Raw genomic sequence first — 111,810 nt, 5'->3', positions numbered from 1 at the left:
CACCTCACCCTTGATCAGTATCGGTACTTCCGTGATGTCGGTCTGGGTGGACAGCTTCCTGACTCCCGGGTCGACCGGACGTTCCGGGGGTGGGCGCCGCACCGCAATCGTGCGGGCGCGGATCTGGCTCTGGGCTCGGGGATGCGCTGGCAGGAGTGGGCGACGGTGCTGCTCCCCGAGCTCGGGATCGGTCAGCGTCCTCCCGGACTGGCCGCGGAGTTCACGTTGCAGGCGTGCGCGAAGTACGGGAAGCCCCGCAGTGTGTACGTGCCCGAGGACGCGGTGGGGGCGGTGGAGACCTACGTGTTGCTGGAGCGGCCGGAGCTGACGGCCGGTGCGGCCGCCAGCCTGGGGCGACGGTGTGGGGATCTGTTCGTCGTCTCCGGTGTCGATCACGGGAGCGGGCGTGTGCGCGGGGTGCTGGACGGGGTGCGCCGCGAGTTCGACATGGCGGCCATGCCGGCTGGGCTGCGGCGGATCACGGTTCATGAGGGTGAGTTCGGGCTGGAAGCTCTGGCGGTGTTCGTCTGCCGGAGCGGGCTGATGCCGGGGGCCGATTCCTGGAAACGGTACCGGCATGCGGCCTGGCGCCGGATGACCGCGCTCGCGGGCGCGTCAACGCCGCTGCTGCCGGAGAAGCGATGGCGCTGGCACGACCTTCGCCACACCTACGCGCTGCAATTGCTTTCGTACCTGGAGCGGTTGATGGACGGCGAGGAGCCAGACCAGGTCGCCCGTAGGCGACGTCATGACCGGTACCTGTCGGGGCACCTGCGGCACAACCCGCTGCTGATCGTCAGCCGCAGACTCGGCCACGCCAGCCCAGAGACCACATATGCCTACCTCCAGTACACCGACGATCTGGTGAACGAGTTCGAGGAGGCGTTCTCCGGTTGGATCGGCGCTGCGGAGGGCACGACGTACGCGCAGATCGCCGAGCACGCCTTCGGCCTGGAACCGGTGGCCCGGCGGAGCGTGAGGTGATGCCGCGCCGCAGGGACTACGAGGATGGCCTCGACGGCGCGTACGGCGAAAGTGCCCGGCCGGTGAAGCGTATCGGGGTCCGCACGGTGGTGTGCGTGAAGTCGCCGGGGCGAACTGTAGTCCAGAGGTTCGATCCCGGCCTCTACCGGTGCTCGCGGCTGGCAGCTCAACTTGCCGACGAGTGGGTGGAGTACGTGGAGGCAACCGAGGTCACCGCAGGGCCTTCTAGTGCCTACCGTCGGGCCGTCGACCGGTTCTGCACGGCGGTCGATGCCGCCTTGGAGGGCAGCGGCACGGAGACGGAGGTGGGCCTGGAGAGTGCCCGGACGAGTCGGCTGCTGGCGAAGTGGGAGCGCGGGCTGTCCGCCACGTATCGGACAGGCTCGATGTGGCCGGCCTACCTGGCCTCGTCCCTGAGGGCCTTGGTCATCCGCCGCGACGACCACCCGAACCGTGCCTGTGACCCGGCCCTGGTCCGGATGGTGAGGGGGCCGCTGCTGGTGGCCTGGGGCGAAAACAGCGAGCGGGACGAGTTCTCGCGCAAGGACAAGCAGGCGCTGGTGCGGGCCGCCTGGGTCGCGGTCGGTGAGCTGGAGAGGCGGCTGGCCATCGGGTGGCGGCTGGCGGACCAGGGCCGGCACCCTGAGTCGGGGAGCTGGCTGAGCCTGCGGGATCTGCTGTGGGGCCTGTCCCGGCGGGAGATCGAGCCCAAGACCATCGCCGCCGCTCTCCCCTCTCCGGCCTGCTGGCCGGGCGAGTTGCGCGAGCTGGTGGCCCGGCCGGACGGGTCGGCTCTGACGCGCGCCGTCAAGCAGGAGCTGGTCCGGCATCTGGTTGCCCAGTTGTATCCGACCAGTCTTGACCTGCATGCCTTTCGTGTCCTGCTGATGGACGCCACCGGCCACACCTCGGAGGAGGTGACCGGGTTCGGGGAGCGGGATGTTGAGTTTTTGCCGCGCGGGGTGCGGCTGACCCTGGTCAAGAAGCGGGCGGGCCGCGTGCGCCACCGGGCTTTTCGCGACTGTGTCCCTCAGGAGGCGGTGGTGGAAGGGCCGGTCGATCACGAGCTGACGGATGGGCCGCGGCGCGAGGTGAGCGTGATCGTCCGCAGGTTGCTGGAGGTGACCTCGAAGGTCCGCGAGCAGATCCCGCAGGTTCAGGACACGCTGTTCGTCCGGGCGGTGGTCCGTCCCGGTGAGCGGCTCGTGTTCGACCGCTGGAACGTCGCTGTTCCCACGGCGACGTTCGCCAGCTGGCTCAAGACCAGGGGCGTTAGTGTCTCCGGCGATGTTCACATCGGGAGGCTGCGCAAGAGCGTCAAGGTGGAGAAGGCGATCGTGGCCCGGGGTCGGGTCGGCGTGGCGGCCGACGACCATCTGGAGGAGACGTTCGCCGGCCACTACGCGCAGGGGACGACGCTGCGGATCATCTCCGGTGAGGTTATTACTGCTGCCCAGGACCACTGGTTCCGCAAGGCCGTCGAGGGGCCGACGGTGATCGCCCCGGACGTCGCGGGCATCGCGGACAGCACTGCCTTGCAGGCTCTGGGCCTGGAGTCGATTCAGGTCGAGGGCATCATCAGCGGGCAGTTGGACATGGGTCTGTCCCATTGCCGGGATCCGCGCCAGTCGCCGTTCAGCCCGCCGGGTGAACTCTGCGTGGTCGCGCCGCTGCGCTGCCTGGAATGCTCCAATGCCTGGATCCTGCCGGGCAACCTGCCCCAGCTCCTGCTGTTCCAGGAGCACCTCGAGCGGGTGAAACGGCGTCTGCCGCCTGCGGCGTTCACCGCGCAGTGGGGTCAGAGCTGGACCAATCTGCTGGCCGTCCTCGCCGACCGCTCGCCCGAAGAGCTGGCCCTGGCCCGTCGGCACATTGCCGACGGCCAGGCCCGGCTCGACCTTCCCCTGACCGCGTACACGGAGTTCGACCGGTGATCCTCAGCCAGCCCGCACCCGGCAGCCGCCCGTTGTTCCGTCAAGACGAGCCGGTCCTGCAGAGCCATCCGCTGCTGCCGGCCGCCAGGACCGGCACGGTTGCCGTACCGCGCTTCGGTGACATCGCCGTATGGGATTTCAACGACGTCGTGCGGCGCCCTGCCAACCGCAGCCGCTGCCAGTGGAAGCTCCCCTTCACCGGGGAGCTGGCCGAAGGCGCCTGGAACCTGATGGCCCGCGAGGTCATCATGGCCCTGGCCAACCCGAACCACGGGGCCCTCCACGACGCCGGAGTACACCTCGGCGACAGCTACGCCAACCTCCAGAGCCTGATCCAGGAAGCCTGCCGTCTTCGGCAGATCGCCTCCTGGGCGCGTGGGGCGGGACTGCCCGCCCGGCCGGCCGAGTGGAGTCATGAGGACGTAAGGCGGCGGATCCGCGACCTGCGCAAGACCTGTGCCGCGGGAACGGTCAGGTCGGTCGTCGTCTTCCTCAAGAAGATGGCGTTCCTCAGCCCGGCGCTCACCTGGGGCTGGCCGGCCGGGGATCCCTGGGAAGGATGCAGCGCGCGGCACGTCGCCGGCTGCGCCGGTAGGAGCGAACTCTCCACAGAGGCCGTCAAGCCCGACGTCTGGTTCCCCCTGGTCCGTGCCGCCTGGGCCTACGTCCACGCCTTCGCCCCCGACATCCTGCGGGCTACCCAGCGCTGTCAGGCCCTGCGCAACGCGGCGGCGCGGACACCGCTTGGGCGGGAGGCCGAGATCGGCGCCTGGTTCGACGACCTGGCGAACAGGATCCCCGTCTACCCGGGCCGGACGCACAAGGACGGCAGCCCCCGCATCCACTGGCGCCTGCTGGACCTGTCAGTCGGCCTGAAGGGCCGGCCCGACTACACCCTCGCCGACTCCCGGTTCCGGCGCACCGCACTGCAGGCCGTCGCCGAGGGGCGCTTCACCCGTCAGGGTCTCGTCCCGGACCTCGCTAAGGTCACCCGCCCGGACGGAAGCACAGGACCCTGGCATCCGGGTATCGGCCCCGAGGACCTGTTCACCCTCCACCTCACCATCCGCAACGCCGCATACATCCTGGTCGCGGCACTGTCGATGATGCGGGACTCCGAGATCCAGGCGATCGTCCGCGGCAGCGTAGTCGAGCACTACAACGCGCCGGCCATCGCCTCGACCCTGCAAAAGGACCACGCGGGCCTGCCACGCAAGCACTGGTGGATCACCGAGCCCGCAGCGGAGGCCATCGCAGTCGCCGAAGCGGTCTCCGTCCACGCCGAGCGGGTCTTCGCACCGCTCGGCCGCCCAGAGTCCAGCGTCGCCATCCACGGAACGGCCGCGGTCAAACAGTTCACCGAATTTGCCAACGCAGGCCGGGGATCGTCTGGCCTGGAGGAAATCCCCAGCGGTGATGCCCGGCCGCACATGTTCCGCCGCACCATGGCCATGCTGACCGACCAGTTCCCCGGCTCCGAAATCGCCCTGGGCATCCAGCTCAAGCACATCGCCACCCGCGCATTAGCCAACCGCTCAACCCGCGGCTACGCAGCCTCCGACACCGCCTGGGCCAGCGAGCTCCAGTCCGCCGTCGACGCCGCCCGCTTCCGGCGGATCAAGGACCTGTACACCGACCACGTGGGCGGCAAGCCCGTTGGCTACGGTCCTGGAGCCGACCGGCTCAAGGACGTCTTCGACCAGATCCAGTCCACCGTCGCAGCCCGTTCGGGCGATGCACGCATCGCCGAGAGCCTCCTGCGCAAGACGCGGATCACGATCCGCTTCGGCACCTTGAACCACTGCCTGTTCGACGAGGCGAACCCGGCCGGAGCTCTCTGCCTGGAGAATGCGACCGTCCCCGAGGGCCACACCGGCCCGTTGGATAGCCGGTGCCGACCTGACCGGTGCCACAACAGCCTCATCGGCCCCGAGCACATCCCGGTCTACGACTCGCACCGGCGGATCCAGCTCAAGCTGATGGCGGACCCCAACCTGCCGGCCGGGCGAAGGGACCTGATCGCCCGCGAGCTACTGCGGGCCGAGGACGTTCTCGCCATGGCCCACGAGGAGACACCGTGACCCCCACCAGCCGCGCCATCACCGAGGACGGCGTCTCCGCAAGGACCGCCGACGCACTGCGAATGGCGATGCGGCGGCTCTTCGAGGGCCGTGCCCAGCACACCGACGGACGGCTCACCAAGGAAAACCTCTGGAGGGAGGCCCAGGTCAGCCGGGCCACGATGAACCGGGCCACAACCATCCTCAACGAATGGGACACCCACCTCACACAGAACGGGACAGCGACGCCCGGCGAGGCCCGCCGCGATGAGGAGATCGCAAAGCTGCGCCGGCAACTCACCGAAAGGGCCCGCGAATGCACCGTTCTGCAGCGACGCCTCAATGCGGCGGCCACCGCCATCGCCGCACTCCACCACGACAACGCCCAGCTCCGCGACGAACTCGCGTGCTCAAATGGCCGCGTCACCGTTCTTCACTGAAGGGGCTGCAAAGACCGCGCCCCCGCACCTGACGGACAGGAGCCGGGCGCGCCGGTGGGTGTACTGCCTCCTCAGTGCGCTGTGTGCCTCGAATGAGCCATTTCACCAGCCGAAAATCTCATTGTGGCGACTACGGGCTGTGGAAATGATCAGCGCGTGGCGCATCGCTGTTGGCGCCGACCAGCGTGGCCGATGCGGAGGCACAGTGGTGACTGGTGATGGTGTCGTGGCACAGGCGATCGACTTGGCCACCATCCGAAGACAGGTCGAAGACGTTCTAGACGACTTCCTGCAGCACAAGATTTCTGCCGCCATGGCCGACCGCCTGCCTGAAGAAGCTCCCCAGATCCTGCACAGCTTCCTCTTCACGGGGGGCAAGCGCCTGCGCCCCCTATTCTGCGCGATCGGATGGCACGCCGCGGGCGGCGGCTGTTACGACTCCGCTGTTGTGCGGGTGGCAGCCTCGCTGGAGATGCTGCATGCCTTCGCCCTCATTCACGACGACGTCATGGACAACTCCGCCACCCGGCGCGGGCAACCGTCCCTCCACCGTGATCTGACGTTGCGCCACACTGTCAGAGGAGGCGCGAGTAATGCGTCCCTCCTCGGCGTCGGCCTCGCGGTCCTGGTCGGGGATCTGGCGCTGGCCTGGTCCGACGAACTCATGCACACCGCGGGATTATCGGACGCGCAACTGGTAGGCGTCCTGCGGCACGTTGATGCCATGCGTACGGAGCTGATGTACGGCCAGTACCTTGACCTGGTCTCTGCCGGATGCTCCCTTGCGGACACCGAGTCGGCACTGGCGATCGCCCGCTACAAGACGGCCAAGTACACGATCGAACGCCCCCTGCACATCGGTGCGTTCCTGGCCGGCGCGGACGCTGATCTGTGCCGTGCACTGAGCGCGTACGCCCTCCCGCTCGGTGAGGCGTTTCAGCTCCGGGACGACCTGCTCGGCGTCTTCGGCGACCCGGCCCAGACGGGCAAATCCACTGTCGATGACCTGCGCGAGGGCAAACACACCGTCCTGATGGCCCTCACCCGTCAGCGCGCCGACGCCGAGCAGCTGGGCGTGCTGCAGAGCCTACTGGCCCGTCCGGATCTCGATGAAACGGGCGCCGACCGGATACGCGGCGTCGTGGAGACCACCGGCGCCCGCCATGCGGTGGAGCAGCTGATCCGGGCGCACGTGGAGCAGGCGCGACAAGCCCTTGAGCAGGCCAGTCTCCCGCCCGCCGTCGTCGCGGTCCTGCATGACATCGCCCAGGCCGCCACCGTGCGGGACTCATGACCGCCGCCCACCGCACAGCCCGGCAGGAGGGCACATGACCGGTCGGACGGGTGGCGCCGATGTGGCCGACTAGGCCCTCACCACCTGCAGCCTGTTCCCCCGCAGCCCCACCCTGGCCCTCATCCACGCCGCAAACCCGGAGGACTGCATGACGCAGCAGCGGGCCGCGCGGCGGAAGGGAAAACATCCGTGACGGCACTTCCGCTGACGACCGCGCCCCTCGTCCACGCCGCCGTACAGCGAGCGGCCCGCCACCTGGCCGCCCAGGTCGGTACTGACGGCATGCTGAATGCTCCCTGCGAAAGCCGTGCCCTGGAATCGGCGCTGGCCTTCCGGCTGCTGGAACGCCAACGTGTGCTCCCAGACATGCACACCAAACTCCAGGCCTTCCTGGAAACGGTGCACCGGGACACTTACGCTGGCACAGTCGACAAGCTTCTCGCTTCTGCTGCCCTGCACCACCACGCCGTGCCCACCTCTGATCCCGCCGATCAGATCATCAGCCACTTCCGGCACTTCACCGCAGGGCGCAAGCGTCTCCTCGTCCAGGCAGTCCTGCACGCTCTGGGAGCCCTTGAGGCAGTGACGTGGCCGTCACGCGACCTGTTTGACACCACAGGGCTGCAGCTCTGGAAGCAGGCCGAAATGACCGCCTGCAAAGTGATCCTGGCCCATGCCCTGGGTCGCCAAGAGGAGATCACCGACAAGGACCTGGAGTGCCTGGCCGCCACCCAGCGCGACGGGACCATCTGGCAAGCCAATACCCTGTCCCATCTCCTGGTGCTGACAGCTCTGGACCACCTTCCCGGGCAACACGACACAGTCCGCCGGGGACTGGCCGCATTACCTGCCATCCAGCGGTCCGACGGGGGACTGAGCCTGACCCCAGACATGGACACCACCCTCACCGGGATGGCCGCAGCCGCCCTGGCCGCGGCCGCATCGGATCCTCTGCTCCAGCGGCACCTTGCGGACCGGCTGGTCGACCTGCAGCAGCCCGCTGGTTCCTGGACCTTCACCCCACAGGCCGCACAGACCGACGTCGAGACCACCTTCTTCGTCCTGGAAGCCCTGCACCTGACCGAGCCCGCCCGCTACGCCGACAGCCTGCGCCGGGGCTGCGACTACCTGTGCGATATGCAAAACCCCGACGGAGGACTGAACAACTACGCCCAAGGCGGCGCCTCAGAGGCATCCCACACTGGTCAGGCTCTTACCATCTGGGCCGCTCACGACCCGCACCGTTACGCCTCCCACATTGACCGAGCCGCTCGGTTCGTCGCCTCACAGCAAGAGCCTGACGGCAGCTACGCCCTGAACTGGAGCGCCAGCGACGCCAATGTCATTCTCCGTACCTGCCACGGTCTCCACACCGCCCTAGCCCAAGGCTGCCTCAGCCTGTCGGCACAGGAAGCGGCACGCCGCGCGATCGACAAGAGCACCCGGTACCTGCTCACCCGGCAGCACGAAGACGGAGGCTGGGGCCAGCAACCCCACCACTCCAGCGACCCCACCAGCACCGCATACGCCCTCACCACCCTCACCATCGTCCGACCCGCCACCCAGGCCACAGCCCGCGCCGCCCACTACCTGTGCCGCACCCAGCGACGCGATGGCGGATTCCACGCGCCTCCCGACACCTACTCGCCCCGACCCCTCGTCATCGACATCAAGGCCCTTCCCACCATCTACGCACTTCGCGCCCTGGCACTCACCCTCCACGCCCCGTGACACCCCGGGCCATGCGCTCTATGACGCATGCCCCCGTCGCGGACAGCACGCTCCTGCCGTCACCAGCCCGTACCGGCAGCCTGAGCCGACCCCGACCCCGCTGAGCGCACCGGACAACGTCCAATAGGAGTTAGCCAGCTGTGACTGTCATAAAGCACCCCTCAGTACCCCGCCTGGACATGTATTTCCCCCTTCCCCCGCGGGCCTATAACGACGACTATCTGCAAGTCGCCGCAGACACACAGGAATGGTTGAAACCGTACTGGCGCCCGACAACCGACAGGCAGTACCACATCCTCCTGGACGGGGCGCGGTCCGCGACGGCCTGCCTTCCAGCGACGACTCGCGGGTGGTACATGTTCTTCAACCTGGGGGTCGTGTGCTCACTCAGCATCGACGATCAGTTCGATATCGGCGGACCCGAGGAACGGCAGAAATACCACACCGAAGTCGCCCCGCAGCTGCTCGCAGCGTTGGACGACCCCGTGATGCCAGACCTGACCGAGCTGCACCCACACGCTGCGCTCGCCGGAAAGATGCGCCAATATACCGAACGCCACGCGGCTCCCATGCCGGGACGGCTCTTCATCGATGGGTTCGCAAACACCATCCGCGACGCCGGCGGGGAAATCGCCAGTGCCGTCCGTGGCAAGCCGTTTACCGTGGACGGTTACCTGGACCGCATCATCAACGGTGCGAAAGGGGCCAACTCCTACGGGCCGGTTGTCGAAATCTGCGGCAACACCGGGACTCTCCCCGACGACGAACGTGAACACCCTGCCATCGCCGCACTAACCACCATGATGGGGCTGCTCATCACGGTTCACCTCGACTTCTACACGCCCTGGAACGAGAAGGGGCCAGACGACCACTACAACCTCATCAAGATCATCGCCCATGAGAAAGGGGGCACACCGGACGAGGCGGCGGTCCTGGCAATGGAGTTGACCAACAAGCTGGTCGACTTGTTCTTCCGGCTATCCGCCCAGATCACCCCCCAGGTCAGCCCGCCGACCCGACGCTACGTCGAGAACCTCGGTGGCTTTCTGCGAGGCAACCTCGACTGGGCACGCTGGACGCAACGGTACGTCAACCGCAGCATCATTCTCATCGACCGGACGGAACCACCCGCATCACACACGATGTGCCCCCCGCCCTACCCATTGGTAGCCAAATGGTGGGACCTACTCGACCCCGTCGGGGACGGCCAGCCCTAGCGACCGCGTAGTTCCATCTCGATCGCCGCACCGAAAGTGTCTAATCAATGGCGGCTCCAGTGATCAAGGAGACGTGGCTCTGTTCGCGATCTCGCGTACAAAGCCAGTCCGCCGAGGGTGCCACTGAGACGAACTGGAGCAGGTGCAGGGTCGTGAAGATCCGGCTGTAGTGCGCGACCGCGTCCCTACCTCCGTCGGGCCCTTCCCTTGGCGGCATGCGGATGAGTCGTATCCGCGGACCTCACCCGTGGTCAGGGAGCCAGCCACGCGCAGCGTGTCGCCCAGTGCGCGTACTGGGCGGCCTCGACTCACCTGTACTCGCCGCCTACCGGACCTCCCCACCTTCTTGAGCTCCAGATCAAGTGAGGCGAGGAGTACGGACGGCCTCATTCAAGAATCGCAATTGGCGCTCATTGAAGCGGCAGACGAACCTTCCCCGAGATGGGTGAACCGCTTCTCACTCAGGCGACTCGAACCAACGTCTCGTGAGACATCTGGATCGCGGTGAACACCTGCACGCCCACGACGGCCACACCACTGTCGCCGTGGGAACGTACGCCACCGGCGCCACGTCCACCTGCACGGCGAAGGCCACCTGCGCCAGGTGACCACGACCTTCGAAACCGAGGCCGAAGCCGTCGCGGACTTCCACAGCCACCACACCGTCGCCGTCCGCCCCGGCCCGGCCCCCCTAACCGAACTCGAACAGCACGTCCGCCAAGCCCTTCGCAGCACGACAGTCCCGACAACCCCCGAAGCTCCGGCCCCTCCCACGCCGGTGGCCGCCGGCCCCGGGGAGCACGAGCAGTTCCTCGACCACTTCCTCGACTCCAAGCCCCAGTGGTCCAAACACCGAACCTGGAGCGACGAGACAACCGTCGCCATGCACGAATCCCTCACGGTCCGGGCCGAGTTCGACCACGAGGCCAGGCACCGCACCGACATCGCCTGGACAATCGCCGAGTACGACGCGCCCGTCGGCGAACTGCTCTGGCGAGCCACCCTCACCGCCGACACCCCCATCCCGCTCCTCCAGGCGATCACCGACCATCTCGACCACCCGGTTCCCGCCCCCAGGACAGAACCGCACATGCCACTACACGAAGCCGGATGGAGCGCGCTCAGCCACCCTGCCCGCACCACGTGGCAAGCCCCACGACCTCCTGGCCGAGCTGACCACTACCGCAGCCGACATCACCGCGGAGCCGCGCCCTGCCCCACAACGCCTGCCTCCCGCCTCCCGGCTGCCGGTCTCCCCTGTCCTACCCCGGCCCCGCGTCCGCTGAATGCGGGTAGACAAGGGCGGCCTGGAAGCCGGACTCCAGCAGTGATCCGGAGCACGGGCCGGGTCAGCCCCGACCGCGGGCCGACATGTACGCCGAGGCACCCTTCAGCGCCCGCCGAGCAACCTAAATCTCGTCGAAGCTGAACCTCGAGCGGTGGTTCGCGGAGCTGCCCGAGAAGTCCTCGAACGCGGATCTACGCGGGTCGGCCGTTTCATGCTCCAGGACATATTCGGCTACATCCGGGGTCCGTCCGGTTCACTACTGGGGATAGCCGTTGCGGGCACGGCTCTGTAGGTCACGGAACGTCGAGGAGAAGCTGTCGAGGCGAGCCACTGCGGTAGCGGCAAAGTCCCTCACCAAGATGCTGGGGTGGGTCTGCAGTTTCTCCGCGGCTTCGAGGCGGGGATTGATCACGCTGGTCGGGTCGGTGAAGGCACCGTCCACCGAGGTCAACCCGCGCAGGAGTAGCTCCCGGCTCTCCGCGTCCAATCCGGCCGTGAGCAGGTCCGGAACGATCTTCTCCCAGGTGGTGGTGGACCAGGCAGTGTGGATCGCCTCCGCGGCTCGGCGGCGCGTGCTCGGCGCACCTCTCGCCCATTCGGACAGTGTGCCCGACCACGCGTTGGTACCCGTTCCGATCTGGGTGAACGCCCGGAGCATCAACGACTCGGCGGCTTCATCGGGCGCGGTGATCGGCGCGATCGACCAGTGGTGGACGAACGCGGTGGTGATCTCCTCACGCACATCGGCGCCAAGGCGTTCGATGTACTCCGCCCAAATGGTTGGCAAGGGGTGGCCCCGGCGGATGTGTCCCACCAGGACTTCGGCGAACCGCTCAGGTACCCGCCGTGCGATCTGCATCGCCGCGTCTGCGGCAAGGTAGTCACTGTGCATTCGACCGACGTGTTCGGGCGTAAGCATGCGCTCCAGCACAGCGGCACATTCGGCCACTGTTGTGGCATTCACCTGCGGCCCGGGGAGAAGGACCATCCCAATCGCCCGCAGAACCGCCGGAACAGCCTTCTTCGGCCCCAGGGTGCCCAGCAGGGCCAGGCGCGCCAAGCGGTCGTCGGCTGAGTTGGTGCAGTGCCACGAGTGGTGGGCGATCTGTTCGCAGATTGCGGCCGACTCTGTGGTTCCTGTATCGGTGGCCGCTTCCACGAGGACGCCTAGGAGCTGCTCTTCGTGGTCAGGGTGGTCGTCCACCATCGAGAGTGCGAGTCCCGCGATCCTGGTGTCGCTCGTGCGCTCAGACACCCACGGCCATACCTGCTCTGGGTGCCGGCGAGCGAGTCCAGCCAGGAGCGCAGCCTCCGCGGCCAGGGGACCGCGGGCCAGGCGCGCAAGGACGAAGTCGGAATCGGTCGCGTTCTCGCCTACCGCTGCTGCGAATGCCGGGAGGACTGCATGCGCTGTGCCTGAGACGTCGGGGTCGGTGGCTTCCAGTAGATCGACGGCCTGCTCGGTGGTCAGCGCGCCGGCCAGCGCAACGGCGGCGGGCTTCTGGGCTGCGATGTCCTCCTGCCAGGCGCCGCTGAAGGTATGGGGCGGCTGAGCGACCAGGAGGTTGGCGAGCTCCTGGTCGGCGAGGGCTGCGGCTGCAACAGGTTCCCCGGCCGCTGCCGCAGCGGTCAGATCGGTACGCCAACGTCCCATGCCGAGCGCGGCTTCGGCTGCCCGGCGTCGTACGGACAGCGGAAGCCCCGTCCATTGCTCGGCGATCTTGCTGGCGAACCGCGATGCAGCTGCCGTCAGGGTCTGCTCGGCGTACTCGGGCAACGGCTGCTGGGTACTACCGGGCAGACCGAGAGCCGCCGCTTGGCGCAGCTGCAGGGGCAGGGCAACCAAGGCATTGAGGAGGTAACGGTGCTCGGGTTCACGCAGTACCTGCTCCATGAGTAGCGGCGCGAGCAGGTCGACGGCCTGGTCGAGTTGACTCCGGATCTCCGCTACGTCGGGCAGCACCATGATGCGGATGTTGAGGGTATTTGCCTGCTCTGGCGTGCCCCGCACCCGTTCCGCGGTGACGTTCAGGAACGGCTGCAGGGCCGCGAGAAGCACGCGAGCAAAGGACTGTGGCCCCCGTTTCGCGGCGTCCTCCGGGTCGAGCCCGAGCGGCGGCTCGACCGCACGGTCCCGGGCCCACCGGGAGATCGCGTCAAGCAGAGCACCGCGGCTCGTTGTCAGTGCCTCGCAGCCTCCAGCGTGCGAGCAGCTTGGGGCGCCCCACGTCTCGAACGTCCGCAGGAGAGCACCAGGTTGCCCGTCACCGAACACAGGTCGGGCAGCGTCCACCAGCCAGGCGATGTCCAGGATGGCCGCCACCGCCGTCGGGTCTGCCATCGGATCCGTGCGTCGTGCCAGTCGGGCGAACTCCTCGCAGAGTTTGTCCAGTTCGTACCGGTAGTGCGCGAAGGCGTCCTCGTCGCTCCAGAGCTGGCCGGAGGGAGGTACCGGCCACTGCCGAGCCAGCTGTGCGGCAAGTTCCACAAGGAGCGGCTGACCGGCAGGGGCAGCCCGGGACGCGAGGTGCACGACGCTGGTCCAGTGCCCGAGAGAGGCGTCCTCGGGCAGCAAGCCGAGGACGAACTGCGCAATTGCCACGCCTGCTGCCTGGACGCCGCTGCTCCGGGCGGCATCGGCCAGCACGGTAATCTGCGGGCCGAGGCGCTGTGCCGCGCTGCCGAGTGCTTCGGCGTTCCCCTGTGGCGTGTTCCCCGGGGAAATTCCTGCCTGGGCTGCCAGTTGCTGCAGGGCGGTGTGGGTGTCCAGTCGGACGGGGGCGCCCGGGGTAAGTGCGTCGGCCACGAGAACGACACCGGCGAGGTCAGGGCGGAAGGTGTGGGGCGGCGTGTCCACCAAGCCCGCATCGACAAGATTGTCCAGGAGTCGGTCGAGACGGTCTGGCTCGGACGGCAGGCCGGAAATCGCACCGTAGAGGACGGCGACGTCTCTGCCAGCATGGTGTCCAGCCAAGTCACCGGCCCTGGTAAGCAGGGCGAGGGCGATCGCGACCGCGCGGTGCAGGCCGGGATCGTCCATCGCCACAAGCCGATTGGCCACCAGGTTCCGCAACAATTCCGATGCATCACCCCAGCCGAACGTCTTACTGTTCACGGCCACGTGACACGCGGCGTGGGCGAGTAGCGGGTTGCCGTCTGCCAGGTTGATGACGCTGTTGCGGAACTCCTCGTGTTGGATGCCGTGGCCGGTGATGATCCTGTCGATTTCCTGCCTTGCCAGACGTCCGAGAACGACTGAGGCGGCGGCCTTCTGCTCGGCGCCGGCAGCGTACAGCGCCCGCTCGCGCTCGCCGGGGCGGAGGGTGAACAGGAGGCGTACCTGGTCGAACCGGGGATCAGCGAGCATGGCGGCCACCGCGCTCAGGCTCTCGCTGCGGTGGGCATCGTCGACCACAAGGATCAGGGGACCGTCCAAGCCCACCTCGCTGAACGCCTCCGTCGTGAGCGGTGCACCGGAAGGGACGACGAGAGTCGTGGCGACGGATCGGGCCGTCTCGATCGCAAGCCGGGTCTTCCCGCTGCCTCCAGGGCCCTCCACAACAACGATCCTTGTTGTGGGACCTTCCGCACCGAGTTCGGTACGGAGCCGATCCTGGATCTCAGTTGTGCCGTGGAGTTCGGCGGTCATCCCCGGGACGGTGCCGGAGAGCCGCTCCAGGTACATCTCCGCAGTGGACAGGGCCCGGGGCTGGCGCGGACGGACACCCAGTTCGGCCTCGGCCACCCATCGCAGACTGTCCGATTCCAGCTCCGTGACGAGCTCGGCAAGGTCGACGATCTCCAGGTCCACCCCGAACTCCGTCTTTGCCCGCTTCCGCTCTTTCCCCTTCTTGATCTCGGTCGTCGAGCGGTTCATCACGAACACGGCTGGCGCCGTACGCCGGTGCTTCTTGTGCTTCTCCAACTCGATGGTGAGCTTCGCGCTCCATGTGCGCTGCAGGCTGACCCACAACGCCACGTCGATCTCGTCTTTGAACAAGAGCCGGCTGTAGCCATCGAGACCGGTATCACCCGTGGCGCTGGTAGGCCGGAGGCTGGGATACCGCTCTCGCAGCACCCATAGCGCCACCCGCTCCAGAACGAGATCATCCGTGAGCTGTTCCAGCGCACCTTGTGCGGTTTCGTACAGCACCCCTCGCCCCTCCGGCTCACCGAGACCTGTGCAGGACCATTCTCCTCCACCCGCCGCGTCACATGCAGCACCGTCCGCCGGGCTGGCCGGCCGTGGTGCCTGCCGCTGACAGCTCGCCCCGCTGTTCGGGATCTCTTCGGTGACGGTCTGCCGGGGCATCCGGCGCATCCGGCCGATGTCTGTGTTGGAGCAGGTGCCCCGGCCCGTCGCCTACGTGAACCGCTTGTGGATCGTGGACGGAACCCTGATCCCGGTCCGCGACCGCACGGTCGGCGCATCCTCCCGCAACTACCGGTTCTCAGCAAACATGCAGGGTTACGCAAGGTTGGCGAGGTCTTCGTCTGGGCGACAGAGCGGAACATGCCGCCAAGGCGTGCCATCGCCACCCGGTGAGCGAGCTCCGAGGCGAGCGCTGGGCGGCGGATCGCAGAGACCCGCAAGACGGGTGTATCCCCCGGCCAGGGCTTGATACGACGCCAGCCGTACGCAGGGGTGTTGCGTGTACCGACCCCTCGTTGTCGGACCCCCCTGACACCATTGGCTCCAGGGGTTCAAGTTTGACCTGGAGGGGGCTCACATGCAGAAGGCAGTGCCGGCCGAGGTCCTACGCAAGGCCATCGTGGCGGAGCTGGTCGAATTCGCGGAGCACGTACCGGCGAGGCTCTCGGCGTTGTGCCGTCGCGTGGGCCTGGAGTCCCCGGCGGGCGTCTACCCCGAGGACGGGCTTGACGAGTACACGTGGGCCTGTACGGACGCGGTGGAGACCACGCAGGACTTGATCAACCTGGCTCAGCGCGTCGTGACGCAGGTCGGCAGCGAGGCGCTTGACAAGATGCTGCGGACGCTGGGGGGCCGCGGCCGCAGTGGAGAGTTCCAGAACCTAATCTTCGCGGGGGTCGGGGAGAAGCCGAAGATCGTGCTGACCGATGCGACCGAGAACCGCATCAAGCTCACGACCAACGCTCACTTGTGGCTGGTGTACGACCGGCCGCTGCTGTCGTCGGGGCTGAGCTGGCAGGCGCTGATCGACTGGTGGCGCGAGGAGCGGCCGGACATCACGGCCGGGTTAAACGATCTCAAGGTTGGGTTCCAGTTGCGGATGCGGCTGGCGCGGTCCCTGCCGCAGGAGTCGCCCCCGCAGAAGCTGTTCTTCGACGCTTACTACGAGCGCGTGGGACGCCTTCACCCGGAGGCCGGATTCGAGCAGCCGGCTCTGCTCCCCGAGGTCCACCTGCACTACGACCCTTACTCCCAGAAGGACCCCGCCAACCCGAAGGACCTGGAGCGGCAGCGCATGGACTTCCTCATGCTGCTGCCGAACGGCGAGCGGGTCGTGATCGAGGTCGATGGGGTGCAGCACTACAGCGAGAAGCAAGAGCTGGCTGGACGGGAGAGGAACATCGCGTCGCCCAAGGTGTACGGGGCCATGATGGCTGCGGACCGGGACCTGAACCTGGACGGATACCGCCTGTTCCGGTTCGGGGGTGCGGAGCTGCGGAAGGAGCGGCCGGAAGAAGCAAAGGTCATGGTGAACGCCTTCTTCGACCGCCTGCTCCCCGCGCCCAAGTAGATCAACAACACTCGCCGATGCCCCGCACGTGGACCCGGTGCGGGGCTTCGTGCTGCTCAGGCCGGGCGGCCGCCACGATGGTCGGGTGAACTATCTCGTCGAGCGGACCCCCGACGGTGGCGATCCGGAGATCCTGTACCTGAGCGCCTCCGACATCACCACGACCGCGGAAGTGGTGGCGCCGCGGCACTGCTGGGCGATACATAGCGCACGATCCCCGGTTTCCGAAACCGGGGATCGTGCGGAAGATGGACTACTCCAGCGCCACGTCCTCGCCTCCCACCGAAAGGCCCGATATCGAAACCCCGAACCGACCGCCGGGTCCGCCGGCCTATGCCGCCGCGTCATAGGACAGCCGGAACAGCTCCATCGCCCGCTCGAGGTCCTTGTCCGAGCGCAGCTGGACCTCCAGGTCGCCGGTGCCGTGATGCCCAAGCCCCGTCACGTCCCTGGTGAACCCCGGCACAAGATCGACAGTTGTAGGCGCCGCCTTGAGGTATGCGAGGAGCTTGTCCTGCCGGGAGGTGACACAGGCGAAGTTGCGCAGCCGCTGGTACGCGTCGTACTGCTTGCGCTCGACCTTCGCCACGTCCCCGCCCAGCCCCAGCAGCGCCTCGTCCACGGCTGCCGCCAGTTCCGCCATCGCCTCGCACGCGCGCCGGAGAGACGCGGATGTGTCGGCGCTTCGGCGCCGAAGGCGCGACGGCACTTTGCCCTGCGTGGCCACTGAGGCGACGGTCTCCAACCCGATGTGATGCTGCCCGTACAGCCGATAGCGGACCAGGTCGATCGAGCGACGATGCTCCCGCACGGCATGCAAGTCGTAGCGGGTGAAGTCTCCGGCGATGCAGATCAGCCGGGGCGCGCTCCACAGAACCTGAGACGCTGTTGTCTCCCCGAGGCGCTCGCGGACCAGCGCTTGGAACTCGGTGCGGTGGTCCATCAGCCAAGCCACGTAGAACAGCCCTTGCGACAGCACGCCGGGGTCGGTGGATCGCTTGTACTCGACGATCACCGGAGCACCGTTCTCGTCGAGCCCCAGAGAATCGATGCGTCCACCGTGTACAGGGCCGGTGCTGTATTCGGAGGCGAGGAATCGGACCCCGAGCATCGCCTCCATCGCCCCCTCGACCAGGCCCTGCACATCGGCCTCAGCCTCAGCCAATCGCGGCAGGACTTCAGTCACGCCGTCTTTCGTGGAGAACAGTTTCAGGCTCGACACCCCCTTGTCGCACATGCCGAGGGGTAACACCCGCAGGTTCAGGGATATTTCCGCCAGCGGGGCCATCCGGGGATCGGATCTTCCGGGCCAGACTCCATCGGGGCAGCACTCACGCTCGACCACTCTGAAGTCCAGCGAACCCCAGGCCGCCCTTTCCACAACCCGGCCAGTCCCCCCGTCCTACGGCGACCGCCATCGCCGGAACGATGGATCTGGACGATGGAGGAGGCCGCCCGCTTCCTTGCCCATTCCCACCGGGCCGACCCCGAGATGGCCGACTTGTTCGAGGTACTCATCGGCACCGGCATGCGTAAGAGCGAAGCCTCGGACTCCACTGGGACGACGTCCACCTGACGGAAGGTGAGCTCTACGTCCGCTGCACCCTCTCCGCGATCGACAACAACCTGGTGGCGACCGTGCCGGCCGACCGCCACCTCGGCGTCCTCGCGATGCTCGAGAGTGGCCTCGACCTCGGCCTCGACCGCCGCCTCCACAACGGGCAACTCGTCACCACCCGCCGCAGCCAGTAGCCACCGGCCCGATAGGCCAGGGGGCCGGTCCGGCCCCGCCGCCGGACATCAAGAGCCGCACCCACATGTCCTTGCCCAGCCGGTCAGCTCTATGCATCGAGCAAGTCCGAGGCTGCTGCCCAGTGGGGTCGACCTGAACCGCTCAAGGGTCGTGGTCGGCACAGGAAGCAAACGGCAGCGGACGAGCAGGGCCGAACTGACGGAGACCGAGGTGCCCAGACTGCCACGACGAGCAGACGGCACGGCAAAACTCCCCCGCGCGTCAGCGACCGCGAGCAGAACTTCCTGTCTCGTGCTCTCGCAGCATGCCGAACCTCCACCTAGACCACACCCTCAACATCCAGAGAGAATGCTCCATGGCCGTCTCCAAGCGCCTCCGATACGAAGTCCTCCGCCGGGACAACCACACCTGCCGATACTGCGGCGCCTCCGCGCCCGACGTCCCATTGCGCGTCGACCATGTCACCCCCGTTGCGCTTGGCGGCACGGACACCCCCAACAACCTCGTCACGAGCTGCGAGCCGTGCAACAGCGGGAAGAGTTCCGCCACCGTCGACAGCGCCCTGGTCGAGAACATCGCCGACGACGCCCTCCGTTGGGCCGCCGCCATGCAGCAGGCCGCCGACAACCTTCTCGAACAGGAGAGGCCCAAGCTCGAATACCGCGCCGCATTCCTGAAGGAGTGGAACCGCTGGGGCTACGGCGAAGGCGAAGACCGCAAAGCCATCGAGCTGCCTGGCGACTGGAAGCCCAGCGTCGAACGCTTTCGAGTCGCGGGACTGCCCGCCTGGGTCTGGGGCGAGATCATCGACACCGCCATGGGCTACGACAAGGTCCTCGACCCCAACAAGTTCAAGTACTGCTGCGGCATTGCGTGGAACAAAGTCGGCGTCCTACAGGAAGGGGCTCGGCGGATCGTCGGTGCCACCCGGCCGCCCGCTCATCTCGACATGCGGCAAGCGGTGCTCGAGGCAGCGTTTGCGGTGTGGCACTGCGGTTTGAGTGACGGCGAGGACACCCCGACCCCCAACCAGGTCGACGAGTTCCGCGAAAGCCTCGCAGGCCTTACCGAGGCCGACCTGGCGGATCCCGAGCTAATCGTCCAGGCCGCTCAGTACGCCACCTACTTCGGGATGAGCAATTTTGCCGAAGCACGGCGGGACATGGACTACGACGCGGTCGCCCGCGCATGGAACTCAGCATGGCCAACTACGTGGGTCCCGGGTGATGAAGAATGGGGCGGCAAGCTCGTCGGTGGCCCCACGGACATACAGCGCAAGTGGGTCAGGGAGCAGATCGACAAGCTCCTCGACGCTGAGATCAACGTGCACCGCCTCGTGCGCGCGGCCAGTCACGCGGGGTCGCACAAGTCGGCTCGGATATACCACGGACTGTCCGACTCCGAGCTTGAGGTGACAGGGGTCAGTGGTTGGCAGTCGAAGGCGGCCGAACTCTGGCGCGTCGCCTACACAGCGTCAACCATGGTCGAGCCGACGGTGGAGGAAACCACCAGGTTCTTCAAAGGCCTCCGGAGCGTCGTATCGCTCGGCGAGTTCTACCTGGCCGACATCTACCAGGCGGCATCCGCTGCTGGCTGCTATCAAGATCCGGACCTGGTCTCCTGCCTCACGCAGCACCTGTCCGTGTTCGAGGCGGCGGCTCTCCCCGTCCGGGATGAGGGCTGATGGCGCCCACGGCAGCCCTGCCGATGGCTGCGTGTCGCCCGCAACGCTCCCCCCGATCATCGCCGCGTCCCGTCTTAGAGCGGAGTCACTTGACGCCCCTTCACCTATCCACCGAGTCTCGTGAAGGCCTGAACCCCAGGCCCTTGGCACCGCTCTCCTCGCGAGCCGATCCCCAAGCCGCAGCGGGGCTCACTACCGGGGCCTCACGGACCAGTGTCACCTCACTGCAGGCAAGAGGGATCACTGCAGCCGGTCGCGGCGCTCGCTTCGGCGAGGGCGTGCTGTCAGCGCATGCCGATATCCTGACGCCCACTACTTTCAAGGGGGGAACGGTGTCAACCGTACGTTCTAGCCGCAGAATTGAGCGGGCCGGCGTTAACGCCCTGCGTGCACTCCTCGAAGAACACGATCACATCGTTCAGGAAATCGACGGTGGAAACGATCACGGCGAGGACATGATCGTGAACTTTACGCGGGGCGGGAAGCGAACGGGCTGCTGGATCGCCATCCAAGTAAAGAGCGGAAAAAAGTACAAGCGAGCCAATGGATATGCGATCCCCGTAGAAGACCACTTCGACGACTGGCGGCAGAGCCGGATCCCTATCGTTGGCGTCGTGTACGACATGAAGAAGAAAGAGCTGTTCTGGGTCAATCTCACCGAACGGTTACGATCCACCAAAGAAAGCCCCGGCTGGGTGCAAGTAGCAAACGCGGCCCAACTCAACGGGGACACCGTTGATGGATTCCATTCAGAAATCTCATCCTACGCGGGCGATGCGCGGATGCGCATTCGCGCAGCGAACGAGGAAGACGCTTTTACCGAGGCTGTTCGCGCGCGACAAGGGCTGGATCCCGAAACTGCACCCAACCCTCTCTTCGAAGGGATGGCCGACTTCGCCCTTCGCCATGAGGAACGACTTCAGGTGATCGCGCGAGACTTGCGGCGGTCCATCCCGATCCAAGCCCTAGTCTTGATCATGGCATGGGAGTGGCCCCGGCAGATCCGCTTCATTGAGGGATCCACAGACCTCAACCCCGTCCCGTGGGTTCTGGGTCTCTATTCTTTCATGTTCCTCATGGCCCTCACGATCTTCTTTGAGTTGAGGGCGGGACGGAAACCAAAAGAGACCGGCAACTGGCTGATCCTCATTGCCAGTAATTTTCTATGGCTTCCGATCATGGACCCCGATGGCGATCGAGGCTGGTGGGGAACTACATGGATCATTGCTGGAATCGTGATCCCCTCTTTCGGCATCAAACTCCTGTACATCAGCTTCATCCGGTACGCCCGCGACCGAAAAAGGAACCAGCAGCGAGCCGGTTTTTGACCACGCGAACTCGACAGCGCATAGGGAACTCACGCGGCTCGGACCGCGTTCGACCCTCGCCCATGCGCGATGTCCGCTGGCGACAGACCAGCAGCCAGAGAGCGCGCGCGGTTGTCAGTGGGCCCTGTCACGATCGGTGCGGCGGCCCATCGTGGCCGTGTGGCGAGCGGAGGCCAGCATGCCCAACCGGTACGTGCGACTGGCAGGATTCGACCAACGACTGGATCTGACGAAACCGGACCTCGGAGTGGCCGGCGGCGCTGCACTGCTCGAACAGCTGCTCAATGACCGCCGGTTGCCCGTACAACGCCGCGGCCTCACGTGCGCGGAGGTATGCGAGAAGCGGGGCTTCATCGAGCCGATGTCGGTGTACCGGCGACTGGGCAAGGTCATCGCTGCCCACATGCAAAGTGACGCCGAGGACCGGCACCACGGCGGTGGAGAGTCTGACGAACACAAGGCGTATAAAGACCGGGCGGTCCGCGCCGCAGAGGAAGGCGGGCACGCTGCCGTCCAGGAACAATCGAGCAAGGACCACGCAGTCCGCAGCGACGTCCTGATCCATGGTGTGGACGGGGTACTCCTCGGTTTCGAGTCACAACTGTCCCCGCGCAACCCGCGTGAGATTCAAGCACGGGACGTGGCGGCCCGACGGGCCGGCGTGCTGGACGCATGGCAGACGGACAGCCAGGACATGGCGCGGGACACGACGGTGCCGTGGTTGCGTACCGACCGCGTCCCCTTGGAACTGATCATGAAGCGGGGCGCCCCCATCCCGCTCCGCGGTGGTATCCGACGCATCGAACTCGCCAAGTGCGACGAGCGGTTCCCGGGGCCGTGTCCGAAGAAGCGGACAGGGAAATGCGGAGGCTGGCATCCGACCACGCGACCTGCGGAACGCCCCTTCGACGAATTCATCCGAGATGCCGCCTCCGGGCTTTACGTACGAGCGATCGTCAAGGTGAAGCGGACGGCGTTCGAGTTCTGGACCCCCACTGCCGATCACACTGCGTACCTCGACGCGACATCGGGCGAACCGCCTGCCGTCATGCCGAGGCAACGTCAGGTACGGCGTCCTATGGAGGACGGCGACCCGACGTGCCGCGTCCGGCCGCCGGCCGCGTCGGACCACGAGACTGCGCCGCTCCCCTACATCCCGGCGCCCCGGTCGCCGGAGTCCGTCCCGAGCACAAGGCCTGCGGTGAAGGGGGCACCGCCGATCGCCTACCGGGGCAAGTGCGGGGCTGGGGTACAACCATGCGGGGCGCCCGCTCGTCTCTATCCCGCCGGATGGCTCTGCGACGACCACCGTCCGTAGCCGATAGGACGGGACACCCGCGGGAGGGCCCTCCCTGCTCCCGATTGCTCCCACGACTTCTCGCTCATGACCGACCCCTACCGCCCGGGCCAGCGGGTACCAAGATCCGGACCATTCCCGGACCAACCCCCGCCCGAGAGCCTTACGAAGCACCGTTTTCCCAGGTCAGCACGGGTACATCTGCTGTACCACCAGGAGACCAAAAACGTTTTGGTCAGCTACTCCCCGAAGAAGCTCGGCTTCTTCTAAGCAGTGAAGTCCGTTGTCTGGGATGGGTGTTGCTCTCTCCGGGCAGCACCCACTCCAGACACTCCCCGTAAGCGCTACGAAGCCTTGAGTGATCTCTATTGCGTCTCAGGCGCCACTTCCGGACCAGTGGCGGACCAAGCCTCGTCTCTCCATGCAGCCCGGGACGAGCGGATCACGTCGCCTGCGCGCACCAGGCAGTCGCCGTCCACCCGACCGTCCCGCCGCGTTCCGGCCTGCTCTGGATACGCCTCCTGCCGCCGATGCCGCGCGTTGATGCTCAGCAACAGGAGCACCCCGCCCGGCAACCGCACGCATCCGCCTCCGACGCGGATCCGGCTGTGGCAGTGGTTGCGGGTACGGCGCAGCAGCCCTTGCCCTGCCATGCGTCACGGCCCTCCTTGAGGGCGATGGCGGCGATGACGAGGGCGGCGATCGGGTCGGCCCAAGACCAGCCGAGGGTGGCGTTGAGGATGAGGCCGGCGAGGAGCACGGCCGAGAGGTACGTGCACAGCAGGGTCTGCTTGGAGTCCGCGACTGCGGAGGCCGAGCCGAGTTCTCGGCCGGCGCGGCGCTGCGCGGCCGACAGGAACGGCATCACAGCCAGGGAGAGTGCGGCCAGTGCGATGCCTGTGATCGAGCGGTCGGCTTCGCCGGTGCCGGTCAACGCCCGTGCGGCGTCGACGGTCACGTAGACGGCGAGGACGAAGAACGAGACCGCGATGATCCGCAGCGTGGTCTTCTCGCGGGCTTCGCGGACTGCGTGGTCGGTGGCGGAGAACTGCCAGGCGACCGCGGCGGCGGAGGAGACCTCGATGACGGAGTCAAGACCGAAGCCGATCAGAGCCGTGGAGGAAGCGGCGGCGCCCGCGGTGATGGCGACGATCGCCTCGATCACGTTGTAGGTGATCGTCGCGGCCACCAGGAGGCGGATCCGGCGGGCCAGCACTTCGCGGCGGGCCGGTGACGGCCCCAGGGGTATGGACATCATCAGCAGCAGCCCTTCGTGGCGGCGTCGGGGCAGGTCTTGTCCGCCTCGACCGCAACCACGGTGGCGAGCAGGTGGTCCAGGGCGTGGCCGAGCCGGTCGTCGGCCAGCTCGTACCAGGTGCGCCTCCCGTCGGGAACGGTCACCACCAGCCCGCAGTCGCGCAGGCAGGCCAGGTGGTTCGAGAGCCGGGTGCGTGAAACGCCGAGCGCTTCGGCGAGGTCGGCCGGATAGGCGGGCTCCTGTCGCAGAGCGAGCAGGATCCGGCAGCGGATCGGGTCGGCGAGCGCGCGGCCGAACCGGGCCAGCACGTCGATGTCGGAAGCAACGGTCAGCACAGCACAACAGTACAGCTCATCCTGAATTCAGGAAATCGTGGATTAGGGGAGCTGGGCCGCCGCCCGTACCCTCCCGGTGAGAACAGGAGAGGACGAGGGGCATGAGGTCCATCAGGCAGGATCTGGCCGAGGTGCAGAAGGCGCACTGGCAGAGCACGTACACCGCGCACCCGGAGATGTACGGCGAGGAGCCATCGGCACCTGCGGTCCACGCCGCCGAGGTGTTCGCCGCCGCTGGGGCTCGCGATGTGCTGGAACTGGGTGCGGGCCACGGCCGCGATGCCCTGCACTTCGCGGCCGAGGGTTTTGCCGTGCAGGCCGCGGACTTCTCCGCCACCGGCGTGGAGCAGCTGCGCCGTGCCGCACAGGCCCGGGGCGTCGACGGGCGGGTCACTGCGGCGGTGCACGACGTCCGGGAGCCACTGCCCCTGACGGACGCCTCGGTCGATGCGGTGTTCGCGCACATGTTGCTGTGCATGGCCCTGTCCACACGAGAGATCCACGCGCTGGTGGGCGAGGTCCGCCGGGTCCTGCGTCCTGGCGGTGTCTTCGTCTACACGGTCCGGCACACCGGCGACGCCCACTACGGCGCCGGCGCCCCCCATGGGGACGGGATCTTCGAGCACGGCGGGTTCGCCGTGCACTTCTTCGACCAGGCCCTGGTCGAAGCCCTCGCCGACGGCTGGAGCCTGGAGGAGGTCCACGCCTTCGAGGAGGGCGAGCTGCCGCGGCGGTTGTGGCGGGTGACCCAGAGCCTGTCCCGGTAGCGGCTGGGGCAGGCCAGGCTGGTCGTTCAGCGGGTGTCGGGCCGCTGTTCCGTGATCCAGCGGGCGGCGAGGAGCCCGGAGGCGGCGGTCAGGGCGGCGGCCGCGATGACCGTCGCATCGAGGCCAAAGGCGTCGGCGAGGATACCGGCGACCAAGGCACCTACGGCGTAACCGATGTCGCGCCAGAACCGGTACGTGCCGAGCGCGTTGGCCCTCCAGGCCGGGTGGGCGTGGTCGGAGACCGATGCGATCAGGGCCGGGTAGACCATGGCGGTCCCCAGGCCGAGTGCGACGGCGGACAGGACGCCGGCGAGCAGGGGCCGGTCGAGCAGGGTGAGGGCGAGGACGAAGCCGGCGGCCTGGACGAGCATGCCGTAGACGATGAGCGGTTTGCGGCCGATGCGGTCGGCGAGGTGTCCGGTGGGGATCTGCCCAAGGCCCCACAGGATCGGGTAGAGGCCTTTGATCAGGCCGACGGCGGCCAGCCCGAGGCCGTGGTCGGTGAAGAGCAGGGGGAAGACGCCCCAGGTGAGACCGTCGTTGAGGTTGTTGACCAGGCCGGCCTGGCTGGATCCGCGCAGGGAGCGGTTGCGCCAGGAGGTGCGGGCGAAGGTGGCCTTCAGGCCGGTGTCTTCTCCGGCGGGCAGGGGCTTGGCGTGGTGGGCGAGTTCGAGGGCTACGTGGGCGGCGGTGTCGCGGACGACGAGGGAGAGGGCGAGGCCGCCGACGACGAAGACGACGCCAATGAGCTGGGGGATCGGGCGCAGGCCGTAGCTGGTGGCGAGGTAGCCGGTGAGCAGGGCGGTGACGCCGACCGCGGTGTAGCCGGCGGCTTCGTTGAGGCCGGTGGCCAGGCCACGGCGTGTGGGGCCCACAAGGTCGATCTTCATGTTGACGGTCATCGACCAGGTCAGACCCTGGTTCAGGCCGAGCAGGACGTTGGCGGCGACGATCCAGCCCCACGACGGCGCGTACGCGAGCGCGAGGGGGACGGGGACGCCGATCAGCCAGCCCGCCACGAGGAGTTGTTTGCGTCGGAAGCGGGCGGTGAGGGCGCCGGCGGCGAGGTTGGTGAGGGCCTTCGTCAGGCCGAAGGCGATGATGAAGGAGAAGACGGCCAGGTCGCTGGTCAGGCCGAACGTCTCGGAGCCGATGAGCGGGACGGTGGTGCGTTCGAGGCCGACCAGGCCGCCGACGCAGATGTTGACGATAACGAGCAGGGTGAACTGGAGCCAGTTCTCCCGCAGACCGAGCTGGGCGGGGCGGCTTTGGGTGCCGGCCGTCGGGGCAGTGGCGTTGTTCACGAGTCGCCCTCGGCGAGCTGCCCTCCGTGGGCGGCGGCGTACTCGGCGGGTCCGCCGTCCAGGACGGCGATGTCGGTGCGGCCGGCGCGTTCCAGGAGGCTGGCGGCGGTCATGGCACGCTCGCCGTGCCCGCAGGCCACGACCGCACCCTGCGGGGCGTCGGCGGCGACGGCCGTCAGGCTGCCGAGCTCGATGTGTACCGCGCCGGGGACGTGCCCGCTGGCGAACTCGGATTCCTGGCGGACGTCGACGTAAGGGCGGCCTGCGGCGTGGTCGGCGGTGACGAACGCGGTCGTGGTCTGCGGGTTGCCATCGGCGAGCCATGCGCTCATCCCGCCCGCGAGGCGGCCACCGAGGCGTTCGTGGCCGATCTTGTATGCCTGCCAGACGATCTCGCTCAGGTCCTGGTCGTCGTTCACGACGAAGGCGAGGGGGGCGGTGTCAGGCAGGAGCCAGCCGAGCCAGGTGGCGAACTGGCCGCGCAGCGGGATGGACAGGGAGCCGGGGATGTGGCCGGCGGCGTAGTCGGCGGCGGGCCGTGCGTCGACGACGTGACCGCCGTCGGCGATCAGGGCCCGCACCTGATCGGCGGACAGTGCAGCCAGCAGCGGGCTGGCCGTCAGGACTTCCGGGCCGCGCCGGTTGATCTCGCCTAGCCGGTCGAAGTACGCGGGATAGGTGCCAAGGCTGGCGATCAGCCGGGACACGAAGCTGTCCTCGTCGGGTGCGGCAAGCAGCGGGTTGGCCTGCTTTTGCGCGCCGATGGTGGTGGTGCGCTCGGTGCCGGGCGGGGCGGAGCAGAAGGAGCCCGCTCCATGGGTGGGCCACACCGCAGTCGCATCGGGCAGCGTGGCGAGCCGCTTCAGCGAGCGGTACTGGGCGCGGGCGAGTTCCTCGGTACGGCCGGCTCCGAGGAGGTCGGTGCGGGCGGCGGAGTTCACTATCAGCGAGCCGCCGGTGAACACGCCCAGCGGTCGGGAGCCGTCCAGGAGGAGGAAGGACAGGTGCTCGTCGGTGTGGCCGGGGGTGGCCAGCGCGCGCAGGGTGAGCCCACCGAGGTCGACCTCGTCGGCGTCGGCGAGCCCCTGGTGGTCAAAGGTGCGGCGTCCGGCTGCGGAGGCCAGCACAGTGGCGCCTTGGTCGTGGCCGAGCTGGAGGGCGCCGGAAAGGAAGTCAGCATGCAGGTGCGTGTCGGCCGCGTAGGCGACCCTGAGACCCCGACGCTGCGCCGCCGCGTTCAGGGCACGCAGGTCGCGGCTCGCGTCCACGGCCAGGGCGCGGCCGTCGCCGAGGTCGACGAGGTAGGCGCTGTTGCCCATGCCCTGGTCGACCAGCGGTATCAGATGATCGTCGACGAACCCCATGAGGTCCTCCACATGTCACGGTAGGCGCCGAGTGGTCTGAGCACCCATCCATGGATACAATATTCCATGGATTTATGGAGGATGCCATGGGAGATGCCGCACGGAAGTCGGCGCTGTACGACGCCTTCGCCCACACGGGCAAGGCGCTGAGCAGTGGAAAGCGTCTGGAACTGCTCGACCTGCTGGCGCAGGGCGAGCGGACGGTCGACGCTCTGGCGAAGGCCTCAGGGCTGAATCTGACCACTGCGTCCGCACATCTGCAGACCCTCAAGCAGGCCGGACTGGTCACCACCCGCCGCGAGGGGGTACGCATCCACTACCGCTTGGCCGGAGACGACGTCGCCGCCCTCTACGCCCTGCTCCGCAAGGTCGCGCAGACCCACCAGGCAGGCGTCGAGGCCGCCCGTACCGCCTACCTCGGGGTCGATCAGCCGGAGGCCGTCGGACGCGAGGAACTACTCACCCGTGCGAAGGCCGGCGAAGTGGTGGTTCTGGACGTACGTCCTGCTGCGGAGTACTCGGCGGGCCACATCCCCGGCGCCGTTTCCATCCCCCTCGAGGAACTCGCCGACCGCGTCGCGGAACTGCCGGCGGATACCGAGGTCGTCGCCTACTGCCGGGGCGAATACTGCGTCATGGCCCACGACGCCGTACGGCTTCTGAACGCCCGAGGCCGCCGCGCCGTACGGCTGACCGACGGCATGTTGGAATGGCGGCTGGCCGAGCTGCCGACGGAGAGCGGGGCCGCCGCGTGATCCCTGCCCATCCCGCCTTCGCCGACGGCCCGCTGTATCTGGACTACAACGCCACGACCCCGGTCGATCCGAGGGTCACCGCAGCCATGGAACCGTACCTGGCACAGTGGTTCGGCAATCCCTCCAGCGGGCACGCGTACGGCGCCGAGCCCAAGCGGGCACTCGAGCGCGCCCGCCGCCAGGCCGCCGCACTCATCGGCGCCCGCGCCGACGAGATCGTGTTCACCGGCTCCGGCTCGGAAGCCGACAACCTCGCGATCCGCGGTGCCGTGCTCGCGGCCGCGACCGACCGGCCCCACGTCATCACCCAGATCACCGAGCATCCTGCTGTGCTGGAGACGTGCCGCGCCCTGGAACGCCTGCACGGCACCGAGGTGACGTACCTGCCCGTGGACCGGCACGGCCTGGTGGATCCGCAGGACCTGACCGCCGCGTTCACCCCCCGCACCGTGCTCGTCTCGGTGATGGCCGCGAACAACGAGACCGGCGCCCTCCAGCCGGTCGCCGAGCTGGCCCGCATCACCCGGGACCATGGCGCGCTGTTCCACTGCGACGCCGCGCAAGCAGCAGGCAAGATCCCGCTGGACGTCATCGCGTCGGGCATCGACCTCATGACGGTCGTCGGCCACAAGATGTACGCCCCGAAGGGCATCGCCGCCCTCTACGTACGCACGGGAGTGACCCTCGAACCCCTCGTCTACGGCGGCGGCCAGGAGCGCGGCCTGCGGGCCGGCACCGAGAACGTCGCCCTCGCCGTCGCCCTGGGGGCCGCCACCCAACTCGCCGCCGAGGAACTGGCCGACACCACGCACGACCGCGTCGCCGTGCTGCGCGACCGCCTGCACGACGGGCTGGCCGACGGTCTACCCGGCCGGGTCCGCCTCAACGGCCCCTACGAAAACCGCCTTCCCAACACTCTGAACATCAGCATCGACGGCGTACGAGGCCACGAACTCCTCGCGGCAGTCACGGGGATCGCCGCCTCCACCGGCTCGGCGTGCCACAGCGGTGCCCGCACCCCCTCACCGGTCCTCAGCGCGATGGGCTTCGACCCGGCCCGCAGCCTCTCGGCGCTCCGCCTCTCCCTCGGCCGCTGGACGACGACCGCCGACATCGACCGCGCGGTCGGACTGCTGACCGCGGCAGCCGAGCCCGCCCGCCCGGCATGAGGCCCGCTCCGGATGCCCGCGGCCGGACCGGACCTGCTTGAGGAGCCGCCACCCGGCCCCGGTCCCTCGTGTAGAGGCTCGGCGCCGTGGTGCACCGTAGACATCGGGGTTCCCCGCCCGGGTCACGAGGTGCAAGCTGGAGGGGAGACCGTTCTCCGAACCCGGGAACGGGCTCGGGGCACACGGTCTCGCCACTCCGAGTGAGCTTCTCGTAGCTCGGCTGGAGGAAGCGACATGACGCAGCAGGCCGCCACCGGCACGCGCTGGCATCTGGCCGGCGACTGGTTCGACGTATGCAAGTGCGCGATTCCGTGCCCGTGCACGTTCGCGCAGCCCCCGACCTACGGCGACTGCGAAGGCGTCATGGTCTGGCACATCCGGGAAGGCAACTTCGGGGACGTACGGCTCGACGATCTCAACGTCCTGATGCTCGGGTCGTTCGAGGGCAACCCGTGGGCCGGCACGCATACCGAACCGTACGCCGCGGTCTTCCTGGACGAGCGTGCCGACGATCAGCAGCGGGCCGCGCTCGGGACCGTCTTCGGCGGTGAGGCGGGCGGATGGCCGGCGGAGTTCGGGGCGATGTTCCACCCCGAGATGCGGGGCATGGACGTCGTCCCGATCCACGTGGAGATCGACGAGGACCTCGCCACGTGGCGAGCCGAGATCCCGGGCCGTGTCACGGCGGCCGCCGAGGCGCTCACCGGCCCGACCACCCCGAACGGCGCACGCGTCCAGGTCCTCAACTCCCCGGGCTCCGAGGTGGGGCCGGGCCAGATCGCCACGTGGGGGCGGGCCACCGCCGACCGCGCCGACGCGTTCGGCTTCTCCTGGGAACGCACCGGGAAGTCGAGCAAGTACTTCCCCTTCGACTGGAGCGGCCCTGACTGAAGAGCCCATCTGCCCGACCCGGGTACCGCCCTTGATATGGCGCGACTGACCGTCGTACGGGGCATCAGGGAGCATCTGGCGGACCAACCACCGACTCCGCCTCCGGGCGGTTGGCTCTGACAACGATCGACACGGCCACCACTCGCTGCCGGGCGGGCGGGAGCAACTCCCTCATGAGGCGGATCACGGCCGGAGTGAACAGGGGATACAGCGCGCAGTCATCGACACTCAGCGCCTCCCGGTGCACCACCTCGACGTCCCGGAAACCGACCTTCTCCAGCTTCCGCACGAAGGCGGGCTCCGAGAGCGCGCCGGCGACGCAGCCCGCCCAGGCGGCCGGCTGCGTGAGGATCTCCGGCGGGAGGTCGTCCTGCCCGACGGTCAGGTCCGACACGCACAGCCGTCCGCCGGGCCGCAGGACGCGGGCGCATTCGGCCATCACCCGCGACTTCCTCGGGGAGAGGTTGACCACGCCGTTGGAGATGATCAGGTCGACCGTGGCGTCGGGCAGCGGGATGTCTTCCATCTCGCCCTCCAGCAGGTCGACGTTCCCGAGACCTGCCTCGGACGCGGCGTTCGCGGTGCGCGCGAGCATCTCGGGGAGGAAGTCGAGCGCGATCACGCGGCCGGAGGCGCCGGTGCGGCGGGCAGCGAGGATCGTGTCGATGCCGCCGCCGCACCCGATGTCGAGGACGCGCTCGCCGGGCCGGATGCCGGCGAAGCGGAGATGATTGGCCACGCCGAGCGATCGGTCGATCGCGGACCGTGGCATGTCGGCCAGCTCGTCGGCGCTGTACAGCCGGCGGGCCACGGCGGCGGTGGTCGGGGGCACGTTCCGGTACGCGGCGCGGACCAGCTCTTTCACCTCGGCGCCGTGCATGAGGTCCCTCGTCATGGCTCCAACTCCTCGAGGGTGAGGTTCAGGCGCCGCAGGACGTCGTCCGGAATCTCCTCGCGGCCGGATGCGGCCAGGAACCGCCGGAGTTCCTCGGCGAACTCCAGCTCCCCGCAGCAGCGTCGGCAGCTGGCCAGGTGCTCCTCCAGCGCAGCACGGTCCGCCGCTCCGAGCGTGGCGTCGAGGTACTCCCAGAGCCGCTTGGTGGCCTCGGAACAGGTGATCAACGCGACGCACCCTCTTTCAGCAGCCCGTTCTCCTCCGCGTACGCCCACAGCTGCATCTCGAACAGCTTGCGCCCGCGGTGCAGCCGGGCCAGCACGGTTCCGAGCGGCGCGTCCAGCATGGCCGCGACCTCCCTCGCGAGGAATCCCTCCATGTGGACCAGGACGAGCGGGACCCGGTAGAGCTCGGGGAGCCTCATCAGCACCGCTCTCACGTCCTCGTTCCCGAACTCGGCGAGGAAGTCGAGATGCAGCGAGTCCGAATACGGAAACGGATCCTCATAGGCGATCTTCCGGTACAGGGAGAAGTTCTCCGCCTCGTCGAAATCGACCTGCACGGGCTGCCGCGCCCTCGTGCGGCCGAGGTCACGGCAGCAGTTGACGAGGATCTTGCGCAGCCACGCGGGGCCGGCGGCGGCGTCGTGGAGCTGTCCGTACCCCTGGAACGCCTTGAGCAGGCAATCCTGCACCGCGTCCTCGGCGTCCTCGCCGACGAGGGCCCGGGCGATCGAATAGAGGCGAGGGAGCTGCTCGCGCGCGAGGACGCGGAACTCCTCCGCCCTTCCGGTCCGAATCTCCTGCATGGACAGCACGCACCTTGGGACGACCCCAGTGGCTATTTTATTGCGTTCCATCCCGATTTTCGGTGCGGGCAATAATCCAGGCCCCGGCACCGTCCTCGTACTCACAGGAACCAGCTCTGCCGGAAGAAGGCGAATGCCATGGCCACCGTGAATGCTCTGGACCTGGAAGAGAAGGTCCGGGCTCTGTACCGCCTGGTGGCGCAGGAGCCACACGGCTCCTACCACTTCGAGATGGGCCGTGACCTGGCCGGTCGCCTGGGCTATCCCGCCGACCTGCTGGACCGGGTTCCGGCCGGGGCCGTCGAGTCCTTCGCCGGGGTCGGATACTTCCTCGACCTGGCCGCACTCGGCGAGGGCGAGTACGTCATCGACCTCGGCAGCGGCTCCGGCACCGACTCCTTCTGCGCCGCGCAACAGGTCGCAGCCTCGGGACGGGTCGTCGGCGTCGACTTCACACCCGCCCAGCTGGACAAGGCCCGGCGACTCGCCGAGGCCGGCGGCTTCGAACAGGTCGAGTTCCGCGAGGGCCGCATCGAGTCACTGCCCGCCGAGGACGCCGGCTTCGACTGCGCGATCTCCAACGGCGTCATCAACCTCTCCGCCGACAAGGAACGGGTCTTCGCGGAAGCGGCACGCGTCCTCCGCCCGGGGGGCCGCCTCGCCCTCGCCGACATCGTCACCGAACAGCCGCTGACCGAGGCCATCGTCTGCGACGCCGGCCTCTGGGCCTCGTGCATCGGCGGCGCCGCCCACGAGACCACGTACCGGCAGGCCATCGAGAACGCCGGCCTGCGAGTCAAGGAACTCCGCGGCAACGCCTACGAGTTCCTCTCCGGCCAAGCCCGCCGGGCCAGCGCCCGGTACGGCGTCAAGAGCATCTCTCTGCTGGCGGTCAAGCCGGACCGCTGAGCCCCTCCCGCGGTCCGCAGGACCGCGGCGCGTGCCAGGAGGCACGTCATGACCACCCTCACCCACCGCCACACCAGGACCGAGACCGACAGGGCGACGGGCACCCTCCGAGCAGGATCCGCCCTCATGGCCCTCGCCGGCCTGGCGTTCATCGGCTACGCGGTCATCTTCTTCATCCGCGACTTCACCGACTCCTTCCTCGAACTCGGCATCGGACGAGCGCAGGTCGACGTCGGCAAGACCCAGATCCGAGCATTCAGCCCCGAGCTGTACGACTACATCTCGCACCTGCACATCGCCGTCTCCGGATTCATCGCGGCAACCGGCCTCGCCGTCGCGGCCCTGGCTTGGTTCGGCGTGCGCCACGGCCACCTGTGGGCGTGGGTCACCGCCGTCGCGGCGCCCGTCCTCGGCCTCGCCGTCGCACTGCCCGCCCACTACCCCTTCCACTTCGACACGATCGGCCACCTCGGCCTGATCTACCTGGCCACCGCCGTCTTCATCGTCGGCGCGCTGCTCAGCCTGAAGCCGCTGCTGACGGCACGAAAGACCGACTCAACCCGCCCGACGGGAACCTGACATGGGCCATCACGGCCGCCCCGGCGCGGGAGGTGCCGGGGCGGGGCATCGCCCGTAAGCCCACACCGCACATACCGAGGGCCCACAAAACCACAGGTCAGAGCCCTTACTTCACCGGCTCTCGATCGCCACGCACCCCACATGGTGCGTCATCGAAATAGGATCAATCGAAAACATGTGAACCCGATCATTCGCCCAGATTCACAGGGCGTCGGCGCTACGCCCCTGCCGGTGCGGCCGGGGTGTCTTCGATGATGTGGCAGATGACGCCGGGCTCGCCGCGTCCGGCGGCCTGGCCGGCGCGGTCGCGGGCGTTCTGGAGGGTTTCGCGCAAGGCGGTCAGGTCGGCGATGCGCTGGTCGATCTCGGTGAGGTGTTCGTCGAGGAGGTCCGTGACCAGGGCGCAGGGCTGCTCCCCCTGGCGTTGCAGGTCGAGGATGCGCTTGATCTCCTTCAGGCTGAGGCCCAGGGCCTGAGCCTGCCGGATGAAGTGGAGTTCCGGGAGAGCCTGCTCGGAGTACGCGCGGTATCCGGCGGGAGTGCGCTCCGCCTCGGCGATCAGGCCGTTGGCCTCGTAGAGGCGCACGGCTTTGGGGCTCAGCCCTGCCTGCTTGGCAACGCGGCCGACGGTGAGCATGACGGCGGTCTCCTCGGATCGGGGAATGTCACCATTGTGCGCTTGACCTTGCCCTAAGGACAAGGTTTTACGGTCCAGGCATGAACACCCAGCGAGGAGGCAAGGCCCTGTCGGCCTTGGAACTCACACCGATGAGTCCCCAGTGCGGTGACGTGGTGGCGCGCGCCGAGCACGCGTGCATCGGGATCAGCCCGTTCAACAGCTACTTCTCCACCGAGCGGATCCGCGCTCTGGCCGCCTGGGGGCGGGAGAGGTTCGCCCGGGTGGACTTCTTCGTCCCCGACGCGCCGAGCGCCTTCACCTTCGAGGCGCTGGGGTATTCGCCCGAGCGGGCGGCGTGGAAGGCGCGCCGGCAGGGCCAGTACACCCGGAACAAGATCTGTACCGCGCTGACCGGCCTGGGTGTGGCGGACCCCGAGGACCGGATCCTCGGCTGGGCCGAGCTGGAAGGCAACGCCGCCTTCGCGCAGCTGCACGACCGATGTCGCGAGCTGTACGAAGTCGATGAGGCGTTCGGGGATGCCTGCCGGGAGGCCGCCGTCTGGGTGCTGTCCGGCAAGCTGCCCGAGGGCTCGAGACCGAGCGAGCAGCAGGTCGAGTGCGCGGTGCGCTACTTCCTCGCCGAGCTTCCCCTGTTCGTCGACACCCCGGCCATCGTCGGTGCCGGGGCATCGGTCTTCTGCTACCACCAGCCGCCTGACGTCCTGCGCCGCCTGTACGGGCGCCGGCTGAGCCTGTCCCCCGCACCCGGCCAGGGCTTCGCCGTCGTCACACCCCTCGCTACCGCCCGCTGGAACTGAACCCCGTGAACTCAGAGACGAGCAACCCATGACCACCACTACCGATATGGCCGGCGAGGTACCCGGCCTGATCGAGCCAGCGAACACCGTCGACCTGGCGATCACCGGCATGACCTGCGCTTCGTGCGCGGCCCGCATCGAGAAGAAGCTGAACAAGCTGCCTGGCGTGAGCGCGTCGGTGAACTTCGCCACCGCCGGCGCACGCGTCTCGTACGGCGATGGCGTGACCGCGCAGGAATTGATCGACGTGGTCAAGGCGACCGGATACGGCGCCTCGCTCCCCGAGCCGCCCACCCCCTCCACCTCCGCTGAAGCGGGCGCGGTCGTTGACGAGGAGGAGCGCCACGTGCGGGCGCTGCGGGACCGGCTGCTGGCATCAGCGGTGCTGACCGTGCCGGTGGTAGTGCTGTCGATGGTGCCCGCCACCCAGTTCCGGTTCTGGCAGTGGCTCGCCTTCGCCCTGGCCTCACCTGTCGCACTGTGGGGAGCCTGGCCCTTCCACCGCGCTGCCGCGCTGAACCTGCGCCACCGGGCGGTCACCATGGACACCCTGGTCTCCCTGGGAGTGCTGGCGGCATGGGTGTGGAGCGTGTACGCGCTGTTCCTCGGCGGCGCGGGTGAACCCGGGATGCGCATGGAGGTCTCGCTCCTGCCCCGCTCGGGCGAGCACGGCGGACCGGCGGAGCTGTATCTGGAGGTGGCCGCGGCCCTGACCGCGTTCATCCTGGCCGGCCGCTACTTCGAGGCCCGCGCCCGCAGGCGCGCCGGGGACGCGATCCGGGCCTTGATGGACCTCGGCGCCAAGGACGTCACCGTCCTGCGCGACGGACGAGAGGTCCGGGTGCCGATCGAGCAGCTGGCGGTCGGGGCGGAGTTCGTCGTACGGCCCGGCGAGAAGATCGCGACCGACGGGGTGGTCGTCGAGGGTTCCTCCGCGGTGGACGAATCGCTGCTGACCGGGGAATCACTGCCGGTGGAAGTCGGCCCGGGCGACGCGGTGACCGGCGCGACCGTCAACGCCGGGGGCCGGATCGTCGTACGCGCCTCCCGGGTCGGGGCGGACACCAAGCTCGCACAGATCGCCCGCCTGGTGGAGGCGGCACAGACCGGCAAGGCGGCCGTACAGCGGCTCGCGGACCGGATATCGGCGGTCTTCGTGCCGATCGTGATCCTGCTGGCCGCAGGCACGCTGGCCACCTGGCTGCTCCTGGGCCACCCCGCGCCGGTCGCACTGACCGCGGCGGTCGCGGTGCTGATCATCGCCTGCCCGTGCGCGCTCGGACTGGCCACGCCGACCGCGCTGATGGTCGGCACCGGGCGGGGCGCCCAGCTCGGCCTGCTCATCCGGGGCCCCGAGGTGCTGGAGTCCACGCGCCGGATCGACACGATCGTGCTGGACAAGACCGGCACCGTCACCGAGGGCCGGATGCGCCTGGCCGATGTCGTCGCTGCCGAAGGCGAGAGCCGTGAGGAGATCCTGCGTCTCGCCGGCGCGGTGGAGCACGCCAGTGAGCACCCGATCGCCAAGGCGATCGCGGATGCCGCCGAGGAGGAGCAGGGCGGCCTCGCGCCTGTCACGGACTTCGCGGGCCATGCGGGCCGCGGCGTAACCGGGACCGTCGACGGCCGTCAGGTGATGGCCGGCCGGGCGAGCTGGCTCACCGACCAGTGGGGATTGCAGATCCCGTCCGCGCTGGTCCGGGCCCAGCAGCAGGCCGAACAGGCAGGACGTACGGTCGTCTTCGCCGCCTGGGAAGGGAACGTACGGGCTGCCCTGGTAGTCGCCGACACCGTCAAGGCGACCAGCGCCGAGGCGGTCGCCCGGTTCAAGGCGCTCGGCCTGACCCCGGTGCTGCTCACCGGAGACAACGAGGCCGCCGCCCGGCACGTGGCCGCCGAGGTCGGTATCGACACCGTCATCGCCGAGGTCCACCCCGAGGACAAGGTCGCCGAGATCAAGCGTCTGCAGGGCCAGGGCAAGGTCGTCGCAATGGTCGGTGACGGCGTCAACGACGCCGCCGCCCTCGCCCAGGCCGACCTGGGACTGGCGATGGGCACCGGCACCGACGCGGCGATCGCCGCCGCCGACCTCACCCTGGTCAAGGGCGACCTGCGCGGCGCAGCAGACGCGATCCGCCTCACCCGCAAAACCCTGACCACCATCAAGGGCAACCTCTTCTGGGCCTTCGCCTACAACGTCGCAGCCCTGCCCCTGGCGGCACTCGGCCTGCTCAACCCCCTCATCGCCGGAGCCGCGATGGCCAGCTCGTCGGTGTTCGTCGTCACCAACAGCCTGCGCCTGCGGCGCTTCCAGCCCGCCGACCGCAGCTGAGCAGCGGACGCAACGCCCGAAGCCCGGCCGGGATCATCTCCCGGCCGGGCTTCGGCATGACCGCGTATGCGTCTGCGTCAGTCGGCTATGCGCGCCGTGTAGTCCCCGGCGGCTTCCACCGCCGCGACGAGAGCCGCACTGTCCACGTCCACGCCCTCCTCCAGGAGGACGACGCTGCGACCGGCGCGCATGTCTGTAGAGGCCGAACAGACACCCGCGAGGTCCTCCAGCTCGTCGTCGATGAGCAGACCGCAGCTGGCACAGTGCATGCCCTCGATCACGAGCACCACCCGGGCGCCGGCCTCGGCTTCGGTCTTGTTCTTACGGCTGAACAGCTTCACTACGCCTCCTTCTTGAAGTCGATCGCGCCGGTCTGCATCCCCATGGCGCAGGTGAACCGGAGGGTCCCGGGCTTGCGGGTGCCCAGGTCGATCTCGGTGTCGCCGTCACGCTTGACGATCTCCTGGACCCCGAGCTCGGGGATGGTGAAGGCGCGGGCGCACCCGCCCGAATCCTTGCCGTGCAGCACCAGGGTGGTGGGTACGCCGGCCTTCGCGGTGAAGGACGTGGGGCTGTAGAAGTCCGTCACTGTCAGTGTGACGATCTGCTTCCCGGACGCGTCGACACGTACGGGCGGCACACCGGCCTCCTCGCCGCCTTCCCCGGTCCCGCTGCCTTCGCCTCCCTCGACGATGAACGGCCCGGTCGCGGCCGTGTTCTTCGGCGGCGTGTCGAACGAGAACCAGCCCCCGGCCTGGAGCGCGGAGCCCATCGTCCACACGGCGACGGCCAGCACCACCACACCGGTGAGCACGGCCAGCCGACCGGACAACGCCTGGCTGCTGCGCCGGAACAGGTAGCCGAGCAGGGCGAACAGTGGCGAGGTTCCGAGTACGAACCCGGCCATCACCGCGGCGCCGGCCACCGCCGAGCCGGAGGTGATCGCCAGCAGTTCCATCGAGAGGGTGACCCCGCACGGCACCAGGACGGTGGCGAACCCGATCAGCGCCGGGGTGATGGACGACTCGGTCTTCGAGCTGCGCCGCATCAGGCGCCCGAAGGACGCCGGAGGCCGGGGCACCAGTCGGCCCGCCGCCTTGACGCCGAACAGATCGAGCGCGAACACCACCATGAGCAGCCCGGCGGCGATCATCAGCACCGCCTGGGTACGGGGGCTGGGCTGCAGTGCGCTGCCGAACACGCCCAGCAGGACGCCGAGCAGGGTGTGGGAGAGCAGCTTTCCGGCCAGGAACGCCCCCACCGGCGCCAGCGGCGTTCCGGCCTCCGGGGCAGGGGGCGAGGTCCGGGAAGGCTTGCGGGCCGACTTCGGGGCGGGAGCGGGGACAGGGGCGGGGGTGCGGCGGCGGGTGACGGCCCCGGCCAGCAGGCCCCCCTGTACGGCGGCGCACGAGGCACCGCCGGCGAGCAGTCCGGTGCTCGCACCGGTGATCAACAAAGCGACGGACGACGGCATGCGTCGTTACTCCAGTTCTGCGACGACGGCACGCACACACGGGTCTACGGAAATCCGGGCGTGCCGAGGCGGACATGAGGAACGCGGCGTCCCGCGAGGCGACTGCCTCACGAGCGGCGAACCATCACGTCCGTGACACGCACAACCGATGAAGATCAGGAGGAGCCACCGCCGCCGGCGGGGCATGGGGCTGCGCCATCAGCAGCGCGGGGTCGCAGGCCATCGCATGCGGCACAAGAGCGAGCACCGGACCGGCCTGGCCGTCCTGCGCGAGGGTGACCTTCGGCGCCACGCACTGCTCCTGCGCAGCCGGACAACGCGGACCGTGGTCCTGCGCACCGGACACAGCCGGAGTCACGACATCCCCGGCGTGCCCGGCATGAGCACCGACAGCGACGCGCGGAGCCATCTCCATCGGCCCCGCCATCGCCATCGCGGGACGCGCCAGCCCCGACAGACACGCAAAAAGCGCGCACACGAGCAGCACCCCGGACCACGTCCGGGGCGGCAGCAGCAGGCGTCGCGACATGGGCGCCATGCTAGGCCATGGCCTGGCAGCCGCCCGGGCCGGTCGAGCATTCCGTGCCGCATCCGCACGGACTGGGCGCCACCGGGCTCCGGCACGCTGTCGGCCGGTGGTGTCGACGCCTTGGTCTGACGATCAGACCCTTCAAGGGGCCAGCAGGTGGCCGAAGGTCTGCCGTGCGACCTCTTGGGCGTGCGCCTGATCCACGACGCGGCCAGGCACCTGCGGGTGCTCCGCCGCCCAGGTGCGGGCGGAGGCGTCGCCGACGAAGAAGTTCAGCGCGTCGCAGCACGTCGCGGCCGCGGGTCCGCCGCCGGGGCGCTGTCCGACGAACACCACGGCGTCCTCCGGCTCCCAGAGAGCTGTCTCTCCCCGGGTGGTGACGGTGACCAGTTCTCCGGTCACCGGGTCGGCGGAGGAGATCACCACGTCCCTCCCGAGCATCGCCGGGATGCCGAGCGCGTCGATCGCGCACATCGACCACACCTCGGCGCCCCCGACGATCTGCACCCGGTGCCGGGTCGGTACGGCGGAGAAGGGGTAGGCCGCGTGGATCCGCCCCGCCTCGTCCAGGGTCAGGAAGTCCTCGGCGGCGAGTTCGTCCAACACCTCCCGGACCGGGCGGCCCACCTCGGCGGCGACCGGCTCCAGCACGGCGGGATCCGGTGCGGCTCCGGCGGCCGCGAAGTGCCGCAGCACGACCTGGTGCACGGCACGCAGTCCCCGCTCGGCGGGGGCTCGGCGACCCCGGCCACCGCGGCCGACCACGTCGATTACGTCGCCCTCGCAGCAGTCACCAGGCGCGGCGGGCTGCGGCAGGGGGGCGCCCCCGAGCGCCTGACCGAGGGCCGCCACGCTCGGTGCGCCGGACACCATGCCGTCCGCGTCCCGGTACAGGCGGCAGGACACGCTCGGCACCGCGCCTTCCGGCGCGAAGGGGTCGACGCCGTCGAGCAGGACCGTCGGTGAGCCGGTCATCTCGTACTCGGCGGCCTGGGCCTGGTCGTGCACCTCGACGAGTTCCACCTCGGCCTTGCGGCCGGCGAGCGCGGCAGTGACCCGCTCATACGCCGGCATGGCATTCGGGCAGTCCGGAACCGTCAATACCGTAATCCTCATCGCCTGTCCTCCCAGTTCCTCCTTGTACGCCCCGACGCTAGACCTTCCAGTGCACTGGAAGGTCCAGGCGTAGGCTTCGGGTATGCGCATCGGCGACCTCGCGGCTATGAGCGGGCTGACCACGAAGACCATCCGCTTCTACGAGGAGAGCGGTCTGCTTCCGGCGCCGCCCCGCACTCCCGGCGGATACCGCAACTACCCCGACCAGAGTGCCGCGCGACTCGCCTTCATCCGCGACGCCCAGGGCGCCGGCCTCACCCTGGCGGAGATCCGCTCCGTCCTCGACCTGCGCGACAGCGGCCAGGCCCCCTGCGGGCACGTCACCGCGCTCATCGACCGGCGCCTCGAAGACATCGAGCGCCGCCTGGAAGAGCTGGCCAAGACCCGCGACGAGCTGCGCGGCGTCGCCCGGCGGGCCGCCGAGACCGACCCGGCCACCTGCACCCAGGACAACATCTGCACGATCCTCACCACGCCCGCCAAGTAGAACGGGTCAGCCACTGCCTCCCACGGTGAGCTGGGTGCGGTGGAAGTCGAAGTGCCGGGTCGGATATCGGTAGATGTCCGCGCGCGTCATGGAAGTCCTCGAAGGCTGCGAGTGCTGCGGCTGGCCCGGGCCGCCGGTCAGCGGGCAGCCATCTCCGGGTGGAGGGCGTCCTCCGCCGGACCGTGGCGGTGGCTCCAGCCGCTGGACACTTCGGCCGCTCCGGCCAGGTGCGGGTGGTCCGGGGCCAGATCCGTGTGGACGTGCGGCTTCTCGTCGGAGTCGTCGTAGGGCCACAGCCGTACGGCGGCCAGCGCGGCCGTGCAGGCGATCAGGCCGAGGGAGACGACGGCCCATTGGAGCCCGGCCGCCGCTCCCACCCACCCGGCCAGCGGGTAGGTCAGCAGCCAGCAGGCGTGGGACATGGAGAACTGGGCGGCGAACGCGGAGGTGCGCTCCTCGGGCGGTGCCGAGCGGCGGATCAGTCGTCCCGTGGGCGTGAGGACCATCGAGCACGTGGTTCCGAAGGCCGCCCAGGCGGCGAGGAGGGCCGGCCAGCGCCAGGCTCCCGCGTCGGCGGCGGTGATCGCGCCGACGGCGGCGAACACCAGGGTGAGCAGCAGCGCCCCGCGCAGCATCACCGTACGGTCGGCGACCTTGTCGAGGACGCGGGGCAGCAGCAGGGCGACCACCATGGAGCCCGCCCCGTAGGCGCCGAGCGCGAAGGCGACGTCGCCGGTGGCGCGACCGAGGTGGCTGCGTACGTAGACCACGGTGTTGACGGTGACCAGCGCGCTCGCGGCGGCCACGGCCAGGTTGAGGGCGAGCAGGGCGCGCAGGCGCGGGGTGGTGAAGAACAGGCGGCTGCCCGCACTGGCCTTCGCGTACACGCGGCCCTCCCGCTTCGTGGCCGGGAGCCGGACCGGGGCCGCGGCCGGGACCGGCTTGGGCAGCATCGCCGAGACGACCAGTGCGGCGGACGCGAGGAACCCGCCGACGGTGCCGAGGAAGAGCCAGTTGTAGCTCATGAAGGCGAGCAGGGCGGCGGCCAGTGCCGGGCTGAACAGGCTCTCCAGGTCGTAGGCGAGCCGGGACAGCGACAGGGCCTGGGTGTAGTCGCGCTCGGCGGGCAGCACGTCGGGAATGACGGCCTGGAAGGTCGGGGTGAACGCGGCGGAGGCGGCCTGGAGCGCGAAGATCAGGACGTAGACCTGCCAGACCTGATCAACGAACGGCAGCGACAGTGCGACGGCGGCGCGGGTCAAGTCGGCGCCCACCATCAGCGCCCGGCGCGGGATGCGGTCGGCCACCGCCCCGATCGCCGGGGCGATGGCCACGTACGCCGTCATCTTGATCGCGAGCGCCGTGCCGAGCACAGAGCCGGCCTGCGCGCCCGCAATGTCGTATGCGAGCAGGCCGAGCGCGACGGTGGCCAGGCCGGTGCCGATGAGGGCGATGACCTGGGCGGCGAACAGGTGCCGGTAGGTGCGGTCGCGCAGTACGGACAGCATGCGGGGTGTCCTTCGCCGGGCGGAGGGGCTGACCGTTCCAGCGTACACATCATGTGCGCATGTGTGCACATGATGGCGGATGCAGCCGGCCCCTGCGGATCTCGGACCTGGGAGACCTACTCTGTTCCCATGCCTGCAAGCGAAACGGTCCCAGCTGCGACGACTGTGCACCTGCACGTTCCCGACGATGCGCGGCTGGCCGAAGCCGCCGCGGTCTTCGCGCTGCTCTCGGACCCGACCCGGCTGCACCTGCTGTGGCTGCTCGCGCAGGACGAGTCGGACGTCGGGTCACTGGCCGAGCAGTGCACCGCCTCCCGGACGGCGGTCAGCCAGCATTTGGCGAAGCTCCGCCTGGCCGGCCTGGTCGAGACCCGCAAGGACGGCAGGCGTATCCACTACCGCCTACGGGACGGGCATCTGCGCCGCCTGGTGGTGGAGGCCCTGAGCCACGCCGACCACCGCGTCAGCGGCGAGGCCCCGCACGACTGACCAGGCGCCGTCCTCTGCGCGAAGCCGGGATCGCGGCTACGTTGACGGGATCTGCTGTCAACCCGTCAGAGGTGGACGATGGAACCGAGGGTCCTGACCTGCGAGGTGAAGGGTGAGGGGCCTCCCCTCGTCCTGGTGCCCGGCGGGCTCACCGGATGGGTGTCGTGGACGCCGCTCGCGGACGCCCTCTCGGCGAGACGGAAGACCATCAGGGTGCAGCCGATCCACAACGAGCTCGGCTCGGCCGGCGAGCGCGGGGACGCCGGGTACACCGCGGCGATCGAGCGTGAATCGCTGCTCATGACCATGAACGCCCTCGGGGTCGAGACGGCCGACTTCACGGGGTGGTCCGGCGGCGGACGAGCCCTCGTCGAGTTCGCCCTGGCCCATCCGGAGCAGGTACGGACGCTGACGCTCGTGGAGCCCGCGGCGTACTGGATCCTCGACGGCCTCGGCGAGTCCGACCCCGAGGTCACCCGGCTGAACCGGTTCCTGCACGCGCTGGCCGGACAGGACGTGAGCGAGGACGACCTGGCCGAGTTCCTCGAACTCGCCGGACTCGCGCCGTCGAAGGAACAGGCCCGCGCCCACCCTGCCTGGCCGCGCTGGGTCCCGCACCGGATGGCCCTGTCCTGGAGCTCGGAGCAGGCCGACCGGCCCGGCCGCGACGTCGCCGAACTCTCCGGCATCCGGTGCCCCGTCCTCCTGGTCCACGGCACCGCGACCACCGACTGGCTCAAGCGGGTCGTCACCGTCCTCGACGAACGACTACCCGATACCCGGGTCCTCGAACTCCCCGGCGACCACGCCTGCCACCTGGAGAACCCGGACGCGTTCCTCACCGCGCTGGAACAGCACCTGACTCGGTGACTCGAGGCCGAACGAGTGGCTGTGACCACCCGTCACGCGCCTCAGCGGTGCTCGCCGGCGAGCCGCCGGTACTCCGGCCTCGGGGATCAGCGGAACCGTGGTTATCGGTGAGAACGATCATGACGCCGAGACACGCCCAGCTTGATGAGCTTCAAGAAACCATCGTTTGCTGAAGATCACCGATCGGGCCGCCGGAAGGGCCCCACAGCCTTCAAAAACCCCTCCAGAAACCCGGGTGGTTCAACAACCCACGATCACCCGTTTTCTGACAGGATTCCGGGCGTGAGCACGCCACTTGAAGACGCCCAGTTCGAACTCCTGGCCGCCGAGACCGCCCACCGCACCGAGATCCGCATCGGCTACGCACGGGTGTCCACCGGCGGACAGAAGCTCGACCGCCAGCTCGACGCCCTCAACGCGGTCGGCTGCCGCCGGATCTTCGCCGACAAGAAGTCCGGGAAGAACGACCTGCGGCCCGAACTGAAGGCGTGCCACGCCTTCCTCGCCGCCGGCGACACCCTGGTGGTCCCAGCCCTCGACCGCTACGGCCGCTCCCTCCAGGACCTGATCGCCATGGTCGGCGAACTGCGCAAGCGCGAGATCGGCTTCACCTCGCTGCACGAACGGCTCGACACCACCACCCCCGGCGGCCGACTGGTGTTCCACGTCTTCGCCGCGCTCGCCGAGTTCATCCGCGAGCTGATCGTCTCCGGCACCCGCGAGGGCCTGGCCGCCGCCCGCGCCCGCGGCAAGGTCGGCGGCCGGCCTACCGTCGTCAACCCGGACATCATCCGGGCCGCCCGCGACATGCTCCCCAACCCCGAGCACTCGATCACCTCGATCGCCAAGCTCCTCGGCGTCAGCCCCGGCACCCTCTACAACCACATCCCCGATCTGCAAGAACTGCGGGCTGCAGGCCGAGTCCCGCACCAGCTCACCGGCGGCTGACCACCCGGCCCGGGTCAGACCGGGGCCGGGTGCCAGGGTGCGCCGGGCCGGGTCGGCCGGGCATCGGCCGCCAGCCGCAGGGCGCACACCTCGCGGCCGGCGCCGTCCGGAACGGGGCCGAGGTAGGCGTGGCCGGTCAGATGGCACCAGGCGGGAAGGTCCAGCGGCGCGGCCGGATCGGTGGTGACGATGTGCACCACCGTGCCCGCCGGAGCGTCGGCGATCCGCCCGCGCAGCCTCAGCAGGAGCTGCACGCAGAGCAGGCCGGTGCCGTCGACCACCAGGTCCGGCGCAGGCGGCGCGCTGCCGGTCATCGGGGCAGGGTCTGGGTGACGCGCCACAGGCGCCGCGGCAGGCCCCCCTCCTCGAAGGCGTGGACCCCGGCCAGGGTCCAGCCGTCCGCGAGGGAGTCGACCAGGTGGCGGGGGAAGAAGTGGACAGCGAAGCCGCCGTGCTCCCAGATGTCGTCGCCGTGCCCGGTGCCCGCGCCGAAGTGGGCGTCGCCGGTGTGGCGGACGGTGTAGACGAAGGTGCCGCCCGGCCGCAGCACCCGGCGGACCTCGGCGACCAGGGCGTGGATCTCCTTGGTCGACAGCGCCATGCAGAGCAGCATGTGCGCGAAGACCGCGTCCACCGAGGCGTCGGCGAGCGGCAGCGGCTCGCGCACGTCGTGCACCGCAGTGGTGACCTTCTCGGCCAGGCCCTCTGCGGTGGCCCGCGCGCGCAGCTGGGTCAGGCCGACCGGGCTGAAGTCGCTGGCCAGCACCGTGAACCCCGAGCGGGCGAAGAACAGCGCGTCCCGGCCATGACCGGCGCCCAGCTCCAGCACATCGCCCGCACCAGCGACCCGGAACACCTCGGCCGCGCGGACAGCCGGCTCGGACGGCTCCTCCCCGTACATCCCAGGATGGGCACCGTAGGTCTGCTCCCAGTGCTCGCGCTGAGCCGCTGCCAGCTCCCGGTCACCGTCGTTCTGCATCGCCGCTCCCGCTCCCGCTCCTGAACCGGAGCACGGCCAGCCTAGAGCGAGCCCCACAACGATCACCAACCCCAAGGGCAGGGACCACCAAGATCCATCTCAGCGTTAACCGCTGCACCTCTACTACTCAAGGGCGTGGACGCCGCCCGCGCCCGCGGCCGGGTGGGCGGGCGCCCCACCGTCGCCACCGCCGAGATCATCCGGGCCGCCCGCGACATGCTGCCCAACCCGGAGAACTCGATCACCTCGATCGCCAAGATCCTCGGCGTCAGCCCCGGCACCCTCTACAACCACATCCCCGACTTGCGGGAGCTCCGTGCCTCCGGGCGGATCCCGACGCAGGTCACGGCAGGCTGACCGCCAGCGCTCGGACTGCGGTCAGGCCAGTCCCCCGGTGGCTTGGCCGGGGCGGTCGAATCCGTCACGGATCCGCTGGACCTCGGGCCGGATCGTGCAGTCCCGGGCGTGGTCGTTGATCAGTCCCATGGCCTGCATGAACGCGAACACCGTGGTCGGCCCGACGAACTTCCAGCCGCGCTTCTTCAGATCCTTCGACAGGGCGACCGAGGCGGGTGAGGTCGAGGCGGTCTGCGGGTCGGCCAGGTCGGCGGCGTCGGGTTCGTAGCGCCAGACGAACGCCGCCAGCGACCCCTCACGCTCGATGAGTTCCTCGGCCCGGCGGGCGTTGTTGATCACCGCCTCGATCTTGCCGCGGTGCCGGACGATGCCGGCGTCGCCCAGGAGGCGCTCGACGTCCTGCTGGTCGAACCGGGCGACGGCCGGGATGTCGAAGGCGACGAAGGCGGCGCGGAAGTTCTCGCGCTTGGCCAGGATCGTGCGCCAGCTGAGTCCGGACTGGAAGCCCTCCAGGCTCAGCTTCTCGAACAGGCGCTGGTCGTCACCGACGGGGAAGCCCCACTCCGTGTCGTGGTAGCCGAGGAACTCCGGGGCGGCGCCGGCCCACGGGCAGCGCGGTGCGCCGTCGGGGCCGAGGAACGGTGTCGTCACAGCAGGAAGCTCAGCCGCTCGTCCGCCATGCCGGGGGCGATCTCGATGATCTCGGCCGTGACGACATCCTGGGCGACGAACGGGTCCTTGTCCACGCGCTTGCGCAGTTCCTCGGGCGAGGTGTTGTGGGCGAGGACTGCGCCGCCGAGGCCCGGCTGGATGCTGCCGACCAGGAGGAAGACCCCGTCGTCCAGGCCGCGCTTGATCCACTCCTGGTGGCCGGCCATGTGCTGGGCGGCGGTGGCCTTGTTGTCGGAGAACCGGAGCAGGACCACGAACATGCTTTCTCTCATCTCTCGTAGGTGTGCAGCCACTCGCGCATCCGGTCGACTTCGCGCGGGATGAAGGCCTCGTCGTGGAAGGCGTTGGCCATGACGGCGACGCCCTGGCTGAAGGCGAGCACGTGCATCGCCAGCTCGTCGGCCAGCTCGGCGTGCCCGAGCAGCGTGAACTGCTCGCGCAGCCAGGTGCGGAACAGGGTGAACAGGCGGCCGGCCTGGCCGAGCATGGCGTGCTCGAGCTTGGCCAGCTCCGTGGTCAGGGTGCCCACCGGGCAGCCGTAGTCCTGGATGTCGGCGCGGTTGGTCAGCACGATCTCCACGTACCGCATGATCCGCCCGGCCGGGGCCGGAGCTTCGGCCTCCCACTGCTCCAGCATCCGCCGGGTGTCGGCGAGGCGGGCATCGATCACCGCGTCCAGGATCGCGTCCTTGGACTTGAAGTGGTAGTAGAAGTTGCCCCTCGACAGACCGACCGCACCGGCGATGTCCGCGAACGAGGTGTGCTCGTAGCCGCGGTGGTAGAAGAGCCTGTCGGCCGCCGCCACGATCTGTTCGCGGGTCGCCACAGCAGCCATGATGATCCCCTTCCGATGCCGTAGGACAGTCGACCTAGAGACACAACGTAGGACAGCCGTCCTAGATCGTCAAGCCGTTGACACCGTCGAGACCGGCGGCCTAGCGTGACGGCGCTCTAGGACAGCTGTCCTACGATCTTCGCTGCACCGCAGGAGTTCCGCATGCACCTCGACCTGTTCGCGCCGCTCGACCTGGGCGGCCTCACGCTCGCCAACCGGGTGGTGATGGCGCCGATGACCCGCAACCGCGCCGACGCCGACGGCTGTGTTCCCGCGCTGATGGCCGACCACTACCGTCAGCGCGCCACCGCGGGCCTGATCGTCGCGGAATCCACCACCGTCTCCCCGCAGGCGGTGGGCTACCCCTTCACGCCCGGCCTGTACACCGGCGCCCAGGCGGAGAGCTGGCGGCGCCTGACCGGCGCCGTCCACGCCGAGGGTGGGCGGATCTTCGTCCAGCTGCAGCACTGCGGCCGTATCTCCCATCCGGACCTGCTGGACGGGCAGATGCCCGTCGCCCCCTCGGCGCTCGCACCCGCCGGCCAGGCCGTCACCTACAGCGGCCCGCAGGACTTCGTGACGCCCCGCGCCCTCGACGCCGGCGAGCTGCCGGACGTCGTCGACCAGTTCCGCCGCGCCGCCGAGCTGGCCAGGCATGCGGGCTTCGATGGCATCGAGGTCCACGCCGGCAACGGCTACCTGATCGACCAATTCCTGCGCGACGGCACCAACCGCCGCACGGACGCCTACGGCGGCAGCGCGGCCAACCGCATGCGCCTGCTGAACGAGGTCCTCGACGCCGTCGGCGAGCACTGGGCCGCCGAGCGGGTGGGCGTGCGGCTGACACCGGAGAACGGCTTCAACTCGATGGCGGACTCCGACCCGCAGGGCCACTTCGAGTACTTCCTCGGGCAGCTGAGCCCGCGCGGGCTGGCGTACGCGCACGTCCTGGAGGGCGGCATGGCGACGACGGGCGTCTCCCTCGACTACCGCGCGCTGCGGGAGCGGTTCGCCGGCCCGTACATCGCCAACAACGGCTACGACCTCGACCGCGCCCAGGCAGCGGTGCACGCCGGCGATGCCGACCTGGTCGCCTTCGGCACGCCGTTCATCGCCAACCCGGACCTGGTCCGCCGCTACCGGGAGAACCTCCCGCTGGCCGCGGCCGACCCGGCCACGTTCTACGGCGGCGGACAGGCCGGCTACACGGACTACCCGTCCTACCAGGGCGGCACGGCCCAGACCCGCGCCCTCACGACCGCGGCCGACGTCCAGGCCGTGACCGGGTCCGCACGCTGATCAGGCTGCTGGGCGGATCCTGACGCTCAGTCCGGTCCCGCCTCATCGTCCTCGTCCGCAGCCTCCGCCGGGTCGCGCAGGGGCCGCAGGCCGCCGCCTGCCGGGCCGGAGGCGCGGAAGGTGTAGCGGCCGAGCACGTTCAGGTTGGCGTGGCGAAGCGGGGACAGCCGGGCGACGTCCTCATCCAGCACCCGGTGCTCGCGCTGCTCGGCCGGCAGCGCCCGCAGCTGCTCGACGGCGGCGTCCAGGTAGCGGGTCGTCCAGGTCGTATCCGGAGCAAACAGGTGGAAGTGTGCTATTTCTGCAGGTAGAACGCTTACGGTCGCGTCTGTAAGGGCGTTCAGCAGCGATCACGACTGGTGAGCCATCAATAGTGAGCAACTGCAGAGGTAGCTTGGCCGTCGTGTACGACATAACCGCACCGACACCGTCCCCCGTCCCGCAGCCACCGGCTCTTTGTGGACACGGCGCTGATCCTGCAGACGGCTCAGGAGGCTGCGATGCACCCGTGCTTTCGGAGCATGGCGCATGCCTTGCCCATCTCGACACAGCCACCCTCGGCGCCTATCTGTCCACTCTTCGTCCCGGAGCGGACATCCACGCCCGTGGTGTGACCTTCACTCCGAAGCTGCTCAGCGATGTGCTCGATGCGGTCCGGGATCCTGCCACCGGTGCCCCTCATCTGGGCGACGCCACGTTCGAGAAGGCGACTTTCACGGGCACAGCCCAGTTCATTGGGGCAAGGTTCACGGGCTGGGCGCGGTTCGATCAGGCGTCATTCCCCAGAGGCGCCTCCTTCATGGGGGCAATGTTCGAGAGCAACGCGCGTTTCGGTCAGGTGACCTTCGGGGGCGGTGGCGCCTTCATCGCGGCGACTTTCGAAGATCAAGTGTCGTTCAGTGAGGCAACCTTCAACTCTGCGGCCAGCTTCGACCAGGCAACCTTCAACGGCGAGATCGCCGACTTCAGCAAGGCGACCTTCAAGGGCGACGCGCATTTCAGCGGAGCGCAATTCACCCGTTCGGCAAACTGCACCTGGCACTTCGACAGGGCGAAGTTCGAGACCACCCGAGCTCTTGGTCCGCTGGCCTGCAGCGGGCGGCTGAGTCTGAACCACGTCGAGTTCGCCGGTCCGGTGACGGTGGAGGTGGCTGCCGAGCGAATGTCGTGTGTCGGGACGAGGTTCGACGGTCCCGCCACGCTCCGGGTGAGTTATGCGGAGGTGGATCTGTCTGAAGCGGTCCTGTCCCATCCGGTCACTGTGGTCTCCAATGCCCGACATCGAGGCCCTTTGCCGACGGACCTCGCCAATCGGCCAGAGACGACTGCCTCTGTGCTCTCTGTGCTTCGGGTCGACGCGGCCCTGCTGGTGTTGACAGACGTCGATCTGCGTCGTTGTACCTTCTCTGGCGCGCACCATCTGGATCAGCTTCGTCTGGAGGGTGAGTGCCTCTTCGATGCCCCGCCCAAGGGGGTGCGTTGGGGTCTGCGGCCTGTGCGGTGGACCAGGCGGCAGGTGCTCGCTGAGGAACATCAGTGGCGGGCTCAGTCAGGGCGTGCCGCGGCGCGGGAGGGGTGGACGCCTCATTCGCAGGGCTCGGACTATAGGCCGCCGGGTCCGGCGGCCTTGGTGGTGGTGTATCGGCAGCTCCGCAAGGCGTTCGAAGATGCCAAGAATGAACCGGGTGCCGCGGACTTCTACTACGGCGAGATGGAAATGCGCCGCCGCGACCGTCGTCGTGACGGCCGTGGCAGCACCCGTACGGAACGCTGGCTCCTGCACATGTACTGGGCGCTGTCGGGATACGGCCTGCGTGCCTCGCGGGCGTTCTGCTGGCTGACCGTCACGACCGCCGCCACCGTGCTCGCGCTGATGCTCTGGGGGCTACCGAACAGCGACCCCAAGCCTCAGGTCACCGGAACGCAGGCCAATGCCGGCCACAAGGTGGCCCTCGTCATCGATACCCCGGACCCAGCCCTGAACAGTTCCATGGCTGACCGGTTCAGCTGGAAACGCACGGAAAAAGCCGTGCGGGTGGTCGTGAACTCGGCCGTCTTCCGCTCCAGTGGCCAGAATCTCACGACCTGGGGCATCTATATCGAGATGGTAAGTCGGCTTCTTGGAGCGCTCCTTTTGGCTCTCGCGGTCCTGGCCATTCGTGGGCGTGTCAAGCGGTAGGCATCCACGCGCTGGGCACACGGTCAGGGGTCAGGACCCGGGGCGGGCGGTATGGCGGGGGCCGAGGCGGCGTCGCAGTTCAAGGTTCTCACTCTGGGCGGCTTCGAGGGCCTGGCGCAGGGCTTGGACCTCGTCGCGGTGCTGCCGCTTGAGCTCGGCGAGCTGGGCGGTGAGGGTGCGCACGACGCTGCTGGGCGAGTCGTCGGGCGGCTGTGTGGCCGGCCGCGGTGGATGGTTTCGCTGCTGGGACCTCAGCTGCTCGACACGGCGGCGGATCTCGGTGCAGCGATAGAGGAAGTCGAGCGAGACGTCGGCGGTCTGGGCGAGGCCGCGGAAGGTGATGGGCTGTCCGCGGCGGATCATTTCCCGCAGGCCCCTTTCGGCGCGGGCCTGGGCGGCGGCGCTCTTGCGGGCGGCGGCCTGGCGGAGGTTGTCGGGGTTGCCGCGCATGCTGGTCAGCTTCCGTCTTGGCTGCGGGTGATCGCGTCGGTGCGGGCGTCGACGCCGGCCCCGCGGACGGCCTGGGGTGGCCCGTCGGCGAGGCGGGTCTGTTCCAGCTTGAGGATGATGCGTCCGAGGGCGTCCTGTTCTTGGCGGCGTCCGGCGAGCCAGACGTTTTCCTCGCCCATCGGCTGTCCGGTCCAGGCCGTGAACGCGTTCTGCCGTTCCTCGATGAGCTGGGCGGTGCGTTGTTGCTGGGCGGTGAGTTCGGGCAGAAAGGTGACGTCTGTTGGGCCCTCTGGCGGGAATGGACGTACCGCTGTGGCAGACGGCGAGCGGCTCGGTGCTCCATCTGTCGCCAGAGTGCGGGGCGTTCCGGGTTCCTCCGCAGCGGGCTGACGTCAGCCTGCGGGTGCCGGATCGTGGAAGCATGGCCGACGTTCCGGAGCCCGGGGGGTGCCGACGTTGCCCCAACCCGTTCCCCGACTACTACACGCAGGCCCGTCGTCTGATCTCGGGCATGGAAGAATTGGCCACGCTGGCCGGCCGGCTCGACTCCGGGCATGACCTGGAGGCGTATTGCAACGTCCTCACCTTCGGGATGTTCGGACCGGGAGGGAGCAATACGGGGGACACCCATCGCCTCCTTCGAAAGCCGCACTCGGCACTGGGCACCGCTCGTGATCGGCTGGCGGAACGCCATGCCGACGCCTACCGCAGCGGGAAGGCCCAAGAGGAGCTGCTCCTGATCGCGACGGCCGCGCTCCTCGACTCCGACTTCCGACGCCGTCGGCCCGGGAAGTTCCGGCTCCCCTGGCAGGAGACCTGGGAAGAGATCTGCGAGGAAGCCCTGGACGCACAGGAGGGGAAGGACACCTTCTCCGGCACGGCACGCTACGACTACCAATCCGGCTTCGACCGGTGGTGCGAGAAGTGGCTCCATGCCCTGATGCGTCTCACTCCTGCCGAGCAGAACAACCACGCCTCTCCGGCAGCGGCACGATGGGCGCGTGCATACGACGCCCTGGAGCGGGCGATCAAGCGCGACCTACAGGATGAACCGTGGGTGGCCAGGCTGGCCGATCAACTGCACTACACAGGGCGCGGGCTGGTGACCGGCATCGCTGCTTCCATGGCCGAACCGGTGGTCGTGGCCTACGACGGACGCGAGGGGATCGATCTGCCGTGGCCGGCACAGTACCTCCTCTGGGCCCAATATCCAGGCGGTGCCCGCCAAGCCGGCCCCAGTCGACACCGCCTGACGGCAGTCCCCCGGCTCTTCACCCTCCTCGACGGTCTCTCCCGCCACTCCCTGCGAGTGATCGGCGACGCCGAATGGCACGACTCGCCCGCCGTGTACCAAGAAGCCATCGACAACGTCCCCAAGGCCGCGTTCTCGCCCGACGCCCACTGCTGGTGGAACACCCAAGCAGCCGGGCGGCTCCCCCACCTCCTGTCCATGGCACGCGCAGACGCCGCCTCCGCACAACAACAGGCACAGCGCGCCCAGGCACCTTGGCGGTAGGACGACCAGAGATTCGGGCCGAGCCAGCGAGCGCAGCAGACGTGCAGCACATGGATCACTCCCAGAACTTCCCATCCCACGCCAGCTTCTCCGCCAGGGACCAGCAGGACCAAGATCCGGACCAATTCCGGACCAGCCCCCGCCGAGGGGCCGCACCAACTTCCGTTTCCCCTGGTCAGCGTGGGTGTAGCTGCTGTACCACCAGCAGACGAAGAACGTTCTAGTCAGTTACTCGCCCAAGAAGCTGGGTTTCTTCTAGAGCAGCGAAGTCCGTTGCCCGGGGTGGGAATTGAACTCCCAGACCACACCCTTTCCAGAAACTCAGAGTAGCCATAACACTGCCCTGAGCAACCCCCGTTGCCCCGGGGGCCTTCGCTGCCGGACCAGTCGCGGACCAGAGTCGGCCCCACCTCCCCCGGGCCTGCAGGTCGTCGACAGGTTGCGGCAGGACGTTGGCACACCAGGAAAGCAGTCGGCCACCGACAGCCGACGGGCCCGGAGCGCCGTTCCCGCTGAACACCTGGCCACCAGCGTCTCCGGCGCCAAGGCCCCCGTACACCTGCAGCGCAGGCGGGTTCCGCCGCGCACGTCCCTGACTCCGGCCGTTTCCATGGCCGCCGCGGGCTGATCCTGGCTCCGCCCCTGTGAGCCGTGGTCCCGCACCACCGGGACACGCCACGGCAGCAACGAAAGCCGGACCGACCGGGGGCTCGACCGTCTCGGACGATCAGGCGGCGAGGGTGGCGGTCAGGAGCCACCCGGTGCTGCGGAGTCGGACCGCGCCGCCGGTCTCGTGAGCACCGAGGTCTTCGGCCAGGCGGCGGCGCGCAAGGGCCTGGGCGGCGGGATCAACCGAGCTGAGGAGGTGCCGGCCGGGGCCGGAGTCGAGGAGGAAGTCCGCGGCCTCCCCAACGGTTCGACCCCAGGTCCCGTGCGTGTGGATGTGTCCAGCGCGCACGTTCTGGAGACCCGCCTTACGGAGCAGGCCGGTTGCGGTGTCGGGGTCGGCGAGGGAAAACAGGCCCGGTCCGCCAGGTGCTCCGAAGCCACCGATCGGCAGGATGTCCTTGAGTGCGGTGAGCGCGGTCAGCCACTCGTTCCCTTCGGGCTCCGCCGCGCTCAGGAAGGCGATGCGCCCACCCGGACACAGGGCGCAAGCAATGTTGGCGAACGCAGCGGTGGGGTCGGAGAAGAACATGATGCCGAAGCGGCTCATCGCGACATCGAAGGCGGCTCGGGCAGGTCGTGGACTTGGGCGTCGCCGTGCGTGAAGGAGATATTGGCGATGCCTTCTTCAGCGGCGACCGTCCGGGCTTGCTCAAGCATGGGGGCGGAGAGTCGAGGCCGGTGGCGTAGCCCTGCTCCGCCGCACGGGCGGCCAGACGCGTGGTCGCGCCCGCGCCGCATCCGATGTCGAGAACGTGCTCTCCGGGACGAATCGACGCGGCCGTCATCAGTGGCTCGCTGAAGCCGGCGTTGACAGCATTCCAGCGGTCGTGGTGGGCGGCCCAGTGCGCACCTTCATAGCCGTTCCATGCCTGAGCCTGGGCGGTGTTGGCGGTCTGCTGAATGCGGAATGACCTCCGGTTGGGTAGCGAGAGCCCCAGAATGGGCGGACGCCCAAACAGTATGGGCGATCGCCCATACCTGCAATGCCTTGCCTCAGGGGGAAGTTGATGTCACCGCGCGGAGTAGCCATCGAAGGCCTGCGGGAGCGGCTGTTCGCCGCAGCAGAGCGCGTCCTGGCCCGGGAGGGGGCCGTGGCACTGACCAGCCGGGCCGTTACTGAGGAGGCCGAGTGCGCCAAGGGGGTGCTGCACACGCACTTCGCCGGGCTGGACGAGTTCGTCGCCGAACTGGTCCTGTACCGATTCGGGACGACCCCGCGCTGTCGGAAGACCTGCCCTCCAGAGCGGGTACCGGTTCAGTGGGAGAGAACCTTGCGGATGTGGCCTCAGCGGTGCTGTCCCTGGATCCAGGGCCGGTGGGGCTGGCGGTGCCCGGCCGCCCGGCGCGTCCGCGAGGCCTGGCAGGCCGGCGCCCCCGGGTTCACCGCGATCCAGGAGGCGGTCAGCGGCTACCTGCGGGCGGAGCAGGAACTCGGGAGGGTCGCGACGCCGTTGGATGTGGAGTCGGTGGCGCTCGCGCTTGTGGGGACGCTGCACCACCTGCTGATGACCAGCTCGGCCGATGCGGCGCCGGCTTCTCAAGCTCAGGTCGAGCGGCTCATCCACGCACTGATCTGTACGGCGTGACATCCATCGCTCTGAGGGACCAAGGCGGCAGCGAGTGGGGTGTTGCCGGTCGCGGGCAGGGGATCATCAAGCCGGACCGAAGGTCGGCGCACATGGCCCTTCTTCGCGTGGGTCTATTCGCCTGGCGGCCAGTCGTAGCCGTCCGGCACGGTGACCTTCGTGGTCGTGGGCCCGTGGACGAGAACGATCTCATCGTGAGCCCGTTCCGGGTGGTGCAGGCTGAAGCCGGCATGCGCCGACGTACCCCGCCGGGGTAACGTCGGAGCTCATCAGTCCACATGCGACAGGGATCGAAGGACAGTGCGGTGATCAGCGGACAGTTCAGCGGACAGGGCATCGCCCGGCTGACAGCCGTGTGCGCGGTTCTGCTCGGCCTGTTCCTCATGCACGGCGCGCCGGCCACTGCCGCCGAGGGCTGTCACAGTGCAATGTCCCACGTCACTCCCACGGACGACGGCCACCGACATGCGGCGATGAGCCCGGCTGCCGAGGCCACCGGCCATGGACCGACCCGCGAGGCCTCCCCGGTGCAGGGCACGGGCGGAGGGTCGTGCGTCTCCACCCCCGCACAGAAACGGATCTCGCTGTCGGCTCCAGGCCTCCTGGCCGCGGCCGTCTTCGGGACGCTCACGGCAGGGCTGTCAGCGCGCCTGCGGGCAGCCGGAGGCGGGACCGGAAGACGTGGACCGCCTGACGACGGGCGAGATCTGCTGAATCGGGTCTGCATCGCGCGGACGTGACGGGCACCGCCTGGCCCCGGCCGCCGGCCGGGCTCAGGCGCCACCCCTTCACGTTCCCGCGCGCCATCGCTGTGGTGCGCCCGCCCTGAGAGACCTCGAGAAATGTTTGCTTCCCACCTCTTCACCGTTCGGCGCCACACTCCGGCCGCGGCCGGCACCGCCGTGGCTCTGGCCCTGACCCTGGCCGCCTGCGGTTCGTCCGACGACTCCTCGTCCATGCCCGGTATGGACCACGGCACCCACTCCTCCGCCTCGCCCAGCACGTCGTCGATGGGTGACATGCCCGGCATGGACCACATGGCCGCTGCGGGCTCCGGCCTGTCCGACAGGCAGGACGGCTACCGCCTCACCTCACCGGAGACGACTCTGGCGTCCGGCAATCCGGCCGCGTACCGGTTCACGATCAGTGGTTCGGACGGCAAGCCGGTCACGGCGTTCGCGCTCGAGCAGACCCAGCGGATGCACTTCTACGCCATTCGCTCCGACCTCACCGGCTTCCAGCACATCCACCCCGTCATGGCCCCCGACGGCACCTGGACGGCCGGCCTGGCCGCCCTCACGCCCGGAACCTGGCGGATGTTCACCTCCTTCACCCCCGACAGCGGGGGCGGCAAGGGCAAGGACCTGGTGCTGTCGCGCACGGTGACCGTTCCCGGCAACGTCGCCGAGACCCCGCTGCCCGCCCCGGCGACCACGGCCGAGGCCGACGGCTACACGATCACCGTCCAGGGCCGGCCCATGTCGGGCATGGCGCACCCGCTGACCGTCTCGGTCTCCAAGGACGGCAAGCCGGTCGCCGACCTCCAGCCGTACCTGGACACCTACGCCCACCTGACCGCCTTCCACGAAGGCGACCAGGCGTTCGCCCACCTGCACCCGACCACACAGGTCACCGGCGACAACGGCGGGCCTGACCTCGCCTTCCACGCCGAGCTGCCCACCACGGGGAACTGGCGGCTGTTCCTCCAGTTCCAGACCGGCGGGAAGCTCCACACCGCCGCCCTGACCCTGAACGTCGGCTGAGCTCAGCGGGCGCCGCCCGGAACGGCGGCGCCCGCCCTGCCGCAGTCGGCGAAACCATGCCCGGGGGGAGGCAGCCGTTCGCCACGTCGCCTCGTCGGCGCTTCGGCTGCTCGCCACCCACCCCTTCGGCCTCGGCGACGTCGACCAGGCGAAGCTGACCCGCTGCATCGAGGAATGCATCGCCTGCACCCAGGCATGTGCGGCGTAGCGGACGCAGACCTCTCCGAGGGCATGGTCGGGGACCTGGACGCATGTATCCGCACCAACATGGACCGCGCCGACATCTGCAGCGCCACAGTCTCTTGATCTCGGTGGAGGGCAGAGCGGTGTCAACATGCACGGTCAATCCCCGACGCTTTCCGGCGGGCGGGCCCGTACGTCGGCTCAGAGCGCGGCTGCCAGCGGCGCCCCCAGGACCCGCTCCCGTCGGCGGCGCCGGATCCCGTACCGGGTCATCCCGCGCGGCTTGAACACCGACAGGACTGCCGCAGTCAGCAGGACCACGATCGCGGCTCCGGCATCGGCCACCAGTTGCACCCGCATCCCCTGAAGCTCCCCACCCGCCAGGGCGGCCCGGGACGCAGCTTCGGCCAGGTGTCCGACCGGCTGCATGTGCACCAGCAGCAGAAGGGTGGCGAGAACCGTGATCAGCAGCTTCGCGATCACCCAGTAATGCCGCGCCAGTCCCCAGACCGTTCCCAGCGACTGCGCCACCCCGGTGACGAGCGTGGCCGCGCTCAGCGGCACGATCACGGCCCAGCCCACCACGTCCATCGCGACGTACGCGCCACGCACCGTTTGCGGGGCGCCGCCGGCCAGCCCGGCGACGGCGAGCGCAAGGAAGGCGGCCACCGCGCCCAGCCAGCCGAGCGAGGCAGCGACGTGGGCGGTCAACACCGTCTTGCGCAGGGCGGGCGGGAACTGCTTCACGGCGTGTGCCCGATCATGCCGCCGCCGGCCACGTGCACGGCGACGAACACCACCACAAGCAACACCGCCAACGCTGCGGAGATCTTCACCCAGCGCGGCACCCCGCCCTCTTCGTCTTCCGTGCCGGACGCGTTCGGCGACCTCGACATGGCGCCCTCCAGAACCTGTGCAGAATTTTGCGAGACATTGTGTCTCTATCTCCAACGGAGTGTATCGCTTCTGGACATCCGTATCCTGGGCAGGTGCCGAAGCTGTGGAACGAGACCATCGACGCGCACCGCCACGCGGTGCGGGAGGCGATCCTGAACGCGGCCGCCGAACTGATCGAAGGCGGCGGCCTGCGTTCGGTCACCATGTCGCAGCTCGCCGAACGCGCCGGCATCGGGCGGGCCACGCTCTACAAGTACTTTCCCGACGCCGAGGCCGTACTCTCCGCCTGGCACGAGCGGCAGGTCGCTGCGCATCTCCACCAGCTCGCCGAGGCCGCACACCGTCCCGGCGCCGCCGCACAGAGACTGGCGGCCGTCGCGACCGCCTACGCCGATCTGGCCCGGCAGGGGCACGGCGGGGAGCTGGCTGCCCTCCTCCATCAGGGCGAGCACGTCGGCCACGCCGAGCGGCACCTCACGCAGCTGCTGGAAGGCCTCATCGCCGATGGGGCCCGGGACGGCGACCTCCGCGACAACGTTCCGCCCGCCGAGCTCGCCGCGTACTGCCTCCACGCCCTGACCGCCGCGTCGAGCCTGCCCTCCCGGGCCGCGGTCGAGCGGCTGGTCGCCGTCACTCTCGACGGCCTGCGTCCTGTTCCCTGAGCCCGACGAGATCACCACTTCGAATGTCGACGGAACGGACCCCGTGGTCAGGCTTGGCGTGCTGCGGGATAGGGTCGTGGCGTGTTCTCGGCCCACCCCGCATCCGGTATTCCGCGTACCCGCACCTCGCCGGGTCCGCTGCGCCTGCTGTGGTTGGCCGCCTTGCTGTTCGGGTTCCTCTACACCCACGTCGCAGGCGCCGACAGCGTCGCGGCCCACGTTGCCGGCTCCGCAGTCACCGTGCCGCAGCTCTCCTCGCACCATGCCGTTCCCGGCGGCCACGACGACACCCCTGCCGGCGGCGGGGAGTCCGGCCACACCCACCACGCCGAGGAATGCGACTCCGCCCACCCGGCGCAGACCGGCAGCGACGGCGTGCCCGTCCTTCAGCTCCTGCCTCTGGGCGGACTGACCCCTTCCACCGGTGTGGCCGGGCTGACGCGCCACGCGCCCGAAGACGCTCGGGCACTACCCCCTTTGCGAAGCTCTCTCGGCTCCGTGGTCCAGCAGGTGTAGATCCGGGCTCTTTGCCCGCATCCATACCGAATCTGCTCGCGCCCCGGAAGCCCCTTTGTCGGGCTCCGCCGTCGCGCGCCCACGCACGCTCCGCAGGGAATCACGCATGGCTCAGGCCCAACTTCTCGACGCCCGTACGCCCGACTCCGCCGCCCCGCCGCCGACCGGTCGGGCGGCCCGCCGCAAGGAACACGTCCGCCAGGCCCGCCGCCGGTCACTGGCCGCCCGCTACCTCGGATACGTCGGCTACTTCGTCGGCGCCGGACTCATCAGCGGCGCCGTCGTCCACCACCCCCTCGACCCCGCCCGCTACACCCGTATCGCCCTCTACGGCGCCGCTGTCTTCCTCGCCGCCACCGTCCTCAACGAGTTCCTCCTCACCCGCGAACGCCCCGGCCTCACCCGCGCGCTCGTGGTCATCGGCGCATCGCTCACGCTGTCCTTCGGAATCGGCATGCTCTCCGGCGGCCTGCAGCACTTCGACGACTTCCCCGCCCGCGGAGCCGTCCTCGTCCCCGCCGGCCTGGTCGTCTCCTTCATCGCCTACGTCGTCAAGGACCCCGAGATCGCGAACCGGCGCATCGTCGGCGTCATCGGCCTGGCCGTCCTGATCACAGCTGCGCTCGCCTTCCTCGGCCTGCGCGAAGTCGCGGCGTCCATGGAGAAGGCACCCGGGGCCGGGCACAGTCACGGCAGTGCGGAGGAACCCGGCCACGAGGACGGGCACGCTCCGGCCGTGCAACCCGCCACACCTGCCGCCACCTCCGTGCCGCCGGTCCTCCCGAGTCCGGGACAGCCCAGCCAGAAGGCGCCGAGTTCGGGTGACGGCCACGCGCACAGCCACTGACCCGGCTCCTGCCCCGGCCCTCCGGCCGGGGCAGGAGCAACAGCGGACCTGCGGCCGCGCCCTCAGCGGGCCTTGAGCATGGCGCTCATCTGTGCGATCTCGGCGGTCTGGCTGCGGATGATGTCGGTGGCGAGGTCCTTCGTCGGGCTGTAAGAGCCATGACGAAGCTCGTACTGGGCCATGTCGATGGCGCCTTCGTGGTGCTCGATCATCATGGTCAGGAACATCGTGTCGAAGGCCCGGCCGGAGGCTCGATTCAGGTCCACCATCTGCGTCCTGTGCATCATGCCGGGCATGGACGTCGCGTCATCATCGTCCTGCCCCATGCCTGCCATGTCCTCCATGCTGCCCATGCCCCGCGGCACGGGTTCGCCCCATGCCCTCAGCCACCCGGTCATCGTCCGGATCTCGGGGGCCTGCGCCTTCTGGATCCGCTCGGCCAGGGCCCTCACCTCGGGCGAAGAACCGTGGCTGCGGGCCATCTGCGCCATGACGATGGCCTGGCGGTGGTGGGGGATCATCCGCTGCGCGAAGGTGACGTCAGCCTGATTGTGCTCGTCAGCCTGCGTGAGGACACGCATCGTCATGCCGGCGGAGTGGGCCGGCTCGACCGAGGCGGCGGTTACGGCGCCGCCCGGGGCGGCCAGGATGAGCGCGGCCGCTGCTGCGGTCAGGGCGGTGCGGCGGCCGGTCGGACGGTTGGTGCTCATGCTGTGCCTCCTTGGGCGAGCGGGCGGGCGGGCCGGGCGGTGCGGTGGAACAGTGCGCGGGCACTCGGGACGAGCAGGGCAAGGCAGGCCCGAGCGCCCGGCGGTCGTTGCGGAAGATCACGACGGTCACGAGCGGGCATCTGCCCGGCGTCGGCGGTCCACTGTTCGCCGCAACAGGCCGAGACCACGACGTGCTGCTGCCGGTGCCCAGGGGGTGCCGTGCGCCGCCCACGGGCCAGCAGAGCCATCCGCCGCCGGTCGGTGGCGGCGTCGATGCGGCCGTGCAGGCGAAGCCCCACGCACCACCGCTCGGCGGCCTCCAGTGCTGCCCGCCGTCCGCGCAGGCGGGCGAGCGGAGGAACACGGCGCTCGGTCGGGGCGATCAGGCGGGCCGCGTCATGAACGACACCGGCCAGGATCAGGGCGCCGGCCAGGACGGCCATCACCGCAGCCATGGCGCCCACCTGCCTGCCCGGTGCAGGGACCGCGCTGTCAGGCGCGGCCCGGCCCCGTGGGGTGGTCGTGCTTGTCGAGCCGGTCGCGGTCGGACGGGCCGCGCCCGTCGTGTCCATCGCTGTGCATGCCGCGCATCATGATGAACATCATCAGTGGGCAGGCGCCGACGATTGCGAGCCAGGCCAGCGTCGCCACCGGTACGCCGAGCGCCAGGGCTCCGACGAACGCGATCGCGGCGGCGAGGGCGTACAAGCCGTAGTTGCGGTTGGTGTTCACGGCGGCCTCCTTGCCTGAAGCCGTGCCTACCCGGCCCGGGTTTGCCCGTGGGCCGGGCTAAGGGGCGTTCTGCGGGTGCGTGTGCAGGGCGGCCAAGCGGCGCTTGTACTCGTCCTCGTCGACCTCTCCGCGAGCCAGTCGCTGGGCAAGGATGTGTTCCGGTGTCGGGACGGCCGGGGTGTGAACGTGCTCATGAGGGCGGTCCAAGGCCCGGAAGAGCAGCACGGCCGCGGTGATGATCAGCGCCCAGAAAAGAATCATGCCGGCCGACATCGCGAACCAACCCCACCCGCTGACGTCGTGGTCGTACCAGAACATCATCACCGCTCACCTTCTTCACCTACGGGGGCTTGTCCTACCTGCATCGTCACTCCGACCGGGCTGCGCGGGAGGGGGCCGAATGGGCCCCTCCCGGGGCCGCCCGGTCCCTGCCGCGCCGCACCGCAAGCGGGCGCATGCTGGAAGGGACGGGCCGAACAGGGAGGCGAGACCCCATGGGCGCCCTTGATGTGGTCGTCGTCGTAGCTGCCGTGGCGGTGATCGGCGGGTTGGGCTGGTACTTCTTCGGCCCCCGCCGGGCCGGATACACCCGACTGGAGGACGGGGTACAGCGGATGGACGTGGTCGTGCGGGGCGGCTACAGCCCGAACCTGATCAAGGTCCGCCAGGGCACGCCCCTGGAACTGGTTTTCGACCGGCAGGAGTCCGGAGAGTGCACCTCCCGGGTCGTGTTCCCGGACCTGCACGTGAGCGCCGGGCTGCCCGCCCACACACGCACCACGGTGCGCCTGAGCCCGGACAGACCGGGCGCTTTCGGCTTCGCCTGCGGCATGAACATGATCCACGGCACCCTGCTCGTCGAACCGGACGGCCGGCCGGAGTCCACTTCACCACCAATTGCCCACCGGGCCACCGACGCGCCCGACCGCTCCCCGGCATCCGCCGTGGAGCGGTCGGCGGCCGAGGCGGAGGCCGCCGACGTCGCCGAGCGGCAGGCGGAGATCGCGGACCTGACCCGCCGGGTCGTCACCGGTGCGATTCTCACCGCCCCGGTGCTGTTCGCGGTGATGGCGCACGAGCTGTTCGGTGCCACCTGGGTACCGGGATGGATGCTGAACCACTGGCTCCAGCTGGCCCTCATCACCCCGGTGATGTTCTACACCGGGTGGCCGATCCACGTGACCGGCTGGCTCGCACTGCGCCACCGCAGCGCCGACATGAACTCGCTGATCACCCTCGGCACGAGCGCCGCCTACGGCTACAGCCTCCTCGTCACCCTCGCCCCCGGCCTCCTTCCGGAGGACGTGCGTGAGGTGTACTACGAGGCCGTCGGCGTCATCCTCACCCTCATCCTGCTCGGCAGACTGCTGGAGGCCCGCGCGAAGGCCGGCACGGGCGAGGCCATCCGTTCCCTGCTCGGACTCCAGGCCCGCACCGCGCGCGTCGTACGGGACGGTACCGAGAGCGAGATCCCCGTCGAGGACGTGACCGTCGGCGACGAGATCGTGATCCGGCCCGGAGAGAAGATCCCCGTGGATGCCGAGGTGCTGACCGGATCCTCCGCCGTCGACGAATCGATGGTCACGGGCGAGCCGATGCCGGTCACCAAGCGCACAGGGGACACCGTCATCGGCGCCACCGTCAACACCACCGGCTCCCTGCGCGTACGCGCCGCCAAGGTCGGCTCGGACACGATGCTCGCCCAGATCATCCGCCTCGTACAGGCCGCACAGGCGTCCAAGGCACCCATCCAGCGTCTGGCCGACGCCGTCTCCGCCTACTTCGTGCCCGCCGTCATCGCCATCGCCGTCGCCACGTTCGCCATCTGGTTCACCCTCGGGCCCGAGCCGGCGCTCACCCTGGCCCTCGTATCGGCCGTCGCCGTGCTGATCATCGCCTGCCCCTGCGCGCTCGGGCTGGCCACCCCCCTGTCAGTGATGGTCGGCACCGGCAAGGGCGCCCAGGCCGGCATCCTCATCCGCTCCGCCGAGGCCCTGGAGACCGCCCACAAGCTCGACACCGTCGTCCTCGACAAGACCGGCACCGTCACCGCCGGAAAACCCGTCCTCACCGACGTCCACACCACCGACGGCACCGACGAGACCGAACTGCTGCGACTGGTGGGCGCAGCCGAGGAACCGAGCGAACACCCGCTCGGACATGCCATCGCCACCGGCACTCGAGAACGCGGCGTGACCTCGCCGACCGCTTCCGTCTCCGACTTCGACTCCATCACCGGCCAAGGCGTCAAGGCGACCGTCGACGGCCACACGGTCCTCGTGGGCGCCCCCCGCCTCCTGGCGACCGCCGGCATCGACACCGGCTCCCTGAGCGCGGAGGCGGCGCGCCTGTCGGCCGAGGGCAAGACGCCCGTGCTCGCCGGGATCGACGGTAGGCCGGCGGGGGTCCTGGCCGTGGCCGACACCGTCAAGGACGACTCCGCGAACGCCATCGCCGCCCTCCAACGGCTCGGCATCGAGGTGGTCATGCTCACCGGCGACAACGCGCGTACCGCCGCCGCGATCGCCGCCCAGGTCGGCATCGGCCGGGTGCTGGCCGAGGTGCTGCCCGAGCACAAGGCCGACGAGATCCGTCGGCTTCAAGCCGAAGGCCGCACCGTCGGCATGGTCGGCGACGGCATCAACGACGCCCCCGCACTGGCCGCCGCCGACGTGGGCCTCGCGATCGGCACCGGGACCGACGTCGCCATCGAAGCCGCCGACATCACCCTGATCTCCGGCTCCCTCAACGGAGTCGTCACCGCCGTCAACCTCTCCCGCGCCACCATGCGCAACATCAAACAGAACCTGTTCTTCGCCCTCGTCTACAACGCCATCGGCGTCCCCCTCGCCGCCGGCGCCCTCTACCCCCTGTGGGGCATCCGCCTCAGCCCGATCATCGCCGCCGGAGCCATGGCACTGAGCTCCCTGTCCGTGGTCACCAACGCCTCCCGCCTGCGCCGCTGGCACCCCGCCCCCGTACCGCACACCGCACCGGCCCACGTGCAGCCACGAGTCGAAACTCCGGCAGACCCCGTGCCGTCCCGCGGCCACCCCGCGGTTACGGGCCCGCACGCGCACCGGGACAGCGCCGGCACCGCACGACAGGTCGTGGATCCCGTGTGCGGCATGCGCATAGACCCGGCAGGAGCCGCGGAGCGCCGCCAGACCGGCACCGGCGAGTACTTCTTCTGCTCAGCGCATTGCGCCGCCGCCTTCGACGCCGACCCGATCCGATACACCACCGCGCCCCACACCGCACACGAAAGCCGGTGAGCCCGCTACCAGGCTCACCGGCTCGTGCGGGGCGTACGTCAGACCACGCCCGGGTTCGTGTCGTAGCGGCGCGGGATCACCACCGACAGGTCCTTGTACGTCTTCGGGATGCCGAGGCCTTCAGCGCCGCCCCAAGGCCGGACCTTGTTCGCGGACCCCGTCGCCCAGGGTTCGATGTTGTCGTTGAGCTCCGGGTCCCCGCTCATCGTGCCGTACACGTGCTCAGGGTCGAGTCGCTCGGGGTTGCCGGGCTGCAGCTGCCACGACGCGAACAGTCTGTCCACGTTCGCGTGGAGGAAGAAGACGAACGGGTCGCGGAAGGAGATGTGCGAGTTCCCCATGTTGACGAAGCCGTGCATCTCGTTGTGGCTGTCCTCGAGCAACGAGGTCATGTCCGCGTAGTCGTCGGCGGCCAGCACGCTCTGATCCCGGCCGGGGTCGATCGGCAGGCCGTTGACTTGCCTGCGCACCGCCCTCGGCTTGTCGGCTGGATTGTTGTTCGGGTCGAAGGCGTTGTCCGAGCGGAACGGGTTGGCCTGCGGGTCGTAGAACCCCGCACCTTCGAATGGCTGGCCGATAGGCTGAAGGGCTTGGCCGCCGTACCCCATGAACTCCGGGGTGAACAGGTTCAGGGATCCGGAGTTGCCGTTGCCGAGGTTGGCGTTCGGGATGCTGCGCGGGTCCTGCGTCCAGTCCCAGTAGTGCAGTGACACCCGAGGGTCGATCACGCGGAGCTGGTCCTCGAAGCGGTTGACGATTTCCCGGTGCCACGGAAGGAACTCCGGTCCGCCGTGGACATGGGTGGCCTTATGGATCTCGTCCTGCTTGAACCACCATGTAACGCCACCTGGCACGGTGTCGTCTCGTTTGCCATCCCACTTGGTCTTGTTCAGCTTCAGGATGGCGTCGCGCAGCAGGGTGCGCTCCTTGGGGTCGACGGTGGCGATGTTGCGGCGAATGCCGTCTCCGAGTGCCATGGCTGCTCCTTGCACGAGTGCTGTCCCCATGCGGCCGCCGACCGACCCTCGCCCCCCTGTACGCGATGGCACCGTTGCCCGCGACACCAGCAAGCCGCCTCAGCCCACTGTCAAGGCCCCCTCTTCACTCAGCAACGCCGACGGACTGAATGGGGGGCGCACGGTGGGGCGCACGCGGCGCGACCTCCTCCCTGCCGTGCGATCCCGGTCTTGGACGACCGAACAGTCCCTCGGCTGTCGCATGCCGGGCATCCTCCGAGCACCTTGCCCTCCAGGTCCGGTCGTCCGCTCACGCGCGAGTGGAGGAGGCAATGAAGAGAGGAACGGCCACGAACAGACGATCGACTTCGGCCCGTGCACGCTGCTCGGCCAGCCAGCCTTCAGCCTCCATTCGGCTAATCGCTCGGGCCTTATGCGCCACCTCGGCGAGGCCACTGATCATGGGCAGCGCGCCGTCTCCGGCGAACACGACCGTGTGCACCTGCACGTCAACGTCGCGAAAGCCTGCGTCGAGCAGCAGGCTGCGATAGCGCCGTGCCGTTCGAGGACCCGGCACGAGGTCCGCCCGGGCGTGCACGATGACCCGGGTCAGCGCGGCGTCGTCGGAGTCGATCAAGAAAGTGTCCCAGTCCTGGCCGACCAGGACTGCTCGGCCGCCAGGCACAAGGACTCGGCGCGCCTCCGCAAGGGCGCGGGAGGGGTCGTCCAGCTCATGGAACACCTTGTCGGCCCGGTATGCATCCAACTCCCCGTCCTCGAAGGGGAGCTGCTCCGCCTTGGAGTGCTCGAAGCGGCAGTCGGACCTCCGCCGCCTGGCCTCGGCGAGCATCTCCTCGCTGGTGTCCACTCCGATCGCCCGCGCGCCCCGATCTGCCATCTCCGCCACCGCCCGGCCGGCTCCACACCCGACGTCGACGACTGCGGACCCACGCTTCAGGGTCAGCAACTCATATGATTGCTAACGAAGTTGCCGAAATGCAGGAAGGGCATCCACAGCATCCAGCAGAGAGATGAGCTGGAGCGCCTGAACGGCCGAATCATCACGCACCTGTGTGTTGGACATGACTGTCAGGCCGGCGCTTAATGTTGACGTGAAGTCAAGCGAGAGCAGCCGATCAGGGACGTTGATGAGCATCGGGGCCGTCGCGGAGCGCTTCGGGCTCGCCACGCACGTACTACGGCATTGGGAGAGCATGGGCCTCCTTACTCCCGCGCGCGACGCGAACGGGCACCGGCGGTACGGCCGCGACGAGCTGGTACGGACGGCGATGATCCTGCTGGCCAAGGAAGCCGGCCTCGGCCTTGATGAAATCCGCGCCATGGCGACGACCCGGGATTCCCACCGGCGTGACGAGGTGCTGTCGGCACGGCGGGACGCCCTCCGTACCACCATCACGAAAGCTCAGGATCAGCTCGAACTGATCGAGGGCGCCCTGTACTGCGACCACGACGACATCACCACATGCCCGCACTTCCAGCGGGTCATCGCAATCCGGTCAGGCGAGCTCCGTCGCGAGGCAGAAGCCCAGCCGAATTGACCGTCAGGGGTGCGCCTCATACGCCTACGCGTCGGGCTGTGGGAGGCAGGACCGGGCGAGCGCCGCAGGCATGATCAATGCGCGGGACAAGCCGTCCCGCTTGCCGTGCCTCGCACCTCCAGGGGCCCGGTCCTTGCCGCGCGTCCGGCCGCCGGCCGCGCCGAACCACGAGCCCCTGCCGCTCCCCTACATCCCGGCACCCCGCTCGCCAGAGTCCGCCCCGAGCACAAGGCCTGCGGTGACGGGACACCGCCGATCGCCTACCGCGGCAAATGCGGGGCTGGGGTTCAGCCCTGCGGGGGCACCCGCACGCTTCTGTCCCGCCGGATGGCTCTGCGACGACCACCAGCCGTAGTCAATAGGGCGGGCTACCCGCGGAGTGCCCCCTGCTGCCGACCGCTCCCACGACTTCCCACTATTGACCGATCCCTGCCGCCCGGGCCGGCGGCTACCAAGATCCGGACCATTTCCGGACCAGCCCCCGCGCGAAAGACTTACGGAGCACCGTTTTCCCAGGTCAGCACGGGTGCATCTGCTGTACCACCAGCAGACGAAGAACCTGCTGGTCAGCTACTCGCCAAGCAGCTCGGGTTCTTCTGGAGCAGTGAAGTCCGTTGCTTGGTTCGGGCGTTGCTCTCTTCGGGCAGCGCCCGCTCCAGACACTCGGCGTAAGCGATACGAAGCCTTGAGTGATCGCGTTGCGTTTCAGGTGCCGCTTCCGGACCGGTGACGGACCAAGCCTCGACTCTCTGTGCGGATCACGGACCCGAACGGCCCCTACCGTCAGCACGGGGTGTCGACGCAGCCTGGAAGGGTCGGCGCAGTCGATCCCCTCACCCGGGAGGCGGGCAGCGAGTATGAGCGCCCATGTCAGGGGCCATGTCGAGGAGACGCGGGTGCTGGTCGTGGAGGACGACCGGGGCATCGCGGAGTCCTTGGTGCGCGGTCTGCGGCAGGCCGGATACGAGGCCGAGGGTGTGCGGACGGGGCGGGCGGCCTTGTCCGCACCCACACCCGACGTGGTCCTACTGGATCTGGGGCTTCCGGACATCGACGGTGTGGAGGTGTGCCGGAGGCTGCGGGCGCGTTCGGACGCCGCGATCATCGCGGTGACCGCGCGGGGGGAGGAGGCGGACCGGGTGGTGGCCCTGGACGAGGGTGCCGACGACTACCTGGTCAAGCCGTTCGGGCTGGCCGAGCTGCTGGCGAGGATCCGGGCGGTGTTGCGCCGCAGGCGTCCGGCGGAGCCGGAGGTCCTGCGGCACGGGCCGCTGGCGGTCGACCTCCGGACCCGGCAGATCGCGGTCGACGGGCGCGAGGTGGCGCTGACGCCCAAGGAGTTCGCGATTCTGGAGTGCCTGGCCGCCGATCCGGGCCGGGTGGTGAGCCGGCAGCAGATCCTGGAGCGGGCGTGGGACGCCCACTGGTACGGGCCGACGAAGGTGCTGGACGTGCATGTAGCGGCGCTGCGCCGCAAGCTCGGCGTGCCTGGGCTGGTCGAGACGGTCTACGGGCAGGGGTTCCGGCTCGGGGCGGTCGAGGTGCCGGAGGTGCAGTCGTGACGCGTCGGATCACCTGGACGCTGCTGGCCCTGACGTCCGTACTGCTGGTGCTGGCGGTCGTGCCGCTCGCAGTGTCGCTGGCGGCGCGCGAACGCGTGGCCTATCGCGACAGCCAGCGGGCGGCTACGCGTGTGATCGCCGCAGCGGCCGAGGAACACCTGTCCGACAACAAGCCGCCGATCGTCATGCGCCAGGAATTGGACGGCGCGGCCCGGGCGGGGGACTGCGCCGCCGTGTACGACGCCGCCGGGCGCCTGGTGGCCAGTACGCCGTGCACGGCGGCCCAGGGCGGGGAGGCGGAGGAGCTGGTGGAGGCGGTACTGGCGGGGCATGAGCCAGAGCCACCGGAGAACGGGGGATGGCTGCAGACCGCGGAACCGGCCGGTGAGGTGCGCCAGCCCGCCGGAGCCGTTGTTCTGGCCCGCTCTGCGGGGCCGCTGAATACCCGGATCGTGGCGATCTGGGGCTGGTCCACCGCGATCGGCGTCGCGGGGCTGGCTGCGTCCGCGCTGCTGTCCGTACGGCTCGCCCGCTGGGTCAGCCGGCCTCTGTCGACGCTGGATGCCAGCGCCCGCAGGCTGGGTGAGGGTGTCCTCGACGAGCGGGCCGACGTCGGGAACGGTCCGCCGGAGGTGCGCCGCCTGGCCGCCACCTTCAACACCATGGCCGCCCGCACGGAGACCCTGGTCCACGGCCACCGGGCCGTGATCGCCGACGTGTCCCACCAGCTGCGCACCCCGCTTGCCGCGCTGCGGCTGCGCCTCGACGTCCTGGCCGCCGGCGCCGAGGGCGACACGGCTGTGGAGCTCGGCGCCGCGCAGGAGGAGATCGCACGGCTGTCCCGGCTGGTCGACGGACTTCTGGCGGTAGCGCGTGCCGAGCAGGCGACGCCTCGTCCGGCCGCGGTGCGGGTCGACGAGGTGGTCGCCGAGCGGGTGACCGCCTGGTCGCCCGTCGCCGAGGAACGCGGCATCCGGCTGTCCGCCGTGCCCGAGGGGCCGGCGCTGACCGCAGCGCTGGGCGCGGGCCACCTCGAGCAGATCCTCGACAACCTGATCGCCAACGCCGTGGACGCCGTGCGCGAAGGCGGGAGCATCACCCTCGGCCACGGCACGGCGCAGGGCGCGGCCCGGGTGTCCGTAAGGGACGACGGTCCCGGGATGACGGACGAGGCGAAGGCGGTCGCCTTCCGCCGGTTCGGCAACCCCCAGGCCCGGGGCACGGGCCTGGGGCTGGCCATCGTCCACCGGCTGGTCACCGCCAACGGCGGTACGGCGCGGCTGGCGGACACCCCGGGCGGCGGGCTGACCGTCGTACTGGATCTTCCCCTGCACCCGGAGGCCGCGCACGAGCGCGGCGGGGCACAGAGATTCCCGGCGTAGAGATCTTTACCGGTTCTGAAGGAGACGTGAGCGATTTCCTGGGCGCCGTGAGCACAGCCTGGAGGTGCACGCAGCCGATCCGGGCCGCCGATTCTCCAGGAGAGCTGCCATGGCCCCCCCGTCCGACGACTTCCAGCCGACACCGGCCCCCACTGCTTCCTCGTACGCGCGCGATCACGGTCTGCGCCGCAGCCGCCGCACCACCCGGTGGATCGCGGTCACCGCCGCGGCCGGCGCTGCGGCCCTGGGCGGCTTCTACACGCACCTGCTGCCGGGCGGTTCGGCCGCCCCAGCGCCGGCGAAGGCGCAGGTGCAATACCCTGCGGCGTCGACCGCCACCACCGTGGGGAAGAACGACGAGGGTCGCGAGGAGCCGAACCGCCACGAGGACGACGCGGATGATGACGAGGAGGGCTCGGCCCGGGTTACGCAAACGGCTCCGCAGCCGCCCGCCCAGCCGCCTTCCGTGGCGCAACCCGCTCCGCAGCCACCGGCCCAGCCGCCCACCGCGACCCGGCAGCAGCCGCAGACCACGACGGGGGCGTCATGACCACACACCCCTCGGCGCCCGCTCCCGGCCGGAGCCACTTCCCGGCCCTGGGCACCACGGCCGCCCTGCTCGTCACCGACCCGAGCGCCCTGCCCACCGCGGAAGCGGTGCTGCGCGCCGAGCTGGCCGCCGTCGACCGTACGTGCAGCCGCTTCCGGCCGGATTCGGAACTCAGCCGCGTGAACCTGAACCCGGAGGGCACGAGGGCCGTCAGCGAATACTTCGCCGAGGCCCTGCAAGCCGCGCTGCGGGCCGCCCGGCTCACCGACGGCGCCGTGGACCCGACCGTGGGCAGCGCGGTGATCGCGCTCGGCTACGACCGTACCTTCGCCTCCGTGCGCCCCGACGACGCCCGCCCCGTGCCCGTGGCCCGGCCGGCGCCCGGCTGGCGACACATCGCCTTCGACCCACGCGCCCGTCGGCTGCGCCTGCCCCCGGGCACCCGCCTCGACCTGGGCGCCACGGCCAAGGCCCTGGCTGCCGACCGGGCCGCCCGGCAGGCCGCCGCAGTGACCGGCTGCGGGGTTCTCGTCAGCCTCGGCGGGGACCTGGCGACCGCCGGGCCGGCACCCGAGGGCGGCTGGCGGATCGCCCTCGCCGACGACCACGCCCGGCCCGCCCCAGAGGGCGGTGCCGCTGTGGCGGTGACCGGCGGGGCGCTGGCGACCTCGGGCATCCGGGTGCGCACCTGGCGGCGCGGCGGACGGGTCGTGCACCACATCGTCGACCCGGCCACCGGCGAACCCGCCACACCCGGGTGGCGCACGGTCACGGTCGCGGCCGCCACCTGTGTGGACGCCAATGCCGTCAGTACGGCGGCGATCGTGCTCGGCGACCGGGCCCTGGACTGGCTGCGAGGTACTGCCCTGCCCGCCCGGCTGACCGGCCTCGACGACACGGTCGTCCGCCTCGGCGGCTGGCCACCTGACTCCCACGCCCCCGCCCCCGCCCCCGTAAGCTCCGCGGCCACGGCCCCCGGAGGCCCGCGATGACGACACTGGCACTGGTCGGCAGCCCACTGTGGTACGGCAGCCGTGCGGGCGGCACCCTCGCCCTGCTTCTGCTCACCGCCACGGTGGTGCTCGGCATCGCCTCCGGCGGACGGGCCTCGCCCCGCCGGATCGGCCGCTTCGAGATCGGGCTGCTGCACCGCAACCTGTCCCTGCTCACCCTGATGTTCATCGCCGTGCACGTGGTGACCGCGGTGCTCGATCCGTTCGTGCACCTGAGCTGGGCCGTGTCCGTGGTGCCGTTCGGAGCCTCCTATCGTCCGCTCTGGCTCGGGCTCGGCACGGCCGCGTTCGACCTGCTGCTCGCGGTGCTGGTCACCAGCGCACTGCGGCACCGGCTCGGCGTGCGCCGCTGGAAGGCGGTGCACTGGCTGGCCTACGCGGCCTGGCCGATCGCCCTCTTCCACAGCGTGGGGACCGGCACCGACACCCGGCTCCCCCTCCAGCTGTGGCTCTACGCCGCCTGCCTCGCGTCGGTGGTCGGCGCCGTGTGGTGGCGACTGGCCAAGGCCGGTCCTGAACGTGTCGTCGGACGCTGGGTGGCCACCGTGGCCGCGACGGCCGTGCCCGTGGTGCTGGCCGTGTTCCTTGCCGCGGGGCCGCTCCAGCCGGGCTGGGCGCAGCGTGCCGCAACGACGACGATCCTGCTCGGAGGTGGACGATGAACGCCTGGGCCGCGGTGCCCGTCGCGCCCGACGCGGACAGGGCCGGCCCGCACGACGACGTCGAAGCCCGGTTGCTCTCCGGCTGGTACGCCGCGGAACGGCCGGCCACCCTCGCCGATCACCTCGGGCACCATGGGCCGGCCCCCGTCAGCAGCAGCACTTCCTCGCCCCTCGTGGAAGCGGTCGAGGCGGCCGGGCTCACCGGGCGCGGTGGTGCAGGGTTCCCGACCGCGCGCAAGCTGCGGGCCGTTGCGGAACGCGGTGGCCGGGCCGTGGTCGTCGTCAACGCCATGGAGAGCGAACCTGCCAGCCGCAAGGACCAGTTCCTGCTAGCCGTCGCGCCCCACCTCGTCCTCGACGGCGCCGTCCTGGCCGCAGTCGCGGTCGGTGCCGACACGGTCCACGTGTGCCTGCCCCGGACCCGCACCGCCCAGCACCAACAGCTGAATGCGGCCATGGACGAACGCCGGCGCGCCCGCCTCGACCCGGTGCGGCTGCGGCTGCACGCCCTTCCGCACGCCTACGTCTCCAGCGAATCGACGGCCCTGGTGCGCTGGCTCAACAGAGGCCCGGCCCGCCCGCAGGGCAGCCCGCCCCGCACCCACGAACGCGGCGTCTCCCGCCGCCCCACCCTCGTGAACAACGCCGAGACCCTCGCCCACCTCGCCCTCATCGCCCGCCACGGCCCCGACTGGTTCCGGCAGACGGGAACCCCGCACGAGCCCGGCACCCTGCTCGTCACCGTGACCGGCACCGTCGCCGTCCCTGGCATCCAGGAGGTCCCGCTCGGCACACCGCTCGCCGCGATCCTCGACCGCGCCAAAGGCCCCACAGAACCCGTACAGGCGGTCCTGCTCGGAGGCTTCGCCGGCACCTGGCTCCCGGCGGAACACCTGCGCACCCCGCTCACCCGGCGCGACCTGGCCCCGCTGGGCGCCGCACCCGGGGCGGGCGTGCTCATCGCACTCCCGCACGCGGCCTGCGGGCTGGGGGAGACGGCGCGCATGCTCGCCTACCTGGCCGCCCACGGCGCCCGCCAGTGCGGCCCCTGCCGCTTCGGACTGCCCGCCGTGGCCGACGACTTCGCCATGCTGGCCGCCGGACAGGCCGACCCCGACCTGCTGCCACGGCTCCACCGGCGGGTCGGTCTGCTGCCGGACCGGGGCGCCTGCCGCCACCCCGACGGCGCCGCCCGCCTCGCCGCCTCCGCCCTGCGCACCTTTGCAGACGACGTCGACCACCACGTCACCCACGGCCCCTGCCCCGCAGCCGCCGGAGCTCCCCGGCTGCCCGTACCGGCCCCCACTCCCCCGGAGACCTGGCGATGACCCCCACCCGGACCCTGCGCATCGACCGCATCGCCTGCACCGGACAGGGCCTGTGCGGTGAATTGCTCCCCGAACTGATCGGCCTCGACGAATGGGGCCACCCCGTCATCGAGGCCCGGGACGTCCCCGACCACCTGCGCACCCACGCCCGCCGGGCCGCGGCGTCCTGCCCCCTCCTGGCCCTCCACCTCGACGCCGGCCGGACGTGACAGCATCCGCCGCCATCGGCCCTCCGGCCCCTGCCGAGCCGGTTCGCACGTCGGCCGCGGTATCCGCCGTGCCGGACCACCAGCTGCCCTCAGCGGGAATTGATCATGGTGCGCATCTCGGCGATTTCGGCGGTCTGCCCCCTGATCGCCGACCTCACCCGCTGTCGGAGGCGTTGTCGCCGTCGGCGAAGGCGGGCGTGGCACCGGACAGGGTTGCAGCGGCCAGCAGGCCGCACGCGATGATCTTTCGCATGCCCTGCATACGCCACGCCACCCGATCGGTCACGCCGGACGGGCCGAGGCCCTGTGCTGCCGGGGGTGCCACCCCGACCCTGCGCGGCGCGGTGGCTCCCGCCCGACGGCCCTCCACGCTCCTGATGGCTCCCACGGCTTCCCGCGTCCGCCCCAGGACCGCACGCACCAAGATCCGGACCATTTCCGGACCAGCCTCCACCAGAAGGCCGCGCCAGCTACCGCTTCACCTGGTCAGCATGGGTGCGTCTGCTGTACCACCAGGAGACGAAGGACATGCTGGTGTCGTACTCGCCGAAGCGTCTCGGCCCGTTCCAGGGACAAGGGCCCGCCGGCGGGGCGGACCGTGGCGTCCGGTCGCCGTTGACGGCCGCCGCCGTCGGCGAGCCCGTCGCACCACCGCCGCTCGACCGCCGGCGGCGAGACTTCGGCGTGCCCCTGCGGCATCGACGACGAGGGCGGACCCGCCCGATGCCGGTCGCATGCCGCCGACCACCCTGCGAGGAGATTCCGTGCTCGAAGGCTTCGGCGAGGCGCTCGCGGACCGGGAGTACTACCTGCCGCTGACCGGCGTGGCCGACCCCGGGCCGCGCTTCGTTCCCGGCGAGGTGCCGGCGGGCCTGCGCGGCGGCGCCCAGGGCATCTGGACGGTCTGGGGCGGTCCGCGGACCGCGCTCGCCGAGCAGGGCTGGAAGATCCACGTGTCGGCGCGGCTGGACCGGGCGCAGCACGTGCTCGACACGGTCGCCGGGGTCTGCTTCTCCGAAGGCGTGCCGTTCAAGCACCTCAGCGCCCGGCTCTTCTTCCTGTTCCTCCATCACAAGCACGCCGGGCGGGCCCAGTCGGGCAAGTTCTGCTCCGTCTACCCGCCGGACACGGCGACCGCCCGCCGGCTGCTGGAGCGCCTGAGCGACGCGCTCGACGGTGAGGAGGGGCCGTACGTGCTCACCGACCGGCGCTTCCGCGGCTCGCGGACGGTCCACTACCGCTACGGCTCCTTCGGCGCGCGCAGCCGGCTGCGGGCCGACGGTACGCGGGAGGCGCTCGTCCGCGACGGCTCCGGCCGCGAGGTCGCGGACCTGCGGCTGCCGGCCTTCCACCTGCCCCCGGGGATCACGGACCCTTTCGTCGGGCAGGAGGAGCAGCCGCACGCGGGCCCGATCCTGATCCGCGACTACGAGGTGACCCGCGCGGTGCGCCTGAGCAACGCCGGCGGCACCTACCAGGCCGTGGACCGGCGGACCGGCCGCACCGTCTTCCTCAAGGAGGCCCGCGCCCACAACGGCCTGGTCTTCGACGGGACCGACGCGCAGCAGCGGCTGCGGCACGAGCACCGCGTGCTGCGCGAGCTGCACGCGGCCGCCCCCGGGGTGGGCCCCGAGCCGCTGGACCACTTCACGGAGTGGGAGCACGACTTCCTCGTCACCGAGTACATCGCCGGGCAGCCGCTGGTGGGCTGGCTGAGCCGGTCCTCCCCGCTGGCCCGCGCCGACCGCACGGACGGGTCCGTCGCCGCGTACCACGAGGCGTGCCGGCACCTGCTGGCCGGGCTGGACGCCTCGCTGGAGCGGCTGCACGGCGCCGGCTACCGGTTCGGCGACCTCAGCCTGGGCAACGTCATGGTCACTCCGTCGGGCGGGGTCCGGCTGGTGGACTTCGAGGCGGCCTCGGCACTGTCCGCGGCGCCCTCCCGGATGGGCACTCCGGGGTTCACTCCGCCGCCCGGTCTGCGCCGGGCCGAAACCGGTCCGCTGCTGCAGGACCGGTACGGCACGGCGGCAGTCGCGTTCGCCTTCCTGGCGCCGTTCCACGAGATCGCCGAGCACGCGCCCGGCAACCTCGCTCTGCTGCGCCGCGACCTGGCGGACGTGGCTCCGCCGCAGGACCTGTGGCAGCGGGCCACCGCCTTCCACCTGCCGGAGGACCGGGCGCAGGACCGGGCACCCGACCGGGCGCCGGAGCAGGACGGTTCCGGCCGCCTGCCCTCCCCCGCCGAGCTGGACGCCGATCCGCGCGGCAGCCTCACCCGGTTCGCCGGGGAGGTGGCCGCGGGGCTGCTGGAGACGGCCGACGCCGGACGGCCGGACTGGGCCTTCCCGCCCTCGCCCGAGGCGTTCCGCACCAACAACGTGTGCCTGGCCTACGGCACGGCCGGGGTGGTGCACGCCCTGCACCGCGCCGGGGCCCCGGTGCCGGAGGAGATCCGCAAACGGCTGCGCCGCGACACGCTGGCGCAGAGCGGGGCGCTGCCCCCCGGGCTGCTCGTCGGCACGGCCGGCATCGCCCCGGTGCTGGCCGGCCTCGGCCTGCTGGACGAGGCGGTCGACCTGCTCCGGGAGGCCGACGGCCACCCGCTCACCGCCTCCTGCGCCACGCTGGCCGGCGGGCGGGCCGGGGTCGGCCTGGGCTGGCTCGCCCTGTACCGGCTGACCGGGGAGAGCCACCACCTGGAGCGGGCCGCGGCGGCCGGGGAGGGCCTGCTGCGCACGCCCGACCTGCAGGCCGGCCTCGGCGAGCACGATGCCCGCGGTCTGCTGCACGGCCGGTCGGGTATCGCCCTCTTCCTCCACCGCCTGGCCCGCTCCACCGGAGAGGACCGCTGGCTGGAGGCGGGCCGCCTGCTGCTCCACCGGGAACTGGACCGGACCTTCCCGCTGGACGACGGCGCCCTGTCCGTCTCCGACGACGCGCGGCTCACCCGTGCCATGCCGTACCTGGCCACGGGTGCGGCCGGGGTCGCGGCGGTGCTCACGCGCTACGCGGCCACCGCGCCGGACGAGCGCTGCGCCGCGGCGCTGCCGCGGCTGGTCGCCGGCGTCCGGGTCTCCGTCGCCACGAAGGAGGCCGGCCTGTACCGGGGGCTGGCGGGACTGGCCTGGTTCCTGGCCGGGCACGCCGAGCTCACCGGCACGGACGCCGCCCGGGAGGACGCCGTGCGCGCCGCGACGGGCCTGGTGAAGTACGCCGTACCGTACCGGCGCGGGGTCCGCTTCCTCGGAGCGGGCTCGCAGCGGTTCACCGCCGACCTGGCGAGCGGCGGGGCCGGTGTCCTGCTGGCCCTGCACCGCCTGCTGGACGGCCCGCTCCTGGCGGAGCCCCACCCCGCGCGTCCCCGGGTCACGGCGACCGGCTGACCGTACCCGGGCGCGCCCCATGAACGCCCCGTCACGGCGGAAAGCAGCTCCGTGCCGGGGTTTGCAGTGACCGACCGACACGACCCCGAGAAGAAAGCGGAGAGCATCCATGAGCCAGATCCTCGCGCTGCAGGCGCTGGAAACCGAGTCGGAGTCCGAGTTCTTCCCGCCCTGCTTCAGCGTCGCCTGGAGCATCAGCGACATCTTCCCCGAGCCGATGTAACGGGCCGGCACCCGGGAGGACCGGGACCGGTGGCCCTGCCGCCGGTCCCGGATTCTCCGTGACGGGGACCGCGGCTGTGGTGTCAGTCCGCTCAAGTATCCTTCCGGCCACCGCACACCGACCCGAAGGACCAAGAGAATTGTCCGGCCTGACTGCTTTCCCGCTGCCCTTTCAAGCATCCAGTTCCATAGCGTTCGCAACACCCCGGACGCTGCGGGAACTTCAGATGATGCAGTGCAGCGCACACATTCGGGCCAAGCCGGCGTGGTTCGACAAGATGCACGATGCCGACGTCGTCGCCCGGTGGACGCAGGAAGCGGTCGCCCAGGGACTCACCGAAGCCCAGGTCCGCTACGTGCTCGCCGAACTCGCGCACTACGCCGCGCTGCGGGACGGGCGCACCGGCGCAGAGGTGTCCGCCGTCGACGGGGTGTGGCAGTCGGACACGCTGATCGACGAACGGCTCAGGTCCCGGCTGCGCGCGGCGGTCCGGGTTCTGGAAGAGGTCCCCGAAGCCGAGCGGGACTGGCATCCCGGATCCGACGGCCAGGTACTGGATCTGGTCCACCCCTCGCTGTTCTGCCTGGTGCGAGAGGCGAGTGGCGCCCCCGAGCGGGCCTGGCACAACCCGACGAACCACTATTCGAAGTACGAGTTCTCGGAGAAGTTCCAGTGGCTGCCGACGGACGTCGACGTCAGTGAAGACGGCGACGTCGCCTTCCGTTCCTACGTCAACAACGTCCACCCCGAACACCACCGCGAACTGGCCGCCGTCCTGCCGGACCTGTTCGCGCGCATGCTCCCGCTGTGGGAGAACGTGCTCACCGATCTGCGCCACCCGCGGCCCCTGCGGATCGAGGCCGATCCCTACGGGTGGTACGACTCGGAGCCGGAGTATCCCGACAAGGCCTCGTACAGCGACGGCGCGGCCTACACGGAGGCCGTCGACGCGTGGCAGGAGGCCCACGACGACTGGTGGGAGAACCGCCGCCCGGTCGTCCCGGACGCCCCGGACTTCACCCCGCCCGAGGTGCCCGGCGCATCCGCCCGGGTCGGCCTCCGGGGCCGCGGTCTCCAGGTCGTCGTCAAGCTCGCCACCATCCACCTCACCCCGGAGAAGCCCGAGTACCCGGGCGGTTCCTGGCACGTCGAGGGGATGATGAACGAGCGGATCGTCTCGACCGGCATCTACTACTGGGACAGCGAGAACATCACGGAGAGCCGGCTGAGCTTCCGTGCGGCGCTCGACGACCCGGACTACGAGCAGAGCGACGACAACGGCGTGCGCGAGGTCTACGGCCTGGAGAACGAGGACGCGCTGAACCAGGTACTGGGATCGGCATCGACCCCGGCGGGGCGCTGTCTGGCGTTCCCGAACGTCCTGCAGCACCGCGTCGGTTCGTTCCGCCTCGAGGACGGCAGCCGCCCGGGGCACCGCAAGATCCTCGCGTTCTTCCTGGTCGACCCGTCGTCGAAGATCGTCTCGACCTCCGACGTGCCGCCGCAGCAGCCGTGGTCCGACACCTCGACCATGACGCTCGAGCAGGCCCGGGATTATCGCGAACAGCTCATGAAGGAACGCAAGTTCTTCGTGGACGAGCACAACGAGCAGCTCTACGAACGGGAATTCTCCCTCTGCGAGCACTGAGGCCCCGGCCTCCGGCCGGCCGGAGCAGCAGCGGTCACCCCGCGGCTCCGGTCGGCGGCGGATGGGTGCAGGGCGGCGTACTCCAGGGGTGCGGACGGGTCGATGGACAGGTCCAGCCGGGCCGGTTCGGAGCCGGCCCGGACCAGCAGGTCGCCGACGGCCGCGATCATCGCCCCGTTGTCCGTGCACAGCGTCGGCGGCGGTACCCGGAGTTCGACCCCGGCGGCCGCGCAGCGCTCCTCGGCCAGGGCCCGCACCCGCGAGTTGGCCGCCACGCCGCCCACCACGACCAGCGTCCGCACGTCGTGCGCGCGGCAGGCGGCCAGTGCCTTGCGGGTCAGGACGTCCGCGACCGCCTCCTGGAGCGAGGCAGCGCCGTCGGCCAGCGGGATCCCCTCGCCGGCCTGCCGGTGCCGCTCGGCCCAGCGGGCGGCGGCGGTCTTCAGCCCGGAGAAGGAGAAGGCGTACGGGGCGTCGCGCGGGCCCGTCAGCGGGCGCGGGAAGGCCACGGCGCACGGGTCGCCCCCGCGGGCGGTCCGGTCGATGGCGGGCCCGCCGGGGTAGGGCAGCCCGAACACCCGGGCCACCTTGTCGAAGCACTCCCCCGCCGCGTCGTCGACGGTGTCGCCGAGGTGCAGGATCGGATCGCGCACCAGGTCCCGTACGAGCAGGAGCGAGGTGTGCCCGCCGGACACGATCAGCACCATGCAGGGGTTCGGCAGCGGTCCGTGCTCCAGGGTGTCCGCCGCCACGTGCCCGGCCAGGTGGTGCACGCCGTACAGGGGCACGCCGGCCGCGTACGCGAGCGTCTTCGCTCCGGCGAGGCCCACCTGGAGCGCGCCCGAAAGGCCGGGGCCGGTCGTGACGGCGACGGCGTCGATGTCGCGCAGGCGCAGCCCCGCCCGGTCCAGGGCCTCCCGGACCACGGGGTCGAAGGCCTGGAGGTGCGCACGGGCCGCGATCTCCGGCACGACCCCGCCGAACCGGGCGTGCTCGTCCATGCTCGACGCCACGACGTGCGCGAGCAGCCGCCCGCCGGAGACGATCCCGGCCCCGGTCTCGTCGCACGACGATTCGATGCCCAGCACCACGGGAGCGCCCACGCCCGCCCCTTTCACTCAAGTGTCGTTATTGCAAGTTGTTCGCAACAAGATACCCGGTGGGTTCGGTTCCGCCGGTCGGCACGGTCGCGCAGGGCACGGCTCAGCCGAGGGCGCGGTCGAGGTTGAAGGCGGCGCTGATGAGCGAGAGGTGGGTGAACGCCTGGGGGAAGTTGCCGAGTTGTTCGCCGCTCCGGCCGATCTCCTCGGCGTAGAGGCCGAGGTGGTTGCCGTAGGTGAGCATCTTCTCGAAGGCCAGCCGGGCTTCCTCCAGGCGACCGGCGCGGGTGAGTGCCTCGACGTACCAGAACGAGCAGATCGAGAAGGTGCCCTCGGAGCCGCGCAGGCCGTCCGGGCTGGCCTCCGGGTCGTAGCGGTAGACCAGCGAGTCGGAGACCAGGTCCGTGGTGAGCGCGTCCAGGGTCGAGAGCCACTTGGGGTCCGTGGGCGAGATGAACTTGGCCATGGGCATCATCAGCACGGAGGCGTCGAGTACGTCGTCGCCCAGCCCCTGGACGAACGCTCCCCGGCCGGCGGACCAGCCCTGCCGCATGATCTGCCGGTAGATCGCGTCCCGGCTCTGCTGCCAACGCGGGAGGTCGGCGGGCAGGCCGCGCCGGTTGGCCATCCGGATGGCCCGTTCGATCGCCACCCAGCACATGAGCCGCGAGTAGACGAAGTTCCTGCGGCCGCCGCGGGTCTCCCAGACCCCCTCGTCGGGCTGGTCCCAGTTCTCGCAGAGCCAGTCGACCACGGTGCCGACCTCGTCCCAGTGGGCGCTGCTGATGGGCTTCCCCCACTTGTCGTACAGGTAGACGGAGTCGACCATCGCTCCGTAGATGTCCAGTTGGAGCTGACCGGTGGCCGCGTTCCCCACCCGCACCGGGGTGGATCCCAGGTGCCCCTCGAGGTGGAGCAGCTCGGATTCGGGCAGCTCGGTGCGGCCGTCGATGCCGTACATGATCTGCAGCGGACCGGCGGGGCCGGCTCCCGGCTCGATGCACCGCTCGGACAGGAAGCCCATGAACGCCTCGGCCTCCGAGGTGAAGCCCAGGCGGAGCATCGCGTAGACGCAGAAGGCGGCGTCGCGGATCCATACGTACCGGTAGTCCCAGTTGCGCTCGCCGCCGACCCGTTCGGGCAGGCTGGTCGTGGGCGCGGCGACGATCGCACCCGTCGGCACGTAGGTGAGCAGCTTCAGCGTCAGCGCGGACCGGTTCACCATCTCCCGCCAGCGGCCGCGGTAGCGCGAGCGGCTCAGCCACCGGCTCCAGAACCGGACCGTCGCCTCGAACTGCTCTTCGGCCTCGGCGCGCGGACATGCCTGCGGGCGGAGGTCATCGCCGATCCGGTCGAGGGCGAACACCGCAGACTCGCCTTCGAGGAGTTTGAAGTGCGACGTGACGTCCTTGCCGTCGGCTTCCAGCGGCGCCGTGGAGGACAGCGCGAGCAACAGGGAAGGGGACTCGAAGACTGCTTCGTGGGCCTGCGCGCGCACGGTGTGCGGTTCTGCGCCGTAGCCGAAGCGGGGAGCGACCCGTGCCCTGAAGGGCAGGGTGCCGCGGACGCAGATCACGCGCCGGATCAGCCGGTGCCGGGACGCCTCGCGGGATTCGTCGGCGACCGGCATGAAGTCCTGGATCTCGGCCACGCCGTCGGCGGCGTAGAACCGTGTGATCAGTACGTTGGTGTCGGGGAAGTAGAACTGCCGCGTACGGGCGGGCACGTCGGCAGCCAGCTCCCACGATCCGCCCCGGTCGGCGTCGAGGATGGAGGCGAACACGCTCGGTGCGTCGAAGCGCGGGCAGCAGTACCAGTCGATGGTGCCGTTGGTCCCGACGAGCGCGGCCGTACGGAGATCACCGATCAGGCCGTGCTCGGAGATCGGCAGGTAGCGCGTGCCGTCCGCGCCCCCGGATCCGTTCCCGAATTCCATGCCGGCCTCCCTACCGTCTGGCCCTGAGCAGGTGCGGGGAGCGAGAAGACCTTGCCCTTCATGGTAGATCGCCCGGCCGGACGGGGCCGGGGTTCAGGTCTGGGCGGCGATCGCCGTGGCCGGGACCGCGATGCCGAGGGCGAGCCAGGCCAGGTAGTCGCCCAGGCGCCAGGGGTGCAGGCGGCGCAGCGCGCGTACGGTGCGGGCCGCCGGATGCCGGCACCGGGGAGTTCGGGGGTGCGGTGGTGCACCGCGGCGAAGGCGGGCGCGGCGGCGAGGCCCGCGGACAGCAGGCCGAGGAGCACTCCCGCGGTGGTCCACTCGGCGGCCGGCACGGCGGTGACGGCGGCCGTGTAGCGGGCCGGGCCGGTGAACAGGGCCGCCCCGCGGGCGAGGGCCTCCGCGACGGCGGGCACGCAGCCCAGGACGGCGGCGAGGACGAGCAGGACGGCGGGGACGGCGGTCATGGCGGGGGGCAGGGTGCGCTGCGGGGTGCGGATCTCGGGTCGCGCCACGGCGGCGGCGATCAGCGACAGCCCGACGACCGACGCCGGGGCCAGGGCGTGCAGCCGCATCGGGGTTCCCCGCAGCCGCACCAGCTCGAGCGCCGAGAGCAGCAGGCAGCCGACGCCGAGCCACAGCAGCACGAGCACGGCCGGATGACGCACCGTCATCCGGCCTGCCGGTCATGGGGCCGTCCGGCCACGAAGCGGGTGAAGACCAGCGTGCCGGCCGGGGCGAGGACCGCCAGGACCAGCGCGAGGTCCTGGTACGCGGACCGGTCGTAGGCCGACTCCGCGGAGGCTCCGATCAGCCCGGGCTGCGCCGTGACCGCCCCGTACGTCCGCACCGGCGGCGAGCCGCACCCGCCGGGCCGCGAACGCGCCGCCCACCGCTGCGACGACGGCCACCGCCAGTTCGACGCACGAGGAGCATGAACAACGGGACCACGGGCAGGCGCGCTGCTGAGGCTTGGCGAGCAGGAGGGATCAGGAAGATGAAGGTCGCCGACTACGTGTTGCAGCGCCTGCGGGAGTGGGACGTCGAGCACGTCTTCGCCTACCCGGGCGACGGGATCAACGGGCTCCTCGCCGCATGGGGACGCGCGGAGGACCGGCCGCGGTTCATCCAGGCCCGGCACGAGGAGATGGCCGCCTTCCAGGCCGTCGGCTACGCGAAGTTCTCCGGCCGCACCGGGGTCTGCGCCGCCACGTCCGGTCCCGGTGCCATCCACCTCCTGAACGGCCTGTACGACGCGAAGCTCGACCACGTCCCGGTCGTCGCGATCGTGGGGCAGACCGACCGCAGCGCCATGGGCGGCGCGTACCAGCAGGAGGTGGACCTGCTCTCCCTCTACAAGGACGTCGCCTCCGACTTCTGCGAGATGGTCACGGTCCCCGAGCAGCTCCCCAACGTCCTGGACCGGGCCCTGCGCATCGCCTCCGCACGCCGCACGGTGACGGCCGTGATCATCCCCGCCGACGTGCAGGAACTCGACCACGAGGCACCCTCCCACACCTTCAAGCAGGTCCCCTCGAGCCTCGGTCTCGGCCGGTACTCCCCCGTCCCCGCCGACGGGGACCTCGCCCGCGCGGCGGAGATCCTCAACTCCGGCGAACGCCCCGCGATCCTCATCGGGCAGGGTGCGCGGCACGCCCGCGCGGAGGTCGAGCAGGTCGCCGAGGTGCTGGGAGCGGGCGTGGCGAAGGCGCTGCTGGGCAAGGACGCCCTCCCCGACACCCTGCCGTACGTCACCGGGTCGATCGGGCTGCTGGGCACCCGTCCCTCGTACGAGATGATGCGGGACTGCGACACCCTGCTGGTGGTCGGATCCAGTTTCCCGTACACGCAGTTCCTGCCGGAGTTCGGGCAGGCCCGCGCGGTGCAGATCGACGTCGATCCGGTCATGGTCGGGCTCCGCTACCCGTTCGAACTCAACATCGTCGGTGACGCCTCCGAGACGCTGCGCCGCCTGCTGCCGCTGCTGGACCGGCATCAGGACGGCAAGTGGCGCGCCACCATCGAAGCCGGTACCGCGCGCTGGTGGGAGGTCATGGAGCGGCGGTCCGCGGTGGCCGCGGACCCGGTCAACCCCGAGTACGTGGTCCACGCGCTGGACGGGCTGCTGCCCGAGAACGCCATCGTCACCGCGGACTCCGGTTCGGCGGCCAACTGGTACGCACGGCACCTGCGGATGCGCGACGGCATGCGCGGCTCCCTGTCCGGCACCCTGGCGACCATGGGCCCCGGGGTGCCGTACCTGATCGGCGCCAAGTTCGCGCACCCGGACCGGCCGGGCATCGCCCTCGTCGGCGACGGAGCCATGCAGATGAACGGGATGGCGGAGCTCATCACGGCGGCGAAGTACTACCGGGAGTGGTCGGATCCGCGGCTGGTGGTGGCGGTCCTGAACAACCAGGACCTCAACCAGGTCACCTGGGAGATGCGCGCCCTCCAGGGCGCTCCCCGGTTCGAGGCCTCGCAGGCCATCCCCGACGTCCCGTACGCCGACGTGGCCGCCCTGTTCGGGCTGGGCGGGGTACGGGTGGAGCAGCCCGAGGACGTGGCGCCGGCCTGGAGCCGGGCCCTGGCGGCCGACAGGCCGTTCGTCATCGACTTCCGGACGGACCCGGCGGTGCCGCCGATCCCGCCGCACTCCACCTGGGACCAGATCGAGTCCGCCGCCGCGTCGGTGCTGCACGGGGACTCCGACCGCGGCGCCGTCGTACGGCAGGGGCTGAAGGCGAAGATCCAGGAGTTCCTTCCCGGATCCGGGAGTTGACCGTGCCGGCCCGCACCGGTCCCGGCACAGCCGGGCCGGAGGACGCCCTGCGGGCCGAGGTCGACGGCGAGGTCCGCTTCGATGCGGGAAGCCGCGGCGCGGACGCGACCGACGCGCGGCGGGCGGCGGGCGGCGGGGCACCGGCTGGACCTGCGCCCCGGCCGCGGCGGCGGGGGCGGTCCCGGAACTGCTGGTGGACGCGGTGTCGGACTGCCCCGGCGGGTCATTGCGGCCCGGGCGCCGTCGCCCCCGCGTCGTGGAAGCGGCGCAGCCGTGCTTCGACGTCGCCGTCGGTGATGCGCGTGTCGAAGGCGGGCTGGGGGGCGGTGGCCGGGCCCTCGACGTTCCATCCGTCCGTCAGGCGGAACAGGCTGCCGTGCCAGGGGCACCGGACGCAGCCGTCGGCGATCTCCCCTTCCGACAGGGGGCCCGCCATGTGGGCGCAGCGGTCGGCCAGGACGCGGACGGAGCCGCCGCTCTCGCGTACGACGAGTACGTCCACCCCGCCCACGCCCGCGCGCACCGCACGGCCCACGGGGAACCCGGACACCGGGCCGACCCGGTGCCAGCCGTCCCCGACGAGGTGCGCCACGTGTTCGGCGTGGTTCGCGCCGGCCGCCTGGCGGTAGGCCAGGTGGCCGCCCAGCGCGCCACCCGCACCGACCGCGGCGAGCCCGGCCATGCCCAGTACCCTGCCACGGCCGTGGCGTCCCCGCGTCCGGGCGAGGAACGAGTTCGCGTACAGGACGGCCCCCGCGAGGTTGGCCAGGGCGTGCACCATGCCGGTGCGGGCCTGTTCCGGCGGCAGTTCCGCCCAGTCGGTCCAGCCCGCCGCCGCCGCGGGAGCCGCCGCGGCCGGCCCGGTGCCGACGAGGATCCGTGCGGCGCGGTGCTGGCCGGGCACCAGGTCCAGGACCGCGGCCGAGAGCCAGGCGCCGAGGGGGACCTGGACGAGCAGGGGGTGGGCGGGATGGCCCAGGGACCGTCCGTGCAGCACGTCACGGGCCGGCCCGAGCGGGACGGCCCGTACGGCCCGGCGGACCGCGCCGATGAGGGCGTCGGCCGCCGACGCCTGTTCGAGGCGTTCCACCGCGGCCGGCAGCAGCCCGGGACCGGCTCCGGCGACCGCGGGATCCATGTGGTTCGTGTCCATGACCGGCGCCTACCCCTGCCGCCGGGCCCATGTGCCGCGCACACCGCGCGGCGGCTCAGTCGGCGGTGTGCCGCGGCAGGTGGATGTCCACGACGCACACGTCGTCGCGCCGGGCCGGGTGCAGGGCGGACAGGAGGTCCGCCAGGGCATCCGGCGAGCCTGCGCCCATGGCGCCGACGGCTGCCTCCGCGAGGCGGACGAGTCCCTCGCCGATGTCCTCCCCCGGCACCTCGATGAGTCCGTCGGTGTACAGGAGCAGATGGTCGCCGGGCTCCAGGTCGAGCGTCTCCTCCACGTAGGCGGAATCGAAGGAGGCTCCGAGCAGGGGTCCTTCGGGCAGGGGGAGGAACCGCGCCTCGCCGCCGCGGACCAGCAGGGGCGGCAGGTGCCCGGCCCGCACCCACGACATCCGCCGCGATGCCGGGCGGTAGCGCATCATGATCATGGTCGCCGTGGTGGCGGGCAGGCCGGTCGTCGTGTGCATGAGGAGCCTGTTGAGCCGGCTCATGGCGTCGGGCAGGGCCGAGCCGGTCACGATCATCCCCTTGGCGGTGAACCGCAGCTGGGCCATGGTTCCGACGGCTTCCAGCCCGTGCCCGGCGACGTCCCCGACGACGAAGAGGGCGCTCCCGTCGGGCAGTTCGATGGCGCTGTACCAGTCGCCCCCGACGTTCACCCCGGTGTCGGAGGGCACGTAGGCGACGTCGACGCACAGCCCCACCAGATCGATCGACTGCTCCGGTACGGGCAGCAACGCGGACCGCAGACCCGCGGCGATCGCCCGTTCGGCCCGGAGCATGCCCCGCTGGAGGAGCACGGACCGCTCGCTCTCCAGCAGGGCGAGTTCGGCATCGCGCAGCGGGGTGAGGTCCTGGAAGAGCCCGTGTACGCCGACAGGTGTGCCGGCGGCGTCCGTCTCGGCTTCGGCGACGATCCGCAGGTGCCGGACTCCGGTCGCGGTCACGACGCGGAACGGCTGGTCGACGGGGGCCCCTTCGCCGAGCAGCCGCTGGACCGCGTCGGCGAGCGTCGGCAGGTCGTCCGGAACGACGTACCGCGGGAGCTCCTCCAGCGTCACCGGCCCCTGTTCGGGCATGCGGCCGAAGATCGTGTAGACCTGCTCCGACCAGTTGATCGTGTCCGTGGTCAGATCCCATTCGGCCCAGCCGAGGTTGCCCAGGCGCCCCATGGTGGCGATGCGGCGGATCTCGCGTTCGCCGGTGTCGTGGCGGATCCACGAGACGACCAGCCGGTCTCCGAGCCGCGCCGCCCGTACGGAGAAGACGGACGTCTCGAGGACGCCCCCGACGGCCTCCTGGTACTCGAACGGTTCTCCTTCGTAGACGGTCCCGGTCTCCAGAGCCTCGGCGTAACCCTGCCACAGCGCCGTTCCCGCCACGGTGGGGTAGGTCTCCAGGATCCGCCGGCCCACGAGCTCCTTCCCGCGGCGGCCGGCCACGTCGACCGCACCCGGAGCGGCCGCCTCGACCCGGTAGTCCTCCACCTCGCCGTCCGGCGAGCGCAGGGGCGACAGGAGCAGCGTGGACCCGGGGAGGGTGTCGAGGACGGCCTGGACGGCGGCCACCTCCTCGTCCTCCTGCCCGGCCTCGGAGGGCTCGAAGGCGCGCAGGGCTCCGCCGCACAGCAGCACCGCCCGCTGGAGCAGGTCCTTGTCGGCGTCGCCGAAGGGGGCGGCGCGCCTCCGGAAGAATCCGATGGAGCCGGCGGTGGGGCCCTTCCCGGGCAGGGGGATCCACGCACGCGTGCGCCATCGCTCCGGCGAGCCGATGAGCTGGTACGTCTCGGCGTCCCGCTCCGGGTCGTCCAGCCATCGCGGCTCCCCGGAGGTGGTCGCGTCGAGGGGGGCGACGCCGGGGACCGGCGGGATGTCCCGCCACTGTGCGGCCAGGGCCTCCTCGACCCCGGCATGGCCGACGAGCTCCAGCCTCCCCGACTCGTTCAGGTAGATCATCACGCCGTCCACCGCGAGGGGACCGCGCAGCGCCTCGCGCAGGACCTCCGCGACGTCGTCCGGGGTCCGGGCGCCGGCCAGCGCGCCGGCCAGGCGGGCCAGCAGCATGCGTGAGCCGGAGGCGGCGCGGTGTCCGATGAGATAGCGGTCGGAGCTGAAGACCGAGTCCCCCGCGTCCGGGGCCGGACCGCCGTCCGCCGCGGAGGGCGGCGGGGGGACCGCGGCGGGGCGCGGACGGATCCCGCCGAGAGTGATCCAGCACTGCTCCATCAGGGTCCGGGACCGCAGCGCGGCGTCCCGTACGAGCGCCTCGTAGGCCGCGTCGGCCGAGAACCCCTCCCGGGCCATCAGCACGCCCTTGGCCCGCTCCACCACCGCCGTGGCGGAGGCAAGGCCTTCCAGGTCCGCCACCTCGGCCCGCAGCCTGGCCACGACCTTGGCCAGGGCGAGGACCTCGGGCGACGCACCATCGCCGGTGGCCGTCGGATCCGTCTCCACCCTTCGAGCATGGCACGGCCGCGGGTCCCGGCACCGGAATCGCGGTGTGCTCCGGCGGCGGACGCGGAGCGCTGCTGGCCCGCCCCGGCCGACTGGTTCCGGACCGCCCGGCCGGGTAGACATGGGGCATGGCAGCCACCGGAGTGGGACACGGAACGAGCGGCCTCCCCCCGAGGGGAGCCGGGCCGGATCCGGCCCGCTCGGCGCATGCCGGGCCCGTCGTGTCCACCATGGGGGTCGAGGAGGAGTTCCTCCTGGTCGACAAGCGCACCCGGGCGCCCGTGGGCCGTGCGGACCCCGTGATCCGAGCGGCTTCGGCCGTACTCGGAGACCAGGTGCAGGACGAGTTCTACAGCTGTATGGCGGAGGTGTGCACGCGGCCCGCGACCACCGCGGGGGACCTGCGCGCCCAGCTCTCCTCCTTGCGCGGCGTGCTCGCCGACGCGGCGGGTGAGGCGGGCTGCCGGCTCGTCGCCTCCGGCACGGCGGTCGTACCGCCCGGGGACCCGATCCCGGTCACCGACACCGCCCGCTACCGCCGCATGGCGCGGATGTTCGGCGCACTCGTCGACGGCAGCCTCGGCATCGTGTGCGGCTGCCACGTCCACATCGGGACCGCCGACCGCGCGCAGGCCCTGCTGCTGGCCAACCACCTCCGCCCCTGGCTCCCCACCCTCCAGGCACTGGCCGTCAACTCGCCGTTCGCCGGCGGCCGTGACACCGGGTTCGCGAGCCGGCGCTGTCTGGAGTTCGGCCGCTGGCCCACGGCCGGTCCCGCCCCGGTGCTGGACCCCGACACCTACGAGGACACGGCCGACGCCCTGGTCGGCTCGGGCACCCTGATGGACCGCCGGATGATCTACTGGTTCGCCCGCCCCTCCGAGCACGTACCGACCGTCGAGTTCCGCTTCGCGGACGTCAGCGCCGACCTGGACACGACCGTGCTCATCGCGCTGCTGCTGCGCGGGCTGTGCGCGACCGTACTGAGCGAGGCCGGGGCGGGGCGCCCGCCGGCGTCCGTCCCCTCGGCCCTGCTGCGGGCCGCGCACGGCTACGCCGCCCGGTACGGAGCCACCGGCCCCGCCCTCGACCCCTTCACCGGCACGGCCGCACCCGCCCGGGCACTGACGGCCGACCTCGTCACGGCCGCGGAGCCGGGACTCCGCGCCGCGGGCGACCTGGGCGAGGTGCAGGCCCTCCTGGACGGCCTCGGCCGCAAGGGCACCGGTGCGGACCGCCAGCGCAGCGCCTTCCGGCGCACCCGCAGCCTGGAGGCCGTCGTCGACGGGCTCGCCGAGGCCACCGCGGGGCCGTGACCCCAGTGGGCCCGGTGGGCGCCCGGGTCAGTCCCGGTCCATGTCCGTGTGTCGGATCCGCGCCCACAGGGGCAGCACGAACCAGCACAGCAGGTACCAGCCGAACACCCCGCCCACCAGCCAGGGCGCGAGGTCGTTGTGGGTCGCGACCCGCAGCACCATGAGGAGGGCGGCGGTGCAGGTGGCCAGGAGCAGCACGAGACCGACGAACGTCAGCCGCGCGGCCCAGGCGACCGCCTCCGGCTTGATGCGGCGGCCGGAGACGATGCGGTGGAAGGCGACCGGCCCGATCAGCGCGCCCGTCGCCAGCGATCCCAGCACCACCGTCACGATGTAGATCGTCTTCTCGGTCTGGGGCAGTCCGTCGAACGCGGGGGTGAAGGCCACCGTGAGCAGGAATCCGAAGAGGATCTGGACTCCCGTCTGGGCGACGCGGATCTCCTGGAGGAGCTCCGTCCACTGCCGGTCCGCGCGTTCCTCCACGGACTCGTTACGGCCGTCATGACCATCGGTCGGCATCCGGCGCCTCCCTGAAGGGTCTCGTCACCGGCGCCTACCCCCGCGGCCCGCGCCCCATGCCCGGCCATGGGCGGCGCTTGCAGCCGGGCGTGTGCCGTCCCCCTTTCCGGGCAGACGCTTGGGCGACGGCGACGGAACCGGTCGTCCCGGCCGTCCCGGAACGCCGCCGCGCACGGAGAGGTACCCGCCATGGACGAAGAGACGATCTGGGGCCATCAGCAGGAGACGGGATACCGGATGGGCATCGATCTCGTCGGCTACAAGGTCGAGGCGACGGACGGCGACATCGGAAAGATCGACAAGCACTCCGAGGCCGTCGGCGCGTCCCACCTCGTCGTCGACACCGGTGGCTGGATCTTCGGCAAGCACGTGCTGCTCCCGGCCGGGACCATCAGGCGCATCGACACCGCCGAGGAGAAGGTCTACGTCGACCGGAGCAAGGACCAGATCAAGAACGCCCCGGAGTTCGACGAGGGCAAGTACGGCGGCGAGCCCGGCTACCTCGAGCAGTTCGCCCGGTACTACAGCCAGCCCCACATGTGACCGCCTCCGCCTCCACCGGGTCCCCCGTGCGGCCCCGTGCGGCGGTCGGGCCTGGCCGTGTGCGACCCCGTGCGAGGGGGTAGACGCCCGACGTATCAGGAGACGGACGAGCACGAAGAGGTGCACGATGCCGACTGCGGGCAACGACCGGTTCACGGTCGACGTGCGGCCCGTCGGAACGGCCACCGTCCTGACGCTGGCCGGGGAGCTGGACCACGACACCGCCGAGCCCCTGAGAGCGGCGCTCGAAGCCGCGCGGGCGGGCGGCGGCCGGCGGCTGCTCGTCGATTTCAGCGGGCTCAGGTTCTGCGACTCCACGGGCTTGAACGTGCTGTTGCGCAACCGGCTCGCGGTGCACGAAACCGGTGGCACTCTCGAACTGGTCGGGATCCGGCGGCCGGTCGAACGCATGCTCCACATCACCGGCGCGGACGGGCTCTTCCCGCTCCACACCGATGTCGAGTCGGCGCTGGCGCAGCACCGGCCCGCGTAGCGAAGGAGCCCCGATGAGCGAGCGCCGGGCACCGGAGAGAAGCCGGCGCCTGCTGCTGCACGACACCACCGACGTGGTCAGCCGGTGCCGCGACTTCACGCGCCAGGCTCTGGCCGAGTGGAACTGGCCGCCGGGGGTCCGCCACGGCGACGGCCCCGGGGCGGGGTCCGCCGAAGAGGGGTCAGCCGGGGACGAGACCGCCGAGGACGTACTGCTCCTGGTGTCCGAAGTAGCGGCGAACGCCTGCATGCACGCGGGCGGGGTGAGGTCGCTGCTGCTGCGCTGCACCGTGGAGCGGCTGCGCATCGAGGTCACCGACGCGAGCCCCGTGACCCCCGTCGCCAAAGCCCGCCCGGATCCCGGGCTGCCCGGCGGCCACGGGCTGCTCATCGTGGAGCGGCTCGCCAGGGCGTGGGGCTCGGAGCCGGTGGACGGCGGGAAGTGCGTGTGGGTGGAGGTGGAGGCCCCACCGGGCCCCTGACCGCACGGGAATTCCCGCCCGGCCGGAGCCGATCCGCCCCTCCTCGCCCATGAGTTCGCGGCCGCGAGTCCGCGGCCCCGGTCTCGGAGGGCGATCTTGCGCGGGTGAGCAGACAATGAGCGGCAAGGACCTTCTCGTGGCGATGGCGAGATGGGCGGTTCTGCGGTCTGGAGGTCGTGGAACATGGGATCGGTGCCGCCATGACGGTCGAGGAGCAGACCCATGGGGCCGGCCTGTGCCTTCCCCCCGAAGGCGTGGCCGACCCTTCCGTGCCGGTGGAGCGCGCAGACGCCGAGGCGCCGCCGAGCCCCGCCCCGCCCGGCTCGTACGAGGAATCGGTGACCATCCGGGATCTGGTGGAGCGGCTGTGCGCCGCCTTCCCGGCGGTGGACGCGGCGACCGTCGAGGCGACGGTCAGGAGCGCGTACGACTCGTTCCGCCTGGCCAGGATCAGGGCCTACATCCCGATCCTGGTCGAACGCCGCTCCCGGCGGGCGCTCGGCGCCGCCGGGCGCGACGCACCGGCCCGGGCCGGCGACGACGGGGCGGCCCCGGAGCCGGCCGTGATCACCTCGCAGCAGACAGGGACTGATCGGTGATGTCCGACGAGAGAGCCGAACGCATCGCGGAGTTCATCCGGCCTCTGCGGGTGGAGCCGGGGTCGGAGGTGCGCCTCGGCCGGGACTTCGATCCCCGCTACAAGTCCGGCATGAAGAAGCGGGAGGGGGTCGAGCTGCTGCAGACCGGGGTGTCGCTGCTGGCCGAGTACCAGGATCGGCTGGCCGCCCAGGACACGTACGGCGTGGTCCTCTGCCTCCAGGCACTCGACGCCGGGGGCAAGGACGGGACGATCCGCCACGTGATGAGCGGCGTCAATCCCCAGGGCGTGCGGGTCAGCAGCTTCAAGGTGCCCTCCACGGAGGAGCTCGACCACGACTACCTGTGGCGCTACGCCCAGCGGCTGCCCGAGCGGGGCGAGATCGCCATCTTCAACCGCTCGCACTACGAGGAGGTCCTGGTCGTGCGGGTCCACCCCGAGCTCCTCCTCCGGCAGCACCTGCCGGAGGACTCGTGCGGGCCGGACCTGTGGGACCGGCGCTACCGGGAGATCAACCGCTGGGAGCACTACCTCACGGACAACGGCTTCAAGGTGGTCAAGGTCTTCCTGAACCTGTCCAAGGAGGAGCAGCGCACCCGCTTCCTGAAGCGGATCGACCTGCCGGAGAAGAACTGGAAGTTCTCCGCGGCCGACGTCCGGGAGCGCCGCCGCTGGGACGACTACCAGCACGCGTTCTCCGAAATGCTGTCGGCCACGAGTACGAAGTGGGCGCCCTGGTACGTCGTGCCGGCGGACCGGAAGTGGTTCGCGCGGATCTGTGCGGCGGCGGTCCTCGTACACACCCTGATGGACATCGATCCCCAGTACCCCGACGTGGGGGAAGAGGCGCGCAAGGACCTGCTCGTCACCAAACGGGCGCTGGAGAGGGAGGCGCCCGACTGGGCCGAGGCCGACCCGTACGCCGCCGAGCACCCGGGGAGCGAGCGGAAGAAGGGCAAGAAGGGGAAGAAGGGGAAGGGGAAGGGGAAGAAGGGGAAGCACGGTAGGCGCGGCTAGGAGCCAGTAACTGTCGTACCGGCCCGGACCCGTCCGCGGCCACGGATCGGAGGCAGAACGATGACCGTGCGGTCCGTTTCCCCAGGAGAACAGCCGCGGGCTCTGCAGGACTCCTGGTACACGCGTGATCCCGGAGAGGTCGTGGCGGCCTTCGGCGTGGATCCGGCAGTCGGCCTCTCCTCAGGGCGGGCCGCGGAGCTCCTGGCCGCGCACGGCCCGAACGCGCTGCCGGAGGAGAAGCAGACGCCGGCCTGGCAGCGGTTCCTCGGGCAGTACCGCAGTTACATGCAGCTGGTCCTGCTGGCCGCGGCGGCCGTCTCGCTGCTCATCCAGGAGTGGACCACGGCGGTCCTGCTGATCGTCCTGACCCTGCTGAACGCGGTGATCGGGCTGCGCCAGGAGGGCAAGGCGGAGAGCGCGATGAACGCGCTCCAGTCGATGATGAAGGCCTCGGCGCGGGTGCGCAGGGACGGGACGGAGGCGGAGATCCCGGCCGATCAGCTCGTCGTCGGCGACATCGTGCTCATCACGGCCGGGGACCAGGTGGCGGCGGACGGGCGCATCATCGAGGCCAGCGCCCTGCAGATCGACGAGTCGGCGCTCACCGGCGAGAGCGTCCCGGCGGCGAAGGACGTCGGCACGCTGCCGGGCCCCCTGCCCGCGCCCGGCGACCAGACCTGCATGGCCTTCATGAACACCCCGGTCACCCACGGCAGCGGGGTACTGGTCGTCACCGCGACCGGTGCCGGCACCGAGGTCGGCAAGATCTCCGGGATGCTGTCGGCCACGGAGAAGGAGGTGCCGCCGCTCACCAAGGAGCTCGACACCCTGACGCTGTGGATCACCGGCGCGGCGGGCCTGACCATGATCGTGATGTTCGCCCTGGGGCGCCAGCGCGACCAGGCCTGGGACGTCCTGTTCGTCAGCGCGGTCTCCCTGGCCATCGCCGCCATCCCCGAAGCCCTGCCGACCGTGACGCAGGCGATCCTGTCCGTCGGCAGCCTCAACCTGGCCGAACGCAACGCGATCGTCAAGGAACTGCCGTCGGTCGAGACCCTCGCCTTCACCTCGGCGATCAACTCGGACAAGACCGGCACGCTGACGATGAACGAGGTCACCGTCGTCGAAGTACTCAGTCCCACCGACCGGTACACCGTTTCGGGCACCGGCTACGGGCTCGAGGGAAAGGTCCACCACGCCGCGGGGTCCTCCGCGGGCCTCGAGGACGCGATCCTGCCCTACCTGGTGGCCAGCGACGCGAAACTGGTGGACGGCAAGGTGGTGGGCGACCCCACCGAGGGCGCCCTGCTGGTGCTCGCGCACAAGGCCGGACTGGACATCGACGGCACGAGGGAAGGTCTCCCCCGGCTCGCGACGCTGCCGTTCGACCCGACGTACAAGCTGATGGCCACCTTCCATTCGGCGGTCGGTGCTTCCGGCCGGCAGGTCGTCCGCTGCTTCGTCAAGGGCGCTGTCCCGGCGGTGGTGGCGCGGGCCGCCAACGTGCTCGCGGCGGGCGAGACCATCCCGTGGGACGCAGAACTGGCCGAGCGCGCCGATGCCCAGACCCGGCGGATGGGCGGGGAAGGGCTGCGCGTGATGGCCGCCGCCACCCGCGAACTGGACCCGGACGAGTTCGATCCGGAGGGCGACCTGCTCGCGTACGTCACCGGGCTGCGCATGAGCAGCCTCGTCGGCATGGTCGACCCGCCCCGGGAGGAGGCCAAGGCCGCCGTGGCCGGGGCGCAGGCGGGGCACATCCGGGTCCGCATGGTGACCGGCGACGACGTCGTCACCGGTGCGGCGATCGCCCGGCAGCTCGGCATCCCCGGCGAGGCGGTCCTCGGTGCGGACTTCGCCGCCATGAGCGAGGAGGAGCAGCTCGCCCGCATCGACGGCATCGGCGTGGTGGGGCGCGTCGCGCCGGAGCACAAGGTGCTGCTCGCCAACACGCTGAAGAAGAAGGGCGATGTGGTGGCGATGACCGGCGACGGCGTCAACGACGCGCCCGCCATCAAGGCCGCCGACATCGGGATCGCCATGGGCAGCGGCACGGACGTGGCGAAGAACGCCGGACGCATGATCCTCTCCGACGACAACTTCGCCACCATCGTCTACGCCGTGGAGCAGGGCCGGCGGATCTACGACAACCTCACCAAGTACATCCGGTTCGTCCTGCTCCTGCTGGTCACCTTCGTCCTGACCTTCCTCGGGGCCACCGTCTTCAACATCGCGGCCGGTGAGCCCTTCACCCCGCCGCAGGTGCTGTGGATCCACTTCGTGGTCAACGCCTCGTTCGGCTTCGCGCTGGGCTTCGACCGGGAGAGCCCCGGGCTCATGCGCCGCAGACCGCGTCCGCGCGGGGAATCGGTGCTCACCCGGCCGGTGCTGGTGACCGTGGGGCTGGGCGGGCTGGCGATCACCGTCGTCCTGCTCGGGCTGATCGAACTCGGCGAGGCCCACTACGACAGCACCGCGACCGGCCAGTCGATCGCGTTCACCGCGTTCGCCCTCTGTCTGATCGTGGCGGCGTTCGAGTGCCGCAGCGAGACGGACTCGGTGCTGACGACCACCACCTTCGACAGCAAGCAGATGAACCGGGCGGCACTGGCCCAGTTCGTGCTCGCCGTGCTGGTGACCCAGATGGACGGCTTCCGCCGGCTCCTCGGGACGACCGAGATCGACGCCCGGCAGTTCGGCTGGGCGCTGCTGGCCGCCTTCGCCCTCCTCCTCCTGTGGGAGCTGGGCAAGCTCGTGGCCCGCCGGTCGCGACGCACCTGATGGGGGAAGGAGGGCCGGTGACCACCCGGCACGAGGGCCGCGGGCTGCTCCCCCGGCTGCGGACCGTTCCCGGGGTCCGCGCGGCAGCGTCCTACCGGCGGGAGTGGCTGGTCAAGGACCTGGTGGCGGGTGTCGTCCTGACCACGCTGCTGGTGCCGCAGGGCATGGCGTACGCCGAACTGGCGGGCCTGCCGGCCATCACCGGGCTGTACACGACGATCCTCTGCCTGCTCGCCTACGCGGTGTTCGGGCCCTCCCGGATCCTGGTGCTGGGCCCGGACTCCTCGCTGGGGCCGATGATCGCCGCCACCGTGCTGCCGCTGGTGGCGTCCGGCGGGGACCCCGGGCGGGCCGTCGCGCTGGGGTCCATGCTCGCGATCATGGTGGCGGGCATCATGATCCTGGCCTCGGTCGCGAAGCTCGGTTTCATCGCCGACCTGATCTCCAAACCGACGATGATCGGCTACATGAACGGCCTGGCCCTGACCATCCTGATCGGTCAGCTGCCCAAGCTGCTCGGCTTCAAGGTCGACGCGGACAGTCTGATCGGCGAGGCCGTCGGATTCGTGCAGGGCCTCGCCGACGGGGCCGTGGTGCCGGCCGCGGCGGCGGTCGGCTGCGGCGGGATCGCCCTGATCCTGCTCCTGCAGCGCTTCCTGCCGAAGGTGCCCGCGGTGCTCGTGATGGTGGTCCTCGCGATCGCCGTGACCATGGCCTACGACCTGGGCGCGCACGGCGTCGGACTGGTCGGGGAACTGCCGGAGGGATTCCCGCCGTTCACGCTCCCCGACATCCGGCTCTCCGACCTCGCTCCGCTGCTCGGCGGCGCGCTGGGCATCGCCCTGGTCTCCCTGGCCGACACGATCTCCAACGCGTCGGCCTTCGCGGCCCGCACCGGGCAGGAGGTCCGCGGCAACCAGGAGATGGCGGGCGTCGGTGCGGCCAACCTCGCGGCCGGCCTCTTCCAGGGCTTCCCGGTCAGCACGAGCGGATCCCGTACGGCGGTGGCGGAGCGCGCCGGAGCGAAGAGCCAGCTCACCGGGGTCGTCGGAGCGGTGCTCATCGTCCTCATGCTCGTGCTGGCTCCCGGCCTGTTCCGCAACCTCCCCCAGCCGGCCCTCGCGGCCGTGGTGATCACCGCGTCGCTGTCCCTGGCCGACATCCCGGGGACGGTACGGCTGTGGCGCCAGCGCCGGGCGGACTTCCTGCTGTGCGTCGCGGCCTTCGTGGGCGTGGCCCTGCTCGGTGTGCTGACCGGGATCGCGGTCGCCGTGGCCCTGTCCGTCCTCGACGTCTTCCGGCGCGTCTGGTGGCCGTACAACACCGTGCTGGGGCGCGTCCAGGGGCTGGAGGGCTACCACGACGTCCGCTCGTACCCGCAGGCCGGGCTGCTGCCGGGGCTGGTGATCTACCGGTTCGACGCGCCGCTCGTCTTCGCCAACGCCAAGACCTTCCGCGACGAGGTCAGGCGGCTGGCCGCCGCGGACCCGAAGCCGACCTGGATCGTGGTCGCGGCGGAACCCATCACCGACGTGGACACCACCGCCGCCGACGTCCTGGAGGACCTCGACGCCGCGCTCAACGCGGACGGCGTGCACCTCGTGTTCGCCGAGCTGAAGGACCCCGTGCGGCGGAAGATCGAACGGTACGAGCTCACCCGCACCATCAACCCCGACCACTTCTTCCCCACCCTGGAGGTCGCCGTCGCCGCCTTCCGCCGGCGCACCGGGGCGGAGTGGACCTGACCGGGGCTCCGGCAGCCCGTCAGGCGGCCGCCTTGCGCCCCGCCGCGGCGCGCCCCATCGTCAGCGCGAGGCGCCGCACCCGGCGCCAGTCCATCGGCGGCGCGGCGCGCGGCACGCCGGGCCTGTTCCGCGGCACCCACACGCGCAGGGCGCGGGGCTCGATGCGGCAGCGCACCGGAGTGGGCAGCGACAGGGCCTCGCCGTCGACTCCGACCGGGATGACGGCGGCGTCGGCGTCCACGACGACCTCGCGGGCGGTGGCCTCGGTCAGCCCGCGGCCCTGCCCGCTCGCCAGCAGGAGTTCCGTCGCCTCGGCCGCGCCCCCGACATGGACGCACAGCACCCCCAGCGTGCCGGAGTCCAGCCTCTCCCGGCGCCCCAGGCCCGCCGAGTCGCCCCGCTGGTAGGGGTTGTTGCTCACCAGGACGGCCTGGGGGCCCTCCATGGCCAGCGAACCGGCGCGGACGCCGAGCCGGGCGCCGGTGTTGTGGGCCAACAGGTCCGGCAGCATCTCCAGGATCGTGCGGGCCTTGTCGTCGCGGTAGGCGGGACTCTGCACGACTTCCGCGTACACGCCGAACGAGGCGTTGTTGATGAAGACGCGCCCCGGGCTCCCGTCCCCCTCCCCTCCCGTGTGGAGGTAGCCGATGTCGATGCGCTGCTCGACCCCGTCGGTCAGTGCCTCCAGGCAGGTGGACGGGTCCTGACGGTCCAGGCCCAGGTCCATGGCGAAGTGGTTGCGGGTACCGGCGCTGATCACCATGAAGGGGATGTCGTGTTCCGCTGCCACGCCGGCGACGAGGGCCTGCGTACCGTCGCCGCCCGCGACGCCGAGCAGGTCGGCTCCGCGCCGGACGGCCTGCCGCGCGAGCTCTTCCACGTCCTCGTGGCTCTCAGGATCCAGGACGTGGACTTCGGCGCCGAGGGACCTGGCCCGCTCCGCCAGACCGAACTTCTCGACCTTTCCGCCGCCCGAACGCGGGTTCATGATCAGGAACGGGTGCCGGGCCCGGCCCGCGGATCTCTCCGGCATGCCCTGCGGGCGGTCCTCCACCAGTGCGGCCCTGCCCAGCCAGACGGCCAGCATCCACAGGGCGAGGGAGACCAGTACGACCCACAGCAGCCCGGCGGTGGCGTACAGGACGAGGACGGTGACCGGCGCGGCGACCATGAGCAGCACGGCGGCCGCCCTGATCCAGCCGGTGTGGGTGAGCATCCACCACGCAGCCGCGACGGTGAGGACCAGCCCCGCCCACCCCACGCCGAAGAGCAGGAGGCTGCGCAGCCCGCCGAAGACCACCAGGACCACGATGGCCGCTGCGCCCGCCGCTACGGCCAGACGCGCGGCCCAGCGCGTACTCATGGGGCAACCTCCCACCGCTCCACCGCAGGCGTTCACCTCAGGCGTTCACCTCAGGGTACGAGCGCCCACCCCGCACGGCATGTCCGTCGTGGACGCCCCGGTTCGGCCGGATGGCAGGACGGGCCGGGCCTTGGGACCATCTCTTTGGAGGTCAGCCGCCCTGGAGGTCAGCCATGACCAATGACCCGCCGGAACCCCCGTCGTCCTCATCGCCCCCGTCGGACGGCCGCCCGTCCCCGTCGGACGGCGCGCCGTCGCGCGAGGACGACGGCCGGGCGGAGGCCGGGCACGTCGAACCGTCCCCCTCCCCCGGTGCCGGGAAGCGGCGCTGGTCACCCCGGCTCTCGCTGCCGGGCTGCTGGGGCGCGCTCGTGCTGGCGTGCCTGTCCTTCACCCCGTCGCTGCTGCCCCGCGGGGGCGTGCTCCAGGGGCTGATCTGCGGAATCAGCGCGGCCATCGGGGCCGGGCTCGGCGTGCTCGCGGCCTACGTGTGGCGCGCCTTCGCCGACCGGGACCCGCGGCCCGCCTCGCGCGGGTCGTGGCGCGTGCTGCTGATCAGCGCGATCGTGCTGTTCGGCGTCTCCTTCGGGTTCGGGCAGTACTGGCAGCACCAGATCCGCGGGCTGATGGGGGTCACCGACTACAACGTCCTCACCGCCGTCGCCTGCCCGTTCATCGCCGCTCTCGTCCTCTGGCTCCTGCTGGTGGCCGGGCGGGGGCTGCGGCGCCTGTACCACTGGGCCGCCCGGCTGCTCGGGCGCTGGATCGGCCCGCGGGCGGCGCGGGTGGTCGGCTGGGTCGTCGTGGTGGGTCTGGCGTGGTCCGTGGTCAGCGGGGTGCTGCTCGGCGGCTTCGTGAACGCGGCCAACGAGGCGTTCTCCGTACGCGACACGGAGACGCCGGAGGGCGTGCACCAGCCGACGACGGCCCTGCGCTCGGGCGGGCCCGGCTCCCTGGTGCCGTGGGACTCGCTGGGCAGGCAGGGGCGGGCCTTCACCGGCAGCGGACCGACGGCCGCGGAGATCGGCGCGTTCACGCACAGCACGGCGCAGGAGCCGGTCCGGGCCTACGCCGGGCTCGAGACCGCGGACAGCACCGAGGCCCGGGCGGAGCGGGCCGTTGCGGACCTCGAACGGGCGGGCGGCTTCGCGCGCAAGAACCTGCTCGTGATGACGACCACCGGGAGCGGCTGGGTCGATCCCGCCGCCGTGGACTCGTTCGAGTACCTCGGCAACGGCGACTCCGCCACGGTGGCGATGCAGTACTCGTACCTGCCGTCGTGGCTCTCGTACCTCGTCGACCAGTCGAAGGCGCGCGCGGCCGGCCGGGACCTCTTCGACGCGGTCTACGACGTCTGGTCCAAGCTGCCCCAGGACCGGCGTCCTCGGCTGTTCGTGGCCGGTGAGAGCCTGGGGTCGTTCGGCGGCGAGACGGCCTTCAGCGGGGAGGCCGACCTGCGCAACCGCACCGCCGGCACCCTGTTCGCCGGTCCGCCCAACTTCAACACCCTGTTCCGCGAGTTCAGCGATGACCGCGAGGCGGGGAGTCCCGAGATCGAGCCGGTCTACAAGGACGGGCGGACCGTACGGTTCACCGACGACCCGGCCGGCGGGATCCCGCCGGCGGACCGGCCGTGGGACGGTCCGCGCGTGCTCTACCTCATGCACCCTTCCGACCCGATCGTCTGGTGGAGCCCGAGCCTGGCCCTCTCCGAACCCGACTGGATCCGCGAGAAGCCCGGCACGGACGTGCTCGGCTCCATGGTCTGGATGCCCTTCGTGACCTTCTGGCAGGTCACCGCCGACCTGCCGTTCTCCACCGGGGTGCCGGACGGCCACGGCCACACCTACAAGGCGGCGTACGTCGACGGCTGGAACGCCGTCATGAGGCCGGCCGGATTCACCGCGCAGGACCTGGACCGGCTGAGGGAGATCATCCAGCCGCAGGGCTGACCCGGGGCCGCGGCCGGACCCTCTCACCGGCCCGCGACCGGACCCTTGCCACCGGGGCTTCGCCTCCGCGCGGTCAGCGCAGCAGGAACCCCGCGACGTAGCCGAACGCGTTGACCGCCCAGTGCAGCCCCATGGGGGCCAGCAGGCTGTCGCTGCGGCGGCGCAGTTCGCAGAACAGGACCCCGGCCGCCGCGGTGAACAGCACGGCCGCCAGGACGGCCAGGGCGGCGCCGAGCGCGGAGTTCCCGAAGACCGGGGTCAGGGCGGGCTTCGCCGCCGCCAGGTGCAGGGACGGCAGCACGTGCCACAGGCCGAACAGCAGGCTCGACACGGCGGTCGCCCGGACGGCGCCGCGGACGCGGTACACCAGGCCGTAGAGCACGCCGCGGAAGGCCACCTCCTCCACCAGGACGGTGCCGACGGGGACCGTCACGAAGACGCGCAGCAGCACCTCGCCCCCGGTCATCTCCTCGTACCGGCGGTCCTCGAACAGCGCCCTGGTGGCCGGCAGCAGGGCCCCGGCGAGGTAGACGAGGCCCACCAGGCCGGCCAGGGCCAGTGCCCAGCGGGCGCCGCGGGCGAGTGTGCCGGGGGCCAGGCCCGCGTCCGCGCGGGTACCGCCGGCCCAGCGGAGCACCCCGAGCAGCAGGGCACTGACCACGACGGCCGTCACCAGGCGGGGCAGGCCGCTCCAGCGGTGCAGGACGAGGTTGGCGGCGACGAGAACGGCCACCGTGAGCCCCACGGCCGGCCAGGTGCCGATCCGTCTCGGGTACCGGCTCTGCGGCATCCGGTCTGTCCTTCGGTCGATGACGGGCGGTAGGGCCGGACGCGGTCGGCAACGGCTGCCGCCCATCGGCGCGTCCGGCCGGAACCGCTCCGACAGGGCGGCCCCGGCGCCCTGTCGGAGCGGTCTCCGTCAGCGGCGGCGTGCGCAGGTCCAGGCCCCCATGCCCTGGATCCTGGCGAGTCTCCTCGCGGTCGCGATCTGCTGCGACTTCGTGGCGAGGTCGGCGCGCGGTGCGTACTTGCGGCCTCCTGCCGCGTTCCAGCTCGACTGGGTGAACTGCAGGCCGCCGTAATGGCCGTTGCCGGTGTTCGCCCGCCAGTTCCCGCTCGATTCGCAACGGGCGATGGCGTCCCAGTCGGGGTTGGGTTTGGATCGTTCGGCGGCGGCATGGGCTCCGGAGACGTCCAGCCAGGACACGGTCAACACCACTACGGCGGCCAGCAGTCGGCCGATCACGCTGCGACTTCTCCAGTCCTTCCGGTTGCGCGACATCAGTCCTCCTTCGCTGTTGGGGCGGGCCTGCCACGAACAGCGGGCGGGCCCGCGTTCGGTCCTGTTCGGGCCGAGGGCACAGCACAGCACGGACCGGCGCGCTTCCAGCGGCGCTTGCCGTCGGCGAACGGATGACGCCACCCGAACGGACGCTCTACGGCCCTCCCGCAGCCTTCCGCGCCCGGTCGCGGGGGAGACCCGCGCGCCGGGCCGCCGCGCGCCCGGAGTGGGATGCCGGCGTACGGTGTTCCCGGCCGGCGCGGCGGCTCCCGGCGAGGGAGGGCACGACGGAGGCCGCGACGCACGCGGTTGCCGCCTGTTCAGAATTGACGCAGCATCAAATACATTTCACACGACATGAGTTGTCGCATCATGGCTGCCGGCCGTCCGACGGGGGTGCGCCGGCTCCGAGGCTCCGCCTGGCCTCCAGCCAGACCCGCTCGAACTCTTCGGCCGGGATCGCCCCCGCCCCCGGCGTCGTCTCCCATCCCGTGAGCCTGCCTTCGGCGACGAGCCCGTACCGCTGCTCGTACCGGCTCATCGTGGCGATGTCCGCGCGCTCCTGGAAGCGCAGGACCTCGTCCAGGGAGGCGGCGGTCACCGGCGTGCCGTCGTCGTCCCGCAGGCCCACCTGCCGCAGGACCCGCCCCTCCTCGTCCCCCTCGAAGTACTGCCACAGGCCCCGGTCTTCGTCATGCGTACGGATCCACATCGCCATCCCACCACGCTCCCACGGGCGGGGCGCGGCTCCCGGCAACGCGGCCGCGCCCGCATCGTTCGTGCGTCGTAAGCTGGTCCCATGTCCGACGCGGCGCACGGCCTCACGACCGGGGCGGTGGCCCGGCACCTCGGGGTGTCGCCGACCACGCTGCGCTCGTGGGACCAGCGGTACGGCATCGGTCCCGCGGTCCGGGCGGGCGGGCGGCACCGGCGCTGGACGGCCGCGGACGTGGCCGTGCTGGACGAGATGTGCCGGCTCACCGCCTCCGGCGTGCCCCCCGCCGAAGCGGCGCGGGCGGCCAGGTCCGGCGGGACGGACCCGGGCACCGTACCGGCCGCCGCCGCCCGCCCCGCCCGGCCGGAGCCGGTCAGCGGGCTGCCCGCCGCCGACGTGCGCCGGGGGCTCTCCCGCGCCGCCGTCCGGCTCGACGGACCCGCACTCGACTCCCTGCTCCGGGGCGTCGTGGCGGAGCACGGTCCCGTCACGGCCTGGGAGGAGGTGATGGTCCCGACCCTGCACGCGGTGGGCCGCAAGTGGGAGTCCTCCGGAGACCGGTACGTCGAGGTGGAGCACCTGCTGTCCTGGCACGTGTCGACCGCGCTCCGGCTGGTCACGCCCGCCGGACGCGGGTCCGTGCCCACCGCTCCCCCGGTGGTCCTGGCGTGCGTGCCGGCCGAGCAGCACACCCTTCCCCTGGAGGCGCTGGCGGCGGGGCTCGCCGAACGCGGGCTGCCGACCCGCATGTTCGGGGCCGCGGTCCCCGCCGAGGCGCTCGACGCCGCCGTACGGAGGCTGGGCCCGGCCGCCGTGGTGCTCTGGTCCCAGGCGCGCTCCACCGCGAACCACGCCCTGGCCCGCCACGTCGCCGGCCGGTCCTTCGGCGTCAAGGGTGCGCGGACGCACCCCCGGGTGCTGCTCGCGGGTCCGGGCTGGGCGGGCCGCGCCGTGGAGTCGGGCATGCTCCGCCCGGGGAGCCTTCGGGAGGCTCTCGAGGTCCTCGCCCGCTGCTACGCGGAGCCGTCGGCCGACCGGGGCCTCACCGGCAGTTCTGGGGCGCCGCCGCGCCGACCACCTCGGTCGTCCCCGCGGTGAGGCGGCTGCGCATCCGCAGGAGGCCCCGGCGCGCATGGCTCTTGACCGTGCCCAGGGGCAGTCCCGTGCGGTGGGCGATCTGCACCTGTGTCAGGTCTCCGAAGTACGCGAGGGTCAGCACGTCGCGCTGGACGCGCGGCAGACGCGCGAGTTCCTGGGTGACCACGACCCGGTCGAGGACGCGCTCGGGGCCCTCCCCCGTGCCGTCGGGCGGCGGCAGCGCCGCGCCCGCGGCGTCGACGAGGCCGAGCCGGCGCGTCCGGTCGGTGAGGGCGTCGGCGGTCTTGCGCCGGGTGATGCCGACCAGCCAGGCGGGCACGGGCCCGCGCTCGGGGCGGTACCCGGCGCGGCCCCGCCAGGCCGCGAGGAAGACCTGCTGGGTGACGTCCTCGGCTTCCCGGGGGTCGCCCAGGGCGCGGGCCGCGAGGGTGTGCACGAGGCGCCCCCAGCGGTGGTGCGCGAGGGCGAGGCAGCCCTCGTCCCCCTCGGCGAGCCCCCGGCCGATCTCCTCGTCCGAAAGCGCGGACCGGTGTGCGGTGGTCATGCGCGTCCTCCTGCCGAAGCCCGGTGCCGGTGCCCGGTGACCGGTGCCCCCGGGATCACCAGCGTCCGGCCCCGGGAGGAGGCGGCTCAACTCGCATCGTTCGTGCGTCGTATTCAGTGCCTCGCGCTCAGTCCCTGCCCCGGGCGTGCCGGAAGCGGGCGAGGCCGTCGGCGAGGTCCACGATCGGGTCGGGGTAGTCGTACGCGGCCCGGTCCAGGCCCTTCAGCTTCCAGGGCTCGTGGATCGAGGCGCCGGGAAGCTGCGCGAGTTCGGGGACCCAGCGGCGGACGTAGGCGCCGTAGGGGTCGTACCGCTTGCCCTGGAGCACGGGGTTGAGGACGCGGTGGGGCCGGGTGTCGGTCCCCGTTCCGGCCACCCACTGCCAGTTGAGCTGGTTGTTGGCGACGTCGCCGTCCACGAGGAGGTCGAGGAAGTGCCGGGCGCCCTCCCGCCAGTCGACGTAGAGCGTCTTGGCGAGGAAGGAGGCCGCGAGCAGCCGCCCGCGGTTGTGCATCCAGCCCTCGTGGGCGAGTTGGCGCAGCGCGGCGTCCACCACGGGATAGCCGGTCCGGCCCTCGCGCCACGCCTTCAGGTCCGCCCCGGCGTCGGCACCGCGCCGCCAGTGGTCGTGCCGGGGCCGGTAGTCCTCGACGGCCGTCTCGGGGCGTGCGGCGAGCACCTGGCGGTGGAAGTCCCGCCAGCACAGCTGCCGTACGAAGGCCTCGGCGCCCGCGCCGCCGCGGGAGCGCGCCCGGTGCACGGCCTCGGTCGCCGACACCGCGCCGAAGTGCAGGTACGGGGAGAGGCGCGAGGTCGCGTCGCCCGCGAGGTCGTCGTGGCGCTCCTCGTAGGCGTCGGCGTGCCGCGACACCCAGGCCCCGAGCCTCCGGCGGCCCTCGGTCTCCCCGCCGGTGGCCAGCCCTTCGGAGACGCCCGCCACGGAGGCGCTCGCCGGCAGCCGCTCGGAGCTCAGCCCGTGCGGTACCCGTACGGTCCTGGGTGCCGCGAGGGGCGTCCTGAGCGGTTCGGCGGACCAGCGCCTGAAGTACGGGGTGAACACGGCGAAGTGGTCGGAGCCCTGCGGCGTGACGTCGCCGGGCGGCACCACCGTCGTGACGGCGTCGTGCACGTAGAGGCGGCGCCCCTCGGACTCCAGGGCCTGCCGCAGCCGTTCCTCCCGGGCGCGGGCGAACGCCGAGTGGTCGGCGGCCATGTGGACCTCGTCGGCCTCGGCCTGCCGTACCACCCCGCACACTTCGGCCACGGTGTCGCCGCCGCGCACGACGAGCCGCCCGCCGCGCTCCCGCAGTCCGGCGTCGAGGTCGGCGAGGCAGTCGGCGAGGAAGGCGAGCCGGTTGGGCGCCGCGAATCCGGCCCGGTCCACGGCGGGGTCGCGGACGAACAGCGGCACGGTCTCGCGCGCCGCGTCCACGGCGGCGCGCAGCGGCGGGTGGTCGTGCAGGCGGAGGTCGGAGGTGAAGAGGACGACGGAGACGGTCATGGCGCCACTCCCGGGGGGTCGGCCGCCGGGCGGCCGCTGGGGCGCGCCCGGCGGGCTGCTGTGCTGGTCGGTGTGCTGGTGTGCTGCACTCCCCTTCCGTGCTCCGGGGCGTCATGGATGCGTCACGGATGCGTCATGGTTGCGGGGACCCCACCCCGTTCGGCCCCGTCACGCCCGGTCCCGTCCGGTCGGCGGCGGCCTTCTCCGCCGTGCGCGCGATGTTCCGCGCCATGCCGCCGAAGACCACGGCGTGGAACGGTGCCACGCTCCACCAGTACACCTGGCCGGCGAGCCCGCGCGGGTGGAACAGGGCGCGCTGGCGGTAGCGGGTGCGCCCGGTGTCGTCCCGTTCGGCGCGCATCTCCAGCCATGCGAGCCCCGGAAGCCTCATCTCGGCGCGCAGCCGGAGCAGGATCCCGCGCTCGATCTCCTCGACCCGCCAGAAGTCGAGGGCGTCGCCGACGCGGAGCCGCTGGGCGTCGCGTCGGCCGCGGCGCAGCCCCGCACCGCCCGCGAGCCGGTCGAACCAGCCCCGTACGGCCCAGGCCAGCGGGAAGGAGTACCAGCCGTTCTCGCCGCCGATGCCCTCGATGACCTGCCACAGCGCGTGCGGGTCGGCGTCCACGGTGCGTTCGCGTTCGTCGGTGTAGAGGCTGCCGCCCGCCCAGTCGGGGTCGGTGGGCAGCGGGTCGCTGGGGGCCCCGGGCAGCAGGGCGGAGGACCACCGGGTGGTGACCCGGGCCTCCTGGACGCGCTGGAGGGCGAGCGAGAGGGCCTGGTCGAAGGGGGCGGGGGTGCCGGGCGCGTCGGGCACGTACGCGGCGATGTCGTGCTCCGTGCAGACGACCTCGTACCGCAGGGACTCGGCGAGCGGGCGGGCGAGGGCGGCGGGCACGGGGGTGACGAGGCCGATCCAGTGGCTGGACAGCCCCGGGGTGAGCATCGGTACGGGCAGGATGAGCCGCCGGGGCAGCCCGGCGACGGCCGCGTACCGGACCATCATGTCGTGGTAGGTGAGGACGTCCGGGCCGCCGATGTCGAAGGCGCGGTTGACGTCCTCCGGCATGGTCGCGCTGCCGACGAGATAGCGCAGTACGTCGCGGACGCCGATGGGCTGCACGCGGGTTCCGACCCAGCTCGGCGTCACCATCACGGGGAGCCGTTCGGTGAGGTAGCGGAGCATCTCGAAGGAGGCGGAGCCGGAACCGATGACGACGGCGGCCCGCAGGACGGTCGTGGGCACTCCGGAGGCGAGCAGGATCCGGCCGACCTCGGCGCGTGAGCGCAGGTGCGGGGAGAGCTGTGGCTCGGGGACGTCCGCCGGGGTGAGGCCGCCGAGGTAGACGATGCGGCGCACGCCCGCGGCGCGGGCCTCCTCGGCGAAGGTCCGGGCGGCGTTCCGGTCGGTCTCCTCGAAGTCGCGGCCGGCGCCCAGCGAGTGCACCAGGTAGTAGGCGACGTCCACGTCGCGGAACGCGGGCCGCAGGCTCGCCGCGTCGGTGACGTCGCCCCGGGCCACCTCGACCCGGTCGGCCCAGGGGTGGTCGCGCAGGTGGGCCGGGGTACGGGCGAGGCAGCGCACGCGGTGCCCGGCGTCGAGCAGTTCGGGGACGAGCCGGCCGCCGATGTAGCCGCTGGCGCCGGTCACCAGGCACAGCGTGCGGCCGGGCGCTGGTTCGGACGGGGTACGGGGGCGGGTCGCCATGGGGTGTGCTCCGTTCCTTGCGGGGCCTGCCGCGCGCCTCCCCAGGAGGCGTCACGATGGTTCTTCCCCCGCCGCGGCCCGGACGGATGCGGGCCGTCCGGGTCGGAAGCGGCCAGGACCGGGCGGGCGGTGCGACGTCCTGCGTGCCGCGCGCCCTCGCGAAACAGAACGTCCGGGGCGTCCGCTCCGACGGCGGCACGGTGGCGGGCCGGAATCACGCCGACACCGCCTCGGCCGGCTGCACCGGGCCGGCCCGGCACAGGTGCGGGGCGGTCTCATATCGGACCGTGGCCTGGGACGCGGCTCCTCTGCCGTCTCTGCTTCCGGGACGGCGGTGTCCACCATGCGGCCATGGTCTTGCTGCGCCGGGCCCGTTCGGGAAGTATTCCTATTAATCCGATAGGGAAGGTGGGATTCGGTTGCGCGCGCCATCCGGCATCCGGCATCCGGCCGAGACCGCCCGACGACGCTCCGGAGTGACCCACATGACCACCGCCGTCCGGCCTGCCGACGAGCAGCGCCACGTGCTCCTGCGTACCGCTCGCGACGTGGCGGACGATCTCGCCACGGACGCCATCGCCCGCGACCAGGCGGGCAAGCCGCCGCTCGACGAGACGGCGCGGCTGCGCGAGGCCGGCCTGCTGGCGGCCCTCACCCCACCCCGGCCGGGCCGCGGGGCGGACTGGCGTACCGGATGCGCCGTCATACGGGAGATCTCCGCGGCGGACAGCTCCGTCGGCGAGGTGCTCGCCCGCCACTACGCGCACGCGTGGAGCGCGCGCTTCTACGCGTCCCACCCCCACGCGCCCGCCCCGGAGGAGGCGTCGGTGCCCGAGCAGTGGCTGTGGACCGGCGCCGTCCGCCATCCCGCACCCGACGAGGGCACGGCCGGACCGGACCTCGCACTGAGGCCGCGCGGCACGGGCTACGTACTGAACGGGCGCCGGTCCGTGGACACGGCGGCGGCCGTCGCCGACCAGATCGTGCTGGACGCCCACTGTTCCGGCACCGGTGACGTCCTCGTCGTACGGATCCCGCGCGGCGCACAGGGCGTGACCGTCGAGCCCGCCCACGACCGGCTCGGGCAACGCGTCGCCGGCGCCGGCGACGTCGTGTTCGAACGGGTCGCCGTCACGGCCGAGCAGGTGCTGGGCCGCCGGCCGCACGACGAGGAGTCCACCGCGCCGTTCACCGCACTCGCCGGGCCGGCGCTCCGGCTCGCGCTGTGTCACGTCGCCCTCGGCATCGCCGAGGGCGCCCTCGTCGAAGCCCGCGACCTCAGCAGGGGCGGCCGCACCCACAGGCTGCCCGGAGAGCACCCGGACCTCCTGCTCACGTACGGGGAACTCGCCTCCGCCGCCCAGGCCGCCACCGCCATGGCCGACCGGGCGACGGAGGCGATGGCACGGGCCCTCGACACGGGCGCGCACCTCGACGCCGAGGAACCCGCGGACGTCGCCGCACTGGTCGCCACGGCCGAGACCGTGACCTCCAAGGCCACCCTGCACATCACCGCGCGGGTGCTGGAACTCGCCGACGCCCCCGGGCTGGACCGCTTCTGGCGCAACGCCCGCGTGCTGACGGCCCACCACCCGGTCGCGCACCGCCTGCGGTCCATCGGCGAGCACTACCTCAACGCCCCCCACCGGGTGCCGGCCGCCGTCTTCCGCTGAGGCGGGGCACCCCGCACGGGCGGCCCCGCCCGCGCGGACGCGGGCCGGATCCGTACGGGATAATGACCGCATGCGGATCTCAGCCAGGGCGGATTACGCGGTTCGTGCCGCACTGCAGCTCGCGTCGTCGGAGGACGACGGGCCGGTGAAGGCCGAGGCCATCGCCGACGCCCAGGACATCCCGCACAAGTTCCTCGAAGGCATCCTGAACGACATGCGCCGGGGCGGCCTCGTGCTCAGCCAGCGCGGCGGCAACGGCGGCTACCGGCTGGCCAAGCCCGCCTGGTCCATCACCATCGCGGACGTCATCCGCATCGTGGACGGCCCGCTCGTCTCGGTGCGCGGAGTCCGCCCGCCGGACCTCTCGTACACCGGACCGGCCGCGTCCCTGCTGCCCCTGTGGATCGCCCTTCGCGCCAATGTGCGCGAGATCCTCGACGGCGTGACGCTCGCCGACGTCGCCACGGCCGACCTGCCCGCCGACGTATCGGCACTGACGCACACTCCCGAGGCCTGGACCAACCCCTGAGCCGTCAGGGGCACCCACCCCGACCTGCAGGTTCTCACTCATCGAGATGAGTCCGTCCACCATGCGGACGCCCCCTTGGGCCGAGTGCCGCCCGTCTGCCAAGATGCCTACCAGCCCGGTAGGAAAACTAGGAATGAGGTGAGGTGGCCGTGCGAGCAATACATGAATCAGCCATTCTCCTGCCCGTCCTCACCACCCGCCGGCACATCGACCTGGCGCGCACGTCCAGCGCCATCTGTCAGCCCGCCTGACCCGGGCCCCGGCTCCGCGCGCCGGTCACCGCCGCGCGCCCCGGACCCGACACCCCCGCCTTCCGCAGGCCCGACGGCCCGCTCCGCCTGACGCCTGCCCCGCCGCCCCGCATCACCACCGGGCGCGGCATGCGACGCACCCGGCTCGGCATCCCGGCTCCGCGGCACCCTGCGGTTCCTCCTCCCGCGACGGCGGTCCCACCACCGGCCGCCGCCGGGTGCGGGTGCCGTGCGTGCCGAAGGCCCCGGGCCGCGCGCCCCCGCAACTTCCCGACACCCCATCCCGTGAAAGGACACCTCCGTGTCTGCCGCAAGACCGCTCACCGCGCTCCGCGCCATCGCCGTCACCGCCACGCTCCCCCTCCTGCTCACGGCCTGCGGCTACGGCTCCGAGGCGAAGAAGGAGGACGACAAGCAGACCAACGCGGCCGCGCCCGAGGGCAAGAAGCTGTCGGCCTCCGAGGTCCGGATCGGGTACTTCCCGAACCTGACGCACGCGACCGCGCTGGTCGGTCTGCAAGAAGGCCTGATCCAGAAGGAGCTGGGCGGCACCACGATCAAGCCGCAGTCCTTCAACGCCGGCCCCTCCGAGATCGAGGCCCTGAACGGCGGCTCCCTCGACATCGGCTTCATCGGGCCCTCGCCGTCGATCAACGGCTACGTCAAGTCCAAGGGCTCCAACCTGCGGATCATCTCCGGCT

General features: G+C 70.9%; 108 protein-coding genes and 2 pseudogenes (1 of these 110 only partly in view). 63 read left to right on the top strand and 47 right to left on the bottom strand.

What is annotated here, in order from left to right:
* The 8 genes from ACIGFK_RS14385 to ACIGFK_RS14350 all read left to right on the top strand — a co-directional run.
* Positions 1-984 carry the 3' portion of a hypothetical protein gene (locus tag ACIGFK_RS14385; RefSeq protein WP_400051878.1) on the top strand. The gene continues 501 nt to the left of window position 1, outside the view, so 984 of the gene's 1,485 nt are visible here — the last part of the coding sequence; its start codon lies beyond the left edge, outside the window; it ends in the stop codon at positions 982-984.
* Positions 984-2,918 (top strand): hypothetical protein, encoded by a 1,935-nt coding sequence (locus ACIGFK_RS14380; RefSeq protein ID WP_400051876.1) that lies wholly within the window; start codon positions 984-986, stop codon positions 2,916-2,918. The genes ACIGFK_RS14385 and ACIGFK_RS14380 overlap by 1 nt, the downstream gene beginning before the upstream one ends.
* On the top strand, positions 2,915-4,999 hold the full coding sequence (locus ACIGFK_RS14375) for an integrase (RefSeq protein WP_400051874.1): 2,085 nt from the start codon (positions 2,915-2,917) through the stop codon (positions 4,997-4,999). Before ACIGFK_RS14380 ends, ACIGFK_RS14375 begins: the two co-directional genes overlap by 4 nt.
* Positions 4,996-5,418: a hypothetical protein gene (locus ACIGFK_RS14370; protein ID WP_400051872.1), complete on the top strand. Its 423-nt coding sequence runs from the start codon at positions 4,996-4,998 to the stop codon at positions 5,416-5,418. The genes ACIGFK_RS14375 and ACIGFK_RS14370 overlap by 4 nt, the downstream gene beginning before the upstream one ends.
* Before the next feature lie 226 nt (positions 5,419-5,644).
* Positions 5,645-6,712, top strand: coding sequence for a polyprenyl synthetase family protein (locus tag ACIGFK_RS14365; protein ID WP_400051871.1), 1,068 nt, complete (start codon positions 5,645-5,647; stop codon positions 6,710-6,712).
* A 189-nt stretch (positions 6,713-6,901) separates the two neighbouring features.
* Entirely contained in the window at positions 6,902-8,443 is a 1,542-nt protein-coding gene (locus ACIGFK_RS14360; RefSeq protein WP_400051869.1) for a prenyltransferase/squalene oxidase repeat-containing protein, read from the top strand.
* A gap of 356 nt (positions 8,444-8,799) precedes the next feature.
* Complete coding sequence (locus ACIGFK_RS14355) at positions 8,800-9,660, top strand: hypothetical protein (RefSeq protein ID WP_400051867.1); 861 nt, start codon at positions 8,800-8,802, stop codon at positions 9,658-9,660.
* 485 nt (positions 9,661-10,145) lie between these two features.
* Positions 10,146-10,268: a hypothetical protein gene (locus ACIGFK_RS14350; protein ID WP_400051865.1), complete on the top strand. Its 123-nt coding sequence runs from the start codon at positions 10,146-10,148 to the stop codon at positions 10,266-10,268.
* An 83-nt stretch (positions 10,269-10,351) separates the two neighbouring features.
* Here the strand turns inward: ACIGFK_RS14350 and ACIGFK_RS14345 are convergent, their stop codons facing one another.
* Positions 10,352-10,720: a hypothetical protein gene (locus tag ACIGFK_RS14345; protein WP_400052101.1), complete on the bottom strand. Its 369-nt coding sequence runs from the start codon at positions 10,718-10,720 to the stop codon at positions 10,352-10,354.
* Between ACIGFK_RS14345 and ACIGFK_RS14340 the strand changes: the two genes are divergently transcribed.
* Positions 10,604-11,089: a DUF317 domain-containing protein gene (locus tag ACIGFK_RS14340; RefSeq protein ID WP_400052090.1), complete on the top strand. Its 486-nt coding sequence runs from the start codon at positions 10,604-10,606 to the stop codon at positions 11,087-11,089. The two genes, ACIGFK_RS14345 and ACIGFK_RS14340, sit on opposite strands and share 117 nt — an antisense overlap.
* Positions 11,090-11,204: 115 nt before the next feature.
* Here ACIGFK_RS14340 and ACIGFK_RS14335 read toward each other — a convergent pair whose 3' ends face one another.
* The gene (locus ACIGFK_RS14335) at positions 11,205-15,101 is read right to left on the bottom strand and encodes a hypothetical protein (RefSeq protein ID WP_400051863.1); all 3,897 of its coding nucleotides are present in this window, start codon (positions 15,099-15,101) and stop codon (positions 11,205-11,207) included.
* Positions 15,102-15,185: 84 nt separating this feature from the next.
* Here ACIGFK_RS14335 and ACIGFK_RS14330 point away from each other — a divergent pair.
* A pseudogene (locus ACIGFK_RS14330) lies at positions 15,186-15,414 on the top strand (IS5/IS1182 family transposase); the annotation flags it as partial.
* 264 nt (positions 15,415-15,678) lie between these two features.
* Complete coding sequence (locus ACIGFK_RS14325; protein ID WP_400051861.1) at positions 15,679-16,671, top strand: hypothetical protein; 993 nt, start codon at positions 15,679-15,681, stop codon at positions 16,669-16,671.
* A gap of 331 nt (positions 16,672-17,002) precedes the next feature.
* Here the strand turns inward: ACIGFK_RS14325 and ACIGFK_RS14320 are convergent, their stop codons facing one another.
* Positions 17,003-17,893 carry a DUF5655 domain-containing protein gene (locus ACIGFK_RS14320; protein ID WP_400052088.1) on the bottom strand — a complete coding sequence of 297 codons (891 nt, stop codon included), beginning with the start codon at positions 17,891-17,893 and terminating at the stop codon, positions 17,003-17,005.
* Between the two features lie 219 nt (positions 17,894-18,112).
* Between ACIGFK_RS14320 and ACIGFK_RS14315 the strand changes: the two genes are divergently transcribed.
* The 5 genes from ACIGFK_RS14315 to ACIGFK_RS14295 all read left to right on the top strand — a co-directional run bounded on the left by ACIGFK_RS14315 (position 18,113) and on the right by ACIGFK_RS14295 (position 22,754).
* Positions 18,113-18,247: a hypothetical protein gene (locus ACIGFK_RS14315; protein WP_400051859.1), complete on the top strand. Its 135-nt coding sequence runs from the start codon at positions 18,113-18,115 to the stop codon at positions 18,245-18,247.
* A 53-nt stretch (positions 18,248-18,300) separates the two neighbouring features.
* Complete coding sequence (locus ACIGFK_RS14310; RefSeq protein ID WP_400051858.1) at positions 18,301-18,423, top strand: hypothetical protein; 123 nt, start codon at positions 18,301-18,303, stop codon at positions 18,421-18,423.
* Positions 18,424-18,779: 356 nt separating this feature from the next.
* Positions 18,780-20,108 (top strand): HNH endonuclease, encoded by a 1,329-nt coding sequence (locus ACIGFK_RS14305; protein ID WP_400051856.1) that lies wholly within the window; start codon positions 18,780-18,782, stop codon positions 20,106-20,108.
* A 332-nt stretch (positions 20,109-20,440) separates the two neighbouring features.
* Positions 20,441-21,436, top strand: coding sequence for a DUF4365 domain-containing protein (locus ACIGFK_RS14300; RefSeq protein WP_400051854.1), 996 nt, complete (start codon positions 20,441-20,443; stop codon positions 21,434-21,436).
* A 178-nt stretch (positions 21,437-21,614) separates the two neighbouring features.
* Positions 21,615-22,754, top strand: a complete 1,140-nt coding sequence (locus tag ACIGFK_RS14295; protein ID WP_400051852.1) for a hypothetical protein — start codon at positions 21,615-21,617, stop codon at positions 22,752-22,754.
* 526 nt (positions 22,755-23,280) lie between these two features.
* Here the strand turns inward: ACIGFK_RS14295 and ACIGFK_RS14290 are convergent.
* Both ACIGFK_RS14290 and ACIGFK_RS14285 read right to left on the bottom strand, forming a co-directional pair.
* A complete protein-coding gene (locus tag ACIGFK_RS14290) occupies positions 23,281-23,991 on the bottom strand; it encodes a cation transporter (RefSeq protein WP_400051851.1) in 711 nt (236 codons plus the stop codon).
* On the bottom strand, positions 23,991-24,326 hold the full coding sequence (locus ACIGFK_RS14285; protein WP_400051850.1) for an ArsR/SmtB family transcription factor: 336 nt from the start codon (positions 24,324-24,326) through the stop codon (positions 23,991-23,993). The genes ACIGFK_RS14290 and ACIGFK_RS14285 overlap by 1 nt, the downstream gene beginning before the upstream one ends.
* A gap of 101 nt (positions 24,327-24,427) precedes the next feature.
* Here ACIGFK_RS14285 and ACIGFK_RS14280 point away from each other — a divergent pair, with 101 nt between their 5' ends.
* A complete protein-coding gene (locus tag ACIGFK_RS14280; RefSeq protein ID WP_400051848.1) occupies positions 24,428-25,093 on the top strand; it encodes a class I SAM-dependent methyltransferase in 666 nt (221 codons plus the stop codon).
* Positions 25,094-25,119: 26 nt separating this feature from the next.
* Here ACIGFK_RS14280 and ACIGFK_RS14275 read toward each other — a convergent pair whose 3' ends face one another.
* Both ACIGFK_RS14275 and ACIGFK_RS14270 read right to left on the bottom strand, forming a co-directional pair.
* Entirely contained in the window at positions 25,120-26,397 is a 1,278-nt protein-coding gene (locus ACIGFK_RS14275) for an MFS transporter (protein WP_400051846.1), read from the bottom strand.
* Positions 26,394-27,761, bottom strand: a complete 1,368-nt coding sequence (locus tag ACIGFK_RS14270; protein ID WP_400051845.1) for a rhodanese-like domain-containing protein — start codon at positions 27,759-27,761, stop codon at positions 26,394-26,396. The genes ACIGFK_RS14275 and ACIGFK_RS14270 overlap by 4 nt, the downstream gene beginning before the upstream one ends.
* Positions 27,762-27,847: 86 nt before the next feature.
* Between ACIGFK_RS14270 and ACIGFK_RS14265 the strand changes: the two genes are divergently transcribed.
* The 3 genes from ACIGFK_RS14265 to ACIGFK_RS14255 all read left to right on the top strand — a co-directional run bounded on the left by ACIGFK_RS14265 (position 27,848) and on the right by ACIGFK_RS14255 (position 30,576).
* Entirely contained in the window at positions 27,848-28,516 is a 669-nt protein-coding gene (locus ACIGFK_RS14265) for a metalloregulator ArsR/SmtB family transcription factor (protein WP_362463454.1), read from the top strand.
* Positions 28,513-29,685, top strand: a complete 1,173-nt coding sequence (locus tag ACIGFK_RS14260) for a cysteine desulfurase family protein (RefSeq protein WP_400051843.1) — start codon at positions 28,513-28,515, stop codon at positions 29,683-29,685. The genes ACIGFK_RS14265 and ACIGFK_RS14260 overlap by 4 nt, the downstream gene beginning before the upstream one ends.
* 234 nt (positions 29,686-29,919) lie before the next feature.
* Positions 29,920-30,576: a DUF1326 domain-containing protein gene (locus tag ACIGFK_RS14255; RefSeq protein WP_400051841.1), complete on the top strand. Its 657-nt coding sequence runs from the start codon at positions 29,920-29,922 to the stop codon at positions 30,574-30,576.
* Positions 30,577-30,640: 64 nt separating this feature from the next.
* Here the strand turns inward: ACIGFK_RS14255 and ACIGFK_RS14250 are convergent, their stop codons facing one another.
* Genes ACIGFK_RS14250 through ACIGFK_RS14240 form a run of 3 tightly spaced genes read right to left on the bottom strand, consistent with a single transcriptional unit; the run spans position 30,641 to position 32,279 of the window.
* On the bottom strand, positions 30,641-31,471 hold the full coding sequence (locus tag ACIGFK_RS14250) for a methyltransferase domain-containing protein (RefSeq protein WP_400051840.1): 831 nt from the start codon (positions 31,469-31,471) through the stop codon (positions 30,641-30,643).
* On the bottom strand, positions 31,468-31,698 hold the full coding sequence (locus ACIGFK_RS14245) for an anti-sigma factor family protein (protein WP_400051838.1): 231 nt from the start codon (positions 31,696-31,698) through the stop codon (positions 31,468-31,470). Before ACIGFK_RS14245 ends, ACIGFK_RS14250 begins: the two co-directional genes overlap by 4 nt.
* Positions 31,695-32,279: a sigma-70 family RNA polymerase sigma factor gene (locus tag ACIGFK_RS14240; RefSeq protein ID WP_400051836.1), complete on the bottom strand. Its 585-nt coding sequence runs from the start codon at positions 32,277-32,279 to the stop codon at positions 31,695-31,697. The genes ACIGFK_RS14245 and ACIGFK_RS14240 overlap by 4 nt, the downstream gene beginning before the upstream one ends.
* Positions 32,280-32,417: 138 nt before the next feature.
* Here ACIGFK_RS14240 and ACIGFK_RS14235 point away from each other — a divergent pair, with 138 nt between their 5' ends.
* Positions 32,418-33,188, top strand: coding sequence for a methyltransferase domain-containing protein (locus tag ACIGFK_RS14235; RefSeq protein ID WP_400051835.1), 771 nt, complete (start codon positions 32,418-32,420; stop codon positions 33,186-33,188).
* Between the two features lie 48 nt (positions 33,189-33,236).
* A complete protein-coding gene (locus tag ACIGFK_RS14230; RefSeq protein ID WP_400051834.1) occupies positions 33,237-33,767 on the top strand; it encodes a hypothetical protein in 531 nt (176 codons plus the stop codon).
* Positions 33,768-33,984: 217 nt separating this feature from the next.
* Here the strand turns inward: ACIGFK_RS14230 and ACIGFK_RS14225 are convergent, their stop codons facing one another.
* On the bottom strand, positions 33,985-34,404 hold the full coding sequence (locus tag ACIGFK_RS14225; protein WP_362463430.1) for a heavy metal-responsive transcriptional regulator: 420 nt from the start codon (positions 34,402-34,404) through the stop codon (positions 33,985-33,987).
* A gap of 80 nt (positions 34,405-34,484) precedes the next feature.
* On the opposite strand from ACIGFK_RS14225, the gene ACIGFK_RS14220 reads away from it, so the two are divergent.
* Together ACIGFK_RS14220 and ACIGFK_RS14215 are read left to right on the top strand one after the other, a co-directional pair.
* Positions 34,485-35,204: a tRNA-dependent cyclodipeptide synthase gene (locus ACIGFK_RS14220; RefSeq protein WP_400051832.1), complete on the top strand. Its 720-nt coding sequence runs from the start codon at positions 34,485-34,487 to the stop codon at positions 35,202-35,204.
* 28 nt (positions 35,205-35,232) lie between these two features.
* The gene (locus ACIGFK_RS14215; RefSeq protein ID WP_400051830.1) at positions 35,233-37,536 is read left to right on the top strand and encodes a heavy metal translocating P-type ATPase; all 2,304 of its coding nucleotides are present in this window, start codon (positions 35,233-35,235) and stop codon (positions 37,534-37,536) included.
* 77 nt (positions 37,537-37,613) lie between these two features.
* Here the strand turns inward: ACIGFK_RS14215 and ACIGFK_RS14210 are convergent, their stop codons facing one another.
* The 4 genes from ACIGFK_RS14210 to ACIGFK_RS14195 all read right to left on the bottom strand — a co-directional run bounded on the left by ACIGFK_RS14210 (position 37,614) and on the right by ACIGFK_RS14195 (position 40,613).
* Positions 37,614-37,877 carry a cation transporter gene (locus ACIGFK_RS14210; protein ID WP_362463421.1) on the bottom strand — a complete coding sequence of 88 codons (264 nt, stop codon included), beginning with the start codon at positions 37,875-37,877 and terminating at the stop codon, positions 37,614-37,616.
* A complete protein-coding gene (locus ACIGFK_RS14205) occupies positions 37,877-39,010 on the bottom strand; it encodes a sulfite exporter TauE/SafE family protein (RefSeq protein ID WP_362463418.1) in 1,134 nt (377 codons plus the stop codon). Before ACIGFK_RS14205 ends, ACIGFK_RS14210 begins: the two co-directional genes overlap by 1 nt.
* Positions 39,011-39,134: 124 nt before the next feature.
* Positions 39,135-39,539 (bottom strand): hypothetical protein, encoded by a 405-nt coding sequence (locus tag ACIGFK_RS14200; protein ID WP_362463415.1) that lies wholly within the window; start codon positions 39,537-39,539, stop codon positions 39,135-39,137.
* A gap of 141 nt (positions 39,540-39,680) precedes the next feature.
* Complete coding sequence (locus ACIGFK_RS14195) at positions 39,681-40,613, bottom strand: alkylmercury lyase family protein (RefSeq protein WP_362463412.1); 933 nt, start codon at positions 40,611-40,613, stop codon at positions 39,681-39,683.
* A gap of 124 nt (positions 40,614-40,737) precedes the next feature.
* Here ACIGFK_RS14195 and ACIGFK_RS14190 point away from each other — a divergent pair, with 124 nt between their 5' ends.
* Positions 40,738-41,142 carry a heavy metal-responsive transcriptional regulator gene (locus tag ACIGFK_RS14190; RefSeq protein WP_400051828.1) on the top strand — a complete coding sequence of 135 codons (405 nt, stop codon included), beginning with the start codon at positions 40,738-40,740 and terminating at the stop codon, positions 41,140-41,142.
* Positions 41,143-41,279: 137 nt separating this feature from the next.
* On the opposite strand, the gene ACIGFK_RS14185 is transcribed toward ACIGFK_RS14190, so the two are convergent.
* Positions 41,280-42,650: an MFS transporter gene (locus ACIGFK_RS14185; protein WP_400051826.1), complete on the bottom strand. Its 1,371-nt coding sequence runs from the start codon at positions 42,648-42,650 to the stop codon at positions 41,280-41,282.
* A gap of 129 nt (positions 42,651-42,779) precedes the next feature.
* On the opposite strand from ACIGFK_RS14185, the gene ACIGFK_RS14180 reads away from it, so the two are divergent.
* From ACIGFK_RS14180 to ACIGFK_RS14170, 3 genes are all read left to right on the top strand, one after another.
* Complete coding sequence (locus ACIGFK_RS14180; RefSeq protein ID WP_362463402.1) at positions 42,780-43,139, top strand: metalloregulator ArsR/SmtB family transcription factor; 360 nt, start codon at positions 42,780-42,782, stop codon at positions 43,137-43,139.
* Between the two features lie 78 nt (positions 43,140-43,217).
* Positions 43,218-44,009 (top strand): alpha/beta fold hydrolase, encoded by a 792-nt coding sequence (locus tag ACIGFK_RS14175; protein WP_400051824.1) that lies wholly within the window; start codon positions 43,218-43,220, stop codon positions 44,007-44,009.
* A gap of 282 nt (positions 44,010-44,291) precedes the next feature.
* On the top strand, positions 44,292-44,957 hold the full coding sequence (locus tag ACIGFK_RS14170; RefSeq protein ID WP_400051823.1) for a recombinase family protein: 666 nt from the start codon (positions 44,292-44,294) through the stop codon (positions 44,955-44,957).
* 14 nt (positions 44,958-44,971) lie between these two features.
* Here the strand turns inward: ACIGFK_RS14170 and ACIGFK_RS14165 are convergent, their stop codons facing one another.
* Both ACIGFK_RS14165 and ACIGFK_RS14160 read right to left on the bottom strand, forming a co-directional pair.
* On the bottom strand, positions 44,972-45,271 hold the full coding sequence (locus tag ACIGFK_RS14165) for a sulfurtransferase TusA family protein (RefSeq protein ID WP_362463393.1): 300 nt from the start codon (positions 45,269-45,271) through the stop codon (positions 44,972-44,974).
* Complete coding sequence (locus tag ACIGFK_RS14160) at positions 45,268-45,936, bottom strand: class I SAM-dependent methyltransferase (protein WP_362463390.1); 669 nt, start codon at positions 45,934-45,936, stop codon at positions 45,268-45,270. Before ACIGFK_RS14160 ends, ACIGFK_RS14165 begins: the two co-directional genes overlap by 4 nt.
* 135 nt (positions 45,937-46,071) lie before the next feature.
* Between ACIGFK_RS14160 and ACIGFK_RS14155 the strand changes: the two genes are divergently transcribed.
* The gene (locus tag ACIGFK_RS14155) at positions 46,072-46,293 is read left to right on the top strand and encodes a hypothetical protein (RefSeq protein WP_400051821.1); all 222 of its coding nucleotides are present in this window, start codon (positions 46,072-46,074) and stop codon (positions 46,291-46,293) included.
* 21 nt (positions 46,294-46,314) lie between these two features.
* Here ACIGFK_RS14155 and ACIGFK_RS14150 read toward each other — a convergent pair whose 3' ends face one another.
* From ACIGFK_RS14150 to ACIGFK_RS14140, 3 genes are read right to left on the bottom strand one after another with little or no spacing between them, the layout of a single operon-like run.
* On the bottom strand, positions 46,315-46,944 hold the full coding sequence (locus ACIGFK_RS14150; RefSeq protein WP_400051819.1) for a DNA-3-methyladenine glycosylase I: 630 nt from the start codon (positions 46,942-46,944) through the stop codon (positions 46,315-46,317).
* Positions 46,941-47,237 carry a YciI family protein gene (locus ACIGFK_RS14145; RefSeq protein WP_400051817.1) on the bottom strand — a complete coding sequence of 99 codons (297 nt, stop codon included), beginning with the start codon at positions 47,235-47,237 and terminating at the stop codon, positions 46,941-46,943. The genes ACIGFK_RS14150 and ACIGFK_RS14145 overlap by 4 nt, the downstream gene beginning before the upstream one ends.
* Positions 47,234-47,800 carry a TetR/AcrR family transcriptional regulator gene (locus ACIGFK_RS14140; RefSeq protein WP_400051815.1) on the bottom strand — a complete coding sequence of 189 codons (567 nt, stop codon included), beginning with the start codon at positions 47,798-47,800 and terminating at the stop codon, positions 47,234-47,236. Before ACIGFK_RS14140 ends, ACIGFK_RS14145 begins: the two co-directional genes overlap by 4 nt.
* Before the next feature lie 162 nt (positions 47,801-47,962).
* Between ACIGFK_RS14140 and ACIGFK_RS14135 the strand changes: the two genes are divergently transcribed.
* Positions 47,963-49,099 carry an alkene reductase gene (locus tag ACIGFK_RS14135; RefSeq protein ID WP_362463376.1) on the top strand — a complete coding sequence of 379 codons (1,137 nt, stop codon included), beginning with the start codon at positions 47,963-47,965 and terminating at the stop codon, positions 49,097-49,099.
* A 26-nt stretch (positions 49,100-49,125) separates the two neighbouring features.
* On the opposite strand, the pseudogene ACIGFK_RS14130 reads toward ACIGFK_RS14135, so the two are convergent.
* A pseudogene (locus ACIGFK_RS14130) lies at positions 49,126-49,362 on the bottom strand (hypothetical protein); the annotation flags it as partial.
* Positions 49,363-49,607: 245 nt separating this feature from the next.
* Between ACIGFK_RS14130 and ACIGFK_RS14125 the strand changes: the two are divergent.
* Positions 49,608-51,278, top strand: a complete 1,671-nt coding sequence (locus tag ACIGFK_RS14125; RefSeq protein ID WP_400051813.1) for a pentapeptide repeat-containing protein — start codon at positions 49,608-49,610, stop codon at positions 51,276-51,278.
* A 30-nt stretch (positions 51,279-51,308) separates the two neighbouring features.
* Here ACIGFK_RS14125 and ACIGFK_RS14120 read toward each other — a convergent pair whose 3' ends face one another.
* Together ACIGFK_RS14120 and ACIGFK_RS14115 are read right to left on the bottom strand one after the other, a co-directional pair.
* On the bottom strand, positions 51,309-51,728 hold the full coding sequence (locus ACIGFK_RS14120) for a DUF6262 family protein (RefSeq protein WP_400051811.1): 420 nt from the start codon (positions 51,726-51,728) through the stop codon (positions 51,309-51,311).
* 5 nt (positions 51,729-51,733) lie between these two features.
* Positions 51,734-51,907, bottom strand: a complete 174-nt coding sequence (locus ACIGFK_RS14115) for a hypothetical protein (RefSeq protein ID WP_400051809.1) — start codon at positions 51,905-51,907, stop codon at positions 51,734-51,736.
* Between the two features lie 242 nt (positions 51,908-52,149).
* Between ACIGFK_RS14115 and ACIGFK_RS14110 the strand changes: the two genes are divergently transcribed.
* Positions 52,150-53,244 (top strand): hypothetical protein, encoded by a 1,095-nt coding sequence (locus tag ACIGFK_RS14110; protein WP_400051808.1) that lies wholly within the window; start codon positions 52,150-52,152, stop codon positions 53,242-53,244.
* A 727-nt stretch (positions 53,245-53,971) separates the two neighbouring features.
* On the opposite strand, the gene ACIGFK_RS14105 is transcribed toward ACIGFK_RS14110, so the two are convergent.
* The gene (locus ACIGFK_RS14105) at positions 53,972-54,460 is read right to left on the bottom strand and encodes a hypothetical protein (protein WP_400051806.1); all 489 of its coding nucleotides are present in this window, start codon (positions 54,458-54,460) and stop codon (positions 53,972-53,974) included.
* Positions 54,461-54,920: 460 nt separating this feature from the next.
* On the opposite strand from ACIGFK_RS14105, the gene ACIGFK_RS14100 reads away from it, so the two are divergent.
* Both ACIGFK_RS14100 and ACIGFK_RS14095 read left to right on the top strand, forming a co-directional pair.
* Positions 54,921-55,499 (top strand): TetR/AcrR family transcriptional regulator, encoded by a 579-nt coding sequence (locus ACIGFK_RS14100; RefSeq protein ID WP_400051805.1) that lies wholly within the window; start codon positions 54,921-54,923, stop codon positions 55,497-55,499.
* 842 nt (positions 55,500-56,341) lie between these two features.
* Positions 56,342-57,262 (top strand): hypothetical protein, encoded by a 921-nt coding sequence (locus ACIGFK_RS14095; RefSeq protein WP_400051803.1) that lies wholly within the window; start codon positions 56,342-56,344, stop codon positions 57,260-57,262.
* 384 nt (positions 57,263-57,646) lie between these two features.
* Here ACIGFK_RS14095 and ACIGFK_RS14090 read toward each other — a convergent pair whose 3' ends face one another.
* Both ACIGFK_RS14090 and ACIGFK_RS14085 read right to left on the bottom strand, forming a co-directional pair.
* Positions 57,647-58,192 (bottom strand): hypothetical protein, encoded by a 546-nt coding sequence (locus tag ACIGFK_RS14090; RefSeq protein WP_400051802.1) that lies wholly within the window; start codon positions 58,190-58,192, stop codon positions 57,647-57,649.
* Positions 58,189-58,341, bottom strand: a complete 153-nt coding sequence (locus tag ACIGFK_RS14085; RefSeq protein ID WP_400051800.1) for a hypothetical protein — start codon at positions 58,339-58,341, stop codon at positions 58,189-58,191. Before ACIGFK_RS14085 ends, ACIGFK_RS14090 begins: the two co-directional genes overlap by 4 nt.
* A 93-nt stretch (positions 58,342-58,434) precedes the next feature.
* Between ACIGFK_RS14085 and ACIGFK_RS14080 the strand changes: the two genes are divergently transcribed.
* The 3 genes from ACIGFK_RS14080 (at position 58,435) to ACIGFK_RS14070 (ending at position 60,367) form a co-directional block, all read left to right on the top strand.
* Positions 58,435-59,004 (top strand): TetR/AcrR family transcriptional regulator, encoded by a 570-nt coding sequence (locus tag ACIGFK_RS14080; protein WP_400051798.1) that lies wholly within the window; start codon positions 58,435-58,437, stop codon positions 59,002-59,004.
* A gap of 81 nt (positions 59,005-59,085) precedes the next feature.
* On the top strand, positions 59,086-59,520 hold the full coding sequence (locus tag ACIGFK_RS14075) for a hypothetical protein (RefSeq protein WP_400051797.1): 435 nt from the start codon (positions 59,086-59,088) through the stop codon (positions 59,518-59,520).
* Positions 59,521-59,626: 106 nt separating this feature from the next.
* Positions 59,627-60,367 carry a hypothetical protein gene (locus tag ACIGFK_RS14070; RefSeq protein WP_400051795.1) on the top strand — a complete coding sequence of 247 codons (741 nt, stop codon included), beginning with the start codon at positions 59,627-59,629 and terminating at the stop codon, positions 60,365-60,367.
* 62 nt (positions 60,368-60,429) lie between these two features.
* Here ACIGFK_RS14070 and ACIGFK_RS14065 read toward each other — a convergent pair whose 3' ends face one another.
* The 4 genes from ACIGFK_RS14065 to ACIGFK_RS14050 are packed head-to-tail and all read right to left on the bottom strand — an operon-like array spanning position 60,430 to position 62,130.
* Complete coding sequence (locus ACIGFK_RS14065; protein WP_400051794.1) at positions 60,430-61,077, bottom strand: DUF305 domain-containing protein; 648 nt, start codon at positions 61,075-61,077, stop codon at positions 60,430-60,432.
* Positions 61,074-61,532 (bottom strand): hypothetical protein, encoded by a 459-nt coding sequence (locus ACIGFK_RS14060; RefSeq protein ID WP_400051792.1) that lies wholly within the window; start codon positions 61,530-61,532, stop codon positions 61,074-61,076. Before ACIGFK_RS14060 ends, ACIGFK_RS14065 begins: the two co-directional genes overlap by 4 nt.
* 37 nt (positions 61,533-61,569) lie before the next feature.
* On the bottom strand, positions 61,570-61,809 hold the full coding sequence (locus ACIGFK_RS14055; RefSeq protein ID WP_400051790.1) for a DUF2933 domain-containing protein: 240 nt from the start codon (positions 61,807-61,809) through the stop codon (positions 61,570-61,572).
* 57 nt (positions 61,810-61,866) lie between these two features.
* On the bottom strand, positions 61,867-62,130 hold the full coding sequence (locus ACIGFK_RS14050; protein ID WP_400051788.1) for an SHOCT domain-containing protein: 264 nt from the start codon (positions 62,128-62,130) through the stop codon (positions 61,867-61,869).
* 173 nt (positions 62,131-62,303) lie between these two features.
* Between ACIGFK_RS14050 and ACIGFK_RS14045 the strand changes: the two genes are divergently transcribed.
* Positions 62,304-65,084, top strand: a complete 2,781-nt coding sequence (locus tag ACIGFK_RS14045; protein ID WP_400051786.1) for a heavy metal translocating P-type ATPase — start codon at positions 62,304-62,306, stop codon at positions 65,082-65,084.
* 38 nt (positions 65,085-65,122) lie between these two features.
* Here ACIGFK_RS14045 and ACIGFK_RS14040 read toward each other — a convergent pair whose 3' ends face one another.
* Together ACIGFK_RS14040 and ACIGFK_RS14035 are read right to left on the bottom strand one after the other, a co-directional pair.
* Positions 65,123-66,061 (bottom strand): tyrosinase family protein, encoded by a 939-nt coding sequence (locus ACIGFK_RS14040; protein WP_400051784.1) that lies wholly within the window; start codon positions 66,059-66,061, stop codon positions 65,123-65,125.
* A gap of 289 nt (positions 66,062-66,350) precedes the next feature.
* Positions 66,351-67,007, bottom strand: coding sequence for a methyltransferase domain-containing protein (locus ACIGFK_RS14035; RefSeq protein ID WP_400051783.1), 657 nt, complete (start codon positions 67,005-67,007; stop codon positions 66,351-66,353).
* A 181-nt stretch (positions 67,008-67,188) separates the two neighbouring features.
* Between ACIGFK_RS14035 and ACIGFK_RS14030 the strand changes: the two genes are divergently transcribed.
* The 10 genes from ACIGFK_RS14030 (at position 67,189) to ACIGFK_RS13985 (ending at position 79,562) form a co-directional block, all read left to right on the top strand.
* Positions 67,189-67,599, top strand: coding sequence for a MerR family transcriptional regulator (locus tag ACIGFK_RS14030; RefSeq protein WP_400051781.1), 411 nt, complete (start codon positions 67,189-67,191; stop codon positions 67,597-67,599).
* Positions 67,600-68,456: 857 nt separating this feature from the next.
* Positions 68,457-69,161, top strand: coding sequence for a response regulator transcription factor (locus ACIGFK_RS14025; RefSeq protein ID WP_400051779.1), 705 nt, complete (start codon positions 68,457-68,459; stop codon positions 69,159-69,161).
* Entirely contained in the window at positions 69,158-70,543 is a 1,386-nt protein-coding gene (locus ACIGFK_RS14020; RefSeq protein WP_400051777.1) for a sensor histidine kinase, read from the top strand. Before ACIGFK_RS14025 ends, ACIGFK_RS14020 begins: the two co-directional genes overlap by 4 nt.
* 109 nt (positions 70,544-70,652) lie before the next feature.
* On the top strand, positions 70,653-71,093 hold the full coding sequence (locus ACIGFK_RS14015) for a hypothetical protein (protein WP_400051775.1): 441 nt from the start codon (positions 70,653-70,655) through the stop codon (positions 71,091-71,093).
* Positions 71,090-72,085, top strand: a complete 996-nt coding sequence (locus ACIGFK_RS14010) for an FAD:protein FMN transferase (protein WP_400051773.1) — start codon at positions 71,090-71,092, stop codon at positions 72,083-72,085. The genes ACIGFK_RS14015 and ACIGFK_RS14010 overlap by 4 nt, the downstream gene beginning before the upstream one ends.
* Positions 72,082-72,768, top strand: a complete 687-nt coding sequence (locus tag ACIGFK_RS14005) for a ferric reductase-like transmembrane domain-containing protein (protein WP_400051772.1) — start codon at positions 72,082-72,084, stop codon at positions 72,766-72,768. Before ACIGFK_RS14010 ends, ACIGFK_RS14005 begins: the two co-directional genes overlap by 4 nt.
* Complete coding sequence (locus ACIGFK_RS14000) at positions 72,765-74,096, top strand: NADH-ubiquinone oxidoreductase-F iron-sulfur binding region domain-containing protein (protein ID WP_400051770.1); 1,332 nt, start codon at positions 72,765-72,767, stop codon at positions 74,094-74,096. Before ACIGFK_RS14005 ends, ACIGFK_RS14000 begins: the two co-directional genes overlap by 4 nt.
* Positions 74,093-74,305, top strand: coding sequence for a ferredoxin (locus ACIGFK_RS13995; protein ID WP_400051768.1), 213 nt, complete (start codon positions 74,093-74,095; stop codon positions 74,303-74,305). Before ACIGFK_RS14000 ends, ACIGFK_RS13995 begins: the two co-directional genes overlap by 4 nt.
* A gap of 764 nt (positions 74,306-75,069) precedes the next feature.
* On the top strand, positions 75,070-77,691 hold the full coding sequence (gene lanKC / locus ACIGFK_RS13990; RefSeq protein ID WP_400051766.1) for a class III lanthionine synthetase LanKC: 2,622 nt from the start codon (positions 75,070-75,072) through the stop codon (positions 77,689-77,691).
* Between the two features lie 362 nt (positions 77,692-78,053).
* On the top strand, positions 78,054-79,562 hold the full coding sequence (locus ACIGFK_RS13985) for a DUF4246 domain-containing protein (RefSeq protein ID WP_376659636.1): 1,509 nt from the start codon (positions 78,054-78,056) through the stop codon (positions 79,560-79,562).
* Here the strand turns inward: ACIGFK_RS13985 and tsaD are convergent.
* From tsaD to ACIGFK_RS13965, 4 genes are all read right to left on the bottom strand, one after another.
* On the bottom strand, positions 79,529-80,653 hold the full coding sequence (gene tsaD / locus ACIGFK_RS13980) for a tRNA (adenosine(37)-N6)-threonylcarbamoyltransferase complex transferase subunit TsaD (protein WP_400052087.1): 1,125 nt from the start codon (positions 80,651-80,653) through the stop codon (positions 79,529-79,531). The genes ACIGFK_RS13985 and tsaD overlap by 34 nt on opposite strands.
* Before the next feature lie 112 nt (positions 80,654-80,765).
* On the bottom strand, positions 80,766-82,598 hold the full coding sequence (locus ACIGFK_RS13975; RefSeq protein ID WP_400051764.1) for a glycoside hydrolase family 15 protein: 1,833 nt from the start codon (positions 82,596-82,598) through the stop codon (positions 80,766-80,768).
* Positions 82,529-83,272: a monovalent cation/H(+) antiporter subunit G gene (locus ACIGFK_RS13970; protein WP_400051763.1), complete on the bottom strand. Its 744-nt coding sequence runs from the start codon at positions 83,270-83,272 to the stop codon at positions 82,529-82,531. The genes ACIGFK_RS13975 and ACIGFK_RS13970 overlap by 70 nt, the downstream gene beginning before the upstream one ends.
* A complete protein-coding gene (locus ACIGFK_RS13965; protein ID WP_386467007.1) occupies positions 83,269-83,448 on the bottom strand; it encodes an MrpF/PhaF family protein in 180 nt (59 codons plus the stop codon). The genes ACIGFK_RS13970 and ACIGFK_RS13965 overlap by 4 nt, the downstream gene beginning before the upstream one ends.
* Before the next feature lie 147 nt (positions 83,449-83,595).
* Here ACIGFK_RS13965 and ACIGFK_RS13960 point away from each other — a divergent pair, with 147 nt between their 5' ends.
* Positions 83,596-85,380 carry a thiamine pyrophosphate-requiring protein gene (locus tag ACIGFK_RS13960; protein ID WP_400051761.1) on the top strand — a complete coding sequence of 595 codons (1,785 nt, stop codon included), beginning with the start codon at positions 83,596-83,598 and terminating at the stop codon, positions 85,378-85,380.
* 223 nt (positions 85,381-85,603) lie between these two features.
* On the opposite strand, the gene ACIGFK_RS13955 is transcribed toward ACIGFK_RS13960, so the two are convergent.
* On the bottom strand, positions 85,604-86,533 hold the full coding sequence (locus ACIGFK_RS13955) for a Rieske 2Fe-2S domain-containing protein (RefSeq protein ID WP_400051760.1): 930 nt from the start codon (positions 86,531-86,533) through the stop codon (positions 85,604-85,606).
* Between the two features lie 55 nt (positions 86,534-86,588).
* Positions 86,589-89,003: a SpoIIE family protein phosphatase gene (locus tag ACIGFK_RS13950; RefSeq protein WP_400051758.1), complete on the bottom strand. Its 2,415-nt coding sequence runs from the start codon at positions 89,001-89,003 to the stop codon at positions 86,589-86,591.
* A 128-nt stretch (positions 89,004-89,131) separates the two neighbouring features.
* Here ACIGFK_RS13950 and ACIGFK_RS13945 point away from each other — a divergent pair, with 128 nt between their 5' ends.
* A complete protein-coding gene (locus tag ACIGFK_RS13945; RefSeq protein WP_386473035.1) occupies positions 89,132-90,319 on the top strand; it encodes a glutamate--cysteine ligase in 1,188 nt (395 codons plus the stop codon).
* Positions 90,320-90,346: 27 nt separating this feature from the next.
* Here the strand turns inward: ACIGFK_RS13945 and ACIGFK_RS13940 are convergent, their stop codons facing one another.
* A complete protein-coding gene (locus ACIGFK_RS13940; RefSeq protein ID WP_376659630.1) occupies positions 90,347-90,838 on the bottom strand; it encodes a DUF6328 family protein in 492 nt (163 codons plus the stop codon).
* A 189-nt stretch (positions 90,839-91,027) separates the two neighbouring features.
* Between ACIGFK_RS13940 and ACIGFK_RS13935 the strand changes: the two genes are divergently transcribed.
* From ACIGFK_RS13935 to ACIGFK_RS13905, 7 genes are all read left to right on the top strand, one after another.
* Positions 91,028-91,381 carry a PRC-barrel domain-containing protein gene (locus ACIGFK_RS13935; RefSeq protein WP_376659629.1) on the top strand — a complete coding sequence of 118 codons (354 nt, stop codon included), beginning with the start codon at positions 91,028-91,030 and terminating at the stop codon, positions 91,379-91,381.
* 127 nt (positions 91,382-91,508) lie between these two features.
* Entirely contained in the window at positions 91,509-91,874 is a 366-nt protein-coding gene (locus ACIGFK_RS13930) for an STAS domain-containing protein (protein ID WP_386473040.1), read from the top strand.
* A gap of 13 nt (positions 91,875-91,887) precedes the next feature.
* Positions 91,888-92,355, top strand: a complete 468-nt coding sequence (locus ACIGFK_RS13925) for an ATP-binding protein (protein ID WP_376659627.1) — start codon at positions 91,888-91,890, stop codon at positions 92,353-92,355.
* A 176-nt stretch (positions 92,356-92,531) separates the two neighbouring features.
* Positions 92,532-92,954: a three-helix bundle dimerization domain-containing protein gene (locus ACIGFK_RS13920; RefSeq protein WP_400051755.1), complete on the top strand. Its 423-nt coding sequence runs from the start codon at positions 92,532-92,534 to the stop codon at positions 92,952-92,954.
* Entirely contained in the window at positions 92,954-93,970 is a 1,017-nt protein-coding gene (locus ACIGFK_RS13915) for a polyphosphate kinase 2 family protein (RefSeq protein WP_376661667.1), read from the top strand. Before ACIGFK_RS13920 ends, ACIGFK_RS13915 begins: the two co-directional genes overlap by 1 nt.
* 60 nt (positions 93,971-94,030) lie before the next feature.
* Entirely contained in the window at positions 94,031-96,751 is a 2,721-nt protein-coding gene (locus ACIGFK_RS13910; protein ID WP_400051753.1) for a cation-translocating P-type ATPase, read from the top strand.
* Complete coding sequence (locus ACIGFK_RS13905; RefSeq protein ID WP_400051752.1) at positions 96,751-98,496, top strand: SulP family inorganic anion transporter; 1,746 nt, start codon at positions 96,751-96,753, stop codon at positions 98,494-98,496. Before ACIGFK_RS13910 ends, ACIGFK_RS13905 begins: the two co-directional genes overlap by 1 nt.
* 19 nt (positions 98,497-98,515) lie before the next feature.
* Here the strand turns inward: ACIGFK_RS13905 and ACIGFK_RS13900 are convergent, their stop codons facing one another.
* Complete coding sequence (locus tag ACIGFK_RS13900; protein ID WP_376661664.1) at positions 98,516-99,859, bottom strand: diacylglycerol/lipid kinase family protein; 1,344 nt, start codon at positions 99,857-99,859, stop codon at positions 98,516-98,518.
* Between the two features lie 173 nt (positions 99,860-100,032).
* Between ACIGFK_RS13900 and ACIGFK_RS13895 the strand changes: the two genes are divergently transcribed.
* Complete coding sequence (locus ACIGFK_RS13895; RefSeq protein WP_376661663.1) at positions 100,033-101,811, top strand: alpha/beta hydrolase; 1,779 nt, start codon at positions 100,033-100,035, stop codon at positions 101,809-101,811.
* A 73-nt stretch (positions 101,812-101,884) separates the two neighbouring features.
* Here ACIGFK_RS13895 and ACIGFK_RS13890 read toward each other — a convergent pair whose 3' ends face one another.
* The 3 genes from ACIGFK_RS13890 to ACIGFK_RS13880 form a co-directional block, all read right to left on the bottom strand.
* Positions 101,885-102,601 carry a lysostaphin resistance A-like protein gene (locus tag ACIGFK_RS13890; RefSeq protein ID WP_376661662.1) on the bottom strand — a complete coding sequence of 239 codons (717 nt, stop codon included), beginning with the start codon at positions 102,599-102,601 and terminating at the stop codon, positions 101,885-101,887.
* A 129-nt stretch (positions 102,602-102,730) separates the two neighbouring features.
* Positions 102,731-103,093: a transglycosylase family protein gene (locus ACIGFK_RS13885; RefSeq protein WP_376662321.1), complete on the bottom strand. Its 363-nt coding sequence runs from the start codon at positions 103,091-103,093 to the stop codon at positions 102,731-102,733.
* 370 nt (positions 103,094-103,463) lie between these two features.
* Positions 103,464-103,811 carry a hypothetical protein gene (locus ACIGFK_RS13880; protein WP_376662322.1) on the bottom strand — a complete coding sequence of 116 codons (348 nt, stop codon included), beginning with the start codon at positions 103,809-103,811 and terminating at the stop codon, positions 103,464-103,466.
* An 81-nt stretch (positions 103,812-103,892) separates the two neighbouring features.
* Between ACIGFK_RS13880 and ACIGFK_RS13875 the strand changes: the two genes are divergently transcribed.
* A complete protein-coding gene (locus tag ACIGFK_RS13875) occupies positions 103,893-104,906 on the top strand; it encodes a MerR family transcriptional regulator (RefSeq protein ID WP_400051749.1) in 1,014 nt (337 codons plus the stop codon).
* On the opposite strand, the gene ACIGFK_RS13870 is transcribed toward ACIGFK_RS13875, so the two are convergent.
* The 3 genes from ACIGFK_RS13870 to ACIGFK_RS13860 form a co-directional block, all read right to left on the bottom strand.
* Positions 104,851-105,450: a sigma-70 family RNA polymerase sigma factor gene (locus tag ACIGFK_RS13870; RefSeq protein WP_400051747.1), complete on the bottom strand. Its 600-nt coding sequence runs from the start codon at positions 105,448-105,450 to the stop codon at positions 104,851-104,853. The genes ACIGFK_RS13875 and ACIGFK_RS13870 overlap by 56 nt on opposite strands.
* 127 nt (positions 105,451-105,577) lie before the next feature.
* A complete protein-coding gene (locus ACIGFK_RS13865; RefSeq protein WP_386473062.1) occupies positions 105,578-106,951 on the bottom strand; it encodes a cryptochrome/photolyase family protein in 1,374 nt (457 codons plus the stop codon).
* Positions 106,952-107,084: 133 nt separating this feature from the next.
* Positions 107,085-108,656, bottom strand: a complete 1,572-nt coding sequence (locus tag ACIGFK_RS13860; protein WP_400051745.1) for an SDR family oxidoreductase — start codon at positions 108,654-108,656, stop codon at positions 107,085-107,087.
* 485 nt (positions 108,657-109,141) lie between these two features.
* Between ACIGFK_RS13860 and ACIGFK_RS13855 the strand changes: the two genes are divergently transcribed.
* The 4 genes from ACIGFK_RS13855 to ACIGFK_RS13840 form a co-directional block, all read left to right on the top strand.
* A complete protein-coding gene (locus tag ACIGFK_RS13855) occupies positions 109,142-110,329 on the top strand; it encodes an acyl-CoA dehydrogenase (RefSeq protein ID WP_400051744.1) in 1,188 nt (395 codons plus the stop codon).
* 70 nt (positions 110,330-110,399) lie between these two features.
* A complete protein-coding gene (locus ACIGFK_RS13850) occupies positions 110,400-110,858 on the top strand; it encodes an RrF2 family transcriptional regulator (RefSeq protein ID WP_376662255.1) in 459 nt (152 codons plus the stop codon).
* 143 nt (positions 110,859-111,001) lie between these two features.
* Positions 111,002-111,109, top strand: coding sequence for a putative leader peptide (locus tag ACIGFK_RS13845; protein ID WP_376662254.1), 108 nt, complete (start codon positions 111,002-111,004; stop codon positions 111,107-111,109).
* 301 nt (positions 111,110-111,410) lie between these two features.
* Positions 111,411-111,810 (top strand): ABC transporter substrate-binding protein (locus tag ACIGFK_RS13840; protein WP_400051741.1); only part of this gene is annotated, 400 nt, incomplete at its 3' end.

Origin of the sequence: Streptomyces sp. NPDC085524 (genome assembly GCF_044541755.1) — a bacterium.
In the GTDB taxonomy this organism is placed as follows: Bacteria; Actinomycetota; Actinomycetes; order Streptomycetales; family Streptomycetaceae; genus Streptomyces.
This window is presented reverse-complemented; position numbering and strand designations above follow the sequence as displayed.

Excerpts from the sequence above, each read along its gene's own strand:
- ACIGFK_RS14380 (WP_400051876.1), top strand. The coding sequence starts at position 984 with ATGCCGCGCCGCAGGGACTACGAGGATGGCCTCGACGGCGCGTACGGC.
- ACIGFK_RS14355 (WP_400051867.1), top strand. The coding sequence starts at position 8,800 with ATGTTCTTCAACCTGGGGGTCGTGTGCTCACTCAGCATCGACGATCAG.
- ACIGFK_RS14325 (WP_400051861.1), top strand. The coding sequence starts at position 15,679 with ATGCAGAAGGCAGTGCCGGCCGAGGTCCTACGCAAGGCCATCGTGGCG.
- ACIGFK_RS14315 (WP_400051859.1), top strand. The coding sequence starts at position 18,113 with ATGGAGGAGGCCGCCCGCTTCCTTGCCCATTCCCACCGGGCCGACCCC.
- ACIGFK_RS14305 (WP_400051856.1), top strand. The coding sequence starts at position 18,780 with ATGGCCGTCTCCAAGCGCCTCCGATACGAAGTCCTCCGCCGGGACAAC.
- ACIGFK_RS14295 (WP_400051852.1), top strand. The coding sequence starts at position 21,615 with ATGCCCAACCGGTACGTGCGACTGGCAGGATTCGACCAACGACTGGAT.
- ACIGFK_RS14290 (WP_400051851.1), bottom strand. The coding sequence starts at position 23,991 with ATGATGTCCATACCCCTGGGGCCGTCACCGGCCCGCCGCGAAGTGCTG.
- ACIGFK_RS14280 (WP_400051848.1), top strand. The coding sequence starts at position 24,428 with ATGAGGTCCATCAGGCAGGATCTGGCCGAGGTGCAGAAGGCGCACTGG.
- ACIGFK_RS14270 (WP_400051845.1), bottom strand. The coding sequence starts at position 27,761 with ATGGGGTTCGTCGACGATCATCTGATACCGCTGGTCGACCAGGGCATG.
- ACIGFK_RS14265 (WP_362463454.1), top strand. The coding sequence starts at position 27,848 with ATGGGAGATGCCGCACGGAAGTCGGCGCTGTACGACGCCTTCGCCCAC.
- ACIGFK_RS14255 (WP_400051841.1), top strand. The coding sequence starts at position 29,920 with ATGACGCAGCAGGCCGCCACCGGCACGCGCTGGCATCTGGCCGGCGAC.
- ACIGFK_RS14250 (WP_400051840.1), bottom strand. The coding sequence starts at position 31,471 with ATGACGAGGGACCTCATGCACGGCGCCGAGGTGAAAGAGCTGGTCCGC.
- ACIGFK_RS14240 (WP_400051836.1), bottom strand. The coding sequence starts at position 32,279 with ATGCAGGAGATTCGGACCGGAAGGGCGGAGGAGTTCCGCGTCCTCGCG.
- ACIGFK_RS14235 (WP_400051835.1), top strand. The coding sequence starts at position 32,418 with ATGGCCACCGTGAATGCTCTGGACCTGGAAGAGAAGGTCCGGGCTCTG.
- ACIGFK_RS14230 (WP_400051834.1), top strand. The coding sequence starts at position 33,237 with ATGACCACCCTCACCCACCGCCACACCAGGACCGAGACCGACAGGGCG.
- ACIGFK_RS14225 (WP_362463430.1), bottom strand. The coding sequence starts at position 34,404 with ATGCTCACCGTCGGCCGCGTTGCCAAGCAGGCAGGGCTGAGCCCCAAA.
- ACIGFK_RS14220 (WP_400051832.1), top strand. The coding sequence starts at position 34,485 with ATGAACACCCAGCGAGGAGGCAAGGCCCTGTCGGCCTTGGAACTCACA.
- ACIGFK_RS14215 (WP_400051830.1), top strand. The coding sequence starts at position 35,233 with ATGACCACCACTACCGATATGGCCGGCGAGGTACCCGGCCTGATCGAG.
- ACIGFK_RS14205 (WP_362463418.1), bottom strand. The coding sequence starts at position 39,010 with ATGCCGTCGTCCGTCGCTTTGTTGATCACCGGTGCGAGCACCGGACTG.
- ACIGFK_RS14200 (WP_362463415.1), bottom strand. The coding sequence starts at position 39,539 with ATGTCGCGACGCCTGCTGCTGCCGCCCCGGACGTGGTCCGGGGTGCTG.
- ACIGFK_RS14195 (WP_362463412.1), bottom strand. The coding sequence starts at position 40,613 with ATGCCGGCGTATGAGCGGGTCACTGCCGCGCTCGCCGGCCGCAAGGCC.
- ACIGFK_RS14190 (WP_400051828.1), top strand. The coding sequence starts at position 40,738 with ATGCGCATCGGCGACCTCGCGGCTATGAGCGGGCTGACCACGAAGACC.
- ACIGFK_RS14185 (WP_400051826.1), bottom strand. The coding sequence starts at position 42,650 with ATGCTGTCCGTACTGCGCGACCGCACCTACCGGCACCTGTTCGCCGCC.
- ACIGFK_RS14180 (WP_362463402.1), top strand. The coding sequence starts at position 42,780 with ATGCCTGCAAGCGAAACGGTCCCAGCTGCGACGACTGTGCACCTGCAC.
- ACIGFK_RS14175 (WP_400051824.1), top strand. The coding sequence starts at position 43,218 with ATGGAACCGAGGGTCCTGACCTGCGAGGTGAAGGGTGAGGGGCCTCCC.
- ACIGFK_RS14165 (WP_362463393.1), bottom strand. The coding sequence starts at position 45,271 with ATGACCGGCAGCGCGCCGCCTGCGCCGGACCTGGTGGTCGACGGCACC.
- ACIGFK_RS14160 (WP_362463390.1), bottom strand. The coding sequence starts at position 45,936 with ATGCAGAACGACGGTGACCGGGAGCTGGCAGCGGCTCAGCGCGAGCAC.
- ACIGFK_RS14145 (WP_400051817.1), bottom strand. The coding sequence starts at position 47,237 with ATGAGAGAAAGCATGTTCGTGGTCCTGCTCCGGTTCTCCGACAACAAG.
- ACIGFK_RS14140 (WP_400051815.1), bottom strand. The coding sequence starts at position 47,800 with ATGGCTGCTGTGGCGACCCGCGAACAGATCGTGGCGGCGGCCGACAGG.
- ACIGFK_RS14135 (WP_362463376.1), top strand. The coding sequence starts at position 47,963 with ATGCACCTCGACCTGTTCGCGCCGCTCGACCTGGGCGGCCTCACGCTC.
- ACIGFK_RS14120 (WP_400051811.1), bottom strand. The coding sequence starts at position 51,728 with ATGCGCGGCAACCCCGACAACCTCCGCCAGGCCGCCGCCCGCAAGAGC.
- ACIGFK_RS14115 (WP_400051809.1), bottom strand. The coding sequence starts at position 51,907 with ATGGGCGAGGAAAACGTCTGGCTCGCCGGACGCCGCCAAGAACAGGAC.
- ACIGFK_RS14110 (WP_400051808.1), top strand. The coding sequence starts at position 52,150 with ATGGCCGACGTTCCGGAGCCCGGGGGGTGCCGACGTTGCCCCAACCCG.
- ACIGFK_RS14105 (WP_400051806.1), bottom strand. The coding sequence starts at position 54,460 with ATGAGCCGCTTCGGCATCATGTTCTTCTCCGACCCCACCGCTGCGTTC.
- ACIGFK_RS14100 (WP_400051805.1), top strand. The coding sequence starts at position 54,921 with ATGTCACCGCGCGGAGTAGCCATCGAAGGCCTGCGGGAGCGGCTGTTC.
- ACIGFK_RS14095 (WP_400051803.1), top strand. The coding sequence starts at position 56,342 with ATGTTTGCTTCCCACCTCTTCACCGTTCGGCGCCACACTCCGGCCGCG.
- ACIGFK_RS14085 (WP_400051800.1), bottom strand. The coding sequence starts at position 58,341 with ATGTCGAGGTCGCCGAACGCGTCCGGCACGGAAGACGAAGAGGGCGGG.
- ACIGFK_RS14070 (WP_400051795.1), top strand. The coding sequence starts at position 59,627 with ATGGCTCAGGCCCAACTTCTCGACGCCCGTACGCCCGACTCCGCCGCC.
- ACIGFK_RS14065 (WP_400051794.1), bottom strand. The coding sequence starts at position 61,077 with ATGAGCACCAACCGTCCGACCGGCCGCCGCACCGCCCTGACCGCAGCA.
- ACIGFK_RS14060 (WP_400051792.1), bottom strand. The coding sequence starts at position 61,532 with ATGGCTGCGGTGATGGCCGTCCTGGCCGGCGCCCTGATCCTGGCCGGT.
- ACIGFK_RS14050 (WP_400051788.1), bottom strand. The coding sequence starts at position 62,130 with ATGATGTTCTGGTACGACCACGACGTCAGCGGGTGGGGTTGGTTCGCG.
- ACIGFK_RS14045 (WP_400051786.1), top strand. The coding sequence starts at position 62,304 with ATGGGCGCCCTTGATGTGGTCGTCGTCGTAGCTGCCGTGGCGGTGATC.
- ACIGFK_RS14040 (WP_400051784.1), bottom strand. The coding sequence starts at position 66,061 with ATGGCACTCGGAGACGGCATTCGCCGCAACATCGCCACCGTCGACCCC.
- ACIGFK_RS14030 (WP_400051781.1), top strand. The coding sequence starts at position 67,189 with ATGAGCATCGGGGCCGTCGCGGAGCGCTTCGGGCTCGCCACGCACGTA.
- ACIGFK_RS14025 (WP_400051779.1), top strand. The coding sequence starts at position 68,457 with ATGAGCGCCCATGTCAGGGGCCATGTCGAGGAGACGCGGGTGCTGGTC.
- ACIGFK_RS14015 (WP_400051775.1), top strand. The coding sequence starts at position 70,653 with ATGGCCCCCCCGTCCGACGACTTCCAGCCGACACCGGCCCCCACTGCT.
- ACIGFK_RS14010 (WP_400051773.1), top strand. The coding sequence starts at position 71,090 with ATGACCACACACCCCTCGGCGCCCGCTCCCGGCCGGAGCCACTTCCCG.
- ACIGFK_RS14005 (WP_400051772.1), top strand. The coding sequence starts at position 72,082 with ATGACGACACTGGCACTGGTCGGCAGCCCACTGTGGTACGGCAGCCGT.
- ACIGFK_RS14000 (WP_400051770.1), top strand. The coding sequence starts at position 72,765 with ATGAACGCCTGGGCCGCGGTGCCCGTCGCGCCCGACGCGGACAGGGCC.
- ACIGFK_RS13995 (WP_400051768.1), top strand. The coding sequence starts at position 74,093 with ATGACCCCCACCCGGACCCTGCGCATCGACCGCATCGCCTGCACCGGA.
- ACIGFK_RS13975 (WP_400051764.1), bottom strand. The coding sequence starts at position 82,598 with ATGGAATTCGGGAACGGATCCGGGGGCGCGGACGGCACGCGCTACCTG.
- ACIGFK_RS13970 (WP_400051763.1), bottom strand. The coding sequence starts at position 83,272 with ATGACGGTGCGTCATCCGGCCGTGCTCGTGCTGCTGTGGCTCGGCGTC.
- ACIGFK_RS13960 (WP_400051761.1), top strand. The coding sequence starts at position 83,596 with ATGAAGGTCGCCGACTACGTGTTGCAGCGCCTGCGGGAGTGGGACGTC.
- ACIGFK_RS13955 (WP_400051760.1), bottom strand. The coding sequence starts at position 86,533 with ATGGACACGAACCACATGGATCCCGCGGTCGCCGGAGCCGGTCCCGGG.
- ACIGFK_RS13945 (WP_386473035.1), top strand. The coding sequence starts at position 89,132 with ATGGCAGCCACCGGAGTGGGACACGGAACGAGCGGCCTCCCCCCGAGG.
- ACIGFK_RS13940 (WP_376659630.1), bottom strand. The coding sequence starts at position 90,838 with ATGCCGACCGATGGTCATGACGGCCGTAACGAGTCCGTGGAGGAACGC.
- ACIGFK_RS13935 (WP_376659629.1), top strand. The coding sequence starts at position 91,028 with ATGGACGAAGAGACGATCTGGGGCCATCAGCAGGAGACGGGATACCGG.
- ACIGFK_RS13930 (WP_386473040.1), top strand. The coding sequence starts at position 91,509 with ATGCCGACTGCGGGCAACGACCGGTTCACGGTCGACGTGCGGCCCGTC.
- ACIGFK_RS13925 (WP_376659627.1), top strand. The coding sequence starts at position 91,888 with ATGAGCGAGCGCCGGGCACCGGAGAGAAGCCGGCGCCTGCTGCTGCAC.
- ACIGFK_RS13915 (WP_376661667.1), top strand. The coding sequence starts at position 92,954 with ATGTCCGACGAGAGAGCCGAACGCATCGCGGAGTTCATCCGGCCTCTG.
- ACIGFK_RS13910 (WP_400051753.1), top strand. The coding sequence starts at position 94,031 with ATGACCGTGCGGTCCGTTTCCCCAGGAGAACAGCCGCGGGCTCTGCAG.
- ACIGFK_RS13905 (WP_400051752.1), top strand. The coding sequence starts at position 96,751 with ATGGGGGAAGGAGGGCCGGTGACCACCCGGCACGAGGGCCGCGGGCTG.
- ACIGFK_RS13900 (WP_376661664.1), bottom strand. The coding sequence starts at position 99,859 with ATGAGTACGCGCTGGGCCGCGCGTCTGGCCGTAGCGGCGGGCGCAGCG.
- ACIGFK_RS13895 (WP_376661663.1), top strand. The coding sequence starts at position 100,033 with ATGACCAATGACCCGCCGGAACCCCCGTCGTCCTCATCGCCCCCGTCG.
- ACIGFK_RS13890 (WP_376661662.1), bottom strand. The coding sequence starts at position 102,601 with ATGCCGCAGAGCCGGTACCCGAGACGGATCGGCACCTGGCCGGCCGTG.
- ACIGFK_RS13885 (WP_376662321.1), bottom strand. The coding sequence starts at position 103,093 with ATGTCGCGCAACCGGAAGGACTGGAGAAGTCGCAGCGTGATCGGCCGA.
- ACIGFK_RS13880 (WP_376662322.1), bottom strand. The coding sequence starts at position 103,811 with ATGGCGATGTGGATCCGTACGCATGACGAAGACCGGGGCCTGTGGCAG.
- ACIGFK_RS13875 (WP_400051749.1), top strand. The coding sequence starts at position 103,893 with ATGTCCGACGCGGCGCACGGCCTCACGACCGGGGCGGTGGCCCGGCAC.
- ACIGFK_RS13870 (WP_400051747.1), bottom strand. The coding sequence starts at position 105,450 with ATGACCACCGCACACCGGTCCGCGCTTTCGGACGAGGAGATCGGCCGG.
- ACIGFK_RS13865 (WP_386473062.1), bottom strand. The coding sequence starts at position 106,951 with ATGACCGTCTCCGTCGTCCTCTTCACCTCCGACCTCCGCCTGCACGAC.
- ACIGFK_RS13860 (WP_400051745.1), bottom strand. The coding sequence starts at position 108,656 with ATGGCGACCCGCCCCCGTACCCCGTCCGAACCAGCGCCCGGCCGCACG.
- ACIGFK_RS13855 (WP_400051744.1), top strand. The coding sequence starts at position 109,142 with ATGACCACCGCCGTCCGGCCTGCCGACGAGCAGCGCCACGTGCTCCTG.
- ACIGFK_RS13850 (WP_376662255.1), top strand. The coding sequence starts at position 110,400 with ATGCGGATCTCAGCCAGGGCGGATTACGCGGTTCGTGCCGCACTGCAG.